This is a genomic window from Micromonospora sp. NPDC005237, assembly GCF_040607775.1.
Taxonomy (GTDB): domain Bacteria; phylum Actinomycetota; class Actinomycetes; order Mycobacteriales; family Micromonosporaceae; genus Micromonospora.
In genome coordinates, this window is sequence record NZ_JBEXHJ010000005.1 from 1 (window position 1) to 114,043 (window position 114,043).

Sequence of the window (114,043 nt, forward strand, 5' to 3'; positions counted from 1 at the left end):
TGTTTTTGGGCGCGGTGTTTTTCTCTGGGTTTTGTGGGGGTGTCTTTGGGGCGCCCCCCGCGGGGGGGGGGGGGGGCGCGCCGGGGGGGGGGGGGGGCCCCCCCCCCCCCCCCCCGACGCCGTGACGGACCGCGTCCAGACCCGACAGAGGACAGTGACAATGGACGACACCATCCTCGAGATGCGTGGAATCACCAAGACGTTCCCCGGGGTGACCGCACTGGAGGACGTCAGCCTCGCGGTGCGCCGGGGGGAGATCCACGCCATCTGCGGTGAGAACGGCGCCGGCAAGTCCACCCTGATGAAGGTGCTGTCCGGCGTCCACCCCTCCGGCTCGTACGACGGGGAGATCCTCTTCGACGGCAAGCCGATGCAGTTCCGGGGCATCCGGGACAGCGAGGCCAACGGCATCGTCATCATCCACCAGGAACTCGCCCTGGTGCCCTACCTGTCGATCGCCGAGAATCTCTTCCTCGGCAACGAGCGGCGAGGCCGTGGCGGGCTCATCGACTGGAACCGGGCCAACGCCGAGGCGGCCGAGCTGCTGGCGTCGGTCGGGCTGCACGAGAACCCGGTCACCCCGGTCATCCAGCTCGGCGTCGGCAAACAGCAGCTGGTGGAGATCGCCAAGGCGCTGTCGAAAAAGGTGCGCCTGCTCATCCTGGACGAGCCGACCGCCGCCCTCAACGACGTCGACTCGGCTCACCTGCTCGGCCTGCTGCGACAGCTCAAGGAGCAGGGCATCACCTGCATCATGATCTCGCACAAGCTCAACGAGATCACCGCGATCGCCGACTCGACCACGGTCATCCGCGACGGCCGCACGGTGGAGACCCTGGACATGGGCGCCGCCGACGTGAGTCAGCAGCGCATCATCCGGGGCATGGTCGGGCGCGACATCGAGAGCTTCTACCCCGATCGCGTCTCGTCGCCGGGGGACGAGGTGCTGCGGATCGAGGACTGGTCGGTGCGGCATCCGACCCAGGAGCGGATGGTCGTCGAGGGCGTCAGCGTGTCGGTGCGCGCCGGCGAGGTCGTCGGCATCGCGGGGCTGATGGGCGCCGGCCGGACGGAGCTGGCGATGAGCGTCTTCGGCCGCTCCTACGGCCGCGACATCCACGGCAAGCTCTTCGTGCGCGGGCGGGAGGTCAACGCCCGTACCGTCGCAGAGGCCATCGACAACGGCATCGCCTACGTCACCGAGGACCGCAAGCGCTACGGCCTCAACCTCATCGACGACGTCCGGCGCAACGTCTCGGCCGCAGCCCTGGACCGGCTGGCCCACCTGGGCTGGGTGAACGGCAACGAGGAGATCAAGGTTGCCGAGGCCAGCCGCAAGGAGATGAACATCCGGACGCCCAGCGTCATGGCGGTGGTCGGCAAGCTCTCCGGGGGCAACCAGCAGAAGGTCGTGCTGTCGAAGTGGCTGTTCACCGACCCGGATGTGCTGATCCTGGACGAGCCCACCCGGGGCATCGACGTCGGCGCCAAGTACGAGATCTACACGATCATCAACCGGCTGGTGGCCGCAGGTAAGGCGGTGATCGTGATCTCGTCGGAGTTGCCCGAGCTGCTCGGCATGTGCGATCGCATCTACACCCTCGCCGCAGGCCGGATCACCGGCGAGAAGCCGGTCGGCGAGGCGACCCAGGAGAGCCTCATGGAGCTGATGACCAAGGACAAGGAGCTCGTCGGATGACCAGCATCAAAACCCCTTCGACGGAGCGCCCGACGCCCCCGGACAGCACACCCGCCGCCGCCCTGCACAGTGGGACGAGCGACCTGCGGGCGCTGGTGTTGAACAACCTTCGGCAGAGCGGGATCTACGTCGCCCTGGTCGTCATCGTCGCGCTCTTCGCGCTCCTGACCGACGGGGTGCTGCTGAGTCCCGGCAACATCACCAACATCGTCCTGCAGTACTCGTACATCCTGGTGCTCGCGATCGGGATGGTCATTCTCATCATCGGCGGGCACATCGACCTGTCGGTGGGTTCGGTGGTCGCGCTGACCGGCGCGGTCTCCGCCGTCCTGGTGATCCAGCAGGGCCACCCCTGGTGGGTGGGCATCGTGGCGGCACTGGCCGTCGGTGTCGCGGTCGGCGCCTGGCACGGGTTCTGGGTGGCGTACGCCGGCATCCCGGCCTTCATCGTGACCCTGGCCGGCATGCTGCTCTTCCGGGGCCTCACGCTGCAGGTGCTCGACAACATCTCCCTGTCGCCCTTCCCGGCCGAATACCAGAAGGTCGCGGCGGGCTTCCTCAACGGGCTGCTCGGCGGTCAGGGCTTCGACGCGTTCACGCTGCTCATCGGCGCTCTCGCCGTGGCCGGGTACGCGGTGAGCGGCTTCCGCACCCGCCTGGCGCGCATCCGCTACCAGCAGCCGGTCGAGTCGTTCCCGCTGTTTGTCGCCCGGGTCGTCCTGGTGGGCGCGGTCCTCATGTACTTCGCCTGGCAGTTGGCGCACGCCCGAGGGCTGCCGATCGTGCTGATCATCCTGGCCGTGCTGGTGCTCGTCTACGGCCTGCTCACCCGGCGTACGGTCTTCGGCCGCCAGGTCTACGCAATCGGCGGCAACCTCTCGGCGGCGGCGCTGTCGGGCGTGAAGGTCCGCACCGTCAACTTCTGGATGTTCGTCAACATGGGCTTCCTCGCGGCGGTGGCGGGCGTCATCTACTCGTCGCGGTCCAACGGGGCGCAGCCCGCAGCCGGCAACATGTTCGAGCTGGACGCGATCGCCGCGGCGTTCATCGGCGGCGCGGCGGTGACCGGTGGCGTGGGCACCGTGGTCGGCGCGATGGTCGGTGGTCTGATCATGGCGGTGATGAGCAACGGCATGCAGCTGATGGGCATCGACCAGTCGACGCAGTCGGTGGTGAAGGGGCTCGTCCTGCTCGTCGCCGTCGCGTTCGACGTCTACAACAAGCGCCGCGCCGGTACGGCCCGCTGACACGACGACACTGCACACGTGTGCCCCTACCCGTCCCACGGGCAGGGGCACACGTCGTTAGGCGCCGCGGGGCGTTTGGCGCCGCGGGGCGTTTGGCGCCGCGGGGCGTTTGGCGCCGCGGGCGTTCGGCAGCGCGGGCGTTCGGCAGCGCGGGCGTTCGGCGGTGCGGGCGTTCGGCTGCCCGGCCACGTCGACTCCGCGCTGCGGCGCCCACGGAAGCCCGCGCCGCGTCGCCGCCGGCGGAGGCTCGCGCCGATGCCGGGACCGCCTTGCCGGAGTCGGCCCCACCTTCCTCAAGCGCTGTAGAGCTGCCCCAGATATGGGGCGGCAACCCCGCGGCACGCAACAGGGCTCGCGGTCACGCCGGTGACGACCGCCGTGCCGGCAACGGCCGTCCTGGTGACGACGGCCGTCCTGGTGACGACGGTCGTTCGGTGGCGACGGCCGTGCCGGTTTGCAAGGGCCGTCCTGGTGACGACGGCCGTCCTGGTGACGACGGTCGTTCGGTGGCGACGGCCGTGCCGGTTTGCAAGGGCCGTCCTGGTGGCGACGGTCGTGCTGGTGGCGACGGCGGTGCGGTCACGCCGCCCTTTCGCGGTCCATAAACGGCCCGCCGTAGAGACGGACGGCGTCGTCGGGCTGTTGATGCCGCAGATCTTGGACAGTTTCCGTTCTTTCGTAACGGAAACTGTCCAAGATCTGCATTGGCGAGGTGTCGTGATGGGTGTGTGGTCCTTCGTCTGCGGCCTGGCGTGCGGTTGGCGAGGGGCAGGGTCTGTGCTGCTGGCGATTGCACATCGTCCGCGAACTCGACCGGCATGACGACTTCCGCACCGGGCGGGTGGGTGGCCCATATCTGGGGCAGCTCTACAGGGAACCGCACGGAACCCTGGGCCGCCGGCAGTAGCGCCGCCTGCCGCAGCGCCGCAGCGCCGCCTGCCGCAGCGCCGCAGCGCCGCAGCGCCGCAGCGCCGCAGCGCCTGCCTCCGTGCCGCCTGCCTCCGTGCCGTGCCGCCGTGCCGCCGTGCCGCAGCGTCGTGCCGCCTGCCGCAGCGTCGTGCCGCGCCGCAGTGCCGCCTGCCGCAGCGCCGAGTCGCCGCGCCCAGTGAGGGGTGCCCGCGTGGGGGCGGTGCGGGTGTTGCAGGTGCTGCAGGTGCCGCGGGTGCTGCGGTGTCGCGCGCCGCTGCGACGGGTGACCCCGCCGCCCCGGTAGCGGGGGCGGCGGGATCAGGCGGTCAGTGGCAGGCGCCGGTGCCGCTGTCGTTGTAGGTCTGTCCGGCGACCGGCACGAACTGCCAGTCGTAGCTGCCGGAGTGCAGGGTGAACTTCAGGACCCCGAACGCCGAGCTGTTGCGGGCCTCGCTGTTGGGCTGGATGGTGCCGAAGCCGTAGTGGTCGGCACCGCCCATCCCGGCGACGAAGCTGCGCATCCCCCGGCTGGCGTCGTAGCCGCCGGCGGGGTTCATCGGGCCGAACCGCTCGTACACGTGGTTGTGGCCCCAGACCACGACGTCGGCGTTGTAGTCGTAGAGCGCCTGGTACAGCGGGCGGGTCGACGTCGACGGCGCGTGGTTGGAGCTGGACGTGAACAGCGGGTGGTGCCAGTACGCCAGCGTGCACGGCTTGCTGGTGGCCGCCAGGTCAGCGCGCAGCCACTGCTCCTGCGTCGACCCGGCCGACATGCTGATGTTCGAGTTCAGCGACACGATGTGCCAGTTGCCGAGATCGTAGGAGTAGTACCCGCGACCGCTCGGGCCGGCGGTCGTGCCGAAGTAGTTGTAGTAACCGGTCGCGCCGGACGTGTTGTAGTCGTGGTTGCCCGGTGACGGGCGGGTGCGCGCCTTGTGCCGGCCCCAGGTGGGTTCGTAGTAGCTGGCGAACTGGGACGCGGTGCCACTGTCGTAGACGTTGTCGCCGGTCGTGAAGACGGTGCCGGAGATGTTGTCGAGCAGCGCCGCCGTGGCGGTGTCACCGGAGCCGGAGGTGGCGATGTCACCGGCCCCGACGAGGACCGGATCGCCCGACGGCGGTGTCGTGGTGCCGGTCGTGACCACCAACTGCGGGGCGTCGCCTCCACTCTCCCGCGTGTCGTAGTAGGCGCCGTCGCCGCTGGTCGAGGTCGCGCCGAAGCTGAAGGTCCCGTTGCCGGTGACCGCTGAGGTGACGTCGACCTCGTACCAGGTGTTGCCGGCGACCGAGCCGAGCGACCCGAGGGTGGCCCCGTCGATCGTCGGCTGGTTGCTCCAGGTCGTGCCGGTCTCCGACCAGGTGGTGTTGGACATCGTCCGGAACGTGCCACCGGCGTCGCTGCCGCTGTTGCCGCTGATCGTGCGCAGCCGCAGCTTGGCGCTGGTCACCGTGCCGCTGACACCGCTCACCGTGAAGCGCAGGAACATCCGCCGTGCGGGTGAGTTGTCGACCACGATCTGCGTGGACGTGCCGTAGTTGGTGGACGCCGTGTCGCTCTGGACGTAGGTGTCGGCGACCGGCGTGAACGTCACGCTCGCCGCGGAGGCCGCGCCCGAGCCGGTCAGGACGACGGCGGCGGTGGCGGCGACGAGCACCGCGACCGTCCCGATCGTGACCGGTGGGCGGGCGATTCGAATGTCCATCCAGGACCCCTTCGTTGCGGGTGGAAAGCGCAAGGAATGTAGGAAGGTCGATGAACCGGCGGACTGCCGCCAGGTGAACAGTACGCTCAAGCAACGAAACATCTCGATGTTTCTCCGATGTTCACCCACCGCATGTTTGTCCGCCCCTCGCGGTCCCTTGTGACGCCCCCGACCGGATCGTCACGATGGCTGACCGTCGCCCACCGATCAGAGGAGATGCGCGTGTACCTGTCGTCCGTCTCCCGGCCGGTCACCGACCCGCCCAACGCCGGTCCACGACGCCGACGGCTCGCGCTGGTCAGCGGCAACGTGGTCGCGCTCGGCACGGTCAGCCTGATCACCGACATCTCGGCCGAGATGGTGGCCGCCGTCCTGCCGCTCTACCTGGTGCTGGGCCTGCAACTCAGCCCGGTGGCCTTCGGCGTGCTCGACGGGGTCCACACGGGCGCCACCGCGCTGCTGCGGGTCGTCGGCGGCTTCCTCGCCGACCGGTTCCGGCGGCGCAAGCTGGTCGCCGGCGTCGGCTACGCGCTCTCTGCCGTCGCCAAGCTCGGCCTGCTGCTCGCCGGCCGGTCGGTGCCGGCGATCGGCGCCGTCATCGCCGTCGACCGGATCGGCAAGGGTGTCCGCAGCGCGCCCCGCGACGCGCTCATCACGCTCTCCACCCCGCCCGAGGCCCTGGGCCGGGCGTTCGGGGTGCATCGGGCGATGGACAGCGTCGGCGCGTTCCTCGGGCCGCTCGCCGCGTTCGCCGTCCTGCTGGTCGTCGGGCAGTCGTACGACGCGGTCTTCGTCACCAGCTTCTGCGTCGCCGTCCTGGCCGTCGTCGTGCTCGTGCTGTTCGTCCGGGAGCGACCGACCGGCGAGCCGGCCGACGGGCCGGACGAGCCCCGGGTCTCCGTCCGCGAGGCGTTCGGCCTGTTGCGCAGCCGGCCCGCCCGTCGGCTGCTGCTGGCCGCGACGATGCTCGGGCTGGCCACCATCGGCGACGGCTTCGTCTACCTGGTGCTCCAGCGCCGGGAAGACCTTGGCCTGCGGTGGTTCCCGCTGCTGGCAGTGGGCACCAGCCTGGCCTACCTGGTGCTCGCCGCACCCCTCGGCGTGCTCGCCGACCGGATCGGGCGGTTGCCGGTGGTGGTGGGCGGCTACGTGGCCCTCGGCGCGACCTACCTGCTGCTGTCCGGGCCGGCGCACGGCTGGCCGGCGCTCGCGTTGACGCTGGCGCTGTACGGCGCGTTCTACGCGGCCACCGACGGCGTGCTCATCGCGCTCGCCGGGCCGGTGCTGCCACCACGGCTACGGACCACCGGGATCGCGCTGGTCCAGACCGGGCAGGCGCTGGCGTACCTCGTCTCCTCGGTCCTGTTCGGGCTGGCCTGGCAGGCGTGGGGGCCGCAGACAGCGGTCCGGGTGGCGGCCGTGGCCGTCGTCGGCGTCCTGGTCGTCACCGTGCTCCTGCTGGCCTCCCCGCTCCGCCCCAGTCTCCGGAAGGTGTCCCCATGAGCGCGATGTCGACCCGGGCGAAGCTCGGCGTGGTGGCCGCCAGCGCGGTGCTGTTGGCCAGCGTGGCGGCCGGCTACGCCGCCATCGCCGCCGAGCCGGCCCGGACCCCGCCGCCGACCGCCGCCGGGGACCAGGCGGTCACACTGGCGCCGGGCCCGCGCCTGCTGGCCATCACCGACCGGTACGTCTCCAGCGTCGCGACCGCCGATCCCGCCGGGCCGCGTACCGTCTCGGGTCTGGAATGCCTGCGGGTGTACGCGGCCGCCGGCACCGGTGTCTGCCTGCGGCCGGAGACGGCGTGGTCGTACCAGGTCGTGGTGCTCGACGCGGCGCTGCGCCAGAAGCGGACGCTCAGCGTGCCCGGCCTGCCCAACCGGGCCCGGGTCTCGGCCTCCGGCCGGATGGTCTCCTGGACGACGTTCGTCGGGGGCGACTCCTACACGGCGAGCGGCTTCTCCACCCGCACCGGCATCCTCGACACCGTCACCGGCGCCACCGTGACGTCGCTGGAGGAGTTCGCCGTCACGCGGGACGGTCGCGGCTACCGCAGCCCCGACATCAACTACTGGGGTGTCACCTTCACCGCCGACGACAACCACTTCTACGCGACCATGGCCACCGGCGGCAGGCGGTACCTCGTGCGCGGCGACGTGGCCGCCCGGACCGTCGAGACGATGCGGACGAACGTGGAGTGCCCGTCGCTGTCGCCCGACGGCACCCGGATCGCCTTCAAGGAGGCGATCGACGCCGACCCGACGAAGGGTTGGCGGCTGTCGGTCCTCGACCTGGCATCCGGGCGGGTCACCGCGACGGCGGAGACCACCAGCGTCGACGACCAGGCGGCCTGGCTCGACGACGCCACGCTGGCCTACACACTGCGCCAGAGCGACGGTCGGCCCGACGTCTTCAGCGTCGCGGCCGACGGGTCCGGTACGCCGAAACTGCTGATCCCCGGTGCCGAGTCGCCGTCGCCGCTGACCTGACGGCCCGGCCGCCAACCTCGGCGGCCAGGACACCTGACCGCCTTGCCGCGGTCGACGTCCCGTCACGTCGGCTTCCGCGCCGCAGCCTTCGCCGTTCATCGACGGCCTCGAAGGTATGGACCATGACAAGGCTGAGCCGTCGCATATCCGTCCTCAGTGGACTCGCTGCCGCCGGCGCCGCGGTGACACCCTGGCAGGGTGCCCGCGCCGCGGTCCCGTACCCCTTCAAACTCGGTGTGGCGTCCGGTGATCCGGCGTCCGACAGCGTGGTCCTGTGGACCCGGCTGGCGCCCTCGCCGCTCAACGCCGACGGGCAGGGCGGCATGGCCGACGCCGACGTGACGGTCGAGTGGCAGGTGTCCACGACGGACCGCTTCTCGTCGCTTGTCGCGTCCGGCTCGGTGGTCGCCCGCTACGCCGACGCCCACTCGGTGCACGTCGTCGCGGGCGGCCTCGCCGCCGACTCCGACTACCACTACCGGTTCCGGGCCCAGGGGCAGATCTCCCCGGTGGGACGTACGCGGACCGCGCCGGCCCCGGGCACCTTCGGCCGCGACCTGGTCATGGCCTTCGCGTCCTGCGCCCACTACGAGGCCGGCTACTACACCGCGTACCGGCGGATGGCCGAGGAGAACCCCGGGCTGATCCTGCACCTCGGCGACTACATCTACGAGGGTGGCGTCAACACCTCCGCCGTGCGCCAGCACGTCGGCGCGGAGATCGTGTCGCTGGCCGACTACCGCCGCCGGTACGCCCTCTACAAGTCCGACCCGGACCTGCAGGCGGCGCACGCGGCCGCGCCCTGGCTGGTCGTGCCAGACGACCACGAGGTGGAGAACAACTACGCGAACATGGTCCGCGCCGACAGCAGCCCGACGCTGACCGCAGCCCAGTGGACCGCCCGGCGCACCGCCGCGTACCGCGCCTACTACGAGAACATGCCGCTGCGGCCGGCCTCCGCGCCGAGCGGCAACAGCATCCCGCTGTACCGCCGCGTCCGGTGGGGTCAGCTCGCCACCTTCCACATGCTCGACACCCGGCAGTTCCGCGACGACCAGGCCTGTGGTGACGGCTGGAAGGTCTGCGCGGACGCGGACCTGGCCTCCCGGTCGCTGACCGGCGCGACCCAGGAGGCGTGGCTGCTGGACGGTCTGGCCCAGCACTACGGCACCTGGGACATCCTCGGTCAGCAGGTGTTCTTCGCCCGTCAGTACGACGCGAGCGGGGCGGCGAACATGGACGCCTGGGACGGCTACCGGGCGTCCCGCAGCCGCATCCAGACCGGCTGGCAGCAGCGTGGGGTGCGCAACCCGCTCGTGCTCACCGGGGACGTGCACAAGTCGTGGGCCAACGAGCTGAAGGCCGACTATGCCAACCCGTCGTCCGCCACGATCGGCACCGAGCTGGTCTGCACCTCGATCACCTCGACCGGCAACGGCACCGGCAGCACGACCATCCCGAACGCGGCGACCAACCCGCACCTGAAGTTCTACTCCGACGGGCGCGGCTACGTCCGTACCACTATCGGTCGCAGCCAGGTCCGCGCGGACTTCCGGGCGGTCAACACGGTGACCGAGCACGACGCGCCCGCGTCGACGGTGCGCTCGTTCGTCATCCTCGACGGCCAGCCCGGCCTGCAGGCCGGGTAGAAGGAGCACCCCATGACCGCACTCACGACACTGCTCGCCGCGTCCCTGCTGGCCCCGACCGTCGTGGCGCCCGCCCCGACCGCCATGACCGCCGAGGCGATCACCTGGACCACCGCCAACAGCGTGGCGACCGGCGACCAGGACCTGCCCGCCATCGCCATGAACCGCAACGGTCAGGTCGCGGTGGCCTGGGAGGACGACCGGGACAGCAGCGCCCCCGAGGACGACACCCACAGCGAGATCTACCTGCGCCTGTTCCGCGACGGCACACCCGGCTACGAGCTGAAGCTCTCCACCGGTGGCACCAGCGGGGCCGCCTGGCGGCACATCAGCCCGGACGTCGGGCTCGACGACCGGGGCAACACCGTGGTCGTCTGGGCCGCCGACGGCGACGGCAACGGCGTCTACAACATCCAGTACCGGGTGGTGTCACCCGCCGGTGCGATCCTCGGCTCGGGGCAGGCCAACGCCAGCGACGCCGGGCAGCAGATCTGGCCGAAGGTGGCGGTCGACCCCGACGGCGCGCCCACCACCGCCGGCGTCGGCTTCACCGTCGTCTGGGAGGACGTGCAGGCGACCGCTCCGGCCACCGTCAAGGCCGCCGGCTTCACCGCCGCCACCGCCAAGGCGTACGAGGTGACGGCCTCGCAGACGACCGGCTCGCACCACCGCCCCGACGTGGCGGTGTCCGCCTCCGGCGAGGCGCTGGTGGTCTGGGACGAGGACGCCGACGCCAACGGCTCGTACAACATCGGGTTGACCCGGCTGGCCCGGTCGAACGGCGCGGTGGTGCTGTCCCGGCGCACGGCCAACGCGCAGAGCGGCGGGCAGCAGCAGCGGGCGTCGGTCGCGGCGACGTTCGCCGGTGACTTCACCGTCGGCTGGGAGTCGGACCACACCGGCACCCGGGGCGTCTGGGCGCGCTCGTTCACCGCTGCCGGCGCCGCCCGCCACGGTGAGGTCCAGGTGTCCACCGGGACCGGGGCCGTCGCGCCCGGGGTCGGCATCGACGACGAGGACAACGTCGTGGTGGGCTGGACGGTGTCCGGCGCCAACCCGGACGTCTGGGCGCGCGGCCTCAACCCGGACGGCAGCACCACCGGTCGGCTGGCGGCCCAGGCCCTGAGCCAGACCACGACGGGTCGGCAGGAACACCTGGCGATCGCCGCGTCCCCGTGGGGCGAGGTGAGCCTCTGCTACACCGACGACAACGACGGTAACGGCTTCGACCAGGTGCTCCTCGGTCTCGGGGCGACGAACTCCACCTGGCTGATGACCGCCGACGAGCTGCGCCAGCGCAAGGCGCGGGCCGCTGCCACGGTGAACTGAGTCGGCCGGGTCCATTCAGAGGGCGTGGTCGGGCTCGCCGCCGGCGCTGGCCGCCCCGTCGTCACCGCCGAGGGACGACGGGGCGGCCACGGCGCGCAGGGTGATCGCTCGGTCGCTGTGGTCGACCTCGAACAACGTGCCGGCCGGGAAGGCCGCCGACGTCTCGGGCGGCAACTGGATCGTGCCGTCACCGGCCACCACGGCGAAGTCCCGGCCGTTACGCCCCTCGGCGCCGACCCGGCCGTCGCGGATGGTGACCGCTCGGCCGAGCCGGGCACCCACCTCGCCGTCGTGGGTCACCACGACCACTGTGGTGCCCCGCTGCGCGTTGACAGTGGCCAGCGCCGCGAGCACGTCGTCGCGACCGGCCTGGTCGAGCTGACTCGTGGGCTCGTCGACCAGGAGCAGGCCGGGCCCGGCGGCGAGCCCCTGCGCCAGAGCGGCCCGCTGGCGCTGCCCCGGGGTCAGGTCGCTCACCCGCCGCGCGCCGGCGCCGCCGAGACCGACCAGTTCCAGGATCGCCTCCGGTGGGTCGAGCCGGCGTCCGGCCAGGCGTGCCGCGGGTCGCTGCGCCAACCAGATGTTGTCCGACAGCGACAGGTACGGCAGCAGGTTGCGTTCGGCGCCCTGGAGCACCGTGCCGACCGTGGCCCCGCGCAGGGCGGCCAGGCCCTTGGCCGAGAGCCGGGACAGCTCGTGGTCGCCCACGTAGACCCGCCCGGCGGAGGGTTGCATGAGCCCACCGAGAATCGCCACCAGCGTGGACTTGCCGGAGCCGGACGGACCCACCAGCGCCAGCATCTCGCCGGCCGCGATGTTCAGGTCCACGCCGGAGAGGGCGACGACGTCACCGGTGGCGGTGGGGTAGATGTGGATCAGCCGGTGGCAGGTGACGGCCACACCCCCGGCCGGCTCTGCGGGGGTCTCCGGCGCGTCCTGCCGCGCGGCGGTCATCGACCGCTCCGGCGGCGCACCGAGGCGGCGACGATCCGACCGAGCACGACCGCCGTGAGGGCGAACACGATGACGGCTGGCACCGCGAACAACAGCAGCCGGCCGACGTCCGGGAAGTCGGGTATCGGGACCGGTGAGCGGCCGTCACTGAACAGACGCTGCCCGCCCCGGGTGAGGAGCCAGATCACCAGGGTGACGAGTGCACCCGACCCCACCGCGAACACGACCGGCCACCCGTAACCGCCACGCACGGCACGTGGTGGCAGCCCCTGCCGACGGAGCGCCACCAGCATGGCCACCCGGGCGCGTTGGTCGGCGGAGGCCGTCGCCACCATGCCGGCCGCCCCGATCAGCACCCCGGCCAGCGCGGCGAACACGTTGAAACGCAGCGCCAACGCCGCCCCCTGCCGATCGAAACCCTCCCGTACGTGGGCGATCGTCCGGTCGCTCCGCACGACCAGACCCTGTGCGCGAAGCCGGTCGAGGATGTCCGCGGGAGCCGACCGCGCCAACCAGACCTCCTCGTTGCCGTTCTGGCTGGCGACGGCGAGTCGGTCCGCGTACTCCAGATCGACGATGAGCCCGGATCCACCGAGCCGCGGCAGGCGGTCGACCAGACCTCGAACCGATCCGTTGGTCGGTGTCCCGTCGACACCGTCGTACGGGTGTGAGCCGCCGACCGCCGTTCCCTTCGACCGGGTCAGGTAGACGGGCAGCGGGAATGGCGCATCGACGACACCGACGCCGGCCGGCTTCGACCGCCGGTTCTCCGCGATCTCGATGGCCAGCGCCGCCTTCGGCCCGCTCGCGGCGCCGAGGAACGTGTCAACCGGATCGAGCAGCCGCCACCGTTGCGGATCGGCGAGCTGCGCGCCGGTCAGCACGACCGTCTCGCCCTGGCCGTCGGCGTCGGCGGCACGCAATTCCTCGAACTGGACCTTGAGCTGCCCGGACACCACGGGAGCTTCGATTTCGATCTTGACCAGCCGGCATTCCTGCGCGCACTCGGGCACCTGGAGGTCGTAATCCCTCCGGCCGGGCTTGATGTCGTCGCGGGGGAGGACCAGGAGGACCACCCGGGTGCCGTTCCTCCCGGAGATCGTGATCGCGAGGCGGACCCGGTTCCCGGCGAAGACCTCGGCGTCGAAGTCGGCGGAGAGCGCCATGATGAGCTGTCCACCCCGCAGCCGCACCGGTGTCCCCGGCGCGGGCGGGTGGATGTCTCGGGCGATGTCCGCCAGGGACGCGCCGTAGGACGGATGCGGCGCGGCCACCGTCGCGAGCCGGCCCGAGTCCACGGCCAACAGCGGTGTGCCGGCTGCGGCGGGGGAACCCGACACCACCGCGGCCATCGCGAATCTGCCCTCGGGATCAACCGCCCGCACGGCGGTCAACAGGTGTGAGCGCGACGTCGCGTCGACCTCGACGACGCGGGGCGCGCCGACCTCGACGACCGCCCGGTCGCGGTAGGCGGCCGAAGCGACCTCGCTCGTCGCGACGGTGAAGGCGAGCATGGCGACGACCACGGTGAGCAGGGCGATCAGGGGCCGGAACCGTGGTTGCCGGGCCACCTGCACCAAAGCGAGGCCGACCGCCGTCCGGCCGCGCGCGAGCAGCGCCGCACCCACTGCGGCGCCGGCGATCATCGCGACCCGCGCCAGCAGTACAGCTGCGGCGAGCGCTCCGGCGACCGGCGCCACCAGCGCCAGGCCACTGGGCGATCCGCCGGAGCGCAACTGGACCACGGCGGCCACGGCGATGGACACCGCGACGACGTCGCCGATGGTCGCCCGCCACCCTCGTACCCGTGCCGGCACCCGGCGCAGCAGGTCGACGACCGGCGCGGACATCATCCGAGCCTGGGCCAGCAGCACCGCGGCGAACGCGCCGACGGCGCCGATGGTGGCGAATCCGATCGTGGTCGCGTCCACCGCGACGTCGACGTGGGTCGGGAGGGTGTGCGCGGCGAGCAGTGTGGCAGCGCCCAGACCGGCCAGGCAGCCGAGGGGAATCGCGACCAGGACGGGCACGGCGTGCTCGCCGATCGCCAGCGCCCACAGGCGTCGGCGCTGTACGCCACGGAGCAGGAGCAGGCCCTGCTCCGGTCGCCGCTGGTCCGCCGCCGAACCGACCGCGACGAAGAGGACCAGCCAGCAGAGCAGAACGAGCAGCCCCGCGCCCAGCGCCACGCCGTCGGCCAGTTGCCCGCGTTGCAGCGTGACGCGATCCAACAGGCCGGGCAGGCTGGTGCCGGCCCCGTAACCCGCACGGCCCCCGTCGCGCTTCAGCACCGCGAGCGTCGCCTGCAGGTCCGGTATCGATCGGCTGTCCAACAACTGCTCGGTGGCGTAGAGATCAGCCGTCGATCGGAACAGGATCGCTTGATCGTCGACGAGGAGTGCGGACTCGGCGCTGAAGATGGCGTCCTCGGCGCTGCCCGGGATCGACCCGCTGGCCGAGTCCGCCGCGGGTGGCCGAATGATCTCCTCGCCAAGCCAGAACGGATCCTTGACGTCCAGCGGTTGGTAGACGCCGGCCACGCGCACCGGCACCGCGCCGAACGTGAACTGATCCCCGACGACGACACCGAGCCGCGCCGCGGTGTGCGTGCTGACCATGACCTCGGGGAGCTGACCCCTCGAAGTGGCCCGGGGGCAGGCGCCGGTCACGGTGACCCGTTCGCAGACCCCCGCCCGATAGGTGAGGTTCGAGGTCACCGTGCCGGCACGGCCGGCAGCGACACCGCCACTCTGGGCGCCCAGGACGACGTCGAAACCGGCCGGCGTCAACTCCCGGACCTTGCCCGCGAACAGCGTCCTGTTGGGATCGCCGGGCATCCCCGGATATTCGACGGGCTCGGCGAGTCGCACCCGGAGCTCGTTCGGCTGCGCGGTGGACAGTTCGTAGCGCCACAGGGCCTGCCCGGCTGCGGCGACGTAACTCGGTGCGGCCGCGGCGGCGGCACTGGCGAGCAACGCGAGCAGGAGCACGGCCGTGGCCTGCGCCCGGCGGGCCGCGAGCGCTGCCCAGATGATGGTCAGCATTGACGGTGATGGTATCGGCGAAGCCCTACGCTCACCGTCCCCTGCGAGTGGACTGAGACCTGCCGGTTACGGGAGGTTCCTCAATTCCGGACGATCTCCGCCCGGCCCTCGACGAGGTGAAGCTCCGCTTCGCAGGCGGCGGCCACCTCCGGGTCGTGGGTGGCGAACACGACGGCCGCACCCCGGCATGCCTCGTCGTGCAGCAGATCCAGAATCCGCTGCCGATTGCCCGCGTCCAGTTCGCTGGTCACCTCGTCGGCAAGCAGCACGCCGCCGCGCAGCGCCAGACCGCGAGCGATGGCCGTACGTTGCTGCTGGCCGCCGGACAGCTCCTCGACCATCTGGTCAGCCTGGCCGGAGAGGCCCAGCCGATCCAACATCGCGGCGGTCTGCTGGCGGGCCTCCGGCGCTGCCACGCCGCTGGCGACCAGTGCGACCTGCAGGTTCTCGGTCGCGGTCAGGATCGGGGCCAGACCGTTGTCCTGCGGGACGAGGACGATCCGGTGCTCGACCCCGTGATCACGGTCGCGTAGCGCCTGCCCGTCCACTGTCACGGTGCCCTCCCGCGGGTGCAGCAGCCCGGCCATCGCGTTGAGCAGGGTGGTCTTGCCGGCACCCGACGAACCGGTCAACGCCAGCATCCGACCCGGACGGACCGTCACCGACACGTCCCGGAGGACGGGGGGCGTGTCGCCGTAGCCGACCGACACCCTGTGCAGAGTCAACATCCGCGCTCGCCCCTCCCGGTACCGACGTTCCGCACAGTGCCACGGCCGTCCAGATGGCGCAATCCTGGAGGAGACACGCTCAGGTGGTCGCCGGTGTGCCGAAGAGCAGGTCGAGGTGGGCGTCCAGGGCGGCAAGGGCCTGCTCGGCGGTGTACTGCCCACCGAGCAGGTGGACGCCCAGCCCCTCCATGAGCGCCAGCAGTCCCGTCGCGGCGGCGTCGCCACGGCCGGCGGGCAGGACGCTGGCGATGAACGCGGTGAGCTGGGCGGTGTCCTCGCGCAGGCTGGGCGCGGCCGACGGCCGCACCGCCGTGTACGCGAGGAACGCGAGTGCCACCCGACCGTCGTCGCGGGTGTGCTCGTCGAGCGGCAGGAGTGCGGCGATCATCGTGCGCAGCAGCAGCCGGGGAGAGGGATTCTCGCCCAGGCCCGCCACCGCCTCGGTGACCCGGATCTGACTGCGTTCGCGGACCACGCTCAGCGCGAAGGCCATCATCTCGTCCTTGGTGCGAAAGTAGTGCTGGACCATCCCGGCGGACACGCCCGCCTCGGTGGCCACGTGGCGCAGGCTGACCGCCTCCAGGCCCTGGTCCGCGGCGACCCGCATCAACGCGTCCGCGATGAGGGTGCGTCGCTGCTGGTGATCGACCTTCTTGGGCATGACCTCGATCGTTTCACAGTGGGTGGCCGGGAGCCGCCGTCGTGCGGCGGTCAGCCTCCGGCGCGGGCGTGCCCCGGGCGCTGCGCAGCAGACCGTCGGGGTCGTCGGCGTACAGCCGCAGCTCGTCCATCGGCGCGGACCGGCCCGTGGGCAGGTCGAAGGTCGTCGGCCGGCGCAGCAGGACGTCGATGCTCGTCTGACTGCCGACCGAGAGGTGCAGGACCCGCCGGTCACCCTCCTGCTCGACCTGGACGGACCTGCTGGAGGGCAGTGAGCGGTGGCGTTTGCGCAGCGCCGCGACGTCTGCCCAGGGGATCCAGATGTCGATGCCCGAGTTGACCCGCACCCGCAGGCCGGTGTCACCCACGACGTGTGGATGAATGGTCATGCTGGCGTAGAGACCGACCATCCAGAGCACGCCCCAGATGCCCAGGCCGAGCACGATCCAGCGGGCCGGCCGCCACGGCACCACGTGGGTGACGATCAGGTCGAAGATCGGGATCTCGACGACCGACAGGGCGATGAAGATGCCGAGGATCGGCTTGACCACGCCGAGGTAGCCGAACGCCTCGCCGCCGGGCCCCAACGGCAGTGGACGACGCCGCGCCCACACGTAGAGGCTGCGCCACATCGCGGCCTCGGCCACGGCCGCCCGACGCAACAGCGGTCCCACTCTCGCCCTGGTCGGCGTCCTCGTGTCGGTCATCTCGTCGTCCTCGGGGTTCAGGTGGTGGTCAGTGGACGGTCACGACGCCGGCGCCGCCGTCGACGGTGACGAGCTGCCCCGTGGAGATCGTCCGGGTGGCGTCCGGCACGCAGATGACGGCGGGAATGCCGTACTCCCGGGCCACCGTGGGGCCGTGCGCCATGATCGCGCCGGTCTCGGTGACCAGCGCCGCGGCGGTGAGGAACAGCGGGGTCCAACCGGGATCCGTGGTCGCGGCGACCAGGACGTCGCCGGGCTCGACGTGGGCGGTGGCCGGGTCGCGGACGACCCGGGCCGGGCCGGTGACCCGACCTGCGGACGCCCCCACGCCGACGAGCGTCCCGTCCAGGGCGGACGCCGCAGGCAGGACGGTCTCGACGTCGGTGCCGTCGGACAGCAACGCCACCGGCACCGACCGGCGACGCAGCTCCCGGCGGTGCACGGCCCGCCGGGACGCGACGGCGCCGCGGTGATCAACATCCTGGTGTACGGCGGCGCGCACCTCGTCGAGGGTCAGGAACATGATGTCGTCCGGCTGTTCCAGCAGCCCGGCGTCGGTCAGGTCCGCCCCGATCAGCAGCAGTTGTCGGCGTCTCTCCCGCAGCGGGTACAACCCGGCGAACTTGCCGGCCTCGCGCAGGCCGGCCATCGAACGGGCCCGGCGCAGCAGGAACCCGGCGACCAGGCCGCGCACCGGCCGCCGCCGACGGGCCCGCGTGACCAGCTCTCCCAGCGCCGTCTCCGCCGCCGCCGCGGCACGGTGGAAGCGCTGGTCGGGGCCCTGCCCCGGATCGGTGACACGCAGGTAGTTGGCGAGCGCGGCGAAGACCGGTGTGGGGTCTTCGGCCCAGCGCGGCACGCCGACGTCGACCTCGGCGACACCGCGGTGGCCGTACGCGTTCAGGAAGTCGGCCATGCCGATGTCGGGCAGCGTTGCAGCCAGGTGGCGGGCGGCCAGCTCGTCCGGTGGGGTGTCCAGCAGGAGTCGTCGGTGCTCACCCACGCCCTGGGCGAGCCGCCACAGCGCCAGGTCCATCTCGATGGTGACGTTGTGCGGCATCCCGCCGAGCACGGCGTGGATCTCGTCCGGGTCGGCGACACCCTTGAGCAGCGTGGCCGGCAACGCGGCGGCGAGCATCCCGGCGACGATCGGCCACATGATGGCGTCGCTGTCGTCCCTGTCGTCGCGCGCTTCGAGCAAGCGCAGCCGGTCGGCCGCGGTCCGCAGGTCGTCGGTGGCGACCGACCGGACTCTGAGCTGCTCGATCGCCTCGAACATCCGGATCCGTGCGGCGTCCGGGCGCGCCAGCGCGCGTACGATCCCCACCACCGCGCGGCCGGCCGTCCGCAGCGACGCCGCGCCCTGTCCCGCACCGCGTCCGGTGCCGCCGCTGGTCGGGGCGAATCGCGGATCCGCCAGGACGTGCTGCATCACCGCCTGTGCCCGGGGGCCGAAGTCGACAGCCATGAGCTTGACCAGCCGTCTGCGGGACGACCGGCTCCTGGCCAGGTCGGTCAGGTCGCCGTAGAGGCGGCCGCCGATGTCGACGATCTCCACCCGGACGCCGAGCGCCGCGAGCATCGCGGTGATCTGCGCCCGCAGGGTCGCCATGCCCATCGGGGTGACCGGTTGCAGCATGCCCTGGACGTGGCCGAACTCCAGAAAGACGCGGGGGAGGGGCTTGCCGGTGGCCGGTGGCAGGGGGAACAGGCTGGTGATCGGGCGCGACTGCAGCAACCACAGCACGTCGTCCGCGTCGATCGCCCACTCCACGTCCTGCGGGCAGCCGAAGTGGTCCTGCAACCGTTCACCGGTGGCCCGCAGTCGCTCCAGGTGCGCGGCGGTCAGGCACCCCGTGTCGTGCCGCGCGACGCCGTCGAGGACGTAGTGGTCGACGGCCGTCGCGCCGTCCACGACTGTGGTGCCGAGACCCGGCGCGGCGTCGACCACCATCTCGTCGCGGCAGCCGGTCAGCGGGTTGGCGGTGAAGAGCACCCCCGCCGCCGTGGGGGTGACCATGCGCTGCACGACGACCGCCATCCGCACCTCGCGGTGCTCGATGTGGCGGGCCTCGCGGTAGGCGGTCGCCCGGTCGCTGTGCAGCGATTCCCAGCACCGGCCGATCGCGGCGATCAACTCGGCGCCGCCCGTGACGTTGAGGACGGTGTCCTGCTGTCCCGCGAAGCTGGCGTCCGGCAGGTCCTCGGCGGTGGCGCTGGAGCGCACCGCCACCGGGCCGGCCCCGAGTCGCCCGTACGCGGCGATGATCTCCGCCGCCGGGACGACGCCCCGCCGATGGGCCTCGGCGGTGACGCAGAAACCCTCGGGGACGCGTTCGCCGCGCCGGATCAACTCGCCCAGCCCGGCTGCCTTGCCACCGACCAGGTCGACCATCTCGGCGGTCACCTCGGACAACGCGATAACGGACATGCCGCCTCCCCAGTTGCAATGCGACTGCATCGCAACCACCGTAGCTCCTTTACGATGCAACTGCAATGTCACCTGGGTATGAGCGCGACCCGCGATCGCGGCGTTGCCGGCGTCTGCCATGCTCGGGCCGGTGACGACCGGCCGCCCCACCCGAGCCCGCAGCCACCGCCGCATCCGCCGCCGGCTGATCCCCGTCCTTCTCGCGCTCGTCGTGGCGGCGGCCGTGCTGGGCGTCGCCGTGGTGGTCGTGCCGTTGCTGCGGCCGGCCGGTCCCCGTCCGCTCTTTCAGATGCCGGTCGCCTGCGGTGAGACGTGGCAGCTCAGCACCTACCCCGGTCACGACGACTTCGACGTCGACCTGTTCCCCACCGAGGGCGAGGCGTGGGGGCGTCCGGTGCTCGCGTCCTACGGCGGCACGGTCACCGTGGCGGGCATCAACGGTTCGCTGGGTGGGCGTACGCCGGAGAATCCGGAAGGCCCGCGCGGTCGCGGCGGCGGCTACTGGGTGAAGATCGATCACGGTGGCAAGTGGGAGACGCAGTACCTGCACCTGCTCGAACCGCCGCTGGTCGAGGTCGGTCAGAAGGTCGCCCAGGGTGAGCAGATCGGGCGGCTCGGCAGCACCGGCGAATCCGGCGCTCCGCACCTGCACTACGAGCAGCGACGCGGCTGGGACAAGGTCGAGACCCATTTCGGCGGTACGCCGTCGGGCATCACCACCGACGAACGCGAACAGATACTTCGGCGGGTGAGCGAGAACTGCCCGGCCGTCTCCTGAGGACCACGGGTTTGTCCACCACGGCTCGGGGCACTGGACTGGTGACAGTTCGGACGCAGGGAAGGAGCCGGCGATGGTCAAGGGTGACGTCGACACGTACCAGGAAGACGGGCAGTGGAAGAACCGTCCGGAGGGCAACGATCGGGCCAGCAGCACGCACGACTCCAAGGCCGACGCGCAGGCGCAGGGGCGCGAGATGGCAGCCGACCGGGGCGTCGAGCACGTGATCAAGAAGCAGGACGGCACGATCGGGGAGAAGAACACGTACCCGCGCAGCCGCGACCCACGGGACATCGCGGGCTGACCGCCGCACCGCCTGCGGACCGACCTCTTCGGCGTGACCGAGGAGGTCGGTCCGCTTTAGGCGCGTCGTCGTGAATCGCCCATGGGATGCGGGTCAGGCCGGCACCACGTACGGGAACGCGTCGGCGCGGGCGGCCTTCGTGACGTCGGGCGTGAGGCCCGAGGTGGTGCCGGTGTTGAGGACCAGGGAGAACATCACCTCGGGCGCGTTGTCGGCCATGGTGCGGCCGTTGCGGACCGCGAAGCCGTAGTTCGCGGCCGTACCGACGGTGTACGAGAGCACGTCCGGGTATAGCTGCCGGGCGACGCTCCAGCCGTACGCCTGCGGGTCCGGTGCGGTGCCGTTCGCCGCGACGACCCCGGCGACCGCGGTGGCGATCTCCTTCCCGTCCTCGGGCAGGTCCTGGCTGGGGTGCCGGAAGTTCGCCGGGTCTGAGAAGTCGGTGTCGTGCGGCCAGAAGATGGGCCACATCATGGGGTGGCCCGCGCGGTTGATCTGCCGCCACCCGCCCGCGTCGGTGGCCAGCAGGGTCCGACACCAGACGCCGATCTCGGTGCCCTCGCGCAGCAGCGGCTCGTCGTGGGAGACCTCCAGGACGATCGACTCGACCGTGGTGCCGGCGAAGCTGTTCTTGGCCTGGTCGACCCGCCACGCCGAGCGGTCCACCCGCGCGCCGTTCTTGACCGCCCCGTTGATCGTGGCGAGCTCGTCGAGGTCGACGTAGAACGGGTCGGTGATCCGGCCCGCCCAGATCCGTACGCGCTGCCCGGTCGTCACCTCGCCGGTCCTGCCCTGGGCGATGGGGGTTCCCATGGCGGCGTCATCGCGGGCGTCCGCGCCGGTGAGTTCGTACAGCTCCAGGGTCTGCGTGGCGTTGCCGTCCGGCTCGCCGAACGCGAATCGGTAGGCCAGCTCCTCCAGGTCCGAGCCGTTGAAGTGAATCTTGAACTCGTAGCGGGCCTCGGCGTGGAAGCCGCGCTTGATGTCGGCCTTGGTCACCGAGCTGTTGACGTCCATGACGAACACGGTGGTGCGGTCGCCGTTGAAGACGTACAGGTCGTCGATGTAGAGCTGACCGCCCTGGGCGGCGAGGGGGGTGTCAAGGTGGTGCGACATGGGCTCACTCCCGTAACGGCTATATCTGGATTAAACCGAACATAGCGGTCGGGTTTGTGGTCGCCCGGTCCATCGACCGAATCAGGCTGACCCGGTGGGCGGAGATGTCGCACGCGGCGGTGGGCCGTCCGGAGCGGTTCCCGGACGGCCCACCGCTCGTGCCGGCCTCGTCAGAAGCGGGACCACTTCTGGTTGGCCGCGCCGAGGCAGTCCCACAGGTGCAGCTTGCCGCCGTTGTTGGGGTTGGCGTCCCGCACGTCCACGCACTTGTTGGCGCTCAGATTGACCAGGTCGCCCGCGCCGTTGAGCGTGAAGCGCTGGGCCGGATTGCCGTTGCAGCTGACCAGGTTGACCTCGGTGCCGTTGGCGGTGCCGGCCCAGGCCGGGTCCATGCACTTGCCCATCGCCCGCACGGTGCCGTCGGAGGCGAACGTCCACGCCTGCGCCGCGGTCGTGTTGCAGTCCCAGATCTGCAGCTTGGCGCCGTCGACCGGGTTGGCGCTCGGGATGTCGATGCAGCGCCCGCTCTGCGCTCCCCGGATCCGAGTGGTGCCGGGCGCCGGGTCGCCGCCGCCGGAGGTGTAGCTCGACACCCGGACGTAGTCGACAAGCATCTGCTGCGGGAACTGGGTGGAGCCGTCCGGGTAGCCGGGCCAGTTACCGCCGACCGCCACGTTGAGGATCATGAAGAACGGGTGGTCGAACACCCACCGGTTGCCGCCGAGTCGGGCGGGGTCGACCCGGTGGTACTGCACCCCGTCCAGGTACCAGGTGATCGCACCCGGCTCCCAGTCCACCCGGTAGTCGTGGAAGCCGTCGGCGAGCGGGCTGCCGAGGGTCCGGCTGCCGGTGATGCCGCCGCTACCGGAGTAGCCAGGCCCGTGCACCGTGCCGTAGACGGTGTTCGGCTCCCGGCCGATGTTCTCCATGACGTCGATCTCGCCGGCGTCGGGCCACCCGCCGCCGGTGCCGAGCATCCAGAACGCCGGCCAGATGCCCTGGCCGCGCGGGATCTTGATACGGGCCTCGAAGCGGCCGTACGTCTGGGTGAAGGTCGCCGCGGTCAGCAGCCGGGCCGAGGTGTACTCGCAGCGACCGTAGTGGCACTGGTAGTTGGCCGGGTTCTCCCGGCGGGCGGTGATGACGAGGTTGCCCTGGCCGTCGTGCACCGCGTTGCTGGTGCTGTTGGTGTAGTACTGCCGCTCGTTGTTGCCCCAGCCGCCGCCGCCGATGTCGAAGCGCCACTTGTTCTGGTCGACGGGCGTGCCGGCCGGGGCGTTGAACTCGTCCTGCCAGGTGAGCGGGCCGATGGCGGCCTCGGCCCGGTCGGACTGTCCCGGGAGGGTGAGGGAGGCGAGGGTGGTGACGAGGGCGACCGCCGCGAGGACGAGGGGACGCAGGCGGGATGGGGGGCGGGCTGTGAACACGGGAGGCTCCTCAGCGAGGTGGGTGGCGGAGGCGGCGCTTCGGAGAGTCTCGGAGAGCGCTCTCTAAAGCGAAGCATGTCGATATGGGGAATTTCTGTCAAGAGTGTTTCCAATGCGACGACGGTCCGTTACCGCCTGATCGCACCCCTCGATAGCGGTCGAATCGACCCTTCCTATTGCCGTGGAGCGTCCACGCGGGACAGGATGACGAGGTCCGCAGGAAACCTCCCCGTAACCTGCGTGCTGCTGGTCTCTGTCACAAGAAAGTGGGAGTCAGTCATGAGCGACGCGTCGACGGCGCTGGGTGTGCGCCTCTACCCGGACCTGGTCGAGCGGGGTGGCCTCGCCCCCGCGCTCATCGAGACCGCTGCCCACCACCAGCTCGACGTCGGGCGGGTGACCGCCCCCGAGCAGGGGCGCGCCCGGTTCACCTGCGCCGAGCTGCACTCCGATCAGGGTGTGGTCTGCATCGGGCTGGGTTCGCAGGCCCGATACTTCATGATCGACCTCCGGTCCGCGGGCGAGGTTCTCGCGCGCGGTGACTGCATGGACCTCGTCCAGGTCGTCCAGGTGGCCGCGGCCTGGCGGGCCGGGCTGACGCTCGCCGAACTGACCGCCCGCTTCGCGTTCATGGAGGAGATCAAGCACCGCCCGGCGTCGGTGCCGCAGGCCGTCTAGCCCGCGGGCGCGTCAGCAGCGCAGGCGGGGAGGCAGCGGCGGCTCGGCGCCGACCTCCCGGTCGAGGTAGGACGCCTCGACGAAGGCGAGGAAGCGTTGCGCGTCGGAGGCGTTGGAGGCCAGGCCGAACGAGACCCGGACCGCGCCGCCGGTCGGCAACCGCAGCGCGCCGAGGTACTCATCGATCGTGTCGACCCGCGCGAGCAGCCCTCGCCGCAACGAGGTCCCGCTGATCTCGAACGCGCCCTCACCGGCCCCCGGGTTGCAGAAGCAGCCGGTCCGCAGCGAGAAGCCGGCCGCGGCGGACTCCCGCGCGACAAGTCGCTCGTCCACCGGGGACCCGTCCGGGCGCAGGACGTTGAACGTCACGGTGCCGCCCCGACCCACGCCCGTCGTCGGCCCGTACACCCGCACCAACGGTTCGCCGGTGCGGTGCCGCAGCGCGGACAGGCGGCCCAGCAGCCACTCGGTGAGCAGCCCGACCCGGGTGTGCACGAGGTCCACGCCGATCGAGTCGAGCCACCGCAGCCCGAACTCGACATCCGGGATGCTCAGGAAGTTGAGCGTGCCGTCCTCGAACGCCGACTCGTCGTCCATCGAGCGGTGCCAGTCGCCCTGCACGCTGACCGCGCGGATGGTGCCGCCGGCGAACCACGGCCGGCGCAGCCGGGCCAGCGCGTCGCGGCGGGCCAGCAGCGCGCCGACGCCGGTCGGGTAGCCGAAGAGCTTGTACCAGCTCAGGCAGACGAAGTCGGGTCGGACGGCACGCAGATCCAGCCGGTTCGTCGCGGCGAACGCGGCGGCGTCCAGCAACACGTCGTAGCCGTGCCGGTGGGCCAGCTCGACCCAGTCCAACGGATGCTGCACGCCGGAGAAGTTGCTCTGCGCCGGGTACGCGAACAGTCCACGGCGACCGGACCGCCCCCGCCGCCCGGCGTCGAGCACCGTGACCAGGTCGGACTCGGCGACCCGCAGCTCCGGCCCGCTCAGCGGCACGTACCGCACCGGCGCGTCGGCCGCCCGGGCGTACTCCCGGATGCCGTTGACCGAGTTGTGGTTGTCCCAGGTCAGCGCGAACGGCGCGGCCGGGCCGAAGTCGTACGCCTCGCCGACCAGTCGACAGGCGCCGCTGGCGTTCGGGGTGAAGACCACCGCGTACTCGGCCGGGTCGGCGTGGAAGAAGTCGAGCACCGCCCGCCGGGTCGACTCCACCAGCGACCCGGCGGCCACGCTGGTGGGGCTCTCCGAGTGCGGATTGCCGTAGAGGCTCGCCAGCAGCCGGTCGTGGTGCGCCCGCACCTGAGCCTGCGCGGTCACCCCGGCGCCGGCGTAGTCGAGGTAGACCTGGCTGTGCCGGTCGAGGTGCTGGTACTCGGTGGCGCGCAGCTCGTCGATCCGGGCGGTGTCGGCGTACCCCGGCAGCGCCGCAGGTGAGGGGAAAGGGGCGTGCTCAGGACGCACGGCGGGCCTCCCGGCGCACCAGGACCACCCACGCGGCGGCGAGGAAGAGCAGCACGAACCCGCCGAGCACCAGCCAGTCGACCCAGATCGGCCGGGAGAAGCTGTCGCCGTACGTCTGCAACAGCGGCGGGCCGAGCGGCGAGCCGCCGTCGCGCCACAACCGCTCCACCCCGGCGGTGTGCCCCAGCCCCTCGAACGCCCACCGGTTCGACATCGCGTAGCTGAGCCACCGGCCGCCGGTCGCCATGGCCGGCACCGGCAGGATCGCCCCGACGAACAGCACCTGCGGGAAGCACAGCATCGGCAGCATGAGCGTCGCCTGGGCCGCGTCGGAGACGGCCGCCGAGCAGAGCAGGCCGAGCGCGAGCGCGACCGCCGAGGAGAGCAGCAGGGTCGCGTACAGGGCGGCGAAGTCGCCGCCGTCGACCGGGGGCAGCCGGTCCATGCCGCGCAGCACCCCGAGCAGGGCCAGATCCACCAGGGCGAGCAGCGGCAGCAGCACCGCGACCTTCGCCAGCAGGTACGGGAGCAGCCGGACACCGGCAAGCCGCTCCCGACGCAGGATCGGCAACTCCGTGCAGATCTGGAGCAGCCCGTAGGTCAACCCGAAGAAGAAGCCGCCGAACGCGATCCAGAACAGGATCATCACGGTGACGGTCGGGCGGGGGTTCGCCGGGTCGAAGGCGCCGGGGCGAAACAGCAGCGCGAACATGCCGAGCACCATGAGGGGCGAGCCGAGCAGGATCGCCAGCGTCAGCCGGTTGCGGGCGACGATCTCCGCGTTGCGCGCGGTGAGGAGCATCCACTGACGCAACCGGCCGACCCGCCGTGCGGCACTCCCGCCCGGGTGGTCGGTCGCGCTCGGGTGCTCCGTGGTGCCTGGATCGCTCCCAGCGGGGGACGGGCCGGCCGGGCCCGGGTCGACCGTGTCGGCGGCCCGGTCGGCGTCGCGGTACGCGGCGAAGCGCTCGGGCCACCCGGCCGGGTCGGACTCCTCGTCAAGCCGCAGGTGTACCTCCGCCAAGGACCGCAGGCCGAAGAACTCCCGGGCGGCGGCGGGCGTGCCGGCGTAGGCCAACCGGCCCTGGCGGGTCAGCACGACGACCCGGTCGCAACGGTCCACGTCGGTGATCTGGTGGGTGGTGAGCACGACAGTGGTCCCGGCGTCGGCGAGGGTACGCAGCACCCGGAGCAGTTCCACGGCGATCGCCGGGTCCAGCCCGGAGGTGGGCTCGTCGAGGAAGAACACGCCGGGTCGGGTCAGCAGCTCGACGGCGATGCTGGCGCGCTTGCGCTCACCGCCGCTGAGGCGGCCCACCGGCACGTCGGCCCGCTCGGTGAGCCGCAGGTCGGCGAGCACCGCGGCGACCCGACCCGACGCCTCGGCCGGGCCGGTCCCGGAGGGCAGGCGCAGCCGGGCCGCGTAGTGCAGGGTGCGGGCCAGCGGTAGCTCGCGGTGGATGATGTCGTCCTGCGGGACGAAGCCGACCGCGCCCGGCGCGGCGCTGCCGTCGTACGCCACGGTGCCCGCAGCCGGTCGGCGGACCCCGGCCAGCGTCTCCAGCAGGGTGGTCTTGCCGGCGCCGCTGACCCCGATGATCGCGACCAGCTCGCCCGGCGCGACGGTCAGGGAGATGTCGTCCAGGATGCGCTGTCCACCTCGGACACTCTGGCCCAGGCCGTCGGCCACGATGGCGACGCCGGTACGCGGTGGTGCGGCGGTCTGCTCGGTCGTCATGTCGAGGGTGCCCGATCCGGTCGGTGACGTGGTACGCCTGACATCGTGCCTCGCCGATGCTACGTCGCGCCCCGGGCGCCGCCGGGGCCTCGATCACGACGTGCGACTGTTGCCGGGCGACCAACGCGAGGTTGGACGCCACCGGAAAGGACTGGCACGTGAACCTGCCCGATGACCTGCTCGCCCTGCTGCGCGCGCCGAGCACCTGCTACCTGACGACGCTGATGCCGGACGGCTCGCCGCAGCTCACCCAGACGTGGGTGGACACCGACGGCACGCACATCCTGATCAACACGGTGGAGACGCACCAGAAGACGCGCAACGCCCGCCGGGACCCCCGGGTCGCCGTGGCGATCTCCGACCCGGACAAGCCGGGCCGCTACCACGAGGTCCGGGGCCGGGTGGTCGACCTGAGCACCGAGGGCGCAGCCGAGCACATCGAGCGGCTGGCCCAGCGCTACCTCGATGGGCCGTACCCGTGGTTCGGCGGCCGCGACCAGGTCCGGATCATCCTGACCATCGAGGCCGACCGGGTCCGCTCGATGGGCTGACCGGCCCGCCGGCCGCCCGACATCGCGACAGCATGAACGACCCGACCGGGGGAAGACCGACACTCCACCACCGGAAGGGGGTCGGGATGAGAGCCGTCGTCTACGCGGACGTCCGGACCGTCGAGGTGCGGGAGGTGCCCGACGCGGCGCTGGAGGCGCAGACCGACGCGCTCGTGCGGGTCACCTCCACCGCGCTGTGCGGCACCGACCTGCACATGTACGACGGGCGCACCGGCGCCGACCCCGGCCTGGTGCTCGGTCACGAACCGCTGGGCGTGGTGCAGGAGGTCGGCTCGGCGGTGCAGACCGTGCGTCCGGGCACCCGCGTGGTGATCCCCACCCACCTGTTCTGCGGCACCTGCGTGATGTGCGCCCGCGGGCTCTCGGCAGCCTGCCTGCGGGCCCGGGCCGAGGGGCCGGGCGCCGCGTACGGCTACGCCGGGATGGGCCCGTACCGGGGCGCCCAGGCCGACCTGCTGCGCGTGCCATGGGCCGACGCGAACTGCGTGCCCGTGCCGGGGGAGCCGGGTGACGCGCACGAGGACGACTTCGTGCTGCTCGCCGACGCGTTCGTCACCGGTTGGCACGCCGCGGCCACCCTCGCCGGAGTCCAGGCCGGCGACACCGTGGCCGTGTTCGGTGCCGGCACCGTCGGCCTGCTCGGCGCGTACTCGGCGCTGCTGCGGGGTGCGCGGGTCGTCTACTGCGTCGACGGGGTCGACGCCCGGCTCGACAAGGCCGGTGAGATCGGGGCCGTTCCGGTCGACTTCCGCCTCGGCGACCCCGTCGAGCAGATCCGTGCCGACCGCGCGCGGGCCGGCCTGCCGCTCGGCGAGGAGAAGCTGGGCGGGATCGACCGGGTCGTCGACGCGGTCGGGTTCCAGGCGCGCGACCGCGAGCGCCCCGACCAGGAGCGCCCGGACCAGGTCATCGCCGACGCGGCCCGCCTGGTCAACCCCGCCGGCTCGATCGGGGTCGCCGGCGTCTACCCGGACAAGGACCCGCACCCCCGGCCGGGCGCGAGCGCCCGCGAGGATCTCGTCGCACCGTGGGGGACGCTGTTCAGCAAAGGTGTCGCGGTCCGGTTCGGCCGTACGCACGATCGCCGCTACACCGTGCTGCTGCGCGACCTGGTCGTCGCCGGTCGCGCCCGGCCCGGCGTGATCGTGACCCACCACGGCACCCTCGCGGACGCGCCGGAGCTGTACCGCAGCTTCGACCGTCGGGAGAACGGGGTGATCAAGGCGGTGCTGCGCCCGAGCTGACCGGCCGGCGGATCGTGCCCTTTGGGCCTGATCCGCACGTAAGGGAGGTTCAGCCTCCCTGGTGGTGCGCGTGACGAGATCACCGTCGTCGATCCGCCCCGCCATGGGAGGCGTGGGTCACACCGCCGGCCGAGGGTGGTCGTCGCGCCCGCGGGGCGGTGCCGGCGGCGCCGCGCGATCACGATCGCTCGATGGCGGCGTACTCGCGGGTAGGTCGCGCTTCGTCCGGCCGGCGGGGATCGTGCCTGGTGGCGGGCCTGGTGGCAGCGACCGGAGACGATCATCCTTCGGTCCCGCATTTGACAACGTTGCCACCGACAGGCCATGGTGCCACGAGGGGCTGCGGGGGCGGCTGTGACTGGCGAACACTCTGCTACGTCTATATTGCCGGATTGTTACATTTTCAACAGGCCCTCGCCTTGCGGATGGGCTGTTCGCCGCAATACGTTGCCGTCAACAACAAAACCGAGTGAAGGTTCAACCTTCCGGAGGCAACGATGACGTTGGCGAGGTGGTACGAGCGATGAACGACGTGCCCACCCTCCTTGAGATGCGCTCCATCACCAAGGAGTTCCCCGGAGTCAAGGCCCTCTCCGACGTCAACCTGGTGGTTCGCGCCGGCGAGATCCATGCCATCTGCGGCGAGAACGGTGCGGGCAAGTCCACGCTGATGAAGGTCCTCAGCGGGGTCTACCCGTACGGAAGCTACGACGGCCAGATCATCTACCAGGGGTCGGAGAGCAGGTTCTCCGACATCCGGGCCAGTGAGAACGCCGGAATCGTGATCATCCACCAGGAGCTTGCGCTCATCCCGGGCATGTCGATCGCCGAGAACATCTTCCTCGGCAACGAGCCGCGCAAGCACGGCGCGATCGACTGGAAGGCCGCTAACCGGATGGCGCTGGACCTGATGGCCCGGGTCGGCCTCCAGGAGGACCCGGACACCCTGATCAAGGACATCGGTGTCGGCAAGCAGCAGCTCGTGGAGATCGCCAAGGCGTTCGCCAAGGACGTGAAGCTGCTCATCCTGGACGAGCCGACGGCGGCGCTGAACGAGGCGGACTCCAAGCACCTGCTGGATCTGCTGCGGGGGTTCCGCTCGCGCGGCATCACCTCGATCATGATCTCGCACAAGCTGAACGAGATCGAGGCGATCGCCGACCAGATCACCATCCTGCGCGACGGCCGGACCGTGGAGACCCTTGACGTCAAGGCGGACGGGGTCGACGAGGACCGGATCGTGCGGGGCATGGTCGGCCGCGAGCTGGCCAGCCGGTTCCCGGACCACACCCCGAACATCGGCGAGGTCTTCTTCGAGGTCCGCAACTGGAACGTCCGGCACCCGATCTCCGCCGAGCGCCAGGTCTGCAAGGACGAGAGCTTCGTGGTGCGCCGCGGCGAGATCGTCGGCTTCGCCGGCCTGATGGGCGCGGGCCGCACGGAACTCGCGATGAGTGTGTTCGGCCGCTCCTACGGGGTGTACGAGTCGGGCACGATCATCAAGGACGGCAAGGAGATCGTCCTGAAGTCGGTCGCGGACGCGATCGACAACGGGCTCGCGTACGTCAGCGAGGACCGCAAGGCGATCGGCCTCAACCTGCTCGACGACATCAAGTCGTCGACGGTGGCCGCCAAGCTGTCCAAGATCTCCCACCGCGGCGTCCTGAACGAGGTCGAGGAGTACCAGGCGGCCGAGGCGTACCGCAAGGAGTTGCGGACCAAGGCCCCGACGGTCGACGAGAGCGTCTCCAAGCTCTCCGGCGGTAACCAGCAGAAGGTCGTCCTGGCCAAGTGGATGTTCACCGACCCGGACCTGCTGATCCTCGACGAGCCGACGCGCGGCATCGACGTGGGTGCCAAGTACGAGATCTACGGCATCATCCAGCGGCTCGCCGACCAGGGGAAGGGCGTCGTCGTCATCTCCTCGGAGCTGCCTGAGCTGATCGGGCTCTGCGACCGCATCTACACCGTGTTCGAAGGCGCCATCACGGGCGAGATCGCCCGGGCCGACGCCACCCCGGAAAACCTCATGAAGCAGATGACCTCGACGAAGAAGATGCTGACACGATGAGCCGATTGAAGGACCTTCAGAAGAACCTCTTCGGAGGCACCACCTCCAACGCTCGCCAGTTCGGGATGATCTTCACCCTGGTGGCGATCGTCGTCCTGTTCCAGATCCTGACCGATGGCCTCACCCTCCGGTCGGACAACCTGATCGCGCTGTTCCAGCAGAATTCGTACATTCTGATCCTGGCCATCGGCATGCTCATGGTGATCGTGGCCGGACACATCGACCTGTCGGTCGGCTCGGTCGCCGCCTTCGCCGGCATCCTGGTCGCCAAGTCGATGACCGAGTGGGATCTGCCCTGGCCCGCCGCCATCGTGTTCGGCCTCGCCATCGGCGCGGTGATCGGCGCCTGGCAGGGCTTCTGGGTGGCCTACATCGGGGTGCCGGCGTTCATCGTCACCCTGGCCGGCATGCTGCTCTTCCGGGGCGGCAACCAGTTCATCGGTAACGCGCAGAGCATCCCGGTGCCGGAGGGCTTCCGGGAGATCGGCTCCGGGTTCCTGCCCGAGTTCGGCCCGAACACCGGCTACAACAACGCCACGCTGCTGCTCGGTCTGGCCGCGGCGGTGGCTGTGGTGTGGCGCGAGATCCAGGCCCGCAAGACTCGCCGGGCGATGGACGCCGACCCGGCGCCGATGTGGATCTCGATTCTGCGGATGGCCATCATGGTCGGGGTCATCGCCTTCGCGGCGCTGCGCTTCGCCAGCGGTCGGGTCGGCACCAGCTTCCCGATCTCCGGCATCATCCTGCTGGTCCTGGTGATCGCGTACTCCTTCTACACCCGCAACACGGCCGGTGGTCGGCACATCTACGCGGTGGGCGGCAACTCCCGGGCGGCCGAGCTGTCCGGCGTGAAGCTCAAGCGGGTCAACTTCTTCGTCATGATGAACATGTCCGTCCTGGCCGCGCTGGCCGGCATGATCTTCGTGGCCCGTTCGGCGGCCTCCGGTCCGCAGGACGGCAACGGCTGGGAGCTGGACGCCATCGCCGCGGTCTTCATCGGTGGCGCGGCCGTCTCCGGTGGTATCGGCACCATCAGCGGCTCGATCGTCGGTGGTCTCGTCATGGCCGTGCTCAACAACGGCCTCCAGCTGATGGGCGTCGGCACCGACCGCGTCCAGATCATCAAGGGTCTGGTCCTGCTGCTGGCCGTCGCGATCGACGTCTACAACAAGAGCCAGGGGCGCTTCTCCATCATCGGGAGCCTGATGCGACCGTTCCGTCGCGACGACTCCGCCCCACCCGCCTCACCGCCGGACGCGGAGCGCGAGCCCGCCAAGGCAGCGGTGTCCGGCTGACGGCCACCGACCTCTCCACCCGTCTCACATCTAGAAAGGCAAGTCCTCACCATGCGTAAATTCTTCGGCACGTCGGTGGTGGCCATCAGCGCCGCCGCCATGCTGGCCCTGGCCGGCTGCGGTTCCGGCCGCGACGGCGACTCCGGCAGCTCCGACGGCGGCAACGCCAAGGGCTTCGCGGCGAACTCGCTGATCGGCGTGGCCCTCCCGGCCAAGACCTCGGAGAACTGGGTCCTCGCCGGTGACCTGTTCACCAACGGCCTCAAGGAGGCCGGTTTCCAGGCTGACGTGCAGTACGCCGGCGCGTCGACCACGGTCGCTGACCAGCAGGCCCAGATCACCGCCATGACCACCAAGGGCGCCAAGGTCATCGTCATCGGCGCGACCGACGCCGCGCAGCTGTCGACCCAGGTCGCCGCGGCGCACGCCGCCGGCGCCAAGGTGATCGCGTACGACCGTCTGATCAAGAACACGCCGGACCTCGACTACTACGTCGCGTTCGACAACTTCAAGGTCGGCCAGCTCCAGGGCCAGGCCCTGCTGGACGGCATGAAGGCCAAGAAGCCGAACGGCCCGTACAACATCGAGCTGTTCTCCGGCTCGCCGGACGACAACAACGCCGGTGTCTTCTTCGACGGCGCGATGAGCGTGCTCAAGCCGGAGATCGACAAGGGCACCGTCGTCGTCGCCTCGGGTCAGAAGGACGTCAAGCAGACCGCCATCCAGGGCTGGAAGGCCGAGGGTGCGCAGGCCCGCATGGACCAGCTGCTGACCTCGACCTACGGCAGCAAGGAGCTGGACGGCGTCCTCTCCCCGAACGACACGCTGGCCCGCGCCATCCTGACCTCGGTCAAGGGTGCTGGCAAGCCGACCCCGGTCGTCACCGGTCAGGACTCCGAGGTTGAGTCGGTCAAGTCGATCATCGCTGGCGAGCAGTACATGACGATCAACAAGGACACCCGCAACCTGGTGAAGGAGACCATCAACATGGTCAAGGCTCTCCAGGCTGGCAACGCCCCGCAGGTGAACGACACCAAGTCCTACAACAACGGCAGCAAGGTCGTGGACACGTTCCTGCTCCCGCCGGTCGCCGTCACCAAGGCGAACGCGGCCGAGGCGTACGCGAACGACCCGAAGCTCGCGCCGCTCACCAAGTAATCACCGCACGGTAGGCAGCAACGCCGATGGGTCCCGGATCTCCTCTTCCGGGACCCATCGTCGTCCGTGCCCCCTACGCACACCCGGCACCGATCCGGAAGGAGGTCTGACCGTGGATACACCCGTGCGGTCCAGGCCAGCCGGCGCCGGCCGTAACCCTGACTTCCCGCTGCCCCCGCTCCCCGGCGCGAGCCAGGAGGAGATCCGGCGGCAGAACCTCGGCGCCGTGCTGCGCTACGTGCACCTGCACGGGCCGACGTCGCGGGCCGAGCTGACCAGCCGCCTCGGCCTCAACCGCAGCACCATCGGCGCGCTCGCCGCCGACCTGACCGCCAGCGGCCTCGTCACCGAGGAGGCGCCGACCACCGCCCGGCGGGCCGGCCGTCCCTCCCTGGTGGTCAGCCCCCGCTCCGACCGGGTCTACGCGCACGCGCTCAGCATCGACGCCGACCGGCTGCGCGCGGCGCGGGTCGGCCTCGGCGGTCGCATCCTCGACCGGCGCGAGGTCGCCCGTCCCGGTGGCATGTCGGCGGTCGACACCGTCGGCCCGCTGGCCGATCTCGTTCGCGACATGGAACGCGGCGTCGCCTCCGACGCGCTGCTGGTCGGGGGAGCGGTCGCCGTCACCGACACCACCCGCGACCCGGACGGCAGGCTCCGGATCGTCGGCGTCGACGAGGGCCTCAGCGTGGCGCTGGAGGCCGAACTCACCGCCGGCCCGGGGTTCGTGGCCGGCGACCTCGCCGACATCGCGGGCCTGGCGGAGCACATCCGGGGCGTGGCCCCCGGCATCGACGACCTCATCTACCTGCACGGCGACCTGGGCATCAGCGCCGGCATCGTCGTCGGCGGCCGGTTGATGATCGGCCACCGGGGTCACAGCGGCAAGGTCGGCCACATGGTCGTCAACCCGAATGGCCTGCCGTGCGGCTGCGGCTCTCGTGGTTGCTGGGAGACCGAGATCGGTGAAGCCGCGCTGCTGCGCCACGCCGGCCGCGACCCGGACGACCGCGCCGCCGTGACCGAGGTGCTGCGCGCGGCGGCGGACGGCGATCCGGCCGCCCGCCGGGCCGTCGAGCAGGTCGCCGACTGGCTCGGCTTCGGCGTGGCCAACCTGGTGAACGTGGTCAATCCCGACGCCGTGGTGTTCGGTGGCTCGCTGCGCGACATCTTCATCGCCGGCGCGGACACGGTGCGGCGACGGCTGGACGCCATGCCGCTGCCGGCCTCCCGCGAGCACCTGCGGCTGCGCGCGGCGGCGCTCGGCCGCGACGCCGTCCTGATCGGCGCCGCCGAGTTGGCCTTCGACAAGCTGTTGGCCGATCCGCTGAACGTCGGCGTGGTGGGCCAGTCGGAGACCACCGAGCCGGCGTAGCCTGCGGTGCGCTGCTGGCCATCGGCTCGGCAGCGTCGCGGTCCTGTCGGTGGCCGCCGTTAGGGTCGGCGGCATGGTTCCCCACCACCTCGATCGCGCGCAGGCACGCCGGATCGCCGTGCGGGCGCAACTGCTGGCCGCTCCTCGGCCGACCGACCTGCTGACCGTGGTGCGTCAGCTGACCCTGGTGCAGATCGACCCGACCGCCGCCGTCGCGCCGAGCGCGGACCTGGTCTGCTGGAGTCGGCTCGGCTCGGCGTACGAGCCGGTGCACCTGCAACAGGCCCTCGAACGGGGCCGGACGCTCTTCGAGCACCAGGCGATGGTCCGTCCCATGGACGACCTGGGGCTCTACCTCGCCGCGATGGCGGCCTGGCCCACGCACGAGCGGCCGCGCGCGTGGCTGCGGAGCAACGACTCGTTCCGTCGTGACGTGCTCGACCTGCTCGCGCGCAGCGGGCCGTTGCTCTCCCGCGACATCCCGGACACCTGCGTGGTGCCCTGGCCGTCGTCCGGGTGGACCAACAACCGCAACGTCACCCAGATGTTGGAGTTCCTGGTGCTGCGCGGCGAGGTCGCGGTCGCCGGCCGCCGGGGCCGGCAGCGCCTGTGGGACGTGGCCGAGCGGGTCTACCCGGCCGGCACACCCGTCGTCGGCCTGGAGGAGGCACACCGGCTCCGCAACGAGCGGCGGCTGCGGGCCCTGGGCATCGCGCGGGAGAGGGCGATGGTCGTTCCGGGTGAGCCGGCGGACGTCGGCGCCGCCGGGGAGCCGGCGGTCGTCGAGGGCGTCCCGGGCGTCTGGCGGGTGGATCCGGCCGCGCTCGGGCAGCCCTTCGCCGGGCGTACGGCGGTGTTGTCGCCCTTCGACCGGCTGGTACACGACCGGGTCCGTCTCGCCGAGCTCTTCGAGTACGAGTACGTGCTGGAGATGTACAAGCCGAAGGCCAGCCGGCGGTGGGGCTACTTCGCGTTGCCGATCCTGCACGGCGACCGGCTGGTCGGGAAGGTCGACGCCACGGCCGACCGCCGGCGCGGCACGTTCACGGTGCACGCCGTCCACGAGGACGTGCCCTTCACCGCGGAGCTGACCCGAGCCGTGCACGACGAGCTGCGTGACCTCGCGTCCTGGCTCAAACTGACCGCCGAGGGTCTGCGCTGACGGGTGATCGCCGAGGCCCCCGTGGCTCCGGCGATCACCTGCCCCCGATTACGCGATCCGGCGGACCCGACGCACGGCGAGGTAGAGCAGGAGCACGGCGAGGGCGACGAAGATGCCCGTCTCGATGCTCTGGAACAACCAGAACCGGTCCGCCGGCTGGTACAGCTCCCAGTTGTACGCGCCCGGTCCGATACCCAGCTCGGCGCCGCAGGCCTGGCCGGTCGGGCCCTTGCCACCCGGCGGGCACTGGATCCGGGTGTTCTCCGCCGCCATCGTGCCGTCGGCGTTGCGGACTCCCACGGCGAGAACCCAGTTGCCCCGGTCTCCCTCCGGAATCCCGGGCCCCTCGATCGGGAAGGTCTGGGTGCGGGCGGGCTGGTAGTGCGGTCGGGCCAGGATCTCCACCGCCGCCCGTACGCCGATGAACCCGGCCAGGGTGATGCCCATGGCGGGCAGCATCCGCTTGAAGATGGTGCCGGCGAAGATGCCGAGCGCCACGGCGAAGAGGGTGTAGCCGATCGGCACGATGCCCTGCAGGTCGAAGACGATCATGCCGAGTCGGCCCTGGTGCGCGGCGTGGGTGAGCGGTTGGACCCACCACGACATGCCCAGTCCGTAGCCGACCGCGAGGAGCACGACGGCACCGCCGACCAGCCCGAACTTCACCAGCGCCCAGCGGGTGCGGCCGACGCCCTGGGTCCAGACGAACCGGTGCGTACCCTGCTCCACCTCGCGAGCCACCAGCGGCGCGCCCCAGAACAGGCCGACCAGCACCGGCAGGGTGATCAGCAGCACCGCCACCAGGTTCAGACTGTCGTACCGGTCGCTGAAACGGCGCAGGCCCACGTCGCAGGTCTGCGCGGCAGCCTCGCTGAGGGTGGACGGGCGCAGACACTCCGCCAGCCCGAGGTCGGCGAAGGTGTGCCGCATCGACAGGCCGATCGGCACCAGCACGGCGGCGAGCACCAGGAACCCCAGGAGGGTGTAGAACGCCAGCTTGCGGTGTTGCCGCCAGGTCAGCCAGATCATGCCGCCACCCCCCACTCGCTGTGACTGGTCTGCGTGACGCCGTCGGCCAGGTAGGCCAGGACGACGTCCTCCAGGCTGACGTCGCGCACCGCCCAGGCGGGGTCGGTGACCGGGCCGTCGGTGCGCACCAGCAGCGTGGACTGCCGGTCGGTGTGGCTGGCCCGGACCACCTGCGCGACGCCGCCGATCGGACCGCCGTCGTGCCGGGGGCCGACGAGCTGCCGGTGCGTCGCCACCAGGTCATCGACCAAGCCGGTGAGCTGCACCCGGGCGGCGTTGAGCACGATCAGGTGGTCGCAGACGCGCTCCAGGTCGGCCAGCAGGTGTGAGGAGAGCAGAACTGTGGTCCCGGAGTCCGCGACGCTGCCCATCAGCGACTGGAGGAACTCCCGCCGGGCGAGCGGATCGAGGCTGGCCACCGGCTCGTCGAGCAGCAGCAGCCGGGGTTGTTTGGCCAGCGCCAGAGCGAGCGCCACCTGGGCCCGTTGCCCGCCGGAGAGTTTGCCGACCGGCTTGTCGGGCGGTATGCCGAGCTGGGCCAACCGGGTCCGGGCCAGCGCCGCGTCCCACCGCCTGTTCAGCTTGCCGCCGGCGATGACCAGCTCGGCGGCGGTGAAGTCCCGGTACAGCGGGGTGTCCTGGGCGACGAACCCGATGTCGGCCAGCCCTTCCGTGTCGCCGTACGGCGACCTGCCGAACACCCGCACCGCGCCCTCGTCGGGCTTGAGCAGCCCGACGGCCAGGTGCAGCAACGTGCTCTTGCCCGCGCCGTTGGGCCCGACCAGCGCGGCGATCCGCCCGGCCGGAAGGTGCAGCGAACAGTCCCGTAGCGCCCACGTTCTGCCGTACCGCTTGCCCAGCCGGTCGGCCTCCAAGACCATGTCCATCCTCTGTCCTCTCGTAGCGCCGCGTGCTCGCTGCGCTCGCCCGCTCACGCGGGCTCCTTCTGTGGGGTGTCGTCGGCGAGAGTGGCGCGCAGTGTGGTCTCCACCAGGGCGACGACGTCCTCGGCCGTGAGGCCGGCGGCCTGCGCCCGGTGCAGCCACGCCACGAGGTCGTCGCGCAGCTCGGCCTGGTTGGGCAGGGACGCGCCGGCCAGGGTGCGCTGGACGAACGTGCCCACCCCCGGTCGGCCGCCGACCAGACCCTCGATCTCCAACTCCCGGTACGCCTTCAGCACCGTGTTCGGGTTGATCGCCAGCGACTGGGCGACGTCCCGGACCTTCGGCAGCTGGTCGCCGGGTGCGAGCAGACCGACGCGCAGCGCCTGCTTCACCTGCTGCACGAGCTGCATGTAGGTGTTCACCTTCGACCGGCTGTCCAGCACGAACTCGATCACTCGTGATGATCCTTCCTGTTGTCCTACGACAGTAGGACTAATAGACAGCTTGGTAGGACGCCCGCCCTCTGTCAAGCGGCTCCGCCGCCCTGGCACCCCCGGGCCAGCGATTGGCACCGACGGGTCAGCCACCCGGGAAGGGAACCGGCACGCGATCCGTGCGGAGGGGGAGGTGCTCGATGGTCACCAACGAACTCACGACGACGAGGGCGACGCCGTTGCAGGTCGCTCGCGCCCGGGGCCGGGTACGCGGGCGGTTGATCCTGCTCGGCCCGGCGTTCGTCGCCGCCGTCGCGTACGTCGACCCGGGCAACTTCGCCACCAACTCGGCTGCCGGCGCCCGCTACGGCTACCTGCTCGTCTGGGTCGTGGTCGTGGCCAACCTGATGGCCATGCTGGTGCAGACCCTCACCGCCAAGCTGGGCCTGGCCACCGGCCGCAGCCTGCCCGAGCTGTGCCGCGAGCGCCTGCCCCGCCCGGTGAACCGGATGATGTGGGTGCAGGCCGAACTCGTCGCGATGGCCACCGACCTGGCCGAGGTGATCGGTGGCGCGGTCGCCCTGTACCTGCTCTTCGGCATCCCGCTGCTACCCGGCGGGATCATCATCGGCGCCGCCGCCTTCGTCGTGCTCGCCCTGCGCTCGCGCGGGTTCCGCGCGTTCGAGATCGCCATCGCCGTGCTGCTGGGCGTCATCGTCCTGGCCTTCGCGGCCAACCTGCTCGCCGCCGGCTCCGATCCGGGCTCCGCCGTGGCCGGCCTGGTGCCCCGGCTCCAGGGCACCGACAGCGTGCTGCTGGCCGCCGGAATCCTCGGCGCCACAGTCATGCCGCACGTCATCTACGTGCACTCCGCGCTGACCCGCGACCGCATCCCCGCGACCGACGACGCCGAGCGCCGTACCCTCTTCCGTGGCCAGCGCACCGACGTGCTGCTGGCCCTGACGGCGGCCGGCGCGGTCAACCTCGCCATGCTGCTGATCGCCGCGGCCAGCTTCCGGGGCGGCGGCCCGGTGGGCGCCGATAGTCTGGAGGGGGTGCACGCCGGCCTCGGCCAGAGCATCGGTACCGCCGCCGCGTTCGGGTTCGCGGTCGCCCTGCTGGTCTCCGGGCTCGCCTCCACGAGCGTCGGCACCTACGCCGGCGAGGTGATCATGCAGGGTTTCCTGCGCCGCCGGGTCCCGCTGCTGCTGCGTCGGCTGGTCACCCTGGCACCCGCGCTGGCCGTGCTCGCCATCGGCCTCGACCCCACCCGCGCCCTGGTGTTGTCGCAGGTCATCCTCAGCTTCGGCATCCCGTTCGCGCTGATCCCGGTGGTCGCCTTCACCCGCCGCCGCGACCTCATGGGCAACCTGGTCAACCACCCGCTCACCACCGCCGCCGCGGCCCTGGTGGCCGTCCTGGTCGTCGCCCTCAACGCGTTCCTGCTGTGGCAGGTCGTCGCCGGCTGACCCGGCGGGAACGGATTCGATCCGCCCGCCGGTCGCGGCCCGGTCGGGCCACGACCGGCGTGGTCAGGTGCGGCGACCCTCGTCGCGCGCGGGGATCTCCTGACGCTGTTCGAGGGCGTCCGCCGGGTTGGCCTCCGCCGGGAGCGACGTGACCTCCTCAAGCGTGCCGGCCGGAAGGGCGCCCTGCTCGGCCAGGTCGGCCTCGGACGCCTCCGGGTCGACGTCGCCGGACACCCGGTCCGGCGGCCCGACATCGAACGCGTCCTGTCGCTGCTCGGCGGCGTCCGCCTCCGGCGGAGGAATCGGTTCGCCCTGATCATCCCGGAACGTGCTCATCGAGAGCCTCCTGCCCGACGGGTGTCGACATGCCGCCGGGCCGCTGCCTACCCGCCGTGGTCGCGCTCACGCCTGGCCCAGCACTCGCGCGAGGACGGCCTCGACCGTGTCGGGATGCTTCGCCACCAGCGCGGCCGCGCCGCCCGGGTCGGCGGGAGCGTCGGTGACCGGCAGCCACCCGCCGTCGTGTCCGAGCAGAGCGGCGATCGCGTCGACCGCCTCCGGATGCGCGGCGACCAGGACGCCCACCCGACCCCGTGGCGCGACGACGGCGCGCTCGTCGCCCACCTCCTGCGCACCCACTCCCGGCGGCGGCGGGGACGCGACCCACGGCGGCACCCAGGAATCCAGCTCCGGCAGCGCCTCCGGGAAGGTGCGCCCCGCCTCGCGGATCAGCAGCGGGACCAGCTCCGGCCCCTGGTCCCGCAGGGTCGTGATCAGGGACGGCAGCCATGGCAGCAGCACCGGGTCGGGTAGCCGGGCGAACGCGGTGGACATCGTCTCGACGACGAACGGCGCCAGCGCGGGCACCGGCTCCAGCGCGTGCACGAACCCGGCCAGATACTGCGGGAAGGCCGGCACCACCAGCGGGTTGGCCAGCAGCTCGGCACACCGGGCCCGCAGTTCGGCCAGCGGCAGCAGGCCGAGCTGGTGTCGGGCCGCCCAGAGCAGGGCGACCTTCGCCGGCGCCGTCGGGTGCGACTGCCCGACGGCCAGCTCCAACTGAGACCGGTCGCAGCCCAGCGACAGCGCCAGGCCCTCCATGGAGAACAGGAAGCCGAGCATCGCGCCGACCTGCCGGACCCCGGTCTCCTCGGCGGCGATGGCGGTCGGCAGCAGGGTGCAGTAGTGCGCGTACCCGGTGGTCACGAACGCCGCGCACCAGGGCGGAAGGGTCGGCGCGGTGGCCCGGTAGTGGGCCAGCAGGCGCCGGATGCGGCGCAGCACGTCCGGGGCGTCGTCGACGGTGCGCTCGGCGGCGAGCAGGTCCACCGCACGCGCCCCCAACTCGTCGACCAGACGAGGGCTGTCGAGCAGCCGGATGGCGTCCTCGACGGCGGCCAGCGCACCCGCGGCGGTGGCGTCGGGGCCGCGTACCGCCCGCCGCAGTCGCTGCTCCAGGACCTGCTCGACGGTCACGCCCTCGTAGCCCAGCTCGATCAGCGCCCGCTGGTGGCGGCCGAGCGCCAGGTCCCAGCTCTCCTGGACCGAACGGTGCCCGAGCCGACGCTCGCCCATGATCGGGCGGACCGCGGCCGGTGGCAGCAGGTGCCGCAGGATCCACAGCAGGTCCGAGCAGCGGCCCAGCTCCGGCTGGGCGGCCAGATCGAGCAGCGCCCGCTGCACTGTCCGCTTCTCCGGGGCCAGGCCGAGGGGCTGGAGCCGATCGAGCACGTCGCGGGCCAGCGGCGGGAGGGCGTCGTAGCCGACCTGACCGATCCGGTCGCCGCCCAGCAGGATCTCGCAGAGCCGCCGGACGTCGCGCCGGCCGGGCACCACGTCCTTCTCGATGCAGGTGACCGCCGCGTCGGCGAAGTCGTACGGGGTGGGCCGGGCCCGGTTGCGCAGGCCGGCCAGCAGTACCGAGGTCTCGAAGACGGCGATCGCGTCGGCGGTGCTGGCCAGGTACCCGTTGCGCCGGGCCAGCCGGACGATGTCCACGCACCAGCCGCGCAGCTCCGCCTCGTCCAGGCCGTCCAGGTCAGGCGCCGCGGCGAGGAAACCGGTGAGCCGGTCGCTGACCGGCCCGGCGGGGGAGGGCGCCGTCGGGGTCCGGCCCCGCCGCCCCCGGCTGGTTCCGGTGCGCTGGCCGTCCAGCCGGTACGGGGACAGCCTGTGCCGGCTCACCGCCTTCGTCCAGGTCGCCGCCGCGATCGACACCGAGCCCGGCGCCAGCCCGAACTGGGCCTCGATCGCGGAATGGCTGGACGGGATCAGCCCGTACCGCCAGCGGGTGTCGGTGCGCGGGGTGATCTCGAAGTCGTCCGCGGTGGAGCCCAGCCCGAACTGCTCGACCCGGCTGGCGGCGTGGAACGCGCCGCAGACGTAGAGGCAGTCGGCCGGATCGACGCCGGAGGTGGCGAGGTGCTGACGCATCCGCGTCCACATGTACCGCTCGCGATCCTCGTCGCGGTCCAGCCGATCCTCCCCGGCCGGGCGCAGCCGCCGGAACAGGCTGCCGATCAGCACCATCACCTGCCGGTAGGTGTCGTGGTCGGCGTCGGCCAGCGGGCGTTCCACGTACTGGTCCCACCACTCCGACCAGTGCCGCACCTTGCCGTGGTGCAGCAGGTACGCCTCCAGCTCCGCGAACCGGGGCCGCAGGTCGCCGATCTCCACCCCCACGGCGTCGCCGTGCAGCCCGGACTCCTCTCCGGTCGCCGTCGGCCCGGCCGCGCCGCCCCCGTCGGTCGCCCCGGCCGCGCCGCCCCCGTCGGTCGCCCCGGCCGCGCCGCTCCCGCCGGTCGGCTGGTCGCGCGGCGACCACTGGAAGACGTGGTCGGTGGAGCGGTCCACCAGCACCAGCTCCACGCCGGGGGTCTCCAGCGCGTACGCGATGGCCTGGTACTCCGCCGACGCCTCGGTGACCGGCGCGACGACACTGAGCGGCCCCCAGTCGGCCGGGAAGCCGGACAGCTCCGACGCGAACGCCTGCACCGCGACGGGCAGACGGCAGTTGCGCAGCTCCCCGAGCAGCGGCTGGAGATCTTCGCACAGCTCCAGGTAGATGACCCGGGGCTGCTTGGCCCGCAGCCGGCGCACCATGGCCAGCGCGGAGGCCGGTGAGTGGTGGCAGACCGGGAAGATCTCCAGTCGCTCGCCGAGCGCCCGGTCGACGTCGTCGACCATGCCGGCGAGGATCGCGCCGAGCGCGTCGGCGGAGCCCGCGAACGCGGCCGCCGCGTCGCTGAGCTGCTCGCGGAGCGCGCCGAACGGGCCGGCGACGGTGGACGCGGTCACGACAGGGACGCGATCGCCTGACGACCGCCGTCGAGGAAGCCCGCCCACCCGTCGTCGTCCTTGCGGGCCCGGGGCTCCACCACCCCGTGCAGGTACTTGTTGAGGATCGCCAGGTCCTCCGGGCTGCGCCGGGCCAGCGACCCGACCAGCGAGCCGGCGAGCGTCGCCGCGCGCAGCGTACGGTCGCCGAAGAACTGGCTGTGCAGGATGGCGTCCTCCAGCACACCGATCTGCTCGGCGGTGGACAGCGCCGACTCCAACTTCTCGTCGTCGCTGGTCGCGGCGGCGGCGCCGGCGCGCAGGTCGGCGAAGCTCTGCAACAGGATGTCCAGGAGGGTCGGCGGGACGTCCAACTCGATGCGGTGCCGGCGCAGCAGCTCCTCGGTGCGGAACCGGACGATCTCCGCCTCGCTGCACTTGTTGGTCACCACCGGAATCCGCACGAAGTTGAACCGCCGCTTGAGCGCCGAGGAGAGGTCGTTGACGCCCCGGTCCCGGCTGTTGGCGGTCGCGATGATCGAGAAACCGGGTTGGGCGAAGACGATGTTGTCCTGGTCCAGGTCGGGGATGGCGACGTACTTCTCGGACAGGATCGAGATCAGGGCGTCCTGCACGTCGCTGGTGGAGCGGGTCAGCTCCTCGAAACGCCCGACCACGCCACGCTCCATCGCCGTCATGATCGGTGAGGGGATCATCGACTCGCGGGACTGGCCCTTGGCGATCACCATGGAGACGTTCCACGAGTACTTGATGTGGTCCTCCGTCGTGCCCGCGGTGCCCTGCACGACCAGGGTCGAGTTGCGGCAGATCGCGGCGGCCAGCAGCTCGGCCAGCCAGCTCTTGCCGGTGCCGGGATCGCCGATCAGCAGCAGACCCCGGTCCGAGGCGAGGGTGACGATGGCCCGTTCGACGAAACTGCGGTCGCCGAACCACTTCTGCGGGATCTCCCGGGACAGGCCGTCGGCCCGCTCCGAGCCGAGGACGAACAGCCGGACCATGCGCGGGCTCAGGCGCCACGAGAACGGCTTCGGGCCGGTGTCGACCGACTCCAGGAAATCCAGCTCGTCGGCGTACGTGACCTCGGCGGGGGCGCGCAGCATCTCGGACATGAGGGGTTGCTCTCCTAGGTGAGGAAGTTCTTCAGCTCGACGACGAGCTTGCGGATGTGACCGGAGATGACCGGGGTGCCCTGGTCCTTGAAGCGCTGCCGGAACCAGGGGTTGACGCTCTGCTGCCCGGAGCTGCTGACCGAGCCGACCGGAATGACCTTGACGCCGGAACGGTGTACGGCCTGGAGCCCGTCGAAGACCGCCTGGTGGTTGGCCTCGTAGAAGTCGGAGATCCACACCAGCACCGTGTTCTTCGGCTCGGCGATCTTGGGCCGGGCCAGCGTCAGCGCCGCCGTGCCGTCGGTGCCGCCGCCCAACTGGGTACGCAGCAGCACCTCGAACGGGTCGTGCACCCACGGGGTGAGGTCCAGTGCCCGGGTGTCGTACGCGACGAGGTGCACGTCGACCTTCGGCAGCCCGGCGAAGATCGAGGCGAGGATCGTGCAGTTGACCATCGCGTCGACCATCGAGCCGGACTGGTCGACGACGACGATGAGCCGGGACGGCGTGGTACGCCGCGCGGTGTGCCGGTAGTAGAGCCGGTCGACGTAGAGCCGCTCGTCGTCCGGGCTCCAGTTGGTCAGGTTCTGCCAGATCGTGCGGTCGAGGTCCAGGTTGCGGAACACCCGCTTGGGCGGCACCGACCGGTCCAGTGCGCCGACACTGGTCTGTTGCACCTGCGTCCGGAGCACCTCGGCGACCTCGTCGACGAAGCGCCGGATCAGGGCCTTCGCGTTGGCCAGCGCCACCCCGGACAGGTTGGCCTTGTCGCGCAGCAACTGCTCGATCAGCGACATGCTCGGGGTCAGCTGGCTGGCCAGCGCGGGATCGGCGAGCACCTCCCGCAGGTGCATCCGCCGGACCAGGTCACCTTCCAGGCCGGCGAGGGTGCCGCCCAGCCCGCCGCCCTGACGACGCAGCTCGCCGGGCTCGCAGCCGAGGGCCTGCTCGAACCAGCCGGCGTCGGACTGCCAGCGGGCCAGTTGGGTGGCGCTGACCGGACCGGAGCCGGTGGCGAACACGTTCAGCAGCACCTTCGACACCAGCGCCGCCCGGCGCACCTCGGCCGCACCCGGCCGGTAGGTGGAGCCGTCGCCCTCCGACCCGACCGGCCCGGTGCCCTCCGGGTCGGCGGCGTCCGGTTCGGCGGCGTCCGGGTCGACGGTGTCTGGCTCGGCGTCGTGCGGCTGGTCGTCGTGCGGCTGGGCTTCGGCGGAGGTGAGCAGGCCGCGCAGCTCTGCCGCGAGTGCCGGGAAGCGCTGCACGATGGTGTCCACCGAGACCGACGGGTCCAGCAGGGCGGCGGGCAGCCCGAGGTCGTCGACCACGGCCACGCTCGCCGACTCCAGGCCGGGCTGCTCGTCGCGGTCGAAGAGGCGGGACAGCAGCCGCCAGTAGAGGACCTGACGGCGGTTGGCGTCGGCGAACCCGCCGGTGGGGATCGGCGCGGTCATCGGCGCAGCAACCGTCCCGCGCGCTCGCGCAGCACGGCCACGGCGTCGCCCGCCCGGGCCTCCTCCTTGGCGACCTTCGGATCGGTGACGCCGCACGCCCAGTCGCCGTTGTGTGCCTGCACCGTCCGCCGCTTCACAGTCGCCCGGACCGCCAACGGCTGGAGCAGCCAGCGGCCGTCGTCCCAGCGTAGGAGGCCCAGGCAGGCCGACGCGGCGGCGACCAGGTCGCCGGTCAGCGGGCCGGCGGCCGGCAGCCGGTCGACGGCCAGCACGACCCGTTCGCCGTCCACCTCGATGCCGAGCGTGCCGTCCTCGTCGCGGATCGCGGCGCCCTCGACGAGCACCGGCTCGGCGATGCCCGTCGGGTGCCGGTCGAGGGGGTCGGTCGCGGCCGTGCTCGCGGCCGGCAACAGCACCCGGGCGGTGGCGAACGGGTCGGCGGGCTCGTCGAGCTGGACCCGGTCATCGACCCAGCCCAGGTCGCCACCGCGCAGCGGCAGATCGGTCACGACCAGCGCCCGCCGCTCGGCCAGCGCGGTGAGCAGCAGCGGGTGTGCCGACAGCAGCCGCCAGATCGCCGGCCCGACGATCGTGTCGACCTTCGCGGCGGCGACCGCCGTGCGGACCAGCAGCGCCGGCCCGCCGTCCGCCGGCTCCAGGACGGCGTGCAGCTGGACCTGCACGGCGGTGTCGTGACTGTGCACGTCCACACCGAGCGGCAACAGCCGCCCGGAGACCGCCGGCGCCTCACCGGTCGGCGGTGCGCCCTCGGTGAGCAGGACGCCACGGGCCCACAGGTCGGCCCAGCGGCGGGCCGGCACCTGCGCCATGGTGGCGACCGGAACGCAGGCCCGCAGCTCCGCGGCGAGCCCGTCGAGCAGCACCGCGATCCGGCGCAGCTCCGGCACGGCCAGGCTGGCCTCGACCACCCCGGCGGCGGCGGAGAGCAGCTCGTGGTCGACGCCACGCCAGCCGGTGACCGCCACCTCGTGCCACCAGGCCCGCGCTCCGGCGAGCGCGGGCGGCGTCTCGGAGGGCCCGGTGGTCGGCGTCGTCCACGGCGACCGGGTGCGGCCCAACGCCTCGTCGAGCTGCCCGAGCAGGGCGTCGTGTGCCGCGCCGAGCAGCGCCGAGCGCGCCCCGGCGAGCGCGGCGAGGTGCTCCGGGGTAACCGATCCGGCGGTGACCGCGTCGACCGCGGCGGTCACCGGGCCACCCAGTGGGGTGCCGGCCAGCGCGTCGGCGAGCGCGGCGAGCGCCGCGGCGCCCCGTTCGCCGATCCGACCGAAGCCGTCGGCGAGGGCGTCGTCGAAGCCGGCGACCACGTCGAGCGCGTCGCTCAACCCGGCCGGGACCGCATGCAGGCGCGCGACCTGGGCGCCGCGCATCAGCGGCCGGACCCGGTGGCCGGGAACCAGTGCAGCTCGGGCAGCGCGACAGCGCTGACGGGCAGCTCCAGGTAGGAGAGGTGGCGCAGGAAGCGACTGAACACCACCGCCGCCGAGGCGGGCTCGGGCTGGCCGTCGAGCCGGGACAGCAGCTCGCTGCCGTCGGCCAGCCCGTCGCCGACGTCGACCCGCAGGTAGCGGGCCACCCGGTCGACGCCGTACTGGAGGACGGCCTCGTCGGCGAGCGCGTGCAGGTGCTTGCACGGGATGCCGCGCAGGCCGCCGCAGGGCCGGTTGTTGTTGGTGCTGCACTGGTAGGCGTGGGTGCCGGCGGCGACCGACGAGACGTAGACCCGCTCGACGTCCGACCCGCTGGAGACCACGCCCTGCAACCGGCCGTCAGCCAGCTCGACGAAGGGCACCTTGGCCAGCTTGCGGGGGCGGGCGGGCGGCACCACCGCCACCACGCTGCGCCGCCGCCAGTCGGCTCCGTCGGCGTTCGTCACGTCACGGCCTCCCACTTCGAGAAGAATCCAGGGTGGTGCGCACGCCGGCCGGTGCCGGTGCCGCTACGACGACACGATCATGGACTACGGGTACGACAGATCCGGTGGCGGCGCCGGTCCCCGCGAACCGTTCGGCGCAGCCAGCGCGGCGTTCGGCTCGCGGCCGTGCCGGGCCGGGTCCGGCCCACCCGGCTGATAGCCGAGCATCGATGGATCCGTTCGGATGTGGTAGCCGTTTTCGGCGGGCGGCGTGCCACGACGGTCCCGAACGACCCGCGAGGAGAGGGATCAACCATGCGATGGAACGCACGACGGGCCGCCGCCGGGGCCTTCGGGCTCGCCCTGGGTGCCGTACTGGCGTTGGCCCAGGTCGCACCCGCCCAGGCCGAGTCGAACGGCGGGGTACGCGTGATGCCGCTCGGCGACTCGATCACCGACGGGTTCAACGTGCCCGGTGGGTACCGGATCAACCTGTGGCAGCGGCTGGCCGGCGGCGGTTACACCGTCGACTTCGTCGGCTCGCAGTTCAACGGGCCGGCCAGCCTCGGTGACCACGACCACGAGGGCCACTCGGGCTGGCGCATCGACCAGCTCGACGCCAACATCGTCGGCTGGCTGCGGGCCACCGCCCCGCAGACGGTCCTGCTGCACATCGGCACCAACGACGTGAACCAGAACTACGACCTGGCCAACGCGCCAGCCCGGCTCTCCGCGCTGATCGACAAGATCAGGGCGACGGCGCCGGAGGTCGAGCTCTTCGTCGCCACCATCATCCCGGAGTCCGACCCGAATCTTCAGGCCCGGGTGCAGACGTACAACGCGGCGATCCCCGGGATCGTGGCGCAGAAGGGCAGCCGGGTGCACCTGGTCGACATGCACGCGGCCCTGAGCACCGCCGATCTCGCCGACGGGGTCCACCCCAACGCCGGCGGGTACGACAAGATGGCCGCCCGGTGGTACGACGCACTGCGATCGGTGCCGGGCAGCCTCGTCCCGCCGAGCGGACCGCCGGTCGGCACCCCGGTCGGTCTGCTCAACCCGAACTCGGGGCGCTGCCTGGACGTCTCCGGCGTCAGCACCACCGCCGGCGCCCCGGTCATCATCTGGGACTGCCACGGCGCCGCCAACCAGCGCTGGACCCGCACCGCCGCCGGGGAGCTGCGGGTCTACGGTGACCGCTGCCTGGACGTGCAGGGCGGCGCGAGCGCCGACGGCACCAGGGTGCAGATCTGGACCTGCAACGGCGGTGCCGCCCAGCGGTTCACCTTCCGCTCCGACGGGGCGATCGTGCTGACCAGCGTCGGCAAGTGCGTCGATGTGGCATCGGCCGGCACCGCCAACGGGACCGCCGTCCAGCTCTGGACCTGCAACGGCAGCGGCGCGCAGCGCTGGTCCACGAGGTAGCGGGTCCGACGCCGGTCCACCTCGTGTCCCGGTGGACCGGCGTCCGCCCCCTGCGAGCCCCCCGGTTGGCGGCGCGGATGTCGTCGGGTCCGCGCGGATGGTCGCCGCCGCTGGTCACGATCGGCCAGGATGGGCGGGACGGCCGGACAACGGCCGCGGCGAGGAGGCGGGCGATGCGGGTACGCGGCTGGGTGACCCGGGGGCGGCACGTCCGCGCGGCGGCGACGCTGGCGGCTCTCCTCACCGGCGCGGTGCCGCTGGCCGCGGTGCAGTCGCCGGGCCCGGCGGCCGCCGGCGCGGCGTCGGCGGGGGCGCCCGTGTGCCAGGTCCGCGACGACCGGCTTACCGAGATTTCCGGGATGGTCGCCACCGACGACGGGTACGTGGTGATCAACGACGGCGCCGACGACGAGGCCCGCCTCCGGATCTTCTTCCTGGACCGGCGCTGCGCGGTGGCGCGGACGGTCAGCTACCCCTCCCGTCCCCGGGACACCGAGGACCTGGCCCTCGGCCGGGACGGCACCATCTGGGTCGCCGACACCGGTGACAACGACCGCAACCGCGAGACCATCGCGCTGTGGCGGCTCGCGCCGGGGGCGGACCGGCCGGTGCTGTACCGGATGAGGTACCCGGACAATCCGCACGACGCCGAGGCGCTGCTGCTCGACGCGGCCGGCCAGCCGCTGATTATCACGAAGGGCGGCAGCGGCACCGTCGTGGTGTACTCGCCGGCCACCGCGCTGAAGCCGGGGGTCACCACACCGCTGGCCTCGGTCGGCCGGGTGGTCCTCCCGTCCAGCACCACCAGCAACCCGTTCTCGTTCCTCGGGCGGGGCGTCGTCACCGGTGCGGCGAACGCGCCGGACGGCCGCCGGGTGGTGCTGCGGAGCTACGCCGACGCGTTCGAGTACGACGTGGTCGGCGGTGACGTGGTCGGCGCGCTGACCGGTGGCACCCCACGGGTCACGCCGCTGCCCGACGAGCCGCAGGGCGAGTCGATCACCTACAGCCGCGACGGCCGGTCCCTGCTCACCGTCTCCGAGTCCGCCGACCAACCGGCCGGCAGCCGCCCGACGATCCTGCGGTATCCGGCCGCGACCGCGACGGCCGCCGCGCCGCACCCGGCGGAGTCCACCACGGCGGCCCCGCCGTCGCCCCCGCCGGCCCGCCCGGCGGCACAGGCGGCCGGCATCGGGGGCGGTCGGACCTGGCCGCTGGCCGCCGGCGCCGGGACGCTGCTGGCACTCGTCGCCGTGGCCGGGGTGCTGTGGCGGCGGCACACCGACCGACGCTGACCGACGACGGCGGGCCGGGCGCGCGGCACGGTGTGCGGGCCGGCACCGCGTCGCGAACCGGGGGACCGGCGCGCTGCGGCAGGATGGGTGGATGTCCGTGCTGTCCGAGCTGCGCCACCCGATCGTCGCCGCGCCGATGGCCGGTGGCCCGTCCACCCCGGCCCTCGTGTCGGCCGTCTCCGCCGTCGGCGGGCTGGGCTTCCTGGCCGCCGGCATGATCGACACCGCGCGGCTGGTCGCCGACATCGCCGAGGTGCGCGCGCGTACCGACCGGCCGTTCGGGGTCAACGTCTTCCTGCCCGGCGACGACACGGTCGACGAGGCCGCCATCCGGGCGTACGCGCAGCGGCTCGCCCCGTACGCCGACCGCCTCGGAGTGCGGTTGGGTGAGCCGGTGGGCGGCGACGACGCGTACCCGGAGAAGCTGGCCGCGCTTCTCGCGGACCCGGTCCCGGTGGTGTCCTTCGCGTTCGGGCTGCCCGACCGCGCCGTGGTGGCCGCCCTGCGGGAGCGCGGCACCGAGGTGTGGGCCACCGTCACCCGCCCGGCCGCCGCCACGGCCGCCGCCGAGCTGGGCGTGGACGCCGTCGTGGTGCAGGGCACCGAGGCCGGTGGGCACCGGGGCGGGATCCCGGACGACGACGACTACGCGCTGTTGCCGCTGCTCCGGCTGGCCGCCGCCGAATGCGACCGGCCGTTGGTGGCCGCCGGTGGCATCGCCGACGGCCCCGCCCTGGCGGCGGCGCTGGCCGCCGGGGCGCAGGCCGCCCAGCTCGGCACCATGTTCCTGCGCTGCCCGGAGGCGGGCAGCTCACCCCTGCACCGCGCAGCGGTGGCCAGCGCCGCGCCGACGGCGTTGACCCGGGCCTACACCGGCAAGCGGGCCCGCGGCGTGGTCAACGACTTCCTGCGTACGCACGACGCGGTCGCGCCGGCCGGCTACCCGCAGGTGCTGCACCTGACCCGCCCGCTGCTCGCCGCCGCCCGGCGCGACGACGACGCCTCGGTGGTGAATCTGTGGGCCGGGCAGGCGCACCCCCTCGCCCGGGACGTACCGGCGGCCGAACTGGTCGTCGAGGTCAGCGCCGCCGCCCGGGCCGCGCTGACGGCGGCGGCACAGCGGGCGACCCGCTGGGGCTGACCAGGCGACCTGTCGTCGATCCGGGCGGGCGGAACGGCCCGGACGCCCAACCCGTTAGAGTCTCGCCGTGATCGAGATCGGCGCGCACGTCGACCTGTCCCACTCACCCGACCGGGTCTGGCTCGCACTGACCGATCGGGAGCTGTTGGGCCGCTGGTTCGCCGAGGCGGACACGGTGGAGGGGGTGCCGGACCGGCTGGTGCTGCACACGGCCGGCCTGCCCGGCTTCGACGCCGACGTCGAGGTCGAGGTGACCGAGCGGCGGGTGCCGGAGCTGCTGGTGTTGCGCTGCGACGAGGCAGGTCGGCTCACCGAGCTGACCTGCGCCGTCACCGCCACCAAGCAGGGCAGCCGGTTGACCGTGCGGGAGGTCCCGACGCACGGCTCCTGGTCGGAGGAGCACCACGAGCCACGCGAACAGCAGCTCCGGCAGGCGTTGACCGTGCGCCTGCCGGCCATCCTCGACTGGCTCGCGTTCCAGCAGGTCGATCTGCGGCGTGGCGTGGCGGGGATGACGACCGAGCTGCCGGTGATCGGCGCGTCCGGTCCCGCGCCGGCCCGGGGTCGGCGCCGTGCGGCGGTCGCCGGGCTGACCGGGGTCGTGCTGGTGGCGGGGCTGGTGGCGTGGCTGACGCTGCCGGGCGAGCCGGAGCACTCCGCCGCGCCGACGCCGACCTCGACGCCGACGACGACGCCGCCGAGCATGGCGGCGGCGGCGCCGACCGCGCAGCCGAAGGCGACACCGTCGGCGCGAGCGTCGCGCAGCGTCACGCCGACCACCGCCCGTCCGAGCCGCACCCCGTCGGCGACACCGTCGCGTACGCCGACGGCGGCGGTGCCGCCACCCCCACCGCCGCTGGTGGCGCGCTACGACACCGACTCGAGCCGGCTGTTCGGCTACACGGGGGAGGTGGTGGTCGACAACCCGGGCCCCGCGCCCGCGGAGCAGTGGGTCGTGGTGGTGACCCTCGCCGACGGCAGCAGCGTCGACGACGTCGAGGGAGCGGACTGGCGTCAGGAGGGGCAGGCCATCACCTTCAGCGGCTTGGCCGTGCCCGCCGGCGGGTCGCGGACGATCCGGTTCGACGTCCGCGACAGTCGGCCGAAGGCAAGGGAGCCGGAGGGCTGCACAGTGGGCGGCAACCCGTGCGCGGGGCTCTGACTAGGCTCCTCGGCATGGCACTGCTGCACCGGGCGACGCTGCGCCCCACCAAGCTCGAACTGCTGACGACCTGGCTGCCCGGCCGACCCTGGTGGCAGGGGCCGGCCGGCGTCGACGTGGTGAGTCGGGGGGCGTACCGCTTCGACGACCCGGCCGGCGAGGTCGGCATCGAGACCATGCTGGTCGCCGCCGCCGACGGGCCGGTCCACCAGGTCCCGCTCACCTACCGCGCCGCGCCCCTCGACGACGCCGACGAGTGGCTGGTCGGCACGACCGACCACTCGGCGCTCGGCCGCCGGTGGGTGTACGACGGCTGCGCCGACCCGGTCTACGCGGCGGCGCTGACCCACGCCATCCTGGCCGGCGCCGGTCAGGCGGAGCAGTACTTCGAGGTCGACGGCCGGCGCGAGGTGCGACCGCCGACGATGGCGATCGACGTCAGCGGCGACGGCGGGGCCGTGCCGGCGATCGGCGCCGTCCGGCAGGTCGTCGACGAGGACGACACGGCCATCGTCACCGACGCGGTGGAGCTGGTCGTGGTCCGCCGGCCGGCCGCCGGGGCGGTCGGGGCCCGGGGCGCCATCCTGAGCGGCGCCTGGGACGGGCAGCCGACGACCGTGCCGCTGGCGTACGCCCGGAGGCGGTGACGGCGGTGGGCGGCCCGATCGGTCGGGCCGCCCACCGCGTTCACCACTGGGCCGGAGGCGGTGGCGGTGCCACCGGCGGTCGGTCGTCGCAGGTGATGGTGTTGGGCAGCAGCCACGGGGCGAGCCAGCCGCCGTCGTTGCCGCCCAGGTCGGTCAGGGTGAACTCTGAGCCGGCCGGGGTGAAGTGGAACGACCCGCAGTTGTTCACGCCGACCGCTCCCACGTTGCGGGCGTCCACGTTGGCGAACGTGGCCGATCCGGCCGAGCGGGCGCTGAGCACTGAGGTGCCGGTGCCGTCGACCCGGATGTCGCGGAAGCGCACGTTCGTGATCGAGTAGAGGTCCTTCACCGGCCAGTCGCTGACCAGCATGATCGCGTTGTAGGTGCTGTCCAGGTACGCGTCGCCGGTCACCTCGACGTTCGCGTCGATGCTGCGGTCCAGCGCGAACATCCAGATGGCGCCGAGCCCGATGTTCCAGTTCAGCTCGTAGGTGCCGGCGCGGGCGGTGGTGTTGGCGGTGAACCGCAGGTACCCGGCGAACGGCTCCGCGCCGAAGCGGGCGCCGGCGTGCAGCCCGCTGCCCTCGCGGACCGGGTCGGCGACGAGGTTGTTGGAGACGGTGGTGTCGGTGCCGCCGTAGATGGCGATGCCGTTGGCGAGCGTCGGTGACTGCACGGTGTTGTGGTCGAACGTGTTGCGGGCGTTGGCCGTCTTCTCCGACCACATCGCCAGGCCGTCGTCACCCGTGTTGCGGACGAAGGTGTGCGCGACGAGGGAGTCGGTCACGCCGGTGTGGAAGTTGAGCGCGTCGGCGATCTGGTCGACGACGATGGTGTTGGTGACGCGGACGTTGCGCATCGGGCCGTCGAACCACAGGCCCGCCTTCGTGTGCCGCAGGTGCAGCCCGTCGACTGTGGAGTCGCTCATCGCGCCACCGATGGCGTTGACCTGGTCGGTGTCGATGCGCTCGCGTACGTCGCCCTCGATGGCGAAGCCGGACAGGTGGACGTTGCGGCTGCCACCGTCGGCGGCGTCGCGACCGTAGAAGCCGACGCCGGTGTGCACCGAGCCGTCCGGCGCGGGCGTCGACAGCGCGACCTCGCGCCCCTTGAAGACCGTGTACCAGTTGCCGGCGCCCTCGATGGTCACGTCGTCGACGATGATGTGCCGGTTGACCTGGTACGTCCCCGGCGGAACGTAGACCTTCAGGTGGGTGCGCCGGGCGAAGGCGATGGCCTTGTCCAGAGCGTCGGCGGAGTCCCGCCGGCCGGTGGGGTCGGCGCCGAACGCCAGCACGTTCGCGGCGAGCAGCCGTACGCGCGGCGGTGCGACCAGTTCGGAGTCGAGCAGGTCGATGACCGTCCACGCGGCGGCGCTGCCGGCCGGCGCGGTGAGCCGGACCGTGTCACCGGCCCGGTAGGTGCGCCCGAGCAGTAGCCGCTGCTCGTCGTAGAAGTGGGTGGGCCGAAACGGCGTGCTGATGCTCGGGTACGGCGTGGTGGCCGACGGCACGCACTGGCACTCGGTGATCCACCAGTCCGGGTGCAGCAGCCCGGCCTGCGGGTCGTTGGTGAACGGGTACTGGTTGTAGAGCCACGAGTACTGCGAGGTCAGCGTCATGGTGCGGACGTGCTTGCCGTTGACGGCCACCCGCAGCGGCGCGGTGATCCCGCCGCCGGAGGGCGCGTCCGGGATGCTGTACCGCACGGTGATCCCGTTGGTCGTGCTGGGCAGGACGAACTCGACGTACTCGCCGGGGGTGAGCCGGACGGCCCGGCGGCCGGACGCCTCGGCGGGCAGCGTGTAGGCGGACCGGTCGGGGCCGATGACCTCGCCGTTGGTCCGGGCGTTCTCGGCCTCCTGTTCGACGAAGTCGACGTCGGCGCCGCGCCCGGCGACCAGCGTCGGATCGAGCGCCGCCCGGGTGACCACCGGCTGTGCGCCGGGTGAACCGGGTGGGCCGGCGGCGGCCACGGTGGGCCCGGCGACCAGCACGGCGAGGCCGGTCGCGAGCGCGACGGCGGTGGCGACCGGGCGGCCCGGGCGTCCCCGTGCCGGCAGGATGCTGCGAAACATCGGTGACCCTCCTGGTGGGGTGGTGGTGGAGGTCCGCCCGGCGTTCCCCCGGACGCCCGACATTGATCGTCATGATGCAGCACTGAACATCGCACTGCAAGACGACAATCGAAGATTGAAAAGAGGCGACTATTGGGCCGCAAGAAATGGACGGTCGGTGAGTTGAGGTGTCGCGCGTCGCGTGCGCCCCGGCCAGCCCGCCGGGCGTAGGCTGAGGCGCGTGGATCAAGAAGACCGGATCGCCCTTTTCCTCGACTACGAGAACCTGGCGTTGGGGGCCCGCGACCACCGTGGCGGCGCGGACTTCGACTTCCGGCCGATCGCCGACGCGCTGGCCGAGCGAGGGCGGGTCGTGGTGCGCCGGGCGTACGCCGACTGGTCGTACTTCGACGAGGACCGCCGCATGCTCACCCGTAGCCACGTCGAGCTCATCGAGATCCCGCAGCGCATGGGCGCGTCCCGCAAGAACGCCGCCGACATCAAGATGGCCGTCGACGCGATCGAGCTGGCGTTCGAGCGCGACTACATCTCCACCTTCGTCATCTGCAGCGGCGACAGCGACTTCACCCCCCTGGTTCACAAGCTCCGCGAGCTGAACAAGCGGGTCATCGGTGTCGGGGTCGAGGGGTCCACGTCGGCGCTGCTGCCCCCGGCGTGCGACGAGTTCCTCTACTACGACCGGCTGGAGGGTGTGGACATCCCGCCCACCCGCAGCCGGCGCGGTCGCCCGGCCCGGCAGCCCGGCCCCGACCAGCGCCCGCCCGAGCCGGAGCAGCAGCGCGAGCAGGAACACGAGCAGGAGGCCGAGGGTCGGCCGGTGGGTGAGGAGCCCGGCCGGGACGTGGACGCCCTCGCCGTGCAGGTGGCCCAGACGGTGGCCGGGTTGCAGGGCAGCGCGAGCGGCGAGGTGACCGCCTCCCGGCTCAAGCGCACCCTGCTGCGTAAGGACCCGACGTTCAGCGAGTCCGACTACGGCTTTCGTACCTTCGGTGAGCTGCTGCGCCATCTCGCCGAGCACAACGTGATCGACCTGGGCGAGGGGCCCGCGAAGGGCGACCCCGAGGTCTCCCTGCCCGAGCACGGCGACCGGGAGGTCGCCTTCGGCCTGCTCCGGGGCGTGGTGGGCGACCTCGGCAGCGCCGGCAACCCGGTGGCGCTCTCCGGCCTGAAGAACCAGCTGCGCCGGGCCCGCCCCGACTTCAGCGAGAAGAAGCTCGGCTACCGCAGCTTCCTGCAGTTCTGCAAGGCCGCCGCCACCAGCGGCGCCGTCGACCTACGGTGGAGCCCGGAGGCGGACGACTACCTGCTCACCGCTCAGGGGTGAGCGACCGCCTCCGGTAGGCCCTGCCGGCCGCCCCGTCATGACTCGGAGTCCCGTTCGACCCGGCCGTGCGGGTGGCGTTCCCGCCACCGTTCACTCCGGGTGACATCCAGGTCACCGCAGCGGGTGGATCGCCCCTCTGGGTAGGACACGTTGGCAGACACCCTCGCCGGCGTGTTCAGCGGTATGTGACGCCGGCCTGATTGATCGCTCAGGACGGGGAGAAATCGCCGATGCGGTCCCTCCCCGTCGCCCGCACAGGTGGAACTGTGTCTGAGTTGCGGCTATTACGGCGGTATATGCTCACCTGCGCCGTACCCCCAGCACGAAAATTGCTATACGGTCGGCGAATGAAGGTGGAGGAACACTGGTGGAACGGTGACACGACCCCGCGCGGGCGCCGGGACGTGTATATCCGTACTGACGGGCAAGGTTGGGAGGTCCGCGCCCAGATCGGTGGGGCGTCGGGTCGTGAGCGGGTGCAGCAGTGCCCCAGCCGGGCCTCGGCGGCCATCCTCGCCGACGCCTGGCGCGGCACTCACCCATCCTGGCGCGAGCTGAAGCAGCGCTGATCCGGCACCGGGCCGGGCCGGCAACGCTCCTGGGCTCCCGCCCGGTGCGCTCCCCGGCCCGCCCGGTGCTCGACTCACCCCCGACCGTCAGCGCGTTCCCCGGCAGCTGTCGACGATGGCGGTCCGGCTCGTGGCTCACTGCTTCTGGAACATGACCGAGGCGACGTCTGCCACGAATGCCGAGGCCCAGTCGAGCTGGGGGCAGTTGTCGCGGCCCCTGCACTCCAGGCACCCACCTGCTCGCGCCGCGCGTCATCCGGAGTCCTCGATCACTTGCTGGTGAGCAGTTCGGGGAGGCTTCCTGGAACTGGTGAGCATCACGTGATCAAGGCGCCACCGCGCAGCGGGACGCTCGGATACCGCACCATCGCCGGACTGGAGTGCCCGGTGGCCGGGTCCGGCGAGTGCTTTCCGTGTTCCCCGGGGCAGGCCGGGTACACGGGGGCGGTCCGCGTCCGATGGAGGTCGCCCATGTCGCAGGGTCCCGACGAGGAGAACCCCAGGCTCGACGAGGAGGTCCGGGAGGCCGAGCGCCGGCTCGCCGACCTCGTCGACTCGACGGAGGACGCGCTGACTGACGACGACGCCCGCGTGCCGGACGACGCCCTCTCTGAGCAGGAGCCGGAGTAGGGCCTGTCCGGCAGACAAAACCGGACAGGCCCGTGGTCCGGGACGGGCTCAGCGCTTGAATGTGAAGGTGAAGTCGCCGGAGAGCTTGCCGCTCAGGCGAACCGTCGAAACAATCTTCCCCTCCTCGCTCAGCCTGTCGACTTCGGCCCGGGAAAGACCGAAGCCCTCGGCGATCAGTCGCGCGGGCCGGACCGGGATGCGCGCCGCGAAGCGGACCGAGACGTCGACCATCTCGCGGTCCAGGTGCGCCGATCCGTTGGTGTCGAGACGCCAGGCGCCGTCCCAGTCCAGGACGAATCGATTGCGGCCCTGCACGGCCGGATCCTGAAGCAGTTCGGCGATCAGGCGACGGTCGTTGTCGTGCAGCCGGTCGAGCAGCTCAGGTCGGATGGTGCGGACTGTCGTCCGCTCCAGGACCGTGAGCTTCACCGTGTCCCCGCATCCGGTGCAGAGCGCGAGGAGCCAGATGTCGATCAGCTTCTGGTTGGCGTTGACGCGGAATTTGCCGCTCGGCCGGAGGTGCGCGGACGCGCACGCGTGGCAGCGGCGGCGAACGATGGGCAGGCAGGTGGGCACGACGGCCCATTGAGAGAGCACAGAAGTACACCGTTTCCAGTGAGAAGTCCGCAGCAAGAAGGAGCGCGGCGCACAGGCGCGACGCGCGAATCAGCGCTCGGGAGGTCTCACAGGGTGTACAACGGGACGTCCTCGCCTCGACGACAGGTTGAGGCAGGACGCTAGCGGCGCAAGCGCCGCCACTCCACTGGTTTTCGCGTACCTCTGAGGGCTCGGCCGTCTCAGCCGGCCGGGACCGGCAGCACCACGCCCTCAGCCGCCGACCGGTGCGCCAGCTCGATCAGCTCGACCGTGGCGACCGAGTCGCGCGGGTCCACCGGCATCGGCGTGCCGTCGCGCAACGCCGCCGCCACCTGGGCGTAGAAGCTCTGGTACGCCCCGGGCCTGGTCGGCGTCGGACGCAGGTCACCGTCGACGCCGAGCAGGCCGTACCGCTCCGGCGGGACCTCGCCCCAGCCGGGCTGGTCCGGTCGGCCGCCGTCGTGCAGCGCGGCTTCCTGCACGTCCAGCCCGTAGGTGGTGTAGCCGGCCCGGTCGCCCAGCACCCGCAGCCGCGGCCCGAGCTGAGCGGTGATCGCCCCCATCCACAGGTGCGAGTGCACGCCGTTGGCGTGGGTCAGCGCCACGAACGCGTCGTCGTCGACCTCGGCGCCCGCGCGGCGGCGGTCGACCTCGGCGTAGACCCGCTCGACCGTGCCGAAGAGCTGCACGGCCTGGTCGATGAGGTGCGCGCCCAGGTCGAACAGCGCGCCACCGGCCTCCTCCGGGCCGGCGAGCTCCCGCCAGCCCGGCTTGATCGCCGGACGGAACCGCTCGAACCGGGACTCGAAGCGCAGCACCCGCCCCAGCTCGCCCCGCTCCTCGAGCCCGCGGACGGTCAGGAAGTCCCCGTCCCAGCGGCGGTTCTGGAACACCGTCAGCGGCACTCGGAGACGGTCGGCCTCCTCGACCAGCGCCCGGGCGTCGGCGGCGGTGGGGGCCAGGGGCTTGTCGACGACGACCGGCAGGCCGGCCGCGAGGGCCGCCCGCGCCATCGGCACGTGCTGCCGGTTCGGCGTCGCGACCACGACCAGGTCCAGAGCTTCCGGCGTACGCCACAGCTCGTCGGCGTCGTCGACCAGGCGGGCGTCCGGGAAATGCTGGTGCGCCTGCTCGCGCCGTTGCGGATCGCGCGTCACGATGGCGTCCAGCCGCAGCCCGGGTGTCGCGGCGATCAGCGGTGCGTGGAACACCCGGCCCGCCAACCCGTACCCCAGCAGACCGACCCGCAGCGCCTCCGCCATGCCGTACTCCCATCTCCTGGCCCGCGCCCTGGACCGGCGGCGGTGCCGGTGCTCGAATCTACGCCGCGCCCGGTCGGGCCCGATCGGGGCCCGGCGCTGGTCAGCCCACCGGGTCGGCGCGCAGATAGGTGAGTACGGCGAGCACCCGGCGGTTGGTGTCGTCGCTGGGCGGCAGGTCGAGCTTCAGCAGGATGTTGCCGACGTGCTTGCCGACGGCGGCCTCGGTGACGTGCAGCCGGGCGGCGATCGAGGCGTTGGAGCGGCCCTCGGCCAGCAGCGCCAGCACCTCCCGTTCCCGGCCGGAGAGCGCGGCGAGCGGGTCGCGGGGGCGGTGCAGCAGTTGCCGGACCACGTCCGGGTCGATGGCGGTGCCGCCGCCGGCGACCCGGCGCAGCGTGTCGACGAACTCGGTGACCTCGGCGACCCGGTCCTTGAGCAGGTAGCCCACCCGTTGGCCGTCGCCGCTGTCCAGCAGCGCCGCCGCGTACCCGGTCTGCACGTACTGGCTGAGCACCACGACCGGGAGGTGGGGTCGCTCGCCGCGCAGCGCGACGGCCGCGCGCAGCCCGTCGTCGCGGCGGCCCGGCGGCATCCGGATGTCGGTCAACACCAGGTCCGGTTGGTGTTCACGGACCGCCGTCAGCAGCTCGGGCGCGGAGCCGACAGCCGCGCAGACCGCGAAGTCGAAGCGGGTCAGCAGCGCGACCAGGCCCTCGCGCAGCAGCACCTCGTCCTCGGCGAGCACCACCCGGGTCACCGACGACATGGCAGCTCCACCCGGACCACTGTAGGGCCGCCGGACGGGCTGGACAGCAGCAGCCGGCCGCCCACGGCGGCCACCCGGTCGGCGAGCCCGGTCAGGCCGGTGCCCCGGGCCGGGTCGGCGCCGCCGTGGCCGTCGTCGGTCACCTCGACGACGAGGTCCGCGCCGGCCCGGGTGAGGCGTACGTCGGCGCGGGTCGCGCGGGCGTGCCGGGCCACGTTGCCCAGCGCCTCGGAGACCACGAAGTAGGCGGTGGTCTCCACGATCTCCGGCAGCTCACCGGGCAGGTCGGCGTGCACGGTGACCGGGATGGTGGCGGCATCGGCCAGCTCGCGTACCGCGCCGGCCAGGCCGAGGTCGGTGAGGCTCTGCGGGCGGATGCCGTGCACCAACTGCCGCAGCATCACCATCAGACCTCGGGCCTGGTCGTGCGCCACGGCGAGAGGCCGGGCGGCGGGGGATTCCTCGGGTACGTCCAGCCGGGCCAGGCCCAGCTGCAGGGTGAGGCTGGTCAGCCGGGGCTGCGCGCCGTCGTGCAGGTCCCGCTCGATCCGGCGCCGTTCCGCCTCGTACGCGCCGACCAGCCGGGTGCGGGAGCGGGTGACCTCGCGCAGCGCCGCCGCGTCCACCGGGTGGGCCAGCAGCCAGCGGGCCACCGCCGCCTGAACGGCGGCGAGCAGACCGACGGCGTAGCAGAGCACCGGGATCAGCAGCACCCCCACGATCGCGTACGGGACGGCCTCGCCGGTGCTGTCGATCGGCTGCCAGATCACCACCGGCTGGTTGGCGTCGCCGGCCAGCCAGGGGCTGGAGATCATCCCGAGGTCGAGCAGCACCAGCACCAGGAACACCCAGTACGCGACCGGCACGAACCCGCCCAGCCAGAACAGGTATGCCACCTCCCGCCAGGTCGCGGGGCTGCGGTAGCGGGCGGCCAGGCCCGGCCACGGCGACGAGGGCAGCGGACGGTTGTCGACGAGCCGGACCCGCCACCGCTCGACGGCGGCGACCGCGAAGCTCAGGATCGGGGCCAACGCCACCAGGATGACGCTGCCGGTAATCAGGAACAGCATCAGCGCGATGCTCGGCGGTCGGCCCTGCCGCCGGAGCGCGTTGACGGCGGGCAGCATGGGTCCGCCGATGACGAGCAGGCCGACGCCGAGCACCCCGGCGATCGGCACGGTGGTCACCAGGTAGGCCAGCGCGCGCCAGGGCCAGGCGGAGAGCAGCCAGCGGCGATGGCGCAGCGCCCCGGCCAGGTGCGAAGGGTGTTCCGGAGTCATGCAGCAGACGCTAATCGGGAGCGACCGGGTGCCCCAGCCGTCCAGATCCACTCTTCGGGTATGGCCAGCACTACCGCCGTAGCGGGTGTGCGGGGTCCGGAAACGGGAAGAACGCGCCATCACGCGATCCGTGTGACCTGTGGCGGCGGCGGCTGGAGAGACATTGGGTGCCAGAACCTTCGTGGTGGTCGGCGGTACCAGCGGGCTGGGCCTCGCGGTGGCCCGGCTGCTGGTCGACGAGCACCGCGTCGTGGTGTTCGGCAACGTGCCGGCCGAGGTAGCCGCGACGACCGACGAGCTGGGGTGCGACGGCGCGGTCTGCGACGTCTCCTCCTACGAGCAGGTCCGGGACGCGTTCGCCGAGGTGGTGGGGCGCTACGGCACCGTCGACGGGGTCGCGGCCTGCGCGTCGATGTGGGCGGGCGGCGACCTCGGTGACCTGCCCGTGGAGCACATCCGGCGGGCCGTGGAGATCAACGTCCTGGGTACGACGTACCTGCTGCGGGAGGCGCTGGAGCATCTGCACCGGCAGGGCTACGGGAACGTGGTGTACATCGGCGCGATGGCGCTGGCGGCGCCCCGGCCCGGCATCCCGGTCTACCGGGCGACCAAGAGCTACGGCAGCAGCCTCGTCGAGTCACTGGCCCAGGCCCAACACAGCAACCGAATCAAGGTGATGGAGCTGGATCCCGGGCCGATGCCGACCCGCTTGCAGGAACGCGTCGGCGCGGAGTTCCTCGACGAGGTGTACGCCCTGCCCGAGCAGGTCGCCGCCGAGGTCGTCCGGCTGTTGCTGCTGCAACCCGACGACCTCTACGTCTCCGGCGAGCGCGTGCTGCGCGCGGACGGGCGGTGGTGACGGCGGCAGCCGGACCGGGGGACCGTCCGGCCTCCGCGTGGGCGCCCCTGCGCGGCGCCGTCTACCGCAATCTCTGGCTGGCCCTGCTCGCCGCCAACATCGGCACCTGGATGCAGACCGTCGGCGCGCAGTGGCTGCTGATCCACCACTCCAACGCCTCCACGCTTGTCGCGCTGGTGCAGACCGCCAGCCTGCTGCCGGTGCTGCTGCTGGCGCTGCCCGCCGGGGTGCTGGCCGACAGCTTCGACCGTCGGCGCCTGCTGATCGCCGTCCAGCTGTTCCTGGTGGCGGTGGCGGTGGCGTTGACCCTGCTCACCCTGACCGACCGGATGCCGCCGGCCCTGCTGCTCACCCTCACCTTCGCGTTCGGGGTCGGGCAGGCGCTCACCCTGCCGGCCTGGGCGGCGGTGATTCCGGAGCTGGTGCCGCAGGAGCAACTGCGGTCGGCGTCCGCGCTCGGCTCGATAAGCGTGAACGTGGCGCGGGCGGTCGGGCCCGCGGTGGCCGGCGTGCTGATCGCCCGGGCCGGCGTCGCCCCGGTCTTCGGGCTCAACGCGGTGGCGTTCGCCATCTTCGCGGCCGCGCTGTGGCGCTGGCGGCCGGGAAGCGCCCGCGCCGTCGAGGTGCCCGAGCGGTTCACCGCCGCGCTACGGGCGGGCAGCCGCTACGTACGCCACTCGCCGATCGTGCGCCGGCTGCTGCGCCGCGCGTTGGTCTTCGTGATCCCGGCCAGCGCGCTGTGGGCGCTGCTGCCGCTGGTGGCGGCCCGGCGGCTCGGGCTGGGCTCCGGCGGGTACGGGCTGCTGCTGGCCGCCCTCGGGGTGGGCGCCATCGCGGGCGGGGTGCTGCTGGCCGTGATCCGCGCCCGGCTGTCGGCCAACCAGCTCCTGCTGATCGCCGGCGCGCTGTTCACCATCGCGCTGGCGGTCCTCGGCACCGTACGGGTGGTGCCGCTGGTGCTCCTCGCCCTGTTGCCGGCCGGGATGGCCTGGGTGACGGTGCTGGCCAACGTCAACGCCGAGATACAGCTCTTTTTGCCGAGCTGGGTACGGGCCCGGGGGCTGGCCGTCTACCAGGTGTGTTTCGCCGGCGGGCAGGCCGTCGGCGCCCTCGTGTGGGGTCTGGTGGCCGACGTGGGCGGGCTGGTCCTCGCCTACCTCGCGGCGGCGGCGTTGATGTTCGTCGGGACCGTGACGAGCCGGATCTGGCCGCTTCCGGACCTGCGCTCGGTGAACCGCGAACCGTCGGCCTACTGGCCGCAACTGCACCTCGCGCAGGAGCCGGACCCGGGCGTGGGACCGGTGCTGGTGACGGTGCAGTACACCGTCCGGCCGGAGCGGACGGGACCGTTCCTCGCGGCCATGGACGTGGTGCGCGGCGCCCGGCAGCGCACCGGCGCGATGCGTTGGGGGCTGTTCCGGCCGGCCGAGACGACGGACCGGTTCATCGAGGTGTACCTGGTGCCGTCCTGGGGCGAGCACCTGCGCCAGCACGGTGGCCGGTTGACGGGTGAGGACCGCGAGGCCGAGGCGCGGGCCCGGGAGCTGACCGACGGCGAGCCGGAGGTGCGCCACCTCGTGCCGGCCGCCGCCGGGCCGGCGCTGACCGACGACCGCGAAGGACTCTGATCTCCGTACGCCCCATCTCGTGGGTGGTTTCTGCCCGCGTCATGTGCAGGACGTGACGCCGCTGCTGCGCCACATCGAGGACGGCGAGCTGGATCCCACCCGGGTGAAGCCGTGACGGGTCGGTGCCGGCGAGCGGTGGCAGAACGGCCCCGCCGGCACCGCCTCGCGGTCGACGTACGTCGTACGACCGCGTTGTTAGGATGGCCGCACCATGGCGAGTGAGCGCAAGGCGACCGCGGATCCGGCCCGCAGCCTGGCCATTCTCTGGCGCACCCGGGAACCGACCAGCCGCAGCGCCGGGCCGGGCCTCAGCGTCGACCGGATCGTCCGGGCCGCGATCGACATCGCCGACGCCGAGGGCCTGGACGCGTTGACCATGCGCCGGGTCGGTGAGGCGTTGGGTGTCGGCACCATGTCCGTCTACACCTACGTGCCGGGCAAGGCCGAACTCGTCGACGTCATGATCGACACCGTGTACGGCGAGATGCCGCGTTCCGCCGTCGAGGGCGACTGGCGGGCCCGGTTGGAGCGGATCGCCCACGACAACCTGGCGCTCTACCAGCGCCACCCGTGGATGCTGCGGGCCGAGACGACCCGTCCGGTGCTCGGCCCGCACCTGGTGGCCAAGTACGACCACGAACTCGGCGCGGTCGCCGACATCGGGCTCACCGACGTCGAGATGGACGCGGTGCTCACCCTCGTCCTCGGGCACGTGAAGAGTTCCGCGCGCGCCGCGTCCGAGGTGGTCGACCTGGAGCGGGAGACCGGCATGACCGACGGCCAGTGGTGGCAGTCGCACGCGCCCTGGCTGGAGACGTTCCTGACGGCCGACAGCTATCCCACCGCGTCCCGGGTCGGCACGGCGGCCGGCCAGCAGCACGGCGGGGCGTACGGCCCGGAGTACGCCTTCGAGTTCGGCCTGCAACGCGTCCTCGACGGCATCTCCGTGGTGGTCGCCGAGCGGGCGGCCAACCGGTAGCCCCGACTTCTGGTGCTATCCGTGCGCCTCCGGCGCTGAGACGGCGGCCCCGAGCCGAGCGAGGGAGCGGGCGGACGGGCTGCCCGGCTCGGCGTGGTAGACGACCAGCGACTGTGTGGTGCCGCTGATCGTGAGCTTCTCGTAGCGCAGCTCCAACTCGCCGACCTGGGGATGGTGAAACACCCGGCGCCCGCCCCCGGCGCGGACGGTGACGTCGTGACGCGCCCACAACCGCCGGAACAGCTCGCTGCCGGTCGTCAACTCCGCAACCAGCTCGGTGAGCCGTGGATCGTCCACCTCGACCCCCACCTGCGCGCGCAGGCCGGCCACCGCGCTGGCGGCGACCGCCTCCGGCGCCGGATAGAGCGCCGGCACGCTCGGGCCCAGGAAGACCGCACGCAGCAGGTTCACCCCGACCCGGTAGATCGGTGCCAGCGCGGTCGCCATCGGGTTGGCGAAGAGCACGTCCAGGTGCCGGCCGTGCACGAAGGCGGGCGTCCCCGCCCACGAACCCACCAACTGTCGGATGCCCACCGACACCCGCTCCGGGCGCCGTGCCGGGCGGCCAGGAAAACCGGTAACCCGGATATCGCCCGCCGGCCGAGTGACAGTGGGTCACGTAAGCGTGATCGAGAGATGGGACAGAGATGACCGAGCGAATCACGACGCCATTCGGTTTCGCCTCGACCGCCGACGAGGTGCTCGCCGGAGTCGACCTGACCGGCAAGCGGGCCGTCATCACCGGCGGCGCCGCCGGGATCGGCGTCGAGACCGCCCGCTCGCTGGCCGCCGCCGGCGCCGAGGTGGTGCTCGCGGTGCGTCGGGTCGGTGCGGGCGAGCAGGCCGCGGCCGACATCGCGACCAGCATCGGCGCGGACCGGGTCACGGCCCGCGAGCTGGACGTGGCCAACCAGGATTCGGTACGCCGATTCGTCGCCGGCTGGGACGAGCCACTGCACATCCTGGTCAACAACGCGGGGATCATGGCGCTGCCGGAGCTGGAGCGCACCGCCGAGGGCTGGGAGATGCAGTTCGCCACCAACTTCATGGGGCACTACGCGCTGACCGTCGGCCTGCACGACGCCCTCGCCGCGGCCGGTGGCGCCCGGGTCGTGTCGGTGAGCTCCAGCGGCAACCTCTTCTCCCCGGTGGTCTTCGACGACCTGCACTTCGCGTTCCGGCCGTACGACCCCCTGCTGGCGTACGGGCAGTCCAAGAGCGCCGAGGCCCTGCTCGCCGTCGAGGCCGACCGCCGCTGGTCCGGCGAGAACATCCACGCCAACGCGTTGAACCCCGGCGCCATCGCGACCGGGCTGCAGAAGCACACCGGCGGGCTGCGTACCCCGAAGGAGCGGCAGAAGACCCCGCAGCAGGGCGCCGCCACCTCGGTGCTGCTCGCCGCGTCCCCGCTGCTCGACGGCGTGGGTGGCCGCTACTTCGAGGACTGCGCCGAGGCCCCGGTCCGGACCGAGCGGCCCGCCGACTACAGCGGCGTGGCGGCGTACGCGGTCGACGCGGGCAACGCCGAGCGGCTCTGGGAGGTGGCGGCGGACCTCATCGCCGCCGGTGGCGCCGCCCGCTGACCTCGACGGCCCGGCCCCGGCGGATCCCACCCGGCCGGCCGTCACCGGGGGGAGCGCCGGCCGCCACCGGTGCGCGGACACCACCCGGGCGAGTCCGACCCCGAGTTCCGGGCGGCGGTACGCGACCTCATCGCCCGGCTGCGCTCACCGGACGGCGGATGAGCCGGCGGTGGCCGGTCACTGGTCCTCGGGCAGCTGCTCGGACTCCGCGACCACCGCGCGGATCTTGCGTAGGGTGGCGTCCGGGGCGTGCACCGCGGCACGCCACCGGTCGAGCGTGCGGGTTAGCACCCGGACGTGAAACTGCAACTGGTTGACCTGCTCGCGCAGCAGCCCCAGCTCCGATCGCGCGCTCACCGCCTGGCCCTCCAACTCGGTGATCCGTAGCTGCAGCGGCTGCACGAGCGTCAGGGCGGCCTCCGTCAGCGTGTCGGCGGCGTCGGCCTTGAACTTGCCCCGCTGCGACACGACCGTGGCGATGGCGGCCAGACCTGTCGTCCCGCCGAGGATGCCGAGCAGGCTGAGCAGCACCTGAACCCAGTGCGGCGCTTCGGGTTGCGGTGCCGAGATCACGTGACACCTCCCACGACTCGGTGGTGAGTCGAGCACTGGTGGCCGTAGGCCAGACAGCGGAGGTCGACGGCGATCAGGGCGGCCCGCCAGAAGGCGCCCAGTGGCACGGCGCTGATCAACGACGCCGCGACGAGGCCCTGCGGACCGGTCACCGCCACCAGCGCCACCGCGTACATGCCGATGATGGTGCCGAGCACCAGCACGAACGCGAGCTCGATGCCGAGGCCGGTGGAGAGCCGACCAGGCCACAGGATGCCGAGCAGACCGCCCACGCCGACCACGATCAGCGCGACCTCCCAGCCGAGCTGGACGGGTTCCGGCATGGACAGCTGGACCGACGGTGATCGGACGTCCAGCACGAGCAGAAGGAATCCACAGATGGGTGTCGTCACCAGGGCGGCGACCTCGAACGGCTGGCTCTTGGCCCGGGAGCGGGGATGTCCCACGGTGACTCCTTGGTCGAGACCGGAACCGTTGGCCCGCCACCGGCCGCTGTCGTGTCAGGTCGCACGCGCGATCCGGTCCGCGGGTGGCGATGCTTGTGGACGGTCGATGGTCGAGGCGGTCAGCGACTCGCCGTTGTTGGCTGCCGGTAACTGTCTGTGTAGCATCGGTGACCGGCTCTCGTCCACCTGGTGTAAGGTAGCCCTTTCGCAGGTCAGAGCTGGTTTGCGGGGCGTGTGCGCGGCCTACGCGCGAGGGATCGCCGGCACGGCGGCGACCCCTCGCGATCAGTGACGAATAGTGTCGGATATCTTACTTTCAGCGGGTGTCTTCGTCCGACCCGCGTATCAGCGCAGGAGCAGGTCCCGCAGCGCCCGGACCACCACGGTCGGCGCCTCCTCCGCCATGAAGTGGCCGCAGGTGACCGTCTGGTGCTCCAGGTCCGGGGCCCAGGCCCGCCACACCCCCGCCGCGTCGTAGCCGAGCGCCGCGCCCCAGTCCTGCGCAAGCACGGTCACCGGCATCCGCAGCAGGTTGCCGGCCGCCCGGTCGGCCGCGTCGTGGACGACGTCGATGCCGGCCGACGCCCGGTAGTCGGCGACGATCGAGGTGACCGCGTTGCGGGACGCCCGCAGGTACGTGGCACGTACCTCGGCCGGCAGCGCGTCCGGGTCGCGGGTCCAGACGTCGAGGAAATGGTTGAAGAACGCGTCCGGGCTGGCGCTGATCAGTTCCTCGGGCAGGCCCGGCGGCTGCGCCATGAGGTACAGGTGGAAGGCGACCGCGGCGCTGGCGCCGTGCAGCACGTCCCACACGTCCAGGGTGGGCAGCACGTCGAGCAGGGCGAGCCGGCTGATCGCCGCCGGGTGGTCGAGGCCGGCGCGGAACGCGACCAGGGCACCCCGGTCGTGCCCGGCCAGGGCGAAGCGCCCATGGCCGAGCGCGCCGGCCAGCGCCACGACGTCGGCGGCCATGGTCCGCTTGGCGTACGCCGTGCCGTCGCTGTCCAGGGGCTTGTCGCTGTCGCCGTAGCCACGCAGGTCGGGGCAGATGACCGTGTGGTCGGCGGCCACGTGCCGCCACATGAGGTGGGTCTGCGGGAAACCGTGCAACAGCACGACCGGTGGTCCGGAGCCACCCACGGCGGCGGTGAGCGTCACGCCGTCGGCGACGGTGACGCGCTGGTAGTCGAATCCGTTGATCCTCGGCTGCACGGAAACCTTCCTGGTGAGCGGGGTCGGCGGGCGGGGCGCCCGTCGCCGCCGTACGTCATCGAGGCTGCCCGGTGGTGATCAGCAGACGGTCAGCGCCGGATCAGTGCGGGCCGGCACGGCCGCCTAGATTGGTGCCATGACCAGGCAACCGACGCCGCCGGTGGGGGTGACGTTCGGCGTACTCGGGCCGGTGACCGCCACCGCCGCGGGCGGCCCGGTCCCGCTGCGGGGACACCGGCAGCGCCTGGTGCTCGCCCGGTTGCTGATCGCCCACGGCCGGGTGGTGCCGGTGGAACGCCTCGTCGACGACCTGTGGGAGGTCCCGCCGGACGGCGCGGTGGGCGCGATCCGCACCTTCGTCGCCGACCTGCGCCGGGCGTTGGAGCCCGACCGGCCGCCCCGGCAGCCACCCCGCCTCCTGGTCACCGAAACCCCGGGGTACGCGCTGCGGGCCGCCCCGGACACGGTGGACGCCGACCGCTTCGAGGCGGCCGTCGGCGAGGCGGGACGGCTGCTGGGCGGGGAACTGCCCGCGCCGGCCCTGACCGCGCTGGACGCGGCGCTCGGGCTGTGGCGGGGTCCCGCGTACGCGGACTGCGCGGGCGCCCTCTGGGCCGTCGCGGAGATCAACCGGTTGAACGAGCTGCGGATGCTCGCCGTCGAGCGGCGCGCCGAGGCGCTGCTCGCGCTGGGTCGTCCGGACGAGGCCGCCGCCGACCTGCCCGCCCACCTCGCCAGTCATCCGCTGCGGGAGGACGCCTGGCGGTTGCTCGCGCTGGCCCGGTACCGCGCCGGCCGGCAGGGTGAGGCGCTGGCCGCGCTGCGCGAGGCCCGCGACGTCCTGGTGGCTGAGCTGGGTCTGGACCCGGGGCCCGAGCTGCGCCGGCTGGAGGGCGACATCCTGGCCCAGGCGCCGCACCTGACCCAGGCCCCCGCCGTGGCCGTGGCAGACCGTGCCGGACCCGTTCGGGACGGTGGGTCCGCAGCGGCGCCGCAGCGACAGTTCGTCGGGCGGGACGCGGAGCTGGAGCGGCTGCGGCACGCGGGCCAGGTCGCCGCCCGGTCCGGCCGGCCCACGCTCGCCCTGCTCAGTGGGGAGCCGGGCGCCGGCAAGACCGCCCTGGCCGAGGCGCTGACCCGGCAGCTCGCCACCGAGGGCTGGACCACTGCCTGGGGCCGCAGTCCCGAGTACGAGGGCGCCCCGGCCGCCTGGCCGTGGACCCAGATCACCGACACGCTCACCGAGCCGTCCGGGTCGGGCGGGCCGGCGGGACCGAGCGAGCTGTCGGGGTCGGGCGAGCCGCTGGACGGCGGTGGGACGGCCGGGACCGGTGGCGCGGGCGACCCCGCCGTGGCCCGGTTCCGTCGGCACCGCGCGGTGGCGTCGTTGGTCTCCGCCGTCGCCGACCGGGGGCCCCTCCTGCTGGTCCTGGACGACCTGCACCGCACCGACGGCGACACCCTGGATCTGCTCACCGCCCTGCTCACCGGGCCGCAGCCGGCCACCGGGCCGGTGCTGGTCCTGGGCACCTACCGGGCCACCGAGATCAGCGCGGAGCTGACCGCAGCCCTGGCCCGCGCCGCCCGGCTCGAACCGGTGCGGGTCTACCTCGGTGGCCTGTCTCCCGAGGCGACCGGCGAGCTGGCCCGCGCCCTCGCCGGAAGGGAACTGGATCCGCCCACCGTCGAGCTGATCCACCACCGCAGCGGCGGCAACCCGTTCTTCGTCCGGGAGCTGGTCCAGCTGTACGCCGGTGCGGGCGGCGCGGCGCTGGCGGCGGTGCCGCCCGGGGTACGTGATGTCATCCGGCACCGCCTCGCACAGTTGCCCGCGCCGACCCGTACCGTGCTGCGGCAGGCGGCGGTGCTCGGCCGGGACGTCGACCCCGCGGTGCTCGGCGCGCTGACCGGCGACCCGGCGGCGCTGCTGGACGCCGTGGACCGCGCGTTGCAGACCGGGTTCCTGACCGAGCGGGAGCCCGACGGGCGACTGCGGTTCACCCACATCCTGGTCCGCGACACGCTCTACGCGGACCTGTCCGCAGCGCGTCGCGCGGCCTGGCACGCCGCCGTGGCCGAGGCGTTGCAGCGGCGCCAGCCCGTCGACCCCGCCACGCTCGCCCACCACCTGCTGCGTGCCGGCGGCCCGGCAGCCGCCCACCAGGCCGCGGGCTACGCCCGTACGGCAGCCGAACAGGCCGAACGCGACGGCAACCCGCACGAGGCGGCCCGGCTGTGGGCGCAGGTCATCGACGCGTACGACCGGGCCGGGGGGACCGAGCGGCGCGAGCGGTTGAGCGCGGTGCTGGGTCTGGGGCGTGCTCTGGCGGTGACGGGCCGGTTGGCCGATGCGCGCGGGTACCGCGCCGAGGCGATCGCCGATGCCGAGGCGGTCGGTGACCCCCGGCTGACGGCGGAGGTGCTGGCCGGTTTCGACGTGCCCGCCATCTGGACCCGCAACGACGACGATCTGCTCTCCGAGCGGATCGTGCGCGCCGCCGAGAACGCCCTGACCGGCCTCGGCCCGACCGGCTCGGCGCAGCGCAGCCGGCTGCTGAGCACGCTCGCGCTGGAGCTGCGCGGCACCACAGGTGACAGTGGCCGCCGGGCCGCCGCCGAGGCCGAGCGGATCGCCCGGACCGTCGCCGACCCCGGGTTGCTGGCCTTCGCGTTGAACGCGCGGTTCATGCACACCTTTGACCGCGTCGGCCTGGCCGCCGAGCGGGCCCGGATCGGCGCGGAGCTGGTCGACCTGGCCGCTGCGCGCCAGTTGGTGACCTTCGAGGTGCTGGGTCACCTCATCCTGGTCCAGTCGGGCTGCGCGCGAGCCGACCGGGCCGGCGCGGACGAGCACGCCCGTGCCGCCGACCGCCTCGCCCAGCGGTACGAGTTGCCGCTGGTCGGGGTCTTCACCGGCTGGTACGCCGCGCTGCGCCGGGCGTTGGGCGGCGACCGGGAGGCGGCGGCGACCGCGTACCGGGCGGCCGCCGAACGGCTCCCCGGCGACGCCATGCCGGGTCTGGCCCACGGACTGCTGCCCCTCGCCCTGCTCGGCCTGCGCCTGGCCGAGGCCGTCAGCGCCGACCCGCTGGCGCGCGCGCCGACAGGTGCGCGCCGAACGGGCTACGACCAGCCGGTGTCCGGGTCGGCCGGCCAGCGGCCGATCCCCGGGCCGGACGACGAGGACTGGGCGGGCCTGGACTGGGGGCCGCACGAGCCGTGGGTCCGCCCGCTGCTGGTCGCGGCCGAGGGGGACCTCGGCGCCGCCCGAGCGGCCCTGCGGGTCCTCCCGGACGGGCCGCACGACCTGCTGCGGGAGGTGCGGCTGTGCCTCACCGCGCGGGCCGCCCTCGCCGTCGGCGACCGGCCCACCATGGAGCGCGTCGCCGCCGCGCTCCGGCCGGCCGCCGGCGAACTGGCCGCCGGCAGCGGGGTGCTCACCGTCGGCCCGGTGGCCGGGCACCTCGCCGACCTGGCCACCGCCCTGGGCCACGACGAGGAAGCCGCCGTGCACCGTCGTACCGCCCGCCTGCTCACCGCGCGCGTCCGCACCGCCGATCCGGCCTGACCCGGCCGGGGGCGCGTCCCCCGCGCTCGGACGCCCGGCGACTTGCCCGTTCCTGTGGAACCGGCAACCGGGGTGCGATCAGATGGAACAACCCGGCGTTCGTCGTCGGCCGGGGATCGAGGGGGTACGCCGTGCAGGTGCTCGTCCTGATCGTGGTGGTGGGCGTCACCGTCCTGGTCGGCACCACCCTCGGCGGCCGGTACCGGGTGGCGCCGCCGGTGCTGCTCATCGGGTTCGGGGTGCTGCTCGGGCTGGTGCCGCCGCTGTCCGAGGTGACCCTGGAGCCGGACCTGGTGCTGCTGATCTTCCTGCCCGCGATCCTCTACCGGGAGAGCCTCACCATCAGCCTGCGCGAGATCCGGGCCAACCTGCCGGTGATCGGGCTGCTCGCCGTGGTGCTCGTGGTGCTCACCATGGTCACGGTGTCCCTGACCGCGCAGGCGTTCGGCGTGCACCCGGCAGCCGCCTGGGTGCTCGGCGCGGTCCTCGCGCCGACCGACGCCGCCGCGGTCACCGGCCTGGCCAAGCGCCTGCCCCGGAAGCTGCTCACCACCCTGCACGCGGAGAGTCTGATCAACGACGGCACCGCCCTGGTGATCTTCGGGGTGACCGTGGGTCTGCTCACCCAGAGCGAGAAGCCGGGGGTGCTGGGCATCGGCGAGGAGTTCGTCGGGGCGGGCGTCGGCGGGGTGGTCGCCGGTCTGCTGGTGGGCGCCGCCGTGGTGCTGATCCGCAAGCGGCTCGACGACCCGCTGCGCGAGGGGGCGCTGAGCGTGCTGACACCGTTCGGCGCGTTCCTGCTCGCCGACTCGGTGCACGCCAGCGGTGTGCTGGCCGTCGTGGTCGCCGGCCTGGTGCTGGCGTACGCCGGTCCGCGGGTGATCCGCGCCCGGTCCCGGGTGCTGGCGTACGCGTTCTGGGACCTGTCCACGTTCCTCATCAACGGCGGGCTGTTCGTGCTGCTCGGCACGCAGATCCCCCGGGCGGTGAAAGACATCTCCAGCACCTCGCCGGGCCGGGCCCTGGCGATCGTGCTGGTGGTCACCCCGGTCGTCGTCGCCACCCGGCTGCTGTTCCTCTACCTGACGGCGGAGTCGGCGAAGCTGCGCCGCCGGATGCTTGACGAGGACCAGTCGGCGTCCAACTGGCGGGTGGGGATCGTGGCCGGCTGGTCCGGTTTCCGGGGCGCAGTGTCGCTCGCCGCCGCGCTGGCCGTCCCGACGATGACGGCCGCCGGTACACCGGTGGTCGAACGCGACCTGATCATCTTCGTCACCGCGCTGGTCATCGTTGTGATCATGCTCGTGCAGGGCACCACCCTGCCGCTGGTGGTGCGCTGGGCGGGGCTGACCGGCGACCCCGAACGCGTTGACGAGGCCCGGCAGGCCCGCCTGCGCGCCACCCAGGCCGGCCTGGACGCGCTGCCGCAGGTCGCCGCCGAGGTCGGCGTCGAGGGGGAGGCGGTACGTCGGCTACAGGCCGAGTACCAGCGGCACCTGGCGGACGTCAACGACAGCGGTGGGCGTACCGCCGAGGAACGCCGGCTGGACCGCCGACTGCGCCTCGGCGTCCTGGCCCACAAGCGGCGGGAGCTGACCCGGCTGCGCGACAACCGGGAAATCGACGACCTGGTGCTCCAGGAGCTTCAGGCCGCCCTGGACAACGAGGAGATCCGGCTGCTGGGGCGGGGACCCAACGAGTGAACACCCGCCGGTGCGGCCCGGTCCGGGCCTGACGGATTGGTGACACCGCCCGCCACGCGTGCGGGACATTCGGCCACGTCGTCGGCGGGTACGGTAAGAACCGGTTCGGCGTCCGTCGATGTGTTCGGTCCGCGAGGGGGTGCCCATGACCACCGGAGGGAGCGAGGCCGACCTGCGGGCGGTCACCGAGCGGGAGTTCCTCGACGAGCTGGTGGCGGTCACCCGCGAACGCGTCGCCACCGAGTTCCTCTACCTGATGGCGCAGGACGACGCCGTCATCGGCGTCCAGTGGGAGCAGCCCGGCGTGGACCACCTCCGCCGCTACCGGTTGCGTGACGCCTGCCCGCACTGCGTCGTCCTCGCGGGGGTGTTGGCGCTGGCGCCGATGCTGCCGCTGGACGTGCTACGCGCCGGGCGCACCCGAGGGCAGTACGAGACGGTGCTGCGCACCGGCCGGCTGCCCCACCTGGCGTTCGCCCGTCCGGCCGGTCCGCCCGGCGCGAGCTGGCTGGGGGACTGCCACGCGGTCGACGGTGACCCGCACTCCGCCGCCGACTGCCCGAGGCACGCCGTGGCCTCGCCCACCGGCGACCCGCTGGAGCTGCGCCTCGGGTCGCTGCCCCGGGCCGTCCGGGAGCTGTACCCGCACGACGGCGCCGCGACCGCCGACCTGGCGCAGCGGTTGCGGATCGCCCAGGACTGGCGGGCCGACGCGCAGGCGGTGGCGAGCGGCATCCGCGAGGCGGCGGCGACCTGGGCGTTCCTGCGCACCTCCTGCGTGCTGGGCGTGCCGGTGCCCGGCGTCAACGGTCTCGTGCTCACCCTGCCACCGGGCCCGGCCCCGGACGACCGGCCCCTGTCCGAGCTGCGCGCCGCGACAGTGCGCGCCGTGCCCACCGGTGGCCCGCTGCCCTACCAGGAGCGGGCCTGCCTGCTACCGGAGCCGGCGTCGGGAACGCACCGCATGCCGACGTACGCCGGCGCAATGGACCTGACCGCCGCGGCGCCGGTGCGTACGCTGCGGCTGCCGTCGCCCCGCCGGCCGCTGAGCACCACCGGCCGGGGCGTGCTGCTGCTCTACGAGGCCCGGCACGCCATGGGCCGGCACGTCGCGAGCGCGCCGGTGCGCGACGCCGCGTACTGGGATTCCGAAGCGGCGTTGAACGTCTTCGAGTTCACTCTGCTGGAGCGGGTCGCCGGGCGGCACTACCAGGAGGCGGTGGCCGCCTACCTTCAGGCGCTGCGCCGGGAGGGCGACCTGCTCACCCGCCCGCACAAGGTGCTCGACCGGCGCCGGCGCAAGGCGCTCTCGCTGGCGTTCGGCGGGCTGGACGACGAGGAGCTGCACCTGTGGGCGTCGGTCGCGTACCGCAACGCCATCCTGGAGCTGCTCGGCGACCTGAAGGCGTTCGCGGTGCACCTGCGCCTCCAGGCCGGCTGAGCGGCCGTCTCAGAGCACCTGGGCGAGGAAGCGGCGGAGCCGGGGATGCTCGGCGCCCTCGAAGATCCTCTCCGGCGGGCCGGCCTCCAGCACCACACCCCGGTCCATGAAGGCGACGGTGTCGGCGACGTGCCGGGCGAAGCCCATCTCGTGGGTGACCACCACCATCGTCATTCCGGCGGCGGACAGGTCGGCCATCACCCCGAGCACCCCCTTGACCAGTTCCGGGTCGAGCGCCGAGGTGGCCTCGTCGAAGAGCATCACCTCGGGCCGCAGCGCCAGCGCCCGGGCGATCGCCACCCGCTGCTGCTGACCACCGGAGAGCTGCGCCGGCCGGGCATCGGCCTTGCCGGCGAGCCCCACCAGCTCCAACTGGGCGCGGGCGACGGCCACCGCCTCGTCCTCGCCGAGCTTGCGCAGCCGGCGCAGCGCCAGGGTGACGTTGCGCAGCACGCTCATGTGCGGGAAGAGGTTGAACTGCTGGAAGACCATGCCCACCCGCTGGCGCAGCGCGTCCGGATCGTCGCGCAGGACGCTGCGCCCGTCCAGCAGCACGTCGCCGCGGTCGGGCTCGATGAGCCGGTTGAGGGTACGCAGCAGAGTGGACTTGCCCGACCCGGACGGCCCGATCACGCAGGCGGTCCCACCGCGCTGCACGGTCAGGTCGACGCCGCGCAGCACGCGGTTCGGCCCGAAGGCCAGGTGGACGTCGCGCGCCTGGAGGCTGACCGAGGTGGTGGTCGCGGTGGTGGTCATCGCCGGTCTCCTTCCGGGGCCCCGGTCAGCGCCGGGTCGTCCTCGTCCTCGTCGTCGGCGGGTGCGGTGGCTGGCCGGCCGTGGCGCAACCGCCGGTCGATCGCGTTCACGACGTGCGTCAGCGGGACGGTCAACGCCAGGTAGAAGAGCCCGGCGAGCAGCAACGCGGACTCGTTGCCGGTGGTGGCCGCATAGTCCTGCCCGATGCGGAACAGCTCCCGCTGGCTGGCCACCAGGCCGAGGAAGTAGACCAGGCTGGAGTCCTTGATCAGCGCGATGAGCTGGTTGACCCAGGCGGGCAGCACCCGCCGGATGCCCTGCGGGATGATCACCAGCCGCATCGCGTCGGCCCAGGAGAAGCCGAGTGCCCGCGCGCCCTCCAACTGGGCCGCCTCCACCGACTGGATGCCGGAGCGGAAGATCTCCCCCATGTACGCCGCCGCGATCAACGACAGCGCGAGGATGCCCAGCGGATACGGGTCCGGTCCCCAGACCTGCATGCCGAGTGGTGCCAGCCCGACGCCGATCAGCAGGATCGTCGCCGCGGCCGGCAGCCCTCGGAAGACGTCGGTGTAGACGCGCGCCGGCCAGCGCAGCCACCGGCTGCGGGAGATGCCGGCCACGGCCAGCAGCAGGCCGAACACCGTGCCGAGCAGGGCGGCGGAGACCGCCAGGATCAGCGTGTTGGGCAGCCCGACGGTCAGCATCTCGGGCAGCGCCTCGCGCATCGCGTCGGCGTCGAAGAAGGTCTCCCACAGGGTGCTCAACGGATCCATCGGTCGCCTCTCCTACCGCCCCGCTCGCTCGTCACCGGTTCAGGACGCGGCCGACGCCGACGCGGACGGCGCCGCCACGGTGCCGCTGCCCGGGGTGAAGTCCGCCGGGATCGGGCGGCCCGGGTAGTACTGGGCCTGCAACCGGCTCCAGGTGCCGTCGGCGATCACCTCGTCGAGGCCCTTGTTCAGCGCCTCGCGCAGCTTGTCGCTGCCCTTGGCCACGGCGTACGCGGTCGGCGCCGGGCTGAGCTGCTTGGCCGCCACGGTGATCTTGCCGTTGCTGTCGGCGGCCGACTTCTCGCCGATCTCCGCCGGGGCGATCCACGCGTCGGCGGTGCCCGCCTTGAGCTGGTTGAGCGCGCCGTTGTAGTCCGGCACCCGCACCGGGTCGAGCTGCTTGCCGGTGGCGTAGTCGTCCTGGACGGTGCCCTGCACCACCACGACCCGCTTGCCGGCGAGCTGGTCGAACCCGGTGATCGGCGAGCCGGCCGGCACGTCCAGCCCGAAGTAGCCGAAGTCGTAGCCGTTGCCGAAGTCGACTGTCTTCTTCCGCGCCTCGGTGATCGTGATCGAGGAGCTGCCGACGTCGAACTTGTGGTTGTTGACCTGGGAGAGCAGCGCGGAGAAGTCGGTGCCGACGAACTCGACCTTCAGGCCGAGCTTGCCGGCGACCGCGGTCAGCAGGTCGTTGTCGAAGCCGGTGAACTTACCGTCCTTGAGGTACACGTTCGGTGGGGCGTCGGTCAGCGTGCCGGCCCGCAGCACGCCGGCCTGCGCCAGGCCGTACGGGTTGCCAGCGGTGTCGTTCGAGGCGTCGTCGGTGCCGCAGGCGGTCAGCGCGCCGGCAACCACAAGGGCCGCCCCAACGGCAACGGCACGGCTCAAGCCAGAAGAAAATCGCACGGGTGTCTCCAAAAGGGTGTGTCGACCCGGTCGATCATGAAGTTGTTGCCCCGACACGCCGGTCGGGCGGGCAACAACATCATGATCGACGCGAGGGGTGGGGTGGGCGTGGTGCGCCCGGGGGAGGGAGGGGAGGGGAGGGGTTAGCGCGTGGGGCGGTGGTTACACGCCGCGCTGCACATTCGCATCAGGTCCACGTGGCGACGCCGGGTCAGGGGCGGCGTGAGCCGACCGGCCGGTGGCGTGGGGCTGAGAATGCGCATACGGTCTCCCGGGTCTGTTGCTGACCTGGGTGCCAGGCCACGCTTGCGCCGGCGTCCTGCCGGTGCCTGGTCTTCACCCGGGGCACCCCACCGCGGAGGAGGGTTGCCGGCCAGCGAGCCGGGGCTTCGCGCTGGCACTCATGACCTGCGCCGAGGCTAGCAGCTCCCACCGGTGGATCGTCCAGCCGTTATGACCACGCTCACCGCCGGCGCCGGTTCGACCGGCAGGTCAACCGGCGTGCACGTGCGGCCGGCGGCGCGGGTCGGGCTCTTGGCGACGCAGGATCTCCCGGGTGACCGAGGCGATGGCGCCCTGCCCGAACGCCAGGTAGCGCAGGAGGTTGCGACCCGGGCCACCCTCGCTCCATTCGAAGTAGATGTGTGGGCGTCGCCTGCTCCGGTCGCGGATCTCCAACAGCAGGGCGGCGAGCGCGGTGGGCACCGAGGAGCCGGTCAGGCTGAGCACCGGGTAGCTGTCGTGCGCCACGCTGCCGCGCACCGGCAGCTCGGTCTCGAAGTCCGACGGGTCGGTGACGTGGACCTCGACGAAGATGACGTCGCTGTCGTCGGGGAAGTCGTTGTCCGCCATGGTCTGTGCCAGCTTGGCGCGGTATTCGGCCGGGTCGCGGCGGTCCGGCTCGTGCGCGATGAGGCGGATCCGACGGGTGGCACGCTCGTCGATCATCCGGGCGGCGACCGGATCCAGCTCGACGTGGTCGACTCGCACCTCGTAGGCCCGTACGAGCCGGGACAGCACCGACACCAGGATCATCCCGCCGATGAAACAGGCGGCGATCTTGACGCCGTCGGGGCGTTCCACGACGTTCGCCAGGGTGGTGTAGACGAAGATCAGCGCGATGGTCCCGAAGGCGTACATCCGCCCCCGCTGCCGCCGTCGTCGCGCCGCGAGGGTCACGGCCGTCGCCGCCGAGGTGATCAACACCAGGACCCCGGTGGCGTACGCGCCGCCCTGCGCGTCCACGCTGGCGGAGAAGATCACCGTGATCAGGAATGCCACCGAGGTGAAGACCAGCACCAGCGGCCGGACCGCCCGCGCCCAGGTAGGGGCCATACCGTAGCGCGGCAGATACCGGGGTACGAGATTGAGCAGCCCGGCCATCGCCGACGCGCCCGCGAACCACAGGATCCCGATCGTGGACAGGTCGTAGACCGTGCCGAAAACGCCGCCGAGGTGCTGGTGCGCCAGGTAGGCCAGCGCCCGGCCGTTCGCCGGCCCGCCCGGCCTGAACGCCTCCGGCGGGATCAGCACGGTGGTGGTCACACTGCTGGTGATCAGGAAGACGCTCATCGTCGCGGCGGCGGTGGTGAGCAGCCGCCGCGCCCCCCGGATCCGGCCCAGCGGCCGGTCCTCCGAGTCCTCGCGATCCCCCCGGATGTGCGGCATCACGGCCACCCCGGTCTCGAAACCGGACAGGCCCAACGCCAGCTTCGGGAACACCAGCAGGGACAGCCCGACCACCAGCAGGGGATCGCCGTGCCCGGTGCTCAGCGCGGTGGTCCAGTCCCCGACCGCGCTCGGGTGGGTCACCACCCGCCACAGCGCGTCGGCGATCACCACCGCGTTCAGCGCCAGGTAGACCGCGACCAGGACGACGGCGATCCCGATGGCCTCGCCGAATCCCTTGAGGAACACCGCGCCCAGCAACGCCACCAGCAGGAGCGTGAGGGCCACCTCGTGTCCCTTGAGCCCGCTCGGCCAGAACGGGTTCTCGTCGAGGTGGGCGGTCGCGTCCGCCGCCGAGAGGGTGATGGTGATGATGAAGTCGGTGGCCGCGAAACCGAGCAGCACCAGCACCAACAGCTTGCCCGGCCAGTAGCTCAGCAGGCGTACGAGCATCGCGATCGAGCCCTCACCGTGCGGGCTCTCCACCGCCACCCGCCGGTACACCGGCAGCGCGCCCAGCAGCGTCACCAGCACCAGCACCAGCGTCGCCACCGGCGACAGCGCCCCGGCCGCGAGCGCCGCGATGCCCGGCTGGTAGCCCAGCGTCGAGAAGTAGTCGACACCGGTCAGGCACATCACCTTCCACCACGGGTGGTGCCGATCCTCAGGCGGGCGGCCGCCCGGGCCGGAATGCCGCGCGGCCCGCTCCGTACCGCCGTCGAGCAGCCAACCGCGCAGCCGCCCGGCGCGCCTGTTGCCCTGCACCGGCGCTTCCCCCGTCCTCCGCCCATGGTCACCGCGAGTATCCGCCCGGCCACACGCGCCCGTCCCCAGGTACGCCGAACCCGCCCGTACCGGGTGGGGACGGCCGGCGAGTCGGAGGGTTTCGGGCCGGGGGCAGGGGGGATGCAGCGCCTCCGGCGCGCCTCGCACCGAATCGTCCGGTCGGGCCGGGAGGCCGCCGGATCGGATGCCACCGGGGAAGGAGCGGGTCATGGTCGGCGGCCGTCGCTTCCGCCCGGGTGGTGGCTTCGGCCGTCAGCTCGACGAGCACGAGACCCGCGTCGGCGTGCCGCCGCCGGAGCCGCCCCCGCCCGCCGGTGGCATGGTGGACAGTGCCGTCTACATCCGGGGACACCGGATCGCGTCGCCGGCCGGCCTCGCCGAGACGTACTCCTGCCTACAGGAGCAGGACGACGCGATGGCCTGGATCGGGTTGTACCGGCCCGACATCGACCAGATCTCCTCGCTGGCGCGCGAGTTCCGCCTGCACGACCTGGCGGTGGAGGACGCGATCAACGCCCACCAGCGACCCAAGCTGGAGCGGTACGGGCACACGCTGTTCGTGGTGTTGCGTGCCGCCCGCTACGACGACCTGCGGGAGGAGGTCGAGTTCTCCGAACTGCACCTGTTCATCGGGCCCGGTTTCGTGGTGACGGTCCGCCACGGGGAGGTCCCCGACCTGGCGGCGGTCCGGCGCCGGATGGAGGCCGACGCGCCGATGCTCGCCCAGGGGCCCGAGGCGGTCCTGTACGCGATCCTCGACCAGGTCGTCGACGGGTACGCGCCGGTGGTCGCCGGGTTGGAGAACGACATCGACGAGATCGAGACCCAGGTCTTCGGGGGTGACCCGAACGCCAGCCGGCGCATCTACGGGCTCAGCCGGGAGGTCATCGAGTTCCAGCGGGCCGCCCGGCCGCTGCTCACCATGCTCGACGCGTTGGCCACCGGCGCCGGCAGCTACGGCACGGACGAGGAGCTGCTCCGCTACCTGCGTGACGTGACCGACCACCTCACCCAGGTGGTCGAGCGGGTGGACGGGTTCCGGCACCTGCTGCAGAACATCCTCACCGTCAATGCCACCCTCGTCTCGCAGCAGCAGAACGAGGAGATGCGCAGCCTGACCGCGGCCAGCTACGCGCAGAACGAGGAGCTGAAGAAGGTCTCCTCGTGGGCCGCGATCCTGTTCGCCCCCACGCTCATCGGCACCGTGTACGGCATGAACTTCGTCCACATGCCGGAGCTGAAATGGCGCTTCGGCTACCTGTTCGCGCTGCTGCTGATGCTGCTGGTCTGCGGAACCCTCTATCTGGTCTTCAAGCGCCGCGGCTGGCTCTAGCAGCGGGGCGCGAGGCTCACTCGATGCCGCGCAGGATGTGCCGCTCGTCCTCGCTGTCGTCGTCACCGGCGCCGATGCGACCGAGCAGCACGGCGGCGGCCCAGATGGTCAGGGGCGTGGCCGCCCCGGTCATCCCGCCACCGGTCCGGTCGTGGCTGGTCTGGCTCCGCTCCGTGCGCGGTGGCCTGCGCTGAGCCTGCATGGGCCCTGCCTCTCCTCGTCGAAGCCGCCGCGGGCGGCCCGCTCGCGCGGGTCACCACCGGTACGGCATCCACGTCGAACCATCCCACGCCCGGCCGCATCCGCACCCCCTGTTTTCGGTTTCCCGACTGTCGCCCGCCAAACCGGACATCTCGCCTCGATGGTGCACCGACCGGCCGAGTGGGTAGCGAGGTACAGGTGAGCGGATCTCTCGACACCGCCGTCCGGGTCGCCACCGGACGTGGCGCCCTGCCTCGCTACCTCGTCGCGGCGACGCTCGCCCGCGGCGCGGACGCCGGGGCGACCGTGGGAGTTGTGTTGCTGGCCACCGTGTCGCAGGTCGGGGCGACCCGGCCGGCGCTGCTCGGCGTACGCGCCGGACGCCGTGCGGACGCAGGTGTTCGTGTCGACGGCGGCCCTGAAGGTGGCCGCCGGCTCGCTCGGGACCGGGCTGGCCGGTGCGCTCGCCCCGCTGGGTCCGCGTCTGCTGCTGCTGGCCGGGGCATCCATCGCGCTCGCCGCAGCGGTGGCGGCGAGCGTGTCCGCGCGGCGGCGCGTCGACCGCCAGGACGGCTGGGACCTTGACAAACCCTAGGCCAGCGGATGGGCGATGCCGCGGGCGTGGTCGGTGAGGGCGGCGCCGACCACGGTCGCCGCCAGCGGCAGCACCTCCAGGCAGCGGCGCACCGCGGCGGCCATCAGCGTGTTCGGCACCCGCATGGACAGCGTGCAGTGCGGCACCCAGCGCCCCGGCTGGTAGTGCTCGACCAGGGTGATCCCGGCGGCGGCGAGCCGGCCGTGCACCAACCGGTGGTGCGCGAGCAACTCCGGGGTGGGCGCCGGGCCGAGCCAGAGCACCCGTCCGACGAACTGCCCCGCGTACTGGAAGTCCAGTCGTAGTGGGGCCGCCACGACCGTTCCGCGCAGCGCCTCGGCGACCTGTTCGGGGTCGAAGCGGGGCGCGACCGCGAGCGACACGTGCGGGCGGTGGCGCTGCTCCAGCAGCGAGCGCATGCTCTGCACGCCCTCGGCCTCCAACGCGTCCCACAACACCCGGATCCGCCGGGTGGCGTCCGGGTCCAGATACAGCTCCAGCGCCGCGACCACGTGATCACCGTAGCGGCCGAGGTCTGGCTGTCGGTGTCGGGCGGTACCGTGATCGGAAACCGACCAGGAGGCGTGCCCCGTGGACGTGAGTGACCTGCTGACCGAGACGTACGACCGGCTGCCCGACCTCGTCCGCGCGGCGGTCGACGGCCTCACCCCGGAGCAGCTGCGTCGGGCGCCCGGCGAGGGCGCCAACCCGGTCGGGTGGCTGGTCTGGCACCTCACCCGCGTCCAGGACCACCACGTCGCCGACCTGCTCGACGCCGAGCAGATCTGGGTCAACGGGGACTGGGCGGGGCGGTTCGGGCTCACCGCCGACCCGCACAACACCGGCTACGGCCACACGCCCGCACAGGTGGCGGAGGTGCGCCCGGAGAGCGCGCAGGCGCTGATCGACTACTACGAGGCGGTTTCGGCGCGTACCGGATCGTTCCTGGCGGGGCTGCGCCCGGCGGACCTGGACCGCGTGGTGGACGAGTCGTGGGACCCGCCGGTCACTCTCGGCGTGCGGCTGGTCAGCATCGCCGACGACGACCTGCAACACGCCGGGCAGGCCGCCTACGTCCGCGGCCTCGTCGAGGCCGTCTGACCCGCGTCCCCCGGTTCACCCGGTTCGGGTGACTCCCGCTCACCCCGCGCCGGGTGATTCTGCGGGGATGCGGGAGGTGATCTGATGGGTACGACGGCGGCGCGGTTCCTGCAGGACCTGGACGCCGGCCGGCGCCCCGACCTGTCCGAGACCACCGCCGGGACGCTGCGGCTGGACATGCGCGGCGACGGCTGTACCGATCACTGGTACCTGACCGTCGCTGACCAGCACGTCCAGGTGACCCGGTCGGCCGACGACGCCGACCTGCTGGTCCGCGCCGATCGGGCGGTCTTCGACGAGTTGGCCAGCGGTCAGCTGCACCTCGCCGAGGCGTTGCTGCGCAACGAGCTGACCGTGCGGGGCGACATGGCACTGCTGTTGCTGCTGCGGCGGATCTTCCCCGGCCCGGCCGACGCCCGGCATCCCCGTGCGCTGGGCCGGGCGGCCCTCGCGAGACAGGAGGGGTCGCGATGAGGCAGGAGCAGGTGCACGTGATCGCCGGCAACGTGTTCGCGATCAGCGACGCCCAGGGCGACATGGAGGTCGACCCGCAGGCGCCGGTCGGGCTCTTCTCGTTCGACACCCGCTTCCTGTCCCGGTGGGTGCTCAGCGTCGACGGGGAACGCCTCAACGCGCTCTCCCGCGACGACATGACGTACTTCGAGACCCGGTTCTTCCTGGTGCCCGGTGCGGCGAGCCACTACGTGGACGCCGACGTGTCGATCATCCGGCACCGCTCGGTGCACGACTGCTTCCACGAGCAGATCACCGTGCTCAACCATTCGCCGAAGCCCGCCGACTTCACCGTGCGGATGGAGGTGGGCGCCGACTTCACCGACATCGCCGAGATCGCCGACGTCGCACGGCCCCGACCGCGGGCCGTCCACGTCGCGGTCGACGCCCACCGTGCGGCACTCGTGCTGCGCTACGAGCGGGAGCGGTTCGGCCGCGTCACCACGGTGCACAGCACCGCCCCCGCCGAGGTCGACGAGGAGGGGCTCACGTTCCGGATCAGTGTTCCGCCCGAGGGGAAGTGGGAGACCACCCTGCACGTCAGCATGACGATGCGGGGCGAGGGTGACCGGGACATGCGCGCCGATCTGGAGTCGCACCAGCAGGTCCTGCGGCGGGGAATGGGTGACGACCTGACCGCGTGGTTGGCCCGGGCCCCGCAGTTGGTGGCCGAACGGGCGGGCCTGGAGGAGACGTACCAGGGCGCTCTGGCCGCCCTGGGGGCGCTGCGGTACCAGCCGCTGGCGTACACCGACCGGGTGCCGGTCGGCGGCCTGCCGTGGGCGATGGGAATGTGCGGGCGGGACAGCATCATCACCTGCCTGCAGAGCCTGGCGTTCGTCCCCGAGTTGGCCCGCGCGACGCTGCGGATGCTGGCGCTGCTGCAGGGTGGCCAACTCGACGACGAGCACGACGAGGAGCCGGGCAAGATCCTGGTCCAGTTGCGCTACGGCGAGTTGGCCGCGTTCGGGGAGCGGCCCAACGCGTTGTACTACGGCGCGGCCGACACCACCCCGCTGTTCGTGGTCCTGCTCGACGAGTACGAGCGCTGGTCCGGCGACGCGGAGCTGGTCCGCGAGCTGCGCCACCCGGCCCGGCGGGCGCTGGACTGGATCGACGAGTACGGCGACATGACCGGCGACGGTTACGTGCGCTACCAGCGCCGCAACGAGCGGCACGGCGCGGTGAACCAGTCCTGGAAGGACTCCCGGGACGCGATCGTCGACGCGCACGGGCGGTTGCCCGCGTTTCCCCGCGCCACCTGCGAGTTGCAGGGCTACGCGTACGACGCGAAGCGGCGCGGCGCCCGGCTGGCCCGCGAGTTCTGGGGCGAGCCCGAGTACGCCGACCGGCTCGATCGGGAGGCGGCGGCGCTCAAGGAGCGGTTCAACCGGGACTTCTGGTTGCCGCACCGGGAGTACTACGCGTTGGCGCTGGACCCGTACGGCGAGCAGGTCGACGCCCTGACGTCCAACATCGGGCACCTGCTGTGGAGCGGGATCGTCGCGGACGATCGCGCCGAGGCGGTCGCCGAGCACCTGCTCGGGCCGCGGCTGTTCAGCGGCTGGGGGGTGCGGACGTTCGCCACCGGCCAGCGCCCGTACAACCCGGTGGGCTCGCACCTCGGGGCGGTGTGGCCGTCGGACAACGCCCTGATCGCCGCCGGTCTGCGGCACTACCGTTTCGACACGCACGCGGCCCGGATCGCGGCCGGCATCTTCGACATGGCGCAGACGCTCGGCGGAGCGGTGCCGGAGCTGATCGCCGGCTACGAGCGGAGCCTGACCAAGTATCCGGTCCAGTTGCCCTCGGCCGGTCGTCCCCAGTCGTGGTCCTCGGGCGCGCTGCTGATGTTGCTGGGCACCCTGTTGGGCCTGCGGCCCACCGGCGAGAACCTGCTGGTGAATCCCGCCCTGCCGAGCGGCTTCGGCGGTATCGAGCTGCTCGACATCCCCGGCCGTTGGGGGCACACCGACGCGTACGCCGGTGATCGCTCCACCCAGGCGGAGGCCCGCCCGCGGACCCGGCGGCGACCGTGACTCAGCGGCCGTCGCTCCGGGCTGTCGCACCGCCGGCGTCCTGATCGAGGGACGGGGACACGTGGGCCGGGGGAGGCCGCCGGCGGTGCGCCTGGGCGCGACGGAAATCCTGCACGGCGAGGCTCAGGCCGGCCAGCTCGTCGGGGCGCGGCGCGGCACGCACCGCCGTCAGGAGCAGCACGACCGGACGCGTGTCGGTCGACGGATCGACGGGGAAACCGCCGAGCAGCCGCTCGGCGGTTTCCTGGTTCATCCGGTCCGCGTTCATCTCGTGTCCCTCAGCGCCCACCCCGCGGGCGATGTCACATCGGCGCCCGGAGCGGGAACCGGTGGTGACAGCACGAGGCGAAGCGCCCGAGGGCGGGCCGGGGCTCAGCCCATGGTCTTCGACCCGTCGATCGCCTCACGCAGGATGTCGGCGTGCCCCGCGTGCTGCGACGTCTCGGCGATGAGGTGCAGCAGCACCCGGCGGACCGTCCAGCTCGCACCCGGCTCGAACCAGGGCGCCTGCGGCAGCGGGTGGGCCGCGTCCAGATCGAGGGTGGCGATCAGCTCGTCGGTGTGGGCGGCCACCGCCTGGAACCGCTCGACCAGCCCGGCCAGGGTCTCGCCCGGCGCCATCCGGAACTGACCGACCCAGTCGATCTCCTCGCGCTGCATGGCCTCCGCGCCACCCACGGCGAACAGCATCCACCGCTCCTCGGTGCCGGCGACGTGCTTGATGAGCCCGCCCGGGCAGAGCTCGCTCACGGTGCTGCGGGCGGCGGCCTGCTCGTCGGTCAGCCCGTCGACGGTCTGCAGGAGGAAGCCCCGGTGCCGGCGCAGCGTCTGCAGCAGGTCGGCCCGTTCCCCGGTGAGCTGCGCGGTGCTGGTCATGGTGTTGCCCTTCGGTCGAGGTCCGTCGGGCGCCAGCCTAGGACCGGGCACCGACACTTCGGGGTCGGACACGACGGGAGCGCCGGCCGCCAGCGGTTGCCGATCGGGGCGCGGGACTGTCCACTGAATGACATGAGTGTGATCAAGGTGGGCACGTCGTCCTGGGCGGACCAGACGTTGCTGCGCTCCGGCTGGTATCCGCGCTCGGCCAACACGCCGGCCGGCCGGCTGGCCTACTACGCGGGACGGTTCCCGCTGGTCGAAGTGGACACGTCCTACTACGCCGTTCCGGTGCCGGAGACGACACAGGGCTGGGTCGACGCGACACCCGACGACTTCACCTTCAACGTCAAGGCGTTCAGCCTCTTCACCGGGCATCCCACGCCGGTCGCCGTGCTGCCCCGGGATCTGCGGCCGGCCGGCGGCCCGAGCCGGGTCCGCCGTCGCGATCTGCCCGAGCAGGCGTACGACGAGCTGTGGGCCCGCTTCCGGGCGGCGCTGGACCCGATCGCGGCCGCCGGCAAGCTCGGCGCGGTGCTGTTGCAGTTCCCGCCCTGGTTGGCGCGCGGCGCCGCCGCCGAGCGTCGCATTGTGGAGCTGGCGCAGCGGTGCCGGCAGTGGCGGGTGGCGGTGGAGCTGCGGCACGCCTCCTGGTTCGACGGCGCCGCCGCGGCGGCGACCCTGGACCTGCTACGCGCGCACGACCTGTCCCTGGTCTGCGTCGACATGCCACAGGGGCACCCGTCGTCGGTGCCGCCGATCCTGACGCGGACGGCGGAGCCCGCGATCGTCCGCTTCCACGGCCACAGCGACGCGTGGGGCGACGGCGACAAGCAGGACAAGTTCCGCTACGCGTACGACGAGTCGGAGCTGCGGGACTGGGCCGCGCGGCTGGCGGAGCTGGCCGGAGACGTCGACGACCTGCATGTGCTGTTCAACAACTGCTGCGCCGGGCAGGCCCAGCGCGACGCCACCCGGCTGGCGCAGTTGCTCGCCGAGACCATGCTCGCCGATCCGCGGGTGCCGCCCGGGCCGCGTGGACCGGCCGACGGTCAGACCGTCGCGGCGCGGGCCGCGTCGAGCGGCTGACGGACCGCTGCCCGCGTGCACCCCGTTTGGAGCGGGCACGCGGGCAGCGCCGTTGATCAGGAGCGTCGACCCCGGGTGCGCAGCGCGTCCTGGGACCGCTCGTTGACGTCCGCGTCGTCGGGGAAGCTCCGACCGCTGGGCGCCGGATCCGGTGGCGCTCCCGGCCCGGCCGTCGTCGTACGGGTGGGTTCGACCGAACCGAAGCCGTGCCGTCCGGCCGGACCGCTCCGGCCGGCCGGGGCGCCCGCGCGCCGCTCACCGCGCCGTCCCTCGGGCACCGCTGTCTCCTCGCTGCCCTCGTCCATCGGCGAGTCGTCGTCCGCGCCCCAGGGCGCGTCGGCGTCGAAACCGTCGTCGGCGCGCCACGGTTTGACCGCCTCCGGGACCGGCCGGTCACCGCCGCCTCTGCTGCGTCTCTCGTCTGCCGCCATGGCCACCTCGCTCGTCGGTCCGCCGCTGCCGGCGGACGGATTGCCCGTCCCCGGGCCGGTCCTGCCCGCTCGGCACGCCATAGCGCGTGGCGGGCGCGTGGGGTCGGCCGGCGCCCCGCCGTCGACGGTCCGGTGGGAAGCCGGCCGGCCCGACGCTCAGCGTCCGGCCATGGCCATCTGCCGCTTTCCCATGCCCATGCCCATCTTGCCCATGCCCATCTTGCCCATGCCCATCTTGGCCATGCCCATCGGCGCGCTGCGCATTCCGCTGGTGCGGCTGAGGATCCCGCGCAGCACCTGACCTGGCTTCTGCTGCTCACTCATGTACGCCGTGACCACGACCAGTGATCCCGTCAGCGCCGGAATCGCCCACTGGAGCAGCTTCATCTGCCGCTGCGAGGAGGCGACGCTGGCCGGCGTCTGGTGGCTGGGTTCCGTGGCGCCGTTCACCGGCGGGCCGCCCGCCTTCTCCAACCGCATGCCGACCAACCGGCTGTAGCCGGTGACCGCGAGCGCGCCGATCGTCAACGCCGTCTTGATGGCGCTGGCCCGGCCGACCCCGCGCTGGGCCACCACCCGTGGGCTCTCCGTGACCAGTTCGCCGACCGCACCGGCCAGGTGCGCGCCGATCGCGGCCGCGTTGACCGGAGTCCACTTCGACCAACCGGCCGAGGCGACCGGAAGTCGCTGGGTCGAGTCGTTGATTTTCGCCGCTGCGCCGTTGACGCCGAAGGCACCCATGAGGGAGCCGCCGAACCAGGCCGCCAGACCCAGATCGTGCATCGAGCGCAGTGCGGTGTGTCGTTCGGACATGTGATCCCCTTCCGCCGTGTCGGGCGAAGCGGCTTACCCGCCGCCCGGGCGGCTAACCCCGTCGCCCGCCGGTCGATCCCCGTCGCGCCGACACGACGGGGACGTACGGGCGTCGCGGCCGGAGACCGCCGCCGGGAGGAGTCGTCCGCGCGGTGGCGGGTAGATCCGTCCGACGCCGACGGAGAGGGGAACGCGATGTCGCAGCCGGATGAGGTCCGCGAGAAGACCCCCAAGACCGACGCGGTGCTCATGCACCCGAACAACGATCCGCACCGGAACACCGCGGAGGTCGCGCCGCGCAAGGACCACGCGCAGATCCAGGTGGAACGCGACGACGAGCTGGTGCCGCTGGACCCGGAGGAGTGAGCGGGGCGGGCCGCCCCGAGCAGCCGGTACGGCTCAGCGGGGCGGCAGGTCCGCGGCGAAACGGGCGATCCGCCCGGCCAGCGGCGCGCTGGCGCGGACCCAGGTGAAGTGGTCCAGCGGCGCCCCGGCGTCCGCCACCGTGTACCGCTCGCGGGTCACCGGTGCCGCGGTGAGCTTCGCGCAGAGGTGGTCCATGGTCTCGTGCGGGGTGTACTGGTCGTCGTCCACGCTGATCGCCAGCACCGGTGTGCGCACCGCGCGTACCGCCGCTTCGGTGTCCGTGCCGTCGAGCCGGGGAAAACGGCCGGTCCGCGCGGTGTGTGCCCAGTCGCGGATCACGCCGCGCGCCTGCCGGCCGCCGAAGCCCCAGCCCGGCCAGACGCCGAGCAGCGCCGCGGTGGCGGCGATGCCCTGGGTGTACGGCAGCACGCCGAGCCCTCGGCGACCCGGATAGGTGCGCCAGTACGGGACGCCCACCGCGACCAGCGCCAGAGCGTCCACCGCGTCGCCGCCGTGGCGGGCGAGGTGCAGCAGGGCGGCCTGCCCGCCGAGGGAGTGACCGAGCAGCACCCGGGTACGCCCGTCCAGCCGCGGCTTGAGCGCCGCCAGGACAGCGCCGACGTCGCTGGCCAGCTCGGCGTAGCCGTGCCGGTCGGCGCGGCTCGGGGCGGGCGTGCTCGCTCCGGTGCCCCGCAGATCCGCGACGACCACGGCCAGGCCGGCGGAGCGCAGCGCGGCGGCGAACGGCCGGTAGTAGCGGGCGCGGACCCCCATCGCGGGCCAGATCACCCCCACGGGCGCGCCGGGCGGGCCGTCCGGCTCGGGATAGACCTGCATGCCGAGCCGAGCGCCGTCGACGTCGACGAACTCCTGCGCGTACTCCGGATCCCCGTTCACCGGCCCAGCCTACGGCCCGACGTTACCGGCGGGTAGCCGAGGCGGTCCGGACGCGGCGGAGGCCCCGCCGAATGGCGGGGCCTCCGGTGGCGCGCGACCGGTCAGGAGACGGAGATCGTCCCGTCACCGGCGCGGACACATGACACCGCGCGGGCGGCGGTGGCGGCCGCGCCGGCGAGGCACCGGCCGAGCACCTGGTGCCCGGTGGCGTTCGGGTGCCACGACTCCTGGCAGGTCTGGAAGTAGCTGACGCAGGTGTTGGCGATCCGCTGAATGGCGATCTTGTCCTTGCCGGCGAGGCTGGTCACGAAGGTGCCGGTCGCGCCGTCCTGCAGCCGGATGGGCGTGGCCAGCGCGCCGGTCGGGCTGGACGTCGACTCGCACAGCCGCGCGCCGTCGAAGGCCCGCTGCACGTTGAGGTAGACCAGGTCGTCGGCGGGGAACTCGGCGGCCAGGGTGTCCCGGGTGGACTTCACGATGCCACCCAGGCCCTGCGAGAAGCGGTGCCCGGGGGCGAGGCTGGCCCGGTGGATCGGGCAACCGGCGGCGTACCGCTCCGCGCCGAGGTCACGGAACTTGTCCCGGGTGTCGTCCCGGCCGTCCTCCTCGTAGTACACCGGGTTCAGGTCCAGCGGCAGCGGGTTGGTGTAGTCCTGGAACACCACCCGGTGCTGGCCGTCCGCGTCCACCTGGTCGAGGGTGGTCAGGATCTGGCGTACGGCGGCGGTGGTCTCCGCGGTCGCGGCGCTGAGCTGTGCGGCGGTGGCCAGGTCGGCGTCGCTGCACGGCTTCTGCTCCACCGGCCCGTTCAGGTACGCCCAGAACTCCCACCAGCCCGTCCAGGCGTCGGCGATGAAGCGGTTGGCGCACGTCTCCGCGACGCTGCCGAAGGTGAACGAGCTGTTGTTGGAACCCAGGCCGATCAGCACGAGGTCGATGTCCTGCGTCTGCGCGACGGCGCGCAGCTGGTCGAGCTGGGCGGCCACGGTTCGGCCGTTGGCCCGCGCGCCGGAGGCGGTGGCGATGTCGTGCGGCTGGCCGCCCGAGCAGGCCAGGTTGAACCGGTTCTGGATACCCGGCAGGTTCGCCTGGTTGAGCGAGGCGTTCGCCGACCGGTGGCAGAAGTACGCGTTGTTGTTCGGCGCCGTCCAGCCGGGGAAGCCCTGGGCGACCCCGTTGGCGTCGACCACCGGGGTGTACGCCCCGGCGCCCTCGCCGCTGATGAAGCTGTCGCCGAGCGCCACGGCGGCGGTGGGCAGCGCGGCGGTCGCGGGGGCGGGCAGCGCGACGGCGGTCGACAGCGCTGCCGTGACGATCGTGAGTGCCGCGGCGAGCGCGGTACGGCGGAACCTGGGCATGGGGCTCCCATCCAGCGAAAGATGAAAGATTCTCTGAGAGCGCGATCAGATCACCCCTGTGCGACGGGCGTCAATGGCCCGTAACGGAACCGTTCGATGAAAGACACACACGCCTGGTGCGCGCGGCCGTCGGTTGGTCGGTCGGGCTGCTAGCGGCGGCGCAGCGCGGCGGCGCCGACCGTGTTCAGACCCACACCCCAGATCAGCAGTACGCACAGCCACTGCACCCACCGCAGCACGCTCATCTCGCCGGAGAGCAGGTTGCGCACGCTGCCGAACGGGGTGAGCCACGGCTGCGCCGGGCGCAGGGCTTCCACGGCCCCCAGCAGCGCGAACAGGGCCAGCGGCAGGACGATCGTGGCGAGGAACGCGACTACCGGCGACCGCAGCAGCAGGCCCAGCCCGGTGCCCACGAAGCCGGCGACGATCTGCACCAGCACGCTGCCCACCGCGACCGTTCCGGCGAGCCGCCAGGGCTCGTCGGCCACGTCGGCGGGAGTGAGGGCCAGCGTCGCGGCGCAGATCAGCACTCCCACGACGCCGATCACCGTGGCCGGCAGCACCACCGCGAGCACCGTCGGGACGACGTGGACGGTGCCGGACGCCCGACGCAGGTCGCGCACGAGCAGGATGCCGAAGAGTGGCGTGAGGACCGACATCACGCTCTGCACCGTGCCCGAGAGAGCGGCGAACGTCCGGTCGGTGGGCGCCGCGGCAGCGACCAGCGCCACGGCGCAGAACAGCCCCACCACCAGGGTGCCCACGAGCAACCACCGCCGGGCCCGCGTGCCGAGGGACCGTCGCAGGGCGTCGCGTGTCGGCTCGTCCACCACGATCACCTTCCGACGGCTGGTCGGGTAGGTGAGCCTACCGTCGACGGTATCCGTGCGTGGTCCCGTGATCACCGCTGTGCCGTATACGGCACCTCGCTGCGCTCGCCGGACCTGGACGTGGTCAGCTTCCGCTACGGGCTGGAGCAGCCCGCCCACCGAGGAGGCGGAGGCGGGCACCAGCCTCGGCTGGACCGGCAAGACCGTCTCGGTGACCCTGGCCACGCCGGCCTACGGCACCAACACGCTGTACGTCGCCGCGGTGGACAGCGTCGGGAACGTCGGCTACGGCTCGCTTGTTATCCAGGTGCCGACGCCGTAGGGCGGCCGACCACCAACCGGTCACGGCGCGGCTGAGGCGCCGAAACCGGACAACACCACACCGCGTCGAGGCCCGCATCCGCAACGAGGATGCGGGCCTCGACTGCGGGGTGCCGTCGTCGTGTCGCATCTGCCGGTTAGGCTCGCTGCGGCGCGCGCCGGCCGACCGACAGTTCGGACGCGGCACCACACCGCCGAGACCGGGGAGTACGACCAGTTGACCGCAGAGCCTGACACCCTGTACGGGGCCGATGACCTCACCCACCTTGAGGGGCTGGACGCCGTCCGCAAGCGGCCCGGCATGTACATCGGTTCCACCGACAGCCGTGGCGTGGGTCACCTCGTCAACGAGATCCTCGACAACTCCACCGACGAGGGTGTCGCCGGTCACGCCACCACCGTCGAGGTGATCCTGCACGCCGACGGCTCGGTGCAGGTCGACGACGACGGCCGCGGCATCCCCACCGACGTGCACGCCAAGTCCGGCATCTCCGGCGTCGAGCTGGTGCTGACCCGGCTGCACGCGGGCGGCAAGTTCGGCGGCTCCGGCTACAAGACCTCCGGCGGCCTGCACGGCGTCGGCGCCTCGGCGGTCAACGCGCTGTCCCGCCGCTTCGACGTGACCGTCCGCCGAGCCGGCAAGGTCCACGCGATGTCGTTCCGGCACGGCGTTCCGGGGATCTTCGACGGCGACGGGCCGGACGCGCCCTTCACCGCAGGCCCCGGCCTGCAGGTGGTCGGCGCGATGAAGCGCGGCCAGCGCACCGGCACCTCGATCCGCTGGTGGCACGACGCCCGCTACTTCGAGACCGGCGCAGCGCTCGACGTCGACGCCGTCCGGATGAAGCTGCGCAACACCGCGTTCCTGGTCCCCGGCGTGACGTACCTGCTGCGCGACCTGACCGGCGAGGCCCCCGCCGAGGAGCGGTTCCACTACCCCAACGGGCTCAGCGACATGGTCGAGTTCCTCGCACCGGCCGGCGACCGGCCGGTCTCCGGCATGCTCCTGGTCAACGGCGAGGGGACGTACCGGGAGAACGCTGCCGACGCCAACGGCGTCATGCAGTCCAACGTGCAGCGTCGCGCCGAGGTCGAGGTGGCGTTCCGGTGGGGCACCGGCTACGAGCGCACCGTCGAATGCTTCACCAACACCATTCGCAACGCCCACGGCGGCACCCACCGCAAGGGCTTTGAGCGGGCCCTCGTCCGCACCCTCGCCGACGCCGTCCGCAACACCCGCGGCCTGCTCAAGGCCAAGGAGGAGCCGCCCACCCTGGACGACGTCCTGGAGGGGATGACCGCCGTGGTGCACGTGCGGATCCCCGAGCCGCAGTTCACCTCGCAGACCAAGGACGAGCTGTCCACGACCGGCATCACCAAGGTCATCCAGACCCTGGTCGACGCGCACGTCAAGGCCTGGCTGGAGGACCGGCGCACCAAGGCCGAGGCGCGCGTCGTCCTGCAGAAGATCGTCGACGCGGCGCGGGTGCGGCTCACCCAGAAGCAGCAGAAGGACGCCGCCCGGCGCAAGACCGCCCTGGAGGGCGCGTCCATGCCGCCGAAGCTGGTCGACTGCCGTGCCACCGGGATCGACCGCAGCGAGCTGTTCATCGTGGAGGGCGACAGCGCCCTCGGCACGAGCCGCATGGCCCGCTCCTCGGAGTACCAGGCGCTGCTGCCGATCCGGGGCAAGATCCTCAACGTGCAGAAGGCCAACCTCCAGCAGGTTCTGGACAATGCCGAGTGCGCCGCCATCGTCCAGGTGCTCGGGGCCGGCTCGGGGCGGACGTTCGACCTCGCCGCGCTGCGCTACGGCCGGGTGCTGATCATGGCCGACGCCGACGTGGACGGCGCGCACATCCGTACGCTGCTGATCACCCTCTTCGCCCGGTACATGCGGCCGTTGATCGAGGCCGGTCGGCTCTACGCCGCCATGCCGCCCCTGCACAAGATCACCACCAAGGGGCGCAACCCGCAGACCGTCTACACCTACACCCAGGCCGAGATGGAGGCGACGGTTCGCAAGCTGGAGAAGGCCGGCAAGCAGATCGTCACGCCCATCCCACGCTTCAAGGGCCTCGGTGAGATGGACGCCGACGAGCTGTGGGACACCACGATGAACCCCGCCACCCGCGCCGTCCGCCGGATCACCCTGGACGACGTGGACGCCGCCGAGCGCATCCTCGAACTGCTGATGGGGGAGAAGGTCGAGCCGCGCCGCAACTGGCTCATCGACTCGGCCGACCGCGTCGACCGCGATGCGATCGACGCATGAGCGAGCGGCAGCGAGCGAATATTCGGAACAGTGCGACGGTGCCTCAGGGCGTCGCGCAGCGAAGCGGAGCGACGGCATGAGCGCCGCTGCCGTCCGAGGGGAAAGCTGAGTCATGGCACGCCGTAAGGAAAACAAGGTCGACCTCTCCTCGTTCGACCAGGCCGGCGCGCGGGTCTTCGACAACCCGCTGGTCACCGAGGTCTCCGACTCCTACCTGGAGTACGCGTTCTCGGTCATCCACTCCCGCGCCCTGCCCGACGCGCGCGACGGCCTCAAGCCCGTGCACCGGCGCATCCTCTGGTCGATGTACGAGCAGGGCTACCGCCCCGACCGAGGGCATGTGAAGTCCGCACGCATCGTCGGCGACTGCTTCGTCGCCGGCACACTGGTCTCCACGCCCGATGGCCTGCGGCCAATCGAGGAGATCGAGGTCGGAGACCTCGTGCTGGACGGCGAGGGCGCGTCGGTCCCGGTTACCACCGTCTTTCGTAATCCGAATTCTGACCTCGTTCGCGTCACCTGGAGCAATGGGCACACGATGCTCGTCACCCCGGGCCAACGTTTCCGGGTGGTCGCGGATGACCTCTCCGTGCAGTGGGTCGAGGCTCGGGACCTTGCGGGACGCCTTGCGCTGGCCTATGGGAGCCGCCGTACTGAGGTGTCGCCGCATCCTGGCGACGTCTACGACTACGTGCGCGGGCTGCTGGTAGCCGAGGGTTTCCCGGTCGACCGGAACCGCACAGCGGACGGCCGGGTCCGCATCCACATGTGTGACATCGAGCCGCTTGATGTCGCTCATGGCTGGGCTATCGCCAGTGGATTGAACGTCTCCCGCGGAAAGCGTGAGGCTGCCAACCCCCGTCATCGCGACCAGCACATTTTGACTTTCAGCCGTAACCAAGGGCTGTTGGAGGTTACTGAGCCGCTCAGCCGTGACAAGCACGTGCCGCGCGACATCCTGGGCAACCGATCGGCGTGGGCGCCGTTCCTCGCTGGCTTCTTCGATGGCGACGGCTACGTCCGCAAGCGGTTCCGAGAGATGGTTTTCGTCAGCACCAGCAAGCTACTGGTGCGGCAGATATACGCCATGCTCGCCGACCTAGGTCTACACGGGCACTACTGGACCAGCGGTCGTCATTCTGATGGACACCCGCTTCACGGGCTCTCCGTATCCGGACGTGACGCCGCTGATCTCGCCCGGATGTTCCTGCCGTGGGTGCGAATCGGCTACAAGCACGATGGCCTGCAACGGGTTGCGAACATCGACTATCGGTATAGCGGCAAACAAGGCAATGACCGGTTGCCGTACGGCCCGGTGATGGCGGAGCTCACCGCAGCGCATCAGGGTGGCGGATGGTTTCGGGATCAGGCCGGACAGGCGTTTCGTGCCTCGCTCTCGGCAAGCGGCGGCCCGAAGGTGCGGTATGGCAAGGACCGCAACGGCAATCCGCTCGCCGAGCGGTCGTTCCAGTTGGAGCGGGCGGCCCGGGACGGCTGGGTCCAGAAACTCCACCGGCTCGGCTCGCCGCTCGCCGCTCGGCTGGATGCGCTGGTCGGTAGTGCTTTTCTGCGGGTCACCTCGGTCGAGGTGGTGCCGCCCGACGTCACGTACGACATCCAGGTGGGCAGTGACGAACACGCCTTCGTTGCTGAGGGCTACGTGGTGCACAACTGCATGGGTAAGTACCACCCCCACGGTGACACGGCGATCTACGACGCGATGGTCCGCCTCGCGCAGGACTTCTCGCTCAACGTGCCGCTCATCGACGGCCACGGCAACTTTGGATCCCAAGACGACGGTCCGGCTGCCTCAAGATATACAGAAGCGCGGATGTCCCGCGAGGCGATGCTGCTCGTCGGGGAGCTGGGCGAGGACACCGTCGACGTCGAGCCCAACTACGACGGGTCGTTGACGCAGCCCACCGTGCTGCCGGCCGCCTTCCCCAATCTGCTGGTCAACGGCGCGTCCGGGATCGCGGTCGGGATGGCCACCAACATGATCCCGCACAACCTCGCCGAGGTCGTCTCGGCGGCCCGCTGGCTGATCAACCACCCGGACGCCACCCTGGACAAACTCATGGAGTTCGTTCCCGGCCCCGACCTGCCCACCGGAGGCGTGCTGCTCGGCCTGGACGAGGTGCGCCGCGCGTACGAGACGGGGCGCGGCGTGGTGCGGATGCGCGGCAAGGTGGAGATCGGCCCGATCGAGGGCAGCCGGGGCCGCCAGGCGATCACCGTCGTCGAGTTGCCCTACGGCGTCGGCGCGGAGAAGGTCATCGCGGCGATCACCAACGAGGTCACCAAGACCAAGCGGCTGACCGGCATCGCGGACGTCAAGGACCTCACCGACCGGGAGAGCGGCACCCGGTTGGTCGTCGAGTGCAAGGTGGGGGTCAACCCGCAGGCGCTGCTCGCCGACCTCTACCGGTTGACCCCGCTGGAGCAGTCCTTCGGTGTCAACAACCTGGTGCTGGTCGACGGCCAGCCCCGTACCCTCGGGTTGAAGGCGCTGCTGGAGGTCTTCCTGGCCCACCGGTACGACGTGGTCACCCGGCGCAGCTCGTACCGCCGCCGTAAGCGCGAGGAGCGGTTGCACCTGGTCGACGGCCTGCTGATCGCTCTGCTGGACATCGACCGGGTGGTCCGGTTGATCCGCGGCAGCGACGACGCGCAGGCTGCCAAGGACGGGCTGATGAGTCAGTTCGGCCTCTCCGACATCCAGGCGACCTACATCCTGGACACTCCGCTGCGCCGCCTGACCAAGTACGACCGGATCGAGCTGGAGGCGGAGCAGGAGCGGCTGCGCGCCGAGATCACCGAGCTGTCCACGATCCTGGACGACGAGCGGGTGCTCAAGAAGCTGGTCTCCGACGAGCTGGCGGCCGTGGTCAAGCAGTTCGGCACCGAACGGCGGACGACGCTCGTCGACGGCGACCTCAAGGAGGTGCTCGCGGCGTCCGCGCCGGCCGGCCCGCTGGAGGTTGCCGACGACCCGTGCCAGGTCATCCTCTCCGCGACCGGGCTGGTCGCCCGGACCGCGGCCGAGTCGGAGGAGAGCGCCGAGGGGCGCCGGCGCAACGGCCGGGTCAAGCACGACACGGTACGCGCGATCGTGCACTCCACCGCCCGTGGTCGGGTGCTGCTGGTCACCAGCGCGGGTCGCGCCTTCAAGATCGACGTACTGCCGCTGCCGGTGCTGCCCGAGCAGGCCGGCACGGTGTCGCTGCGCGGCGGCATGTCCGCCGCCGAGCTGGTGCCGCTGGAGGCGGGGGAGACCGTGGTCGGTCTGGCGCCGCTCGGCGGTGCGGCGGACACCTCACCGGGGCTGGCGCTGGGCACCCGACAGGGCGTGGTGAAGGTGTGCGCGCCGGAGTGGCCGGTGCGGTCCGACGAGTTCGACGTGATCGGCCTGCGCGACGGTGACGAGGTGGTCGGGGCGACCTGGCTGACCGACGGCGCCGAGACGCTCACCTTCGTCACCTCGGAGGCGTCGTTGCTGCGTTTCGCCGCCGGGCTGGTGCGTCCGCAGGGCCTCAAGGGCGGCGGGATGGCCGGCATCAACCTGCCGGCCGGGGCCCGGGTGGTGTTCTTCGGCGCGGTACGCACCGACGACGCGGGGCACGGCGAGCCGATGGTCGTCACGTCCACCGGGGCGACGGTCAAGGTGACGCCGTTCAAGGCGTACCCCGCGAAGGGCCGGGCGACCGGCGGCGTCCGCGCGCACCGCTTCCTCAAGGACGAGACCGACGTGGCCGTCGCCTGGGTGGGGCCGCGCCCGGTCGGCGCGACCGGCACCGGCGAACCGGTGGAGCTGCCGGCAGCCGACCCCCGCCGCGACGGCAGCGGCTTCGCCGTGATGCTGGGCCCAACGGTGGTAGGCCACCTCATCGAACGCGACTAACCCCACCCCCCACCCCCACACTCGTTGATCATGAAGTTATTGCCGCGACACGCCGATGGCGGTGGCAACAACTTCATGATCAACGCCGGGGGTGGGGGTGGGGTGGGGTGGGGTTAGGCGACGTTGAACGGGCGGAACTGGACGCTCACCCTCGGGCCTACCGGGCGGGTGGTCTTGGGGATGGCGTGTTCCCAGGTGCGCTGGCAGGAGCCGCCCATCACGATCAGGTCGCCGTGGCCCACCGGGAACCGCAGGCTGTCGCCACCGCCGCGCGGGCGCAGCAGCAGCGGCCGAGGTGACCCGAACGAGACGATCGCGACGATGGTGTCGCTGTGCGCGGAGCGGCCGATGGTGTCGCCGTGCCAGGCGACGCTGTCCCGGCCGGAGCGGTAGAGACACATGCCGGCGGTGACGAACGGCTCGCCCAGCTCGGGCGCGTAGTGCCGGGTCAGCGCCGCCCGCGCCGAGGTGAGCACGGGGTGCGGCAGTTGCCGGTCGACGCCGTACCAGCAGAGCAGGCGGGGCACGTCGACCTCGCTGTCGTACATGGTGCGTCGCTCCGCGCGCCACGGCACCTCGGCGAGCAGGGTGTCCAGGACCGCGTCGGAACCGCGCACCCAGCCGGGGAGGTGGTCGACCCAGGCGCCCCGGCTGAGCTGGTGCCGCCGGAGCTGGCCGGGCAGTGGCCCCAGGGTCGGCTCCGCGTCGGTCAGGTCGAGCATCGACGGCTGGTAGGCGGCCTGCGTCATGCAGCCACCCTAGCAGCACTTTCGTACACCCGTGCTACGCCGTGGCCGCGGCGTTGTGCTTCGCCACCAGGTCCGGAAGGTCGTCCAGCGCGTCGATGCGGAACAGGCACTGCTCGGCCGCGGCCGGCGTGTCGAGGATGTGCCCCCACGGGCCGCGCCGGATCAGGCACGTCTTCATGCCGGCCTCGACGGCCGGGCGTACGTCGTTGTCGGGCCGGTCGCCGACGTACAGGATCGACGACGCGTCGCCACCGCCCGCCCGGACGACCCGGTCGAAGAAGGCCGGTGACGGTTTCGCCACGCCCCAACCGGTTGAGGTGCCGATCAGGTCCACGGGAAGGTCGAGGGCGTGCAGGAGCGCCTCGGCGGAGGCGGGTTGGTTGCCGGCCAGGCCGACGAACAGGCCCTGCTCCTTGAGCGAGGTCAGGCAGCCGCGCGCGTCGGGGTAGAGATCCTCCTCGCCGAACCACTCGGGTTCGCCGGCGGCGGCGCGACGTTCCAGCTCGGCGGCGAGGTCGAAGTCGGGCCGGAAGGCCCGGAACGTCTCCTGGTAGTCCTGGCCACGGGCGATCACGGCACCGAGGACCGCCGAGAGCGTGTGCCGTGGAACGCCGAACCAGTCCGCCCAGCCCGCGAACTCGCGGGACTCGTCGAGAATCGTCCCGCCAACATCGAAGAAGACCGCTCTGATCACGTGCGTCCCCCGTTCGCCTGGTCGACGGATCATAAGCGGGAGAACGCGCGTCGTCAGTCCGCGACGGCGGCCGGGCGTACAGCGTCGAACACCGCGTCCACGACCCGCGCCCGGCCCCGGCCGTCCACCGTGGACCAGGCCCGCGCGGCCAGCGCCGCGCGGCGCTGCGGCGAGCTGAGCAGCCCGTTGAGGGTCCGCGCCGCCGTCGCCCGGGCGGCCCGCCCGGGCACCCCGGCGCCGGTCAGCTCCGGAAGTTCGCCGAGGCCGGCGGCCAGACCGTGCTGGACCACCCGGGTGTACGACTCGCGTTGGTTGTCGACCACGCAGACCAGCGCGGCGGGTGCGCCGAGGCAGCACAGTTCCCAGGTGGAGGTGCCAGCGGCGCTGACCACCAGGTCCGCTCCGGTGATCAGGGCCGGCAGCGAGCCGGTGGGCGGAACGGGACGGACGATCTGCCCCCGCCCGGGGGTGATCGTCTCCAGTTCGGCCTCGATCTCGGGTCGGCCGACGACGACCGTGAGGTCCATCGGGTGTCCGGTGGCCAGCAGCACCCGGGTCAGCACCGGGGCCGCGCCGACCGCGTCGGTGCCGCCGAAGAAGGCCAGCACCCGGGGCCTGCTGACCGCCGTGGCGGGCCGGGGCCTCGCCGGACGGGCGGTCACGACCGAGTCGCGCAGCAGGGCGTACCCGCTGCCGGCGAGCAACCGCCCGGGCAGCGCCGGAAGCTGGGCCCCGAAATTCTGGTCGAGGTAGAGGTCGGCGTCCTGGCCCCTGCTGTCCCCGTCGATGACGGCGAGGGTGAACACGCCGGCCGCGCGCAGGGCACCCACGCCGGCCGGGTCCAACTCGTAGGAGTCGACGACCACCACGTCGAGGTCGTGTCGTCGGGCCGCCTCGACCAGCTCGGCCGGCGACTCGGGGCCGGGGTGCAGTCCGATGCCGCGCGCGGCCAGTTCGGCGGTGGCCCAGCCGAGCCGTTCCACAGTGCCGAACACCGCGACGTGGGCGCCCCGGGCCAGGAACTCCTCGGCGAGCGCCAGGCAGCGGACGAGGTGCCCGACGCCGCGCCGCGGCCCGGCGTCGCAGCGCAGTCCGACCCGTAGCGTGCTCAGGACTCCTCCAGCCGCTTCTGGCGTACGTCGGCGTTGAGCGCGCGCAGCCGCGGCTGCCCGTCGAGCCAGTCGGCGAGCTTGGCCAGCGGCACGCTGACGTCGCCGAAATGGTCGGCGACGGCGCTCACCAGCGCCCAGTCCTGCTCGGTGTCGAGGGTCAGCCGCAGCGCCGAACGGTCCGGGGTGAGGGTCACCCCGAGCACCCGGAACACATCCGGATGGGTGTACGCGTACGAGGTGACGTGCACCCGGTGGTGACCGGTGGCGAGCCGGTCGAGGGTCCGCAGGGTCTCCGCGCGGATGATCTCGACGTCCAGCCCGCGGGGCAGGGTCCGGGCGATCGACGTGCTCGCGTAGTCCAGGCCGGGCACGGCCCGGTACACCGAGGCGACCAGCGTGATGATCTCCGGGTCGAGCAGGGGACAGTCGGCGGTGAACCGCATGACCGCGTCGCCGGGGTGTGCGGCGAGCGCGCCCACGAACCGGCCCAGCACGTCGTCGACCGGCCCGCGGTGACACGGCACGCCGAGCCGCCGGCACTCGTCGACCACCGCGTCGTCGACGGCGTCCGTGCTCGTCGCGACCACCAGGTCGGCGAGGACGCCGCTGTCGCGGGCGGCGCGTACGACGCGACCCAGCACGGACCGCCCGGCGAGCGGGCGGAGCACCTTGCCGGGTAGCCGCGACGAGCCCATCCGGGCCTGCACGATCCCGACGATCCGGGGCCCGACGGCCGCTCCCGTGTCGGCCGTCGGGTCCGGTCGGCTCGCCGTCGCGGACGCGTTGTCGTCGCCGGTCACTGCTGCTCCTCCTGCCTCGGCGCGAGCGCCGCCCGAGCTCGCCGCTTGGCGGCACGCGCACCCCGCTTGGCCAGCCGGGCCGGGGTGATGGCGAGCCGGCCGACGCGGTAGCTGATGGACCCGCTGAGCAGGCCGATCTTCGCCTCGGCCCGGCGCAGCGCCCGCTCCCGGGAGGTGAGCAGCTCGTCGGTCCATCGGGTCAGGGCGGCGAGCCGGCTGATCTCCTCGCGTTGCCGCAGCCACGCCTCACGCAGCTGCTGGTAGCTGCGCGCGCCGACCGGCGGGTCGGTCGGCTCGACGGCCTGCAGCTCGGCGGCGAGGGTCGCGCGGCCGTTGGCGTCCAGGCCGTGCAGCGTGGCCGCGATCGCCGCCTCGGCCTGCACCGCCTCGGCCACGGTCGCCCGGTCCAGGTCGTGGCCGGCGAGCCCGCCGAGCACCACGGTCAGGCCCGCGACGTCGAGAGTGGACGACCACGGGTGGGCGTACCCGCCGGTGAGCAGGGCCGCCGCGAAGCGCCACAGGCCGCGGGCCAGCACCACGTCGCCGGGCAGCGTGTCGGTGGCCCGCCAGCTCGGGTCGAGCACCGCGTAGCGTTCCCCGCTGACCACCATGTTGTCGGTGCTGGCCAGCGCCGCCGCGCCGGCGAGTCGGCCGTCGGCGTCGGCCTGGCCGGCGAGCCAGCCCGCGTACCCGTGCAGCAGCGTGCGCAGCGTCGCCAGGTCGCGGCGCAGCGCGGCGTCGAGCAGCACAGTGTGCAGCAGCCGCCCGGTCGGCACCGGCCCGGACAGTGCGGCCGGGTCCCGGTACGCGGCTTCGCGGCTGGCGAACGGCGCGGCCGGCGTGCTCGTGCCGGCGCCAGTGCCGGCGCTGTGGCCCCACCGCCAGCCCGACGGGCCGTCGAGCACCTCCAGCACACCGATCCCGGGCTGGCCGGACTGCCCGGTCTGCGCCAGCGCCACCGGCAGGTCCCCGTCGACGGTGGCGTCCGTGGGCCCACCCGGCCGACGGGCCAGCATCAGCCAGGCCGGCGCGAGATCGGCGGCACGCCCGGCGTGCAGGGCGTCCACCGCCAGCCGGGCCGGGTCCTGGAGCACGGTCGCGGTGCCGAAGGCCCCGGCGCAGGCGCCGTGCAGCACCGCGTCGAACAGCCCGCAGCCCGCGCCCCGGTCGAGCTGGTCGGCGTCGAGCAGCGCCGTCGCGGTCGCGCCGTCGGGGTACGCGGCCCAGCAGGCGACCGAGCGCAGCCCGGCGCCGGTGAGCCGCTCGCGCAGTTGGTCCCGGTTGGCGGGGTGCGCCTGGTCCAGCACGCCACCGATCACCCAGGCGGAGTCGTCGCGGGCGGCGTACCAGGGGGTGGTGGCGACCAGCCGGTGCAGCCCGAGCGGGTTGTCCAGGCGCAGCAGCAGCGCGCCGCCGGGGCGTACCGCCGCGACCAGTCGTGCGAGCACGCCGTCCCAGCCCAGCCGGGTGCCCTCCACCGACTCCACCGGGTCCAGTCCGGCGGCGGCGATCACCACGTCGTACGTCTCGTCGTCGGGCAGCCCGGCCGGGCCGCCCACGACCACGCGGGCGGCCCGCTGAGCCAGCGCCACCGCGTCCGGGTGGCTGCGCAGCAGGCAGGTCACCTCGGCGTGGGCGAGCCGGACGAGCAGCGCCGGGTCGTGCGGGCCGGCCAGCAGGACCCGGGCGCCGGGCGGCACGATCCGGGCGGCCAGCGCGGCGAGGGGCCCTCCGTCGGCCAACCGCTCCTTGGGCAGGTCGGACCAGGCCAGCATCTCGCCGCCCGGCAGGGTGATCCGGCCGGCGGGTGCCGTCTCAGTCGTCACTGTCGTCCTCTTCTTCTTCCGGAAGGTTCGCCCAGCCGAGCAGCTCCCGCAGCTCGGGCGGTGTGCAGCGGTGGTCGGTGCCCAGCTCCGCGCGGGCGATCGAGACCGCGGTGGGCAGGTCGACCTTCGCGCCGTGCAGTTCCGGCCACTGCCGCCGGATGCGGGCGGTGCCGCCGAAGGTCGGGTCCTCGTTGGACAGGATCATCGGGTCGCCGTAGACCGCCGGTTCGCAGCCGGCCGCGATGCCGTAGAAGATCGCGCTGGTCAGCCGGTTGGATGCCACCCGCCGGTGCCGGCGCAGCTCGGTCAGCTGCTTGTCGAGGAACTCCGGGTCGGTGTCCTTCCACCAGTGCCCCCGGTAGCCGTGGCAGATCACCCGGAACCCGGCGCGTTCGTAGAGCCGGCGGACGTGGCGCATGCCGTACTCGTGCCAGTAGAGGCACACCGTGACCGGGCCGGGCTCGGTGTCGCGGATGCGGGCGATCAGCTCCCGGTGGTCGCCCTTGACGTGCTGGCCCTCCCAGCCGTGGAACGGGTACCAGATGGTGCCCTCCCGCTCCTGCGCCGGCGGGTTCTCCGGCCGCATGGCCAGCAGGTAGGTGAACGGGGCGCCGATCACGACGACGTTGCGCCGCCCCACCGACCAGGCCCGGCGGCGGGTCTGCTCGGACCAGAGCAGGCTCGGAGTGCCCTCGGCGTACGGGTGGCCCGGGGCCAGACCGTCGCCGATGTTCCAGCCGTGCTGCACGTACCCGTTGATCCGCGGGGGATGCCGGTCGCCGAGGCCGGCGTAGCGGGCCAGCACGTGGGCGTGGCCGTAGAAGTGGTTCGCGTGGTGCATCAGGTTCCCATCAGGCGGCGGTACGCACCGAGCCGGCCCGCAGGGCCACGGCCAGCGCGTCGATGACGCGGTCCTGGTCGGCGTCGCTGAGTCCCGGGTACAGCGGCAGCGACAGCTGCTGGGTGTAGAACGACTCGGCCACCGGGCACGATCCGCGCCGGTAGCCCAGGTCGGCGAAGGCGGGGTGCCAGTGCACGGGCAGGTAGTTGACCTGCACGCCGATCCCGGCGGCCCGCATCCGGTCGTACACCTCGCGGCGACGCCCGTCGAGCACCCGGATCGGGTAGAGGTGCCAGGCCGGGTCGGCCCACGACTTGCGGGTCGGCAGCAGCACGCCGTCCAGGTCGGCCAGCGCCTCGTCGTAGCGGGCGACCAGTGCGCTCCGGCGGGCCTTGAACGCGGCGAGCCGGCGGAGCTGGCTGCGGCCCAGGGCGCACAGCACGTCCGGCAGGCGGTAGTTCAGCCCGAACTCGTGCACCTCCTGGTGCCAGCCACCCTCGTCGGCGAAGCGCAGCTCGGCGCGGTCGCGGACGACGCCCACGCCGCGGAACCGGCGGGCCCGCTTGAGGATGCGCGGATCCAGCGCGGCGACCGCGCCGCCCTCGGCGGTGGTCAGGTTCTTCGTGGGGAAGAACGAGAACGTGGTCAGGTCGGCGAGCGAGCCCACCGGACGGCCGTGGTATGTCCCGCCGATCGAGTGCGCCGCGTCGGCGAGCAGCAACGCGTCCGAGCCCTCGACCGACGTGCGCAGGGCGTCGTAGTCGGCCGGGTGGCCGGCGTAGTCGACAGCGGAGACGACCTTGGTACGCGAGGTGACCGCCGCGGCGGCCGCGGCCGGGTCCAGGCAGAACGTCTCGTCCTCGACGTCGGCGAACACGATCGTCGCGCCGAGGGCGACGGCGCTGCTGGCGGTCGCCACGAACGTCATCGGCGGGACCACCACCTCGTCGCCCGGTCCCACCCCGGCGGCCGCGTACGCCACGTGCAGCGCCGCGGTGCCGTTGGAGACGCTGGCGACGCCGACCCCGCCGGTCCACCTGGCGAGGTCGGCCTCGAACGCGTCGACCTGCGGCCCGGTGGTGAGCCAGTCGCCGCGCAGCACGTCGGCGACGGCCGCGATGTCGTCCTCGCTGATCGACTGTCGGCCGTACGGGAGCATCGCTGTCATGCGGTGAGGCCGAGCATCTCGCGTAGCTGCTGCACGCTGAGCCACTCGTCGTTGGTGTCCGACTGGTAGGCGAAGCCGTCCGGCACGGGCTCGCAGTCGACCGGCGGCTGGTAGCCCCAGCCGGCGATGGTCGGCTGGACGATGTAACGGTCCTTGGCGCGCAGCGTCCGCCGGCTGTCGTCCGGGGCGATCATCTCCTCGTGCAGCTTCTCGCCGGGCCGGATGCCGATCTCGTGGGTGGTGGCGTCCGGCGCGACGGCCTCGACCAGGTCGAGGATGCGCATGCTGGGAATGCGCGGCACGAACAGCTCGCCGCCCTGCATCTGGTCGAACGAGTCCATGACGAACTGGACGGCCTGCTCCAGGGTGATCCAGAACCGGGTCATCCGCTTGTCGGTGATCGGCAGGCTCTTGCCCTCGGCGGCCAGCCGGTGAAACAGCGGGACGACCGAACCGCGGCTGCCGACCACGTTGCCGTAGCGGACGACCGCGAACCGGGTCGGGTGGTGCGCGGCGTAGTGGTTGGCCGAGACGAACAGCTTGTCGCCGACCAGCTTGGTGGCGCCGTACAGGTTGATCGGGCTGGACGCCTTGTCCGTGGAGAGCGCGATGACCTTCTTGACGCCGGCCTCGATCGCGGCGTCGACCACGTGCTGCGAGCCGGTGATGTTGGTGGCGATGAACTCCGACGGGTTGTACTCCGCCGTGTCCACCTGCTTGAGCGCGGCGGCGTGCACCACGTGGTCCACGCCGTGCATCGCCCGGGTGAGGCGGTGCCGGTCCCGGATGTCGCCGATGAACCAGCGCAGGCGCGGGTCGTCGCCGAGCTGCTGGCGCAGCTCGTACTGCTTGAGCTCGTCGCGGGAGAAGACCACCACCCGGGCGGGGTCGGCCTCGGTGAGGATGTGCCGGAGGAAGGTCCTGCCGAAGGAACCCGTTCCCCCGGTGATCAGAATGGACGATCCATTCAACTCACTCAATTTGGTGCTCCCGTGATCGTGGATGAACCGGCGGCCCTCGGCCGGCCGACCGGGGTGAGACGCTAACCCCGGCGGGTTAACGCCTCGGCGCTCGCGGGTTAACCGCTGCCCCTGCCGTCGTGAATGGCGAGCAGCGCGCGGGCGAACATTTCCAACCGTCCGGAAAGCGGGCTGACCAGGCCGGAAACGGCCGCTACAGTGGCCGCGCGAGCGACCCGCAGCCTCTGCGCGCCGTCGTTTCCCGCGTTCACCCGACATCCGCACCGCCTCGGTGCGAGCGGGTCATCCCCGAGCGTCACCGGCCGGTAGGCGTGCCCACCGGTGGGCACGCCTACCGGCACGGCCGGCAGTTCAGGAGGCGTTGATGACATCCGGCAGCGACGTGATGGAACGGCCCGCGGTCCCGACCGGGACACCGCCCGCGACACCCGCGCGCCGGTGGCTGATGCCGCTGCTGCTGTTCGTCGGCTGGGTGCTCAGCGTCGCCTGGCGGATGTGGCTGTCGCGGCACATCGCACTGCCGATCGCCCACACCGACGAGGACAGCTATCTGAACACCGCCCGCGCCCTCGCTGGTGGACCGGGCGGGTTCAGCAGCGAGAACGACCTGCTCCGCCGCGTCGGCTACCCGATGCTGATCTCGCCCGCGTTCCTCGGCGACCGGGACTTCACCGACAGCTACCGGCTGGTCCAGCTGATCAACGCGATGGTCAACTCGGCGCTGCTGCCACTGGCGTACCTGCTCGGCCGGCGGGTGCTCCGACTGCCCCGCGCGTCCGCGCTGCTCGCGGCGGTGGTGGCGGCCACGCTGCCGGCCACCGCCTTCTACGCCGGTGTCGCCATGATCGACACGGTGATGGCGCCGCTGGTGGTCGCCTGGCTGCTCGCCGTACACCGTTGGATCGAGCGTCCCGGCCCGCTCGCCGCGGCCACCGTCGGCCTGCTGGTGGGCGCGTTCCACCTGCTGCACTCGCGCGGCCTGGTGATCGTGGCGGTGCACGCCGGGCTGGTCCTGCTGCTGTTCGTCCGCCGCCGGATCACCGCCGTCGCGGTGCTCGCGGCGCTGCTGCCGGTGTTGGCCATGGCGCTGGTCAACGAGGCCGGCATCCACGTCCTCGGCGACAAGGTCTACCTGTTGGGCAGCACCCCGGGCGGTGGCACGGTCGCCGCGGTCGCCTCGGGGCAGGGGGTGGTCCGCGTCGCGGCGGCCGTCACCACCCAGCTCTGGTACCTCGTGGTGATCACGTTCGGCCTGGCCGGGGTCGCCTGGGCCGCCGCCGTCCGGGAACTGTGGCGCCCGCGCCACGGCGACGCCATCCGTTGGACGATGGGTGTGGCGCTGGTGGTCACTGTCGGGGTGGCCGGCGGCGCGTCGGTGATCCTCGCCGGGATCACCGGCAAGCCGCTGGACGCGATCTACGGCCGCTACGTGCAGATGCTGGCCCCGTTCTGGCTCCTGGTCGGGCTCGGCGTGCTGCTCACCGCGGAGCGTCGGGTGGTGCGGCGTCGGGCGGCGGTCGCGGTGGGCCTGCTGGTCGCCGGTGGCGCGTTGGTCGCCGTCCGCCTCGCGTACGTGGCCAGCCGGGGGCACTCGCTGCGCTACGGCGGCTTCGGGGCACCGGACCTGATGGCGTTGACCGGCGGCTGGCGGGAGATGCGCCCGGTGGTCGGGTCGCTGCTCGGCATCGGCGCGTGCGTGCTGCTCGTGGCCGCGGTCCGGGTGCCCCGGCTGCGGTTGCCGGTGCTCGGCGCCCTGGTCGTGGTCAACCTCGTCACCATGCAGGTGATCGACCAGCGGCTGGTGCGGCCGATGGCGGCGAGCACCGCGCCGACCCCCCGGGTCGCCGACGTCGGGGTACGCCCCGGCGAGCGCGTCTGGGCCTCCACCGGCGTGCACTACATCCTGCGGTTCAATCTCAGCCACCAGGTGACCTGGACCGATGTGCGGTGGTTCCGCGAGCAGCCGCCCGCGGCCGCGCAGGTGGTGTTCACCCGCTGGGCGCCCGGCCAACCGGACGACTGGGACGGCGCGAAGTACGGCTTCGTCCGGCTCGGCGGCAACGCGCAGCAGCACTGGGCGGCCTGGCGCCGAATCTGACCCGTGGACCCCTTCCGCCCCGGTGGACATCGGGTTTCGTGAACGGCGGATGTCCACCGGGCGGACGGGCGGTTAATAGTGTCGGGCCGGTCCGGAAATTGCGCCGACAATCAGCGCTGGCGGCGGTCCTCGCGCGCCAACGAAATCGGGATGACGGTGATTTCCCGACCCCCGGACAGTTCCTGTCGCGGTGTGCCCTCGACGAATCGGAAACGCCGGTTCATCTGCCGCACCACGGTGTTGTGTTCCAGCACCTCCCCGTCGAGCCGCGCCAGGTGCAGCCCGTCGAAGGCGTACTCCACGGCCTCGGACATGACCCCGAGCCAGGCCGGCAGCGTCTCGCCCCGCTCGGCCAGCCCGTCAGCGTCCAGATAGAAGCCCCACGCGCCGGTACGAGGGCCGTCCAGCCGCAGGTCGAAGAAGGTGACCACGCCGCAGGGCCTGTCGTCGCGGACGTACACCAGCACCCGCCGCGTCGGGTCGTCGCGCACCGCCGACCACCACCGGGCGTGCTCCTCGGCGGTGATTTCGTGGCTGGTCTTGCTGACCTGACGGTTGGTTTCCTGATTACGCCAGGACAACATCAGATGAACGTCGTCCGCCGTCGCTTCGCGCAGCACGTGCTCTCGCTTTCCTGTCTGTTCACGTCCGGTCGGAGCACCTTACCCGGGCCTACCGGGAAAGCAGTTATCCATTCGCTGGGTTGTAGACTCCGGCGTATGAACGAATTGAGTCGCGCGCAGATCCGCGACCTCATGGCTCAAGTGCTGAAGAACCAGGACAAGGAGCTGCCCGCCGACGACGCGGCGCAGCTGCGGGACATCGGATTCCGGTCACTGGACTTCTCCGAGCTGGCCCTGCGGGTGGAGGACGAGACGGGGGAGGAGCTCAACTTCGACGCCCCTGGCCTGCGCCGCATCGCCACCGTCGGCGACGTCCTCGACTTCCTCGTCGAGCTCCAGCAGCAGTGACCGTCGCGACACCCCGTCCGGCCGCCGCGGGCTCAGAGCCGGCCGGCGTCGACAACCGCCTCGTCGTCGGCGGCGCCCCGCTGACCTGGCGGACGTTGCCGACGCCGACGCTGCCCGACCCCGCCGCGGTGCTGGCGCACTCCGCCGGGCACGCGCTCGCCGCCGCGCGGCAGCACGCCGTGCACGGCACCGAGCTGCTGCTCAGCACCGCGAGTCGGGTCGACGCGACGATGCGCGCCGAGCTGCTGGACGCCGGGTTCACCGTCGCCGTCCTCGACGACGACGGCGCGCATCCGAGCATGCCGACCCACCCTCGGGCCGCCGAGCCCGGCCGGCTGTGGCTGCTCACCTCCGGGTCGACGGGCCGCCCCAAGCGGGTCGGCCACACCCTCGACACGCTGACCACCGTGCGGGCCGACCAGCCCGACCGGACCTGGCTGTGCCCCTACGCCCCCGGCACGTACGCCTGGTGGCAGGTGGTGACCCTGTCGCTGACCCGGCCCGGTCAGCACCTGGTGGTGGTCGAGCCGGACGAGCTGGACGACTGGCCGGCGGTCGCCGCCGCGCACGGGGTCGACGCCGCGTCCGGCACGCCGACCTTCTGGCGGCGCACCCTCTACCGGGACGCCGCCGCGCTGGCCCGGGTGCCGCTGCGCCAGCTCACCCTGGGCGGGGAGCCGGTGGACCAGGCGATCCTGGACCAGCTGCGGGACGTCTTTCCCGCCGCCCGGATCTCCTGGATCTACGCGTCCTCCGAGGTCGGAGCGTCCATCGTGGTGCACGACGGGCGGGCCGGGTTCCCGGTCGAGTGGCTGGACCGGGAAACCGCGGGCCGACCCACCCTCTCCGTCCACGACGACGAGCTGGTCGTCACCTCGCCGTACCACGGGGCCGGGTTGGCCGGCCCGGTCCGCACCGGGGACCGGGTGCAGGTGGTCGACGGGCGGGTGCTGATCACCGGCCGACTGGACTCCGACGAGATCAACGTCGGCGGCAGCAAGGTCTCCGCCGGTGTGGTCCGCGGCGTGCTGACCGGGCATCCGAACGTGGCGTGGGCCCGGGTCACCGGCCGCCGGGCCCCCGTGCTCGGGCGGATGGTGGTCGCCGACGTGGTCCTCACCCCGGCCGTCGCCGACGGCCTCGCCAACCCGGCCGACCCTTCCGTCAGCGTGCCGGACGAGGCGGCGCTGGTCCGCTGGTGTGCCGACCGGCTGCCCGAGCACGCGGTACCCCGCAGGATCCGCGTGCTGTCCGAGATTCCCGTCAAGGAGACCCTGAAGAGCGATGTCTGACCCCGCCGACACCCAGCTCGTTCCCCCCAGCTCAGTGGTCCTCGTCTCCGGCGGTTCCCGAGGGCTGGGCCTGGCCATCGTCACCGACCTGCTCGACGCGGGCGTACGGGTGGCCGCGTTCGCCCGTACCGTCACCCCGGAGCTGGAGAAGCTCGCCGCCGAGCACCCCGACCGGGTGCACGTCGGCTCGGTCGACGTCACCGACCTGCGTGCCGCCCAGGGCTTCGTCCGCGAGGTGGAGCAGCGTCTCGGCCCGATCGACGGCATCGTCAACAACGCCGCCGTCGGGCAAGACTCCCTGCACGTGCACACCGCCACCGACGACATCGCCCGGATCATCGAGACCAACCTGACCGCGCCCCTGCAACTGACCCGGTTGGTGATCCGCCGGATGCTCGGCAAGGGCCTGCGGGGGCGGATCGTCAACATCACCTCGATCTGCGCGCAGCGCGGCTTTCCGGGCCTGGTCGCGTACTCGGCCACCAAGGGCGGCATGGACGCCGCCACCCGCTCGCTCGCCCGGGAGCTCGGTGGCCGGATGCTGGTCAACGCGGTCGCGCCCGGCTTCTTCGCCTCGGAGATGTCCGCCGTGCTCGGCCCGACGCAGCTCGACCAGATCGTGCGCCGCACCCCGTCCGGCCACCTGACCGAGCCGGTGGAGGTCGTACCGGTGGTGCGGATGCTGCTGCGTGAGCACACCAACATCAACGGCCAGGTCATCGTGGTAGACGGTGCCGCCTCCATCTGACCTGCGGCCGGTACTGCCGCCGGCGCCCGGCCTGGTCGACGCTGGCCCGGTCGACGCTGGCCCGGTCGACGCTGGCCCGGCCGCGCCGCCGCCGTCGTCCGGGACGGCACGCCCGGTGCCGGGACTGCTCGCCAGCGCCGAACGGCATCTACGGATCGGTACGGCCGCCGAGCTGGCCGACGCGACGACCCGCAGTCATCTCGACGACGGACGCTGCGTCGGCTGGTACGGCCCGCTCGTGCCGGGCTGGCGCGCGGCCATCGACGCGGAGCGCGCCGACGCCCCGGTGCCCCCGGCACTGGCCCGGCGCTTCGGCGCGGGTGACTTCTGGGCCCGGTGGACCCGGGCCGAGTGCTGCTGCAAGTTGGCCGACGTGCCGATCGCGACCTGGTGGCGCCGGCACGGCCTGGGCACTCCGGTGGACGGCACCATCCTCTGGCGCACCCTGCGCGTCGCCGAGCTGGTGGTCACCGTCGGCTTCGCCCCCCGCCACTACGCCGGACCAACCGACCGCGACTGACGCTCGGAACGCCGCAGCTGTCGGCCTGTGTCGGTGGCGTCGCGGCTGTTGGTGTTTTGCCGGTGGCGTCGCAGGTGTCGGCGTGCGTCGGTGGCGTCGCGGCCGTTTGGTGTTTTGCCGGTGCTGCCGCGCGGCTGTCGGTGTGCGGCGGTGCTGCCGCAGGTGTCGGTGGTGCCTGTCGAGCTGCCCCGAATATGGGGCAGTACCGGGAGCACACGCCATGCCCCACCTTTGGGGCAGCTCGACAGGACGCAAACAGGGTCGTGCCCGGCGGATCGTGGCCGCACGCCATGTGTGGCGCAGCCCGGCGCCGGCCGGCCTGGCCCAACCCCGCCGGCATCAGCCCAGGCCCGCGGCTGTCAGCCCAGGCCCCGCCGCTGTCAGCCCAGGCCCCGCCGCTGTCAGCCCAGCTTCGCCGGCATCAGTCCTGCAAGCCAGCTCAGTCCTGCCAGCCCGGCTCGACCGGAGCCAGCTCAGCCCAGCCACACGGTTGAGCTGAGCCGGGCCGGGTCGGTCAGATCAGGTCCCAGCTGAGCGGGGTACCGCGCGGAACGTCGGTGGCGAAGGTGCGGCCCAGCACCCGGTCGATCTCCACCGGGGCCAGCCCACCGGCCGGCCGGATCGACCGGACGTTCCGTGCGGTCACCGGGTCGCCAGCCCGGACGTCCTCCACCACGAACAGCGAACGGCGGAACCGCAGCCCCTCCTGCTCCGCCGGGGTCGGGCCGATCGCGGTGCCGCCCAGCGCCGCGTACGCGCGGCCCGACTCGGCGAC

General features: G+C 72.4%; 99 protein-coding genes, 2 pseudogenes and 1 riboswitch (1 of these 102 cut by a window edge). Of the genes and pseudogenes, 49 read left to right on the forward strand and 52 right to left on the reverse strand.

All coding sequences use genetic code 11. The annotated features are described in order from the left end of the window. Positions 1-160 precede the first annotated feature (160 nt). A complete protein-coding gene (gene mmsA / locus ABZT87_RS14870; protein ID WP_355135949.1) occupies positions 161-1,699 on the forward strand; it encodes a multiple monosaccharide ABC transporter ATP-binding protein in 1,539 nt (512 codons plus the stop codon). Beyond that, entirely contained in the window at positions 1,696-2,946 is a 1,251-nt protein-coding gene (gene mmsB, locus ABZT87_RS14875) for a multiple monosaccharide ABC transporter permease (RefSeq protein ID WP_354855015.1), read from the forward strand. Before mmsA (ABZT87_RS14870) ends, mmsB (ABZT87_RS14875) begins: the two co-directional genes overlap by 4 nt. A 1,235-nt stretch (positions 2,947-4,181) precedes the next feature. Here the strand turns inward: mmsB (ABZT87_RS14875) and ABZT87_RS14880 are convergent. Beyond that, entirely contained in the window at positions 4,182-5,558 is a 1,377-nt protein-coding gene (locus ABZT87_RS14880) for a DNRLRE domain-containing protein (RefSeq protein WP_355135951.1), read from the reverse strand. Between the two features lie 222 nt (positions 5,559-5,780). Here ABZT87_RS14880 and ABZT87_RS14885 point away from each other — a divergent pair, with 222 nt between their 5' ends. The 4 genes from ABZT87_RS14885 to ABZT87_RS14900 all read left to right on the forward strand — a co-directional run bounded on the left by ABZT87_RS14885 (position 5,781) and on the right by ABZT87_RS14900 (position 11,022). Further along, positions 5,781-7,061, forward strand: a complete 1,281-nt coding sequence (locus tag ABZT87_RS14885) for an MFS transporter (RefSeq protein ID WP_355135953.1) — start codon at positions 5,781-5,783, stop codon at positions 7,059-7,061. Continuing rightward, positions 7,058-8,044, forward strand: coding sequence for a hypothetical protein (locus tag ABZT87_RS14890; protein WP_355135955.1), 987 nt, complete (start codon positions 7,058-7,060; stop codon positions 8,042-8,044). Before ABZT87_RS14885 ends, ABZT87_RS14890 begins: the two co-directional genes overlap by 4 nt. Before the next feature lie 122 nt (positions 8,045-8,166). Continuing rightward, positions 8,167-9,693, forward strand: a complete 1,527-nt coding sequence (locus ABZT87_RS14895) for an alkaline phosphatase D family protein (RefSeq protein ID WP_355135957.1) — start codon at positions 8,167-8,169, stop codon at positions 9,691-9,693. A 12-nt stretch (positions 9,694-9,705) separates the two neighbouring features. Next, positions 9,706-11,022 carry a hypothetical protein gene (locus ABZT87_RS14900; protein WP_355135959.1) on the forward strand — a complete coding sequence of 439 codons (1,317 nt, stop codon included), beginning with the start codon at positions 9,706-9,708 and terminating at the stop codon, positions 11,020-11,022. Positions 11,023-11,037: 15 nt separating this feature from the next. Here ABZT87_RS14900 and ABZT87_RS14905 read toward each other — a convergent pair whose 3' ends face one another. The 6 genes from ABZT87_RS14905 to ABZT87_RS14930 form a co-directional block, all read right to left on the reverse strand. Beyond that, complete coding sequence (locus ABZT87_RS14905; RefSeq protein ID WP_354855022.1) at positions 11,038-11,976, reverse strand: ATP-binding cassette domain-containing protein; 939 nt, start codon at positions 11,974-11,976, stop codon at positions 11,038-11,040. Further along, on the reverse strand, positions 11,973-15,020 hold the full coding sequence (locus tag ABZT87_RS14910; RefSeq protein ID WP_355135961.1) for an ABC transporter permease: 3,048 nt from the start codon (positions 15,018-15,020) through the stop codon (positions 11,973-11,975). The genes ABZT87_RS14905 and ABZT87_RS14910 overlap by 4 nt, the downstream gene beginning before the upstream one ends. Positions 15,021-15,100: 80 nt before the next feature. After that, positions 15,101-15,748, reverse strand: a complete 648-nt coding sequence (locus tag ABZT87_RS14915) for an ATP-binding cassette domain-containing protein (RefSeq protein ID WP_355068930.1) — start codon at positions 15,746-15,748, stop codon at positions 15,101-15,103. A gap of 79 nt (positions 15,749-15,827) precedes the next feature. After that, on the reverse strand, positions 15,828-16,409 hold the full coding sequence (locus ABZT87_RS14920; protein WP_355135963.1) for a TetR family transcriptional regulator C-terminal domain-containing protein: 582 nt from the start codon (positions 16,407-16,409) through the stop codon (positions 15,828-15,830). Between the two features lie 13 nt (positions 16,410-16,422). Further along, complete coding sequence (locus tag ABZT87_RS14925; RefSeq protein ID WP_355135965.1) at positions 16,423-17,115, reverse strand: hypothetical protein; 693 nt, start codon at positions 17,113-17,115, stop codon at positions 16,423-16,425. 28 nt (positions 17,116-17,143) lie between these two features. Continuing rightward, a complete protein-coding gene (locus ABZT87_RS14930; RefSeq protein ID WP_355135967.1) occupies positions 17,144-19,546 on the reverse strand; it encodes a PEP/pyruvate-binding domain-containing protein in 2,403 nt (800 codons plus the stop codon). Between the two features lie 118 nt (positions 19,547-19,664). Between ABZT87_RS14930 and ABZT87_RS14935 the strand changes: the two genes are divergently transcribed. Both ABZT87_RS14935 and ABZT87_RS14940 read left to right on the forward strand, forming a co-directional pair. Beyond that, a complete protein-coding gene (locus tag ABZT87_RS14935) occupies positions 19,665-20,324 on the forward strand; it encodes a M23 family metallopeptidase (RefSeq protein WP_355136472.1) in 660 nt (219 codons plus the stop codon). Between the two features lie 73 nt (positions 20,325-20,397). Further along, positions 20,398-20,628, forward strand: coding sequence for a DUF2188 domain-containing protein (locus ABZT87_RS14940; RefSeq protein WP_007457642.1), 231 nt, complete (start codon positions 20,398-20,400; stop codon positions 20,626-20,628). Positions 20,629-20,721: 93 nt separating this feature from the next. Here the strand turns inward: ABZT87_RS14940 and ABZT87_RS14945 are convergent, their stop codons facing one another. Next, positions 20,722-21,744 carry a DUF4331 family protein gene (locus ABZT87_RS14945; protein ID WP_354855028.1) on the reverse strand — a complete coding sequence of 341 codons (1,023 nt, stop codon included), beginning with the start codon at positions 21,742-21,744 and terminating at the stop codon, positions 20,722-20,724. A gap of 170 nt (positions 21,745-21,914) precedes the next feature. Beyond that, a complete protein-coding gene (locus ABZT87_RS14950; protein ID WP_354855029.1) occupies positions 21,915-23,171 on the reverse strand; it encodes a family 16 glycosylhydrolase in 1,257 nt (418 codons plus the stop codon). A gap of 279 nt (positions 23,172-23,450) precedes the next feature. Here ABZT87_RS14950 and ABZT87_RS14955 point away from each other — a divergent pair, with 279 nt between their 5' ends. Beyond that, the gene (locus tag ABZT87_RS14955; RefSeq protein WP_354855030.1) at positions 23,451-23,849 is read left to right on the forward strand and encodes a hypothetical protein; all 399 of its coding nucleotides are present in this window, start codon (positions 23,451-23,453) and stop codon (positions 23,847-23,849) included. 12 nt (positions 23,850-23,861) lie between these two features. Here the strand turns inward: ABZT87_RS14955 and ABZT87_RS14960 are convergent, their stop codons facing one another. Continuing rightward, positions 23,862-25,310, reverse strand: coding sequence for an aminotransferase class V-fold PLP-dependent enzyme (locus ABZT87_RS14960; protein WP_355135969.1), 1,449 nt, complete (start codon positions 25,308-25,310; stop codon positions 23,862-23,864). After that, complete coding sequence (locus tag ABZT87_RS14965; RefSeq protein WP_355135971.1) at positions 25,300-27,048, reverse strand: ATP-binding cassette domain-containing protein; 1,749 nt, start codon at positions 27,046-27,048, stop codon at positions 25,300-25,302. The genes ABZT87_RS14960 and ABZT87_RS14965 overlap by 11 nt, the downstream gene beginning before the upstream one ends. A gap of 158 nt (positions 27,049-27,206) precedes the next feature. Between ABZT87_RS14965 and ABZT87_RS14970 the strand changes: the two genes are divergently transcribed. The 7 genes from ABZT87_RS14970 (at position 27,207) to ABZT87_RS15000 (ending at position 35,925) form a co-directional block, all read left to right on the forward strand. Further along, positions 27,207-27,599 carry a PPOX class F420-dependent oxidoreductase gene (locus tag ABZT87_RS14970; protein ID WP_354855033.1) on the forward strand — a complete coding sequence of 131 codons (393 nt, stop codon included), beginning with the start codon at positions 27,207-27,209 and terminating at the stop codon, positions 27,597-27,599. Between the two features lie 86 nt (positions 27,600-27,685). Continuing rightward, complete coding sequence (locus ABZT87_RS14975; protein ID WP_355135973.1) at positions 27,686-28,864, forward strand: glutathione-independent formaldehyde dehydrogenase; 1,179 nt, start codon at positions 27,686-27,688, stop codon at positions 28,862-28,864. 523 nt (positions 28,865-29,387) lie between these two features. Beyond that, on the forward strand, positions 29,388-30,935 hold the full coding sequence (gene mmsA, locus ABZT87_RS14980; RefSeq protein WP_355135975.1) for a multiple monosaccharide ABC transporter ATP-binding protein: 1,548 nt from the start codon (positions 29,388-29,390) through the stop codon (positions 30,933-30,935). After that, positions 30,932-32,230: a multiple monosaccharide ABC transporter permease gene (gene mmsB / locus ABZT87_RS14985; protein ID WP_355135977.1), complete on the forward strand. Its 1,299-nt coding sequence runs from the start codon at positions 30,932-30,934 to the stop codon at positions 32,228-32,230. Before mmsA (ABZT87_RS14980) ends, mmsB (ABZT87_RS14985) begins: the two co-directional genes overlap by 4 nt. A gap of 51 nt (positions 32,231-32,281) precedes the next feature. After that, the gene (locus ABZT87_RS14990) at positions 32,282-33,388 is read left to right on the forward strand and encodes a sugar-binding protein (protein WP_355135979.1); all 1,107 of its coding nucleotides are present in this window, start codon (positions 32,282-32,284) and stop codon (positions 33,386-33,388) included. A gap of 169 nt (positions 33,389-33,557) precedes the next feature. Beyond that, positions 33,558-34,763 (forward strand): ROK family transcriptional regulator, encoded by a 1,206-nt coding sequence (locus tag ABZT87_RS14995; RefSeq protein ID WP_355136474.1) that lies wholly within the window; start codon positions 33,558-33,560, stop codon positions 34,761-34,763. Positions 34,764-34,836: 73 nt separating this feature from the next. Further along, on the forward strand, positions 34,837-35,925 hold the full coding sequence (locus ABZT87_RS15000) for a crosslink repair DNA glycosylase YcaQ family protein (protein WP_355135981.1): 1,089 nt from the start codon (positions 34,837-34,839) through the stop codon (positions 35,923-35,925). A gap of 48 nt (positions 35,926-35,973) precedes the next feature. On the opposite strand, the gene ABZT87_RS15005 is transcribed toward ABZT87_RS15000, so the two are convergent. Genes ABZT87_RS15005 through ABZT87_RS15015 form a run of 3 tightly spaced genes read right to left on the reverse strand, consistent with a single transcriptional unit; the run spans position 35,974 to position 38,293 of the window. Continuing rightward, entirely contained in the window at positions 35,974-36,954 is a 981-nt protein-coding gene (locus ABZT87_RS15005) for a transporter (protein WP_355135983.1), read from the reverse strand. Continuing rightward, positions 36,951-37,841: an ABC transporter ATP-binding protein gene (locus ABZT87_RS15010; RefSeq protein WP_355135985.1), complete on the reverse strand. Its 891-nt coding sequence runs from the start codon at positions 37,839-37,841 to the stop codon at positions 36,951-36,953. The genes ABZT87_RS15005 and ABZT87_RS15010 overlap by 4 nt, the downstream gene beginning before the upstream one ends. A 44-nt stretch (positions 37,842-37,885) precedes the next feature. Continuing rightward, on the reverse strand, positions 37,886-38,293 hold the full coding sequence (locus tag ABZT87_RS15015) for a GntR family transcriptional regulator (RefSeq protein ID WP_355068880.1): 408 nt from the start codon (positions 38,291-38,293) through the stop codon (positions 37,886-37,888). A 179-nt stretch (positions 38,294-38,472) separates the two neighbouring features. Here ABZT87_RS15015 and ABZT87_RS15020 point away from each other — a divergent pair, with 179 nt between their 5' ends. Beyond that, complete coding sequence (locus tag ABZT87_RS15020; RefSeq protein WP_355135987.1) at positions 38,473-39,741, forward strand: Nramp family divalent metal transporter; 1,269 nt, start codon at positions 38,473-38,475, stop codon at positions 39,739-39,741. Between the two features lie 63 nt (positions 39,742-39,804). Here ABZT87_RS15020 and ABZT87_RS15025 read toward each other — a convergent pair whose 3' ends face one another. The 6 genes from ABZT87_RS15025 to ABZT87_RS15050 form a co-directional block, all read right to left on the reverse strand. Next, positions 39,805-40,077 (reverse strand): hypothetical protein, encoded by a 273-nt coding sequence (locus ABZT87_RS15025; RefSeq protein ID WP_355135989.1) that lies wholly within the window; start codon positions 40,075-40,077, stop codon positions 39,805-39,807. Positions 40,078-40,143: 66 nt separating this feature from the next. Further along, on the reverse strand, positions 40,144-43,038 hold the full coding sequence (locus tag ABZT87_RS15030) for a hypothetical protein (RefSeq protein ID WP_355135991.1): 2,895 nt from the start codon (positions 43,036-43,038) through the stop codon (positions 40,144-40,146). Further along, positions 43,035-44,147 carry an AAA family ATPase gene (locus ABZT87_RS15035; RefSeq protein ID WP_355135993.1) on the reverse strand — a complete coding sequence of 371 codons (1,113 nt, stop codon included), beginning with the start codon at positions 44,145-44,147 and terminating at the stop codon, positions 43,035-43,037. The genes ABZT87_RS15030 and ABZT87_RS15035 overlap by 4 nt, the downstream gene beginning before the upstream one ends. 14 nt (positions 44,148-44,161) lie before the next feature. Next, positions 44,162-45,601: a VWA domain-containing protein gene (locus tag ABZT87_RS15040; protein ID WP_355135995.1), complete on the reverse strand. Its 1,440-nt coding sequence runs from the start codon at positions 45,599-45,601 to the stop codon at positions 44,162-44,164. Continuing rightward, positions 45,598-46,989 carry a hypothetical protein gene (locus tag ABZT87_RS15045; RefSeq protein WP_355135997.1) on the reverse strand — a complete coding sequence of 464 codons (1,392 nt, stop codon included), beginning with the start codon at positions 46,987-46,989 and terminating at the stop codon, positions 45,598-45,600. Before ABZT87_RS15045 ends, ABZT87_RS15040 begins: the two co-directional genes overlap by 4 nt. Beyond that, the gene (locus tag ABZT87_RS15050) at positions 46,989-47,456 is read right to left on the reverse strand and encodes a hypothetical protein (protein ID WP_355136476.1); all 468 of its coding nucleotides are present in this window, start codon (positions 47,454-47,456) and stop codon (positions 46,989-46,991) included. The genes ABZT87_RS15045 and ABZT87_RS15050 overlap by 1 nt, the downstream gene beginning before the upstream one ends. Positions 47,457-47,789: 333 nt before the next feature. Here ABZT87_RS15050 and ABZT87_RS15055 point away from each other — a divergent pair, with 333 nt between their 5' ends. The 5 genes from ABZT87_RS15055 to ABZT87_RS15075 all read left to right on the forward strand — a co-directional run bounded on the left by ABZT87_RS15055 (position 47,790) and on the right by ABZT87_RS15075 (position 53,144). Beyond that, positions 47,790-48,899 (forward strand): lectin, encoded by a 1,110-nt coding sequence (locus tag ABZT87_RS15055; protein WP_355135999.1) that lies wholly within the window; start codon positions 47,790-47,792, stop codon positions 48,897-48,899. 173 nt (positions 48,900-49,072) lie between these two features. Next, a complete protein-coding gene (locus ABZT87_RS15060) occupies positions 49,073-50,194 on the forward strand; it encodes a hypothetical protein (protein WP_355136001.1) in 1,122 nt (373 codons plus the stop codon). Positions 50,195-50,285: 91 nt separating this feature from the next. Next, positions 50,286-51,335 carry a nitronate monooxygenase gene (locus ABZT87_RS15065; protein ID WP_355136003.1) on the forward strand — a complete coding sequence of 350 codons (1,050 nt, stop codon included), beginning with the start codon at positions 50,286-50,288 and terminating at the stop codon, positions 51,333-51,335. Positions 51,336-51,402: 67 nt separating this feature from the next. After that, positions 51,403-52,497, forward strand: a complete 1,095-nt coding sequence (locus ABZT87_RS15070) for an SRPBCC domain-containing protein (RefSeq protein ID WP_355136005.1) — start codon at positions 51,403-51,405, stop codon at positions 52,495-52,497. Between the two features lie 14 nt (positions 52,498-52,511). Then, positions 52,512-53,144, forward strand: coding sequence for a hypothetical protein (locus ABZT87_RS15075; protein WP_355136007.1), 633 nt, complete (start codon positions 52,512-52,514; stop codon positions 53,142-53,144). A gap of 40 nt (positions 53,145-53,184) precedes the next feature. Here the strand turns inward: ABZT87_RS15075 and ABZT87_RS15080 are convergent, their stop codons facing one another. Continuing rightward, complete coding sequence (locus ABZT87_RS15080) at positions 53,185-55,221, reverse strand: glycosyl hydrolase family 28-related protein (protein WP_355136009.1); 2,037 nt, start codon at positions 55,219-55,221, stop codon at positions 53,185-53,187. Between the two features lie 220 nt (positions 55,222-55,441). Here ABZT87_RS15080 and ABZT87_RS15085 point away from each other — a divergent pair, with 220 nt between their 5' ends. The 3 genes from ABZT87_RS15085 (at position 55,442) to ABZT87_RS15095 (ending at position 57,744) form a co-directional block, all read left to right on the forward strand. Continuing rightward, entirely contained in the window at positions 55,442-56,545 is a 1,104-nt protein-coding gene (locus ABZT87_RS15085; protein ID WP_354855061.1) for an NYN domain-containing protein, read from the forward strand. A 347-nt stretch (positions 56,546-56,892) separates the two neighbouring features. Then, on the forward strand, positions 56,893-57,114 hold the full coding sequence (locus tag ABZT87_RS15090; RefSeq protein ID WP_030335934.1) for a hypothetical protein: 222 nt from the start codon (positions 56,893-56,895) through the stop codon (positions 57,112-57,114). 471 nt (positions 57,115-57,585) lie between these two features. Further along, entirely contained in the window at positions 57,586-57,744 is a 159-nt protein-coding gene (locus ABZT87_RS15095; protein ID WP_354855062.1) for a hypothetical protein, read from the forward strand. 48 nt (positions 57,745-57,792) lie between these two features. Here the strand turns inward: ABZT87_RS15095 and ABZT87_RS15100 are convergent, their stop codons facing one another. From ABZT87_RS15100 to ABZT87_RS15115, 4 genes are all read right to left on the reverse strand, one after another. Further along, the gene (locus ABZT87_RS15100; RefSeq protein WP_355136011.1) at positions 57,793-58,320 is read right to left on the reverse strand and encodes a DUF1062 domain-containing protein; all 528 of its coding nucleotides are present in this window, start codon (positions 58,318-58,320) and stop codon (positions 57,793-57,795) included. 221 nt (positions 58,321-58,541) lie between these two features. Further along, positions 58,542-59,603, reverse strand: coding sequence for a Gfo/Idh/MocA family oxidoreductase (locus ABZT87_RS15105; RefSeq protein WP_355136013.1), 1,062 nt, complete (start codon positions 59,601-59,603; stop codon positions 58,542-58,544). A 100-nt stretch (positions 59,604-59,703) separates the two neighbouring features. Further along, positions 59,704-60,369, reverse strand: coding sequence for a response regulator transcription factor (locus tag ABZT87_RS15110; RefSeq protein WP_355136015.1), 666 nt, complete (start codon positions 60,367-60,369; stop codon positions 59,704-59,706). Then, a complete protein-coding gene (locus ABZT87_RS15115) occupies positions 60,357-61,649 on the reverse strand; it encodes a sensor domain-containing protein (protein WP_355136016.1) in 1,293 nt (430 codons plus the stop codon). Before ABZT87_RS15115 ends, ABZT87_RS15110 begins: the two co-directional genes overlap by 13 nt. Before the next feature lie 163 nt (positions 61,650-61,812). Here ABZT87_RS15115 and ABZT87_RS15120 point away from each other — a divergent pair, with 163 nt between their 5' ends. The 3 genes from ABZT87_RS15120 (at position 61,813) to ABZT87_RS15130 (ending at position 65,115) form a co-directional block, all read left to right on the forward strand. After that, the gene (locus tag ABZT87_RS15120) at positions 61,813-62,508 is read left to right on the forward strand and encodes an SDR family oxidoreductase (protein ID WP_354855067.1); all 696 of its coding nucleotides are present in this window, start codon (positions 61,813-61,815) and stop codon (positions 62,506-62,508) included. Continuing rightward, positions 62,502-64,136, forward strand: coding sequence for an MFS transporter (locus ABZT87_RS15125; RefSeq protein ID WP_355136018.1), 1,635 nt, complete (start codon positions 62,502-62,504; stop codon positions 64,134-64,136). Before ABZT87_RS15120 ends, ABZT87_RS15125 begins: the two co-directional genes overlap by 7 nt. A 211-nt stretch (positions 64,137-64,347) precedes the next feature. Further along, entirely contained in the window at positions 64,348-65,115 is a 768-nt protein-coding gene (locus ABZT87_RS15130) for a TetR/AcrR family transcriptional regulator (protein WP_355136020.1), read from the forward strand. Between the two features lie 15 nt (positions 65,116-65,130). On the opposite strand, the gene ABZT87_RS15135 is transcribed toward ABZT87_RS15130, so the two are convergent. Continuing rightward, on the reverse strand, positions 65,131-65,649 hold the full coding sequence (locus ABZT87_RS15135) for a hypothetical protein (RefSeq protein ID WP_355136022.1): 519 nt from the start codon (positions 65,647-65,649) through the stop codon (positions 65,131-65,133). Positions 65,650-65,762: 113 nt separating this feature from the next. Here ABZT87_RS15135 and ABZT87_RS15140 point away from each other — a divergent pair, with 113 nt between their 5' ends. Next, positions 65,763-66,698 (forward strand): SDR family NAD(P)-dependent oxidoreductase, encoded by a 936-nt coding sequence (locus tag ABZT87_RS15140; RefSeq protein ID WP_355136024.1) that lies wholly within the window; start codon positions 65,763-65,765, stop codon positions 66,696-66,698. Positions 66,699-66,875: 177 nt separating this feature from the next. Here ABZT87_RS15140 and ABZT87_RS15145 read toward each other — a convergent pair whose 3' ends face one another. The 3 genes from ABZT87_RS15145 to ABZT87_RS15155 all read right to left on the reverse strand — a co-directional run bounded on the left by ABZT87_RS15145 (position 66,876) and on the right by ABZT87_RS15155 (position 68,929). Then, positions 66,876-67,271, reverse strand: a complete 396-nt coding sequence (locus ABZT87_RS15145) for a hypothetical protein (protein WP_354855072.1) — start codon at positions 67,269-67,271, stop codon at positions 66,876-66,878. Then, positions 67,268-67,717: a hypothetical protein gene (locus ABZT87_RS15150; RefSeq protein ID WP_355136026.1), complete on the reverse strand. Its 450-nt coding sequence runs from the start codon at positions 67,715-67,717 to the stop codon at positions 67,268-67,270. The genes ABZT87_RS15145 and ABZT87_RS15150 overlap by 4 nt, the downstream gene beginning before the upstream one ends. A gap of 345 nt (positions 67,718-68,062) precedes the next feature. Beyond that, positions 68,063-68,929 (reverse strand): alpha/beta hydrolase, encoded by an 867-nt coding sequence (locus ABZT87_RS15155; RefSeq protein ID WP_355136028.1) that lies wholly within the window; start codon positions 68,927-68,929, stop codon positions 68,063-68,065. A gap of 136 nt (positions 68,930-69,065) precedes the next feature. Between ABZT87_RS15155 and ABZT87_RS15160 the strand changes: the two genes are divergently transcribed. From ABZT87_RS15160 to ABZT87_RS15170, 3 genes are all read left to right on the forward strand, one after another. After that, a complete protein-coding gene (locus ABZT87_RS15160; protein ID WP_355136030.1) occupies positions 69,066-72,497 on the forward strand; it encodes a BTAD domain-containing putative transcriptional regulator in 3,432 nt (1,143 codons plus the stop codon). A 131-nt stretch (positions 72,498-72,628) separates the two neighbouring features. Continuing rightward, a complete protein-coding gene (locus tag ABZT87_RS15165) occupies positions 72,629-74,200 on the forward strand; it encodes a Na+/H+ antiporter (RefSeq protein ID WP_355068138.1) in 1,572 nt (523 codons plus the stop codon). 145 nt (positions 74,201-74,345) lie between these two features. Then, entirely contained in the window at positions 74,346-75,641 is a 1,296-nt protein-coding gene (locus ABZT87_RS15170; protein WP_355136032.1) for a hypothetical protein, read from the forward strand. Between the two features lie 9 nt (positions 75,642-75,650). On the opposite strand, the gene ABZT87_RS15175 is transcribed toward ABZT87_RS15170, so the two are convergent. The 4 genes from ABZT87_RS15175 to ABZT87_RS15190 form a co-directional block, all read right to left on the reverse strand. Then, on the reverse strand, positions 75,651-76,397 hold the full coding sequence (locus tag ABZT87_RS15175) for an amino acid ABC transporter ATP-binding protein (RefSeq protein WP_354855078.1): 747 nt from the start codon (positions 76,395-76,397) through the stop codon (positions 75,651-75,653). Beyond that, positions 76,394-77,173 carry an amino acid ABC transporter permease gene (locus ABZT87_RS15180; protein ID WP_355136034.1) on the reverse strand — a complete coding sequence of 260 codons (780 nt, stop codon included), beginning with the start codon at positions 77,171-77,173 and terminating at the stop codon, positions 76,394-76,396. Before ABZT87_RS15180 ends, ABZT87_RS15175 begins: the two co-directional genes overlap by 4 nt. Positions 77,174-77,212: 39 nt before the next feature. Then, complete coding sequence (locus tag ABZT87_RS15185) at positions 77,213-78,025, reverse strand: ABC transporter substrate-binding protein (protein WP_355068141.1); 813 nt, start codon at positions 78,023-78,025, stop codon at positions 77,213-77,215. Between the two features lie 348 nt (positions 78,026-78,373). Next, positions 78,374-78,485: riboswitch (SAM riboswitch) on the reverse strand. A gap of 83 nt (positions 78,486-78,568) precedes the next feature. Then, a complete protein-coding gene (locus tag ABZT87_RS15190) occupies positions 78,569-80,509 on the reverse strand; it encodes an amino acid transporter (RefSeq protein ID WP_355136036.1) in 1,941 nt (646 codons plus the stop codon). 229 nt (positions 80,510-80,738) lie between these two features. On the opposite strand from ABZT87_RS15190, the gene corA reads away from it, so the two are divergent. Beyond that, positions 80,739-81,863: a magnesium/cobalt transporter CorA gene (corA, locus tag ABZT87_RS15195; protein WP_355136038.1), complete on the forward strand. Its 1,125-nt coding sequence runs from the start codon at positions 80,739-80,741 to the stop codon at positions 81,861-81,863. 16 nt (positions 81,864-81,879) lie between these two features. On the opposite strand, the gene ABZT87_RS15200 is transcribed toward corA, so the two are convergent. Further along, positions 81,880-82,065 carry a hypothetical protein gene (locus ABZT87_RS15200; protein WP_007457747.1) on the reverse strand — a complete coding sequence of 62 codons (186 nt, stop codon included), beginning with the start codon at positions 82,063-82,065 and terminating at the stop codon, positions 81,880-81,882. 384 nt (positions 82,066-82,449) lie between these two features. Between ABZT87_RS15200 and ABZT87_RS15205 the strand changes: the two genes are divergently transcribed. Then, positions 82,450-82,659 (forward strand): hypothetical protein, encoded by a 210-nt coding sequence (locus tag ABZT87_RS15205; RefSeq protein ID WP_355136040.1) that lies wholly within the window; start codon positions 82,450-82,452, stop codon positions 82,657-82,659. Here ABZT87_RS15205 and ABZT87_RS15210 read toward each other — a convergent pair. Then, complete coding sequence (locus ABZT87_RS15210) at positions 82,656-83,171, reverse strand: 2'-5' RNA ligase family protein (RefSeq protein WP_355136042.1); 516 nt, start codon at positions 83,169-83,171, stop codon at positions 82,656-82,658. The genes ABZT87_RS15205 and ABZT87_RS15210 overlap by 4 nt on opposite strands. Before the next feature lie 79 nt (positions 83,172-83,250). On the opposite strand from ABZT87_RS15210, the gene ABZT87_RS15215 reads away from it, so the two are divergent. From ABZT87_RS15215 to ABZT87_RS15225, 3 genes are all read left to right on the forward strand, one after another. Then, positions 83,251-83,760 (forward strand): DUF664 domain-containing protein, encoded by a 510-nt coding sequence (locus tag ABZT87_RS15215; RefSeq protein WP_354855085.1) that lies wholly within the window; start codon positions 83,251-83,253, stop codon positions 83,758-83,760. A gap of 84 nt (positions 83,761-83,844) precedes the next feature. Beyond that, entirely contained in the window at positions 83,845-84,234 is a 390-nt protein-coding gene (locus tag ABZT87_RS15220) for an SCP2 sterol-binding domain-containing protein (RefSeq protein WP_354855086.1), read from the forward strand. Next, entirely contained in the window at positions 84,231-86,312 is a 2,082-nt protein-coding gene (locus ABZT87_RS15225; RefSeq protein ID WP_355136044.1) for a glycogen debranching N-terminal domain-containing protein, read from the forward strand. The genes ABZT87_RS15220 and ABZT87_RS15225 overlap by 4 nt, the downstream gene beginning before the upstream one ends. A gap of 1 nt (position 86,313) precedes the next feature. Here ABZT87_RS15225 and ABZT87_RS15230 read toward each other — a convergent pair whose 3' ends face one another. Next, positions 86,314-86,580, reverse strand: coding sequence for a hypothetical protein (locus ABZT87_RS15230; protein WP_354855088.1), 267 nt, complete (start codon positions 86,578-86,580; stop codon positions 86,314-86,316). 104 nt (positions 86,581-86,684) lie between these two features. Continuing rightward, entirely contained in the window at positions 86,685-87,188 is a 504-nt protein-coding gene (locus ABZT87_RS15235; RefSeq protein ID WP_355068150.1) for a DinB family protein, read from the reverse strand. 132 nt (positions 87,189-87,320) lie between these two features. On the opposite strand from ABZT87_RS15235, the gene ABZT87_RS15240 reads away from it, so the two are divergent. Beyond that, on the forward strand, positions 87,321-88,277 hold the full coding sequence (locus ABZT87_RS15240; RefSeq protein WP_355136047.1) for a DUF72 domain-containing protein: 957 nt from the start codon (positions 87,321-87,323) through the stop codon (positions 88,275-88,277). Between the two features lie 56 nt (positions 88,278-88,333). On the opposite strand, the gene ABZT87_RS15245 is transcribed toward ABZT87_RS15240, so the two are convergent. Both ABZT87_RS15245 and ABZT87_RS15250 read right to left on the reverse strand, forming a co-directional pair. Further along, the gene (locus tag ABZT87_RS15245) at positions 88,334-88,708 is read right to left on the reverse strand and encodes a hypothetical protein (RefSeq protein ID WP_354855091.1); all 375 of its coding nucleotides are present in this window, start codon (positions 88,706-88,708) and stop codon (positions 88,334-88,336) included. 156 nt (positions 88,709-88,864) lie between these two features. Beyond that, the gene (locus ABZT87_RS15250; protein WP_354855092.1) at positions 88,865-89,521 is read right to left on the reverse strand and encodes a hypothetical protein; all 657 of its coding nucleotides are present in this window, start codon (positions 89,519-89,521) and stop codon (positions 88,865-88,867) included. A 195-nt stretch (positions 89,522-89,716) separates the two neighbouring features. Here ABZT87_RS15250 and ABZT87_RS15255 point away from each other — a divergent pair, with 195 nt between their 5' ends. Next, positions 89,717-89,887, forward strand: a complete 171-nt coding sequence (locus ABZT87_RS15255) for a hypothetical protein (RefSeq protein WP_354855093.1) — start codon at positions 89,717-89,719, stop codon at positions 89,885-89,887. Positions 89,888-89,920: 33 nt separating this feature from the next. Here ABZT87_RS15255 and ABZT87_RS15260 read toward each other — a convergent pair whose 3' ends face one another. The 3 genes from ABZT87_RS15260 to ABZT87_RS15270 form a co-directional block, all read right to left on the reverse strand. After that, on the reverse strand, positions 89,921-90,784 hold the full coding sequence (locus ABZT87_RS15260) for an alpha/beta fold hydrolase (protein WP_355136049.1): 864 nt from the start codon (positions 90,782-90,784) through the stop codon (positions 89,921-89,923). Between the two features lie 101 nt (positions 90,785-90,885). Continuing rightward, positions 90,886-92,142, reverse strand: a complete 1,257-nt coding sequence (locus tag ABZT87_RS15265; protein WP_355136051.1) for a hypothetical protein — start codon at positions 92,140-92,142, stop codon at positions 90,886-90,888. Between the two features lie 149 nt (positions 92,143-92,291). Further along, positions 92,292-92,972 carry a hypothetical protein gene (locus tag ABZT87_RS15270; RefSeq protein ID WP_355136053.1) on the reverse strand — a complete coding sequence of 227 codons (681 nt, stop codon included), beginning with the start codon at positions 92,970-92,972 and terminating at the stop codon, positions 92,292-92,294. Between the two features lie 67 nt (positions 92,973-93,039). On the opposite strand from ABZT87_RS15270, the gene ABZT87_RS15275 reads away from it, so the two are divergent. The 5 genes and pseudogenes from ABZT87_RS15275 (at position 93,040) to ABZT87_RS15295 (ending at position 99,469) form a co-directional block, all read left to right on the forward strand. Then, positions 93,040-93,294 (forward strand): hypothetical protein, encoded by a 255-nt coding sequence (locus ABZT87_RS15275; protein ID WP_355136055.1) that lies wholly within the window; start codon positions 93,040-93,042, stop codon positions 93,292-93,294. Between the two features lie 216 nt (positions 93,295-93,510). Continuing rightward, on the forward strand, positions 93,511-95,568 hold the full coding sequence (locus ABZT87_RS15280; protein WP_354855098.1) for a DNA topoisomerase IV subunit B: 2,058 nt from the start codon (positions 93,511-93,513) through the stop codon (positions 95,566-95,568). Between the two features lie 112 nt (positions 95,569-95,680). Next, a pseudogene (locus tag ABZT87_RS15285) lies at positions 95,681-95,935 on the forward strand (DNA gyrase subunit A); the annotation flags it as partial. Further along, a pseudogene (locus tag ABZT87_RS15290) lies at positions 95,909-96,742 on the forward strand (LAGLIDADG family homing endonuclease); the annotation flags it as partial. The pseudogenes ABZT87_RS15285 and ABZT87_RS15290, both read left to right, overlap by 27 nt. Positions 96,743-96,886: 144 nt before the next feature. Beyond that, entirely contained in the window at positions 96,887-99,469 is a 2,583-nt protein-coding gene (locus tag ABZT87_RS15295) for a DNA topoisomerase (ATP-hydrolyzing) (protein ID WP_354855120.1), read from the forward strand. Between the two features lie 113 nt (positions 99,470-99,582). On the opposite strand, the gene ABZT87_RS15300 is transcribed toward ABZT87_RS15295, so the two are convergent. From ABZT87_RS15300 to pseB, 8 genes are all read right to left on the reverse strand, one after another. Further along, a complete protein-coding gene (locus tag ABZT87_RS15300) occupies positions 99,583-100,218 on the reverse strand; it encodes an alpha-ketoglutarate-dependent dioxygenase AlkB (protein ID WP_355136057.1) in 636 nt (211 codons plus the stop codon). 34 nt (positions 100,219-100,252) lie between these two features. Continuing rightward, the gene (locus ABZT87_RS15305; RefSeq protein WP_355136059.1) at positions 100,253-100,912 is read right to left on the reverse strand and encodes an HAD family hydrolase; all 660 of its coding nucleotides are present in this window, start codon (positions 100,910-100,912) and stop codon (positions 100,253-100,255) included. Positions 100,913-100,965: 53 nt separating this feature from the next. After that, entirely contained in the window at positions 100,966-102,024 is a 1,059-nt protein-coding gene (locus ABZT87_RS15310) for a spore coat protein (protein WP_355136478.1), read from the reverse strand. Continuing rightward, a complete protein-coding gene (locus ABZT87_RS15315) occupies positions 102,021-102,743 on the reverse strand; it encodes a glycosyltransferase family protein (RefSeq protein WP_355136480.1) in 723 nt (240 codons plus the stop codon). The genes ABZT87_RS15310 and ABZT87_RS15315 overlap by 4 nt, the downstream gene beginning before the upstream one ends. Before the next feature lie 77 nt (positions 102,744-102,820). Continuing rightward, positions 102,821-104,650: a class I SAM-dependent methyltransferase gene (locus ABZT87_RS15320; RefSeq protein WP_355136061.1), complete on the reverse strand. Its 1,830-nt coding sequence runs from the start codon at positions 104,648-104,650 to the stop codon at positions 102,821-102,823. Continuing rightward, the gene (locus ABZT87_RS15325) at positions 104,640-105,491 is read right to left on the reverse strand and encodes a hypothetical protein (RefSeq protein WP_355068162.1); all 852 of its coding nucleotides are present in this window, start codon (positions 105,489-105,491) and stop codon (positions 104,640-104,642) included. The genes ABZT87_RS15320 and ABZT87_RS15325 overlap by 11 nt, the downstream gene beginning before the upstream one ends. 10 nt (positions 105,492-105,501) lie before the next feature. Further along, positions 105,502-106,659 (reverse strand): aminotransferase class I/II-fold pyridoxal phosphate-dependent enzyme, encoded by a 1,158-nt coding sequence (locus ABZT87_RS15330; protein ID WP_355136063.1) that lies wholly within the window; start codon positions 106,657-106,659, stop codon positions 105,502-105,504. Then, on the reverse strand, positions 106,656-107,639 hold the full coding sequence (pseB, locus tag ABZT87_RS15335; RefSeq protein WP_354855104.1) for a UDP-N-acetylglucosamine 4,6-dehydratase (inverting): 984 nt from the start codon (positions 107,637-107,639) through the stop codon (positions 106,656-106,658). The genes ABZT87_RS15330 and pseB overlap by 4 nt, the downstream gene beginning before the upstream one ends. A 364-nt stretch (positions 107,640-108,003) precedes the next feature. On the opposite strand from pseB, the gene ABZT87_RS15340 reads away from it, so the two are divergent. Next, the gene (locus tag ABZT87_RS15340) at positions 108,004-109,737 is read left to right on the forward strand and encodes a hypothetical protein (protein ID WP_355136065.1); all 1,734 of its coding nucleotides are present in this window, start codon (positions 108,004-108,006) and stop codon (positions 109,735-109,737) included. Between the two features lie 110 nt (positions 109,738-109,847). Here the strand turns inward: ABZT87_RS15340 and ABZT87_RS15345 are convergent, their stop codons facing one another. Continuing rightward, entirely contained in the window at positions 109,848-110,357 is a 510-nt protein-coding gene (locus ABZT87_RS15345; protein WP_355136067.1) for a GNAT family N-acetyltransferase, read from the reverse strand. A 99-nt stretch (positions 110,358-110,456) separates the two neighbouring features. Between ABZT87_RS15345 and ABZT87_RS15350 the strand changes: the two genes are divergently transcribed. Genes ABZT87_RS15350 through ABZT87_RS15365 form a run of 4 tightly spaced genes read left to right on the forward strand, consistent with a single transcriptional unit; the run spans position 110,457 to position 113,268 of the window. Further along, positions 110,457-110,708, forward strand: a complete 252-nt coding sequence (locus ABZT87_RS15350; RefSeq protein WP_354855107.1) for an acyl carrier protein — start codon at positions 110,457-110,459, stop codon at positions 110,706-110,708. Next, positions 110,705-112,000: an AMP-binding protein gene (locus tag ABZT87_RS15355; RefSeq protein ID WP_355136069.1), complete on the forward strand. Its 1,296-nt coding sequence runs from the start codon at positions 110,705-110,707 to the stop codon at positions 111,998-112,000. The genes ABZT87_RS15350 and ABZT87_RS15355 overlap by 4 nt, the downstream gene beginning before the upstream one ends. Continuing rightward, complete coding sequence (locus tag ABZT87_RS15360; RefSeq protein ID WP_354855109.1) at positions 111,993-112,748, forward strand: SDR family NAD(P)-dependent oxidoreductase; 756 nt, start codon at positions 111,993-111,995, stop codon at positions 112,746-112,748. Before ABZT87_RS15355 ends, ABZT87_RS15360 begins: the two co-directional genes overlap by 8 nt. After that, positions 112,732-113,268, forward strand: a complete 537-nt coding sequence (locus ABZT87_RS15365; RefSeq protein WP_355136071.1) for a hypothetical protein — start codon at positions 112,732-112,734, stop codon at positions 113,266-113,268. Before ABZT87_RS15360 ends, ABZT87_RS15365 begins: the two co-directional genes overlap by 17 nt. 514 nt (positions 113,269-113,782) lie before the next feature. On the opposite strand, the gene pseI is transcribed toward ABZT87_RS15365, so the two are convergent. Then, positions 113,783-114,043: the final stretch of a pseudaminic acid synthase gene (gene pseI, locus ABZT87_RS15370; protein WP_355136073.1), read on the reverse strand. The gene runs 792 nt beyond the window's last position; the window shows 261 of its 1,053 coding nt (coding positions 793-1,053); its start codon lies beyond the right edge, outside the window; the stop codon is at positions 113,783-113,785.

What these genes read in the sequence shown, in the direction of transcription:
- ABZT87_RS15175 (WP_354855078.1), bottom strand. Translation starts at nt 76,397, where the DNA reads ATGACCACCACCGCGACCACCACCTCGGTCAGCCTCCAGGCGCGCGAC.
- ABZT87_RS15350 (WP_354855107.1), top strand. Translation starts at nt 110,457, where the DNA reads ATGAACGAATTGAGTCGCGCGCAGATCCGCGACCTCATGGCTCAAGTG.
- ABZT87_RS14965 (WP_355135971.1), bottom strand. Translation starts at nt 27,048, where the DNA reads ATGACGACCGAGCAGACCGCCGCACCACCGCGTACCGGCGTCGCCATC.
- ABZT87_RS15300 (WP_355136057.1), bottom strand. Translation starts at nt 100,218, where the DNA reads ATGACGCAGGCCGCCTACCAGCCGTCGATGCTCGACCTGACCGACGCG.
- ABZT87_RS15055 (WP_355135999.1), top strand. Translation starts at nt 47,790, where the DNA reads ATGCGATGGAACGCACGACGGGCCGCCGCCGGGGCCTTCGGGCTCGCC.
- ABZT87_RS15045 (WP_355135997.1), bottom strand. Translation starts at nt 46,989, where the DNA reads ATGCGCGGCGCCCAGGTCGCGCGCCTGCATGCGGTCCCGGCCGGGTTG.
- ABZT87_RS15095 (WP_354855062.1), top strand. Translation starts at nt 57,586, where the DNA reads ATGTCGCAGGGTCCCGACGAGGAGAACCCCAGGCTCGACGAGGAGGTC.
- ABZT87_RS14910 (WP_355135961.1), bottom strand. Translation starts at nt 15,020, where the DNA reads ATGCTGACCATCATCTGGGCAGCGCTCGCGGCCCGCCGGGCGCAGGCC.
- ABZT87_RS15025 (WP_355135989.1), bottom strand. Translation starts at nt 40,077, where the DNA reads ATGAGCACGTTCCGGGATGATCAGGGCGAACCGATTCCTCCGCCGGAG.
- ABZT87_RS15105 (WP_355136013.1), bottom strand. Translation starts at nt 59,603, where the DNA reads ATGGCGGAGGCGCTGCGGGTCGGTCTGCTGGGGTACGGGTTGGCGGGC.
- ABZT87_RS14955 (WP_354855030.1), top strand. Translation starts at nt 23,451, where the DNA reads ATGAGCGACGCGTCGACGGCGCTGGGTGTGCGCCTCTACCCGGACCTG.
- mmsA (WP_355135975.1), top strand. Translation starts at nt 29,388, where the DNA reads ATGAACGACGTGCCCACCCTCCTTGAGATGCGCTCCATCACCAAGGAG.
- ABZT87_RS14890 (WP_355135955.1), top strand. Translation starts at nt 7,058, where the DNA reads ATGAGCGCGATGTCGACCCGGGCGAAGCTCGGCGTGGTGGCCGCCAGC.
- ABZT87_RS15110 (WP_355136015.1), bottom strand. Translation starts at nt 60,369, where the DNA reads ATGTCGTCGGTGACCCGGGTGGTGCTCGCCGAGGACGAGGTGCTGCTG.
- corA (WP_355136038.1), top strand. Translation starts at nt 80,739, where the DNA reads ATGGTCGGCGGCCGTCGCTTCCGCCCGGGTGGTGGCTTCGGCCGTCAG.
- ABZT87_RS14905 (WP_354855022.1), bottom strand. Translation starts at nt 11,976, where the DNA reads ATGACCGCCGCGCGGCAGGACGCGCCGGAGACCCCCGCAGAGCCGGCC.
- ABZT87_RS14925 (WP_355135965.1), bottom strand. Translation starts at nt 17,115, where the DNA reads ATGACCGACACGAGGACGCCGACCAGGGCGAGAGTGGGACCGCTGTTG.
- ABZT87_RS15235 (WP_355068150.1), bottom strand. Translation starts at nt 87,188, where the DNA reads ATGACCAGCACCGCGCAGCTCACCGGGGAACGGGCCGACCTGCTGCAG.
- ABZT87_RS14940 (WP_007457642.1), top strand. Translation starts at nt 20,398, where the DNA reads ATGGTCAAGGGTGACGTCGACACGTACCAGGAAGACGGGCAGTGGAAG.
- ABZT87_RS15240 (WP_355136047.1), top strand. Translation starts at nt 87,321, where the DNA reads ATGAGTGTGATCAAGGTGGGCACGTCGTCCTGGGCGGACCAGACGTTG.
- ABZT87_RS15295 (WP_354855120.1), top strand. Translation starts at nt 96,887, where the DNA reads ATGGCGGAGCTCACCGCAGCGCATCAGGGTGGCGGATGGTTTCGGGAT.
- ABZT87_RS15230 (WP_354855088.1), bottom strand. Translation starts at nt 86,580, where the DNA reads ATGAACGCGGACCGGATGAACCAGGAAACCGCCGAGCGGCTGCTCGGC.
- ABZT87_RS14900 (WP_355135959.1), top strand. Translation starts at nt 9,706, where the DNA reads ATGACCGCACTCACGACACTGCTCGCCGCGTCCCTGCTGGCCCCGACC.
- ABZT87_RS15225 (WP_355136044.1), top strand. Translation starts at nt 84,231, where the DNA reads ATGAGGCAGGAGCAGGTGCACGTGATCGCCGGCAACGTGTTCGCGATC.
- ABZT87_RS15220 (WP_354855086.1), top strand. Translation starts at nt 83,845, where the DNA reads ATGGGTACGACGGCGGCGCGGTTCCTGCAGGACCTGGACGCCGGCCGG.
- ABZT87_RS15200 (WP_007457747.1), bottom strand. Translation starts at nt 82,065, where the DNA reads ATGCAGGCTCAGCGCAGGCCACCGCGCACGGAGCGGAGCCAGACCAGC.
- ABZT87_RS15180 (WP_355136034.1), bottom strand. Translation starts at nt 77,173, where the DNA reads ATGGATCCGTTGAGCACCCTGTGGGAGACCTTCTTCGACGCCGACGCG.
- mmsB (WP_355135977.1), top strand. Translation starts at nt 30,932, where the DNA reads ATGAGCCGATTGAAGGACCTTCAGAAGAACCTCTTCGGAGGCACCACC.
- ABZT87_RS15130 (WP_355136020.1), top strand. Translation starts at nt 64,348, where the DNA reads ATGGCGAGTGAGCGCAAGGCGACCGCGGATCCGGCCCGCAGCCTGGCC.
- ABZT87_RS15040 (WP_355135995.1), bottom strand. Translation starts at nt 45,601, where the DNA reads ATGACCGCGCCGATCCCCACCGGCGGGTTCGCCGACGCCAACCGCCGT.
- ABZT87_RS15245 (WP_354855091.1), bottom strand. Translation starts at nt 88,708, where the DNA reads ATGGCGGCAGACGAGAGACGCAGCAGAGGCGGCGGTGACCGGCCGGTC.
- ABZT87_RS14895 (WP_355135957.1), top strand. Translation starts at nt 8,167, where the DNA reads ATGACAAGGCTGAGCCGTCGCATATCCGTCCTCAGTGGACTCGCTGCC.
- ABZT87_RS15115 (WP_355136016.1), bottom strand. Translation starts at nt 61,649, where the DNA reads ATGACTCCGGAACACCCTTCGCACCTGGCCGGGGCGCTGCGCCATCGC.
- ABZT87_RS14990 (WP_355135979.1), top strand. Translation starts at nt 32,282, where the DNA reads ATGCGTAAATTCTTCGGCACGTCGGTGGTGGCCATCAGCGCCGCCGCC.
- ABZT87_RS15020 (WP_355135987.1), top strand. Translation starts at nt 38,473, where the DNA reads ATGGTCACCAACGAACTCACGACGACGAGGGCGACGCCGTTGCAGGTC.
- ABZT87_RS15005 (WP_355135983.1), bottom strand. Translation starts at nt 36,954, where the DNA reads ATGATCTGGCTGACCTGGCGGCAACACCGCAAGCTGGCGTTCTACACC.
- ABZT87_RS15170 (WP_355136032.1), top strand. Translation starts at nt 74,346, where the DNA reads ATGACCACCGGAGGGAGCGAGGCCGACCTGCGGGCGGTCACCGAGCGG.
- ABZT87_RS15340 (WP_355136065.1), top strand. Translation starts at nt 108,004, where the DNA reads ATGACATCCGGCAGCGACGTGATGGAACGGCCCGCGGTCCCGACCGGG.
- mmsA (WP_355135949.1), top strand. Translation starts at nt 161, where the DNA reads ATGGACGACACCATCCTCGAGATGCGTGGAATCACCAAGACGTTCCCC.
- ABZT87_RS15330 (WP_355136063.1), bottom strand. Translation starts at nt 106,659, where the DNA reads ATGACAGCGATGCTCCCGTACGGCCGACAGTCGATCAGCGAGGACGAC.
- ABZT87_RS15360 (WP_354855109.1), top strand. Translation starts at nt 111,993, where the DNA reads ATGTCTGACCCCGCCGACACCCAGCTCGTTCCCCCCAGCTCAGTGGTC.
- ABZT87_RS15000 (WP_355135981.1), top strand. Translation starts at nt 34,837, where the DNA reads ATGGTTCCCCACCACCTCGATCGCGCGCAGGCACGCCGGATCGCCGTG.
- ABZT87_RS15255 (WP_354855093.1), top strand. Translation starts at nt 89,717, where the DNA reads ATGTCGCAGCCGGATGAGGTCCGCGAGAAGACCCCCAAGACCGACGCG.
- ABZT87_RS15080 (WP_355136009.1), bottom strand. Translation starts at nt 55,221, where the DNA reads ATGTTTCGCAGCATCCTGCCGGCACGGGGACGCCCGGGCCGCCCGGTC.
- ABZT87_RS15060 (WP_355136001.1), top strand. Translation starts at nt 49,073, where the DNA reads ATGCGGGTACGCGGCTGGGTGACCCGGGGGCGGCACGTCCGCGCGGCG.
- ABZT87_RS15090 (WP_030335934.1), top strand. Translation starts at nt 56,893, where the DNA reads ATGAAGGTGGAGGAACACTGGTGGAACGGTGACACGACCCCGCGCGGG.
- ABZT87_RS14915 (WP_355068930.1), bottom strand. Translation starts at nt 15,748, where the DNA reads ATGTTGACTCTGCACAGGGTGTCGGTCGGCTACGGCGACACGCCCCCC.
- ABZT87_RS14920 (WP_355135963.1), bottom strand. Translation starts at nt 16,409, where the DNA reads ATGCCCAAGAAGGTCGATCACCAGCAGCGACGCACCCTCATCGCGGAC.
- ABZT87_RS15035 (WP_355135993.1), bottom strand. Translation starts at nt 44,147, where the DNA reads ATGTCCGAGATGCTGCGCGCCCCCGCCGAGGTCACGTACGCCGACGAG.
- ABZT87_RS15140 (WP_355136024.1), top strand. Translation starts at nt 65,763, where the DNA reads ATGACCGAGCGAATCACGACGCCATTCGGTTTCGCCTCGACCGCCGAC.
- ABZT87_RS15250 (WP_354855092.1), bottom strand. Translation starts at nt 89,521, where the DNA reads ATGTCCGAACGACACACCGCACTGCGCTCGATGCACGATCTGGGTCTG.
- mmsB (WP_354855015.1), top strand. Translation starts at nt 1,696, where the DNA reads ATGACCAGCATCAAAACCCCTTCGACGGAGCGCCCGACGCCCCCGGAC.
- ABZT87_RS14930 (WP_355135967.1), bottom strand. Translation starts at nt 19,546, where the DNA reads ATGTCCGTTATCGCGTTGTCCGAGGTGACCGCCGAGATGGTCGACCTG.
- ABZT87_RS15065 (WP_355136003.1), top strand. Translation starts at nt 50,286, where the DNA reads ATGTCCGTGCTGTCCGAGCTGCGCCACCCGATCGTCGCCGCGCCGATG.
- ABZT87_RS14945 (WP_354855028.1), bottom strand. Translation starts at nt 21,744, where the DNA reads ATGTCGCACCACCTTGACACCCCCCTCGCCGCCCAGGGCGGTCAGCTC.
- ABZT87_RS15010 (WP_355135985.1), bottom strand. Translation starts at nt 37,841, where the DNA reads ATGGACATGGTCTTGGAGGCCGACCGGCTGGGCAAGCGGTACGGCAGA.
- ABZT87_RS14880 (WP_355135951.1), bottom strand. Translation starts at nt 5,558, where the DNA reads ATGGACATTCGAATCGCCCGCCCACCGGTCACGATCGGGACGGTCGCG.
- ABZT87_RS15160 (WP_355136030.1), top strand. Translation starts at nt 69,066, where the DNA reads ATGACCAGGCAACCGACGCCGCCGGTGGGGGTGACGTTCGGCGTACTC.
- ABZT87_RS15325 (WP_355068162.1), bottom strand. Translation starts at nt 105,491, where the DNA reads ATGCACCACGCGAACCACTTCTACGGCCACGCCCACGTGCTGGCCCGC.
- ABZT87_RS15075 (WP_355136007.1), top strand. Translation starts at nt 52,512, where the DNA reads ATGGCACTGCTGCACCGGGCGACGCTGCGCCCCACCAAGCTCGAACTG.
- ABZT87_RS14975 (WP_355135973.1), top strand. Translation starts at nt 27,686, where the DNA reads ATGAGAGCCGTCGTCTACGCGGACGTCCGGACCGTCGAGGTGCGGGAG.
- ABZT87_RS14935 (WP_355136472.1), top strand. Translation starts at nt 19,665, where the DNA reads ATGCTCGGGCCGGTGACGACCGGCCGCCCCACCCGAGCCCGCAGCCAC.
- ABZT87_RS15265 (WP_355136051.1), bottom strand. Translation starts at nt 92,142, where the DNA reads ATGCCCAGGTTCCGCCGTACCGCGCTCGCCGCGGCACTCACGATCGTC.